The organism is Pseudobacillus sp. FSL P4-0506, from assembly GCF_038003025.1.
Taxonomy (GTDB): domain Bacteria; phylum Bacillota; class Bacilli; order Bacillales; family Domibacillaceae; genus Pseudobacillus.
In genome coordinates this window covers 2,036,178-2,149,727 of the sequence record NZ_JBBOOI010000001.1, presented here as the reverse complement: position 1 = coordinate 2,149,727, position 113,550 = coordinate 2,036,178, and the positions used below count along the sequence as shown (strand labels likewise).

At 42.5% G+C, this 113,550-nt stretch carries 124 protein-coding genes, 1 riboswitch and 1 other annotated feature (2 of these 126 running past the window's edge); of the genes, 19 read left to right on the top strand and 105 right to left on the bottom strand.

Translation table 11 applies throughout. The features are described from left to right. The 5 genes from asnS to dinG all read right to left on the bottom strand — a co-directional run. On the bottom strand, positions 1-383 hold the beginning of the coding sequence (gene asnS, locus MKZ02_RS10640; protein WP_340853500.1) for an asparagine--tRNA ligase. It extends 910 nt beyond the left edge of the window; the window shows 383 of its 1,293 coding nt (coding positions 1-383); its start codon is at positions 381-383; its stop codon lies off the left edge, out of view. 260 nt (positions 384-643) lie between these two features. Next, positions 644-1,843 carry a pyridoxal phosphate-dependent aminotransferase gene (locus MKZ02_RS10635; RefSeq protein WP_120032525.1) on the bottom strand — a complete coding sequence of 400 codons (1,200 nt, stop codon included), beginning with the start codon at positions 1,841-1,843 and terminating at the stop codon, positions 644-646. A 34-nt stretch (positions 1,844-1,877) separates the two neighbouring features. Further along, complete coding sequence (locus MKZ02_RS10630; RefSeq protein ID WP_120032528.1) at positions 1,878-2,048, bottom strand: YpmA family protein; 171 nt, start codon at positions 2,046-2,048, stop codon at positions 1,878-1,880. Between the two features lie 81 nt (positions 2,049-2,129). Continuing rightward, on the bottom strand, positions 2,130-2,936 hold the full coding sequence (locus MKZ02_RS10625) for a hypothetical protein (RefSeq protein WP_340853498.1): 807 nt from the start codon (positions 2,934-2,936) through the stop codon (positions 2,130-2,132). Positions 2,937-3,008: 72 nt separating this feature from the next. Continuing rightward, a complete protein-coding gene (dinG, locus tag MKZ02_RS10620) occupies positions 3,009-5,813 on the bottom strand; it encodes an ATP-dependent DNA helicase DinG (protein ID WP_340853497.1) in 2,805 nt (934 codons plus the stop codon). A 199-nt stretch (positions 5,814-6,012) separates the two neighbouring features. Between dinG and MKZ02_RS10615 the strand changes: the two genes are divergently transcribed. Then, positions 6,013-6,564, top strand: coding sequence for a TetR/AcrR family transcriptional regulator (locus MKZ02_RS10615; RefSeq protein ID WP_120032534.1), 552 nt, complete (start codon positions 6,013-6,015; stop codon positions 6,562-6,564). Between the two features lie 66 nt (positions 6,565-6,630). Next, positions 6,631-7,566, top strand: coding sequence for a sigma-54 interaction domain-containing protein (locus MKZ02_RS10610; protein WP_120032536.1), 936 nt, complete (start codon positions 6,631-6,633; stop codon positions 7,564-7,566). Positions 7,567-7,651: 85 nt separating this feature from the next. Here the strand turns inward: MKZ02_RS10610 and MKZ02_RS10605 are convergent, their stop codons facing one another. The 7 genes from MKZ02_RS10605 to panB form a co-directional block, all read right to left on the bottom strand. Beyond that, complete coding sequence (locus MKZ02_RS10605; RefSeq protein ID WP_340853496.1) at positions 7,652-8,665, bottom strand: NAD(P)/FAD-dependent oxidoreductase; 1,014 nt, start codon at positions 8,663-8,665, stop codon at positions 7,652-7,654. A 56-nt stretch (positions 8,666-8,721) separates the two neighbouring features. Then, the gene (locus MKZ02_RS10600; RefSeq protein WP_340853495.1) at positions 8,722-10,116 is read right to left on the bottom strand and encodes an APC family permease; all 1,395 of its coding nucleotides are present in this window, start codon (positions 10,114-10,116) and stop codon (positions 8,722-8,724) included. Positions 10,117-10,122: 6 nt separating this feature from the next. Then, on the bottom strand, positions 10,123-11,238 hold the full coding sequence (locus MKZ02_RS10595) for an aromatic ring-hydroxylating oxygenase subunit alpha (protein WP_340853494.1): 1,116 nt from the start codon (positions 11,236-11,238) through the stop codon (positions 10,123-10,125). Positions 11,239-11,374: 136 nt separating this feature from the next. Next, the gene (locus MKZ02_RS10590) at positions 11,375-12,865 is read right to left on the bottom strand and encodes an aldehyde dehydrogenase family protein (protein ID WP_340853492.1); all 1,491 of its coding nucleotides are present in this window, start codon (positions 12,863-12,865) and stop codon (positions 11,375-11,377) included. Positions 12,866-13,252: 387 nt separating this feature from the next. Then, positions 13,253-13,636: an aspartate 1-decarboxylase gene (gene panD, locus MKZ02_RS10585; protein ID WP_120032548.1), complete on the bottom strand. Its 384-nt coding sequence runs from the start codon at positions 13,634-13,636 to the stop codon at positions 13,253-13,255. A gap of 1 nt (position 13,637) precedes the next feature. Beyond that, positions 13,638-14,495 (bottom strand): pantoate--beta-alanine ligase, encoded by an 858-nt coding sequence (gene panC, locus MKZ02_RS10580; RefSeq protein WP_340853490.1) that lies wholly within the window; start codon positions 14,493-14,495, stop codon positions 13,638-13,640. Continuing rightward, positions 14,492-15,331, bottom strand: a complete 840-nt coding sequence (gene panB, locus MKZ02_RS10575; RefSeq protein ID WP_340853488.1) for a 3-methyl-2-oxobutanoate hydroxymethyltransferase — start codon at positions 15,329-15,331, stop codon at positions 14,492-14,494. Before panB ends, panC begins: the two co-directional genes overlap by 4 nt. A 298-nt stretch (positions 15,332-15,629) precedes the next feature. On the opposite strand from panB, the gene MKZ02_RS10570 reads away from it, so the two are divergent. Continuing rightward, positions 15,630-16,694, top strand: a complete 1,065-nt coding sequence (locus tag MKZ02_RS10570; RefSeq protein ID WP_340853486.1) for a PQQ-dependent sugar dehydrogenase — start codon at positions 15,630-15,632, stop codon at positions 16,692-16,694. Between the two features lie 67 nt (positions 16,695-16,761). On the opposite strand, the gene MKZ02_RS10565 is transcribed toward MKZ02_RS10570, so the two are convergent. From MKZ02_RS10565 to MKZ02_RS10535, 7 genes are read right to left on the bottom strand one after another with little or no spacing between them, the layout of a single operon-like run. Then, on the bottom strand, positions 16,762-17,751 hold the full coding sequence (locus tag MKZ02_RS10565; RefSeq protein WP_120032556.1) for a biotin--[acetyl-CoA-carboxylase] ligase: 990 nt from the start codon (positions 17,749-17,751) through the stop codon (positions 16,762-16,764). Further along, on the bottom strand, positions 17,736-18,929 hold the full coding sequence (locus MKZ02_RS10560; RefSeq protein WP_340853485.1) for a CCA tRNA nucleotidyltransferase: 1,194 nt from the start codon (positions 18,927-18,929) through the stop codon (positions 17,736-17,738). Before MKZ02_RS10560 ends, MKZ02_RS10565 begins: the two co-directional genes overlap by 16 nt. Next, positions 18,922-20,073, bottom strand: coding sequence for an N-acetyl-alpha-D-glucosaminyl L-malate synthase BshA (bshA, locus tag MKZ02_RS10555; RefSeq protein ID WP_340853483.1), 1,152 nt, complete (start codon positions 20,071-20,073; stop codon positions 18,922-18,924). Before bshA ends, MKZ02_RS10560 begins: the two co-directional genes overlap by 8 nt. Then, complete coding sequence (gene bshB1, locus MKZ02_RS10550; protein WP_120032563.1) at positions 20,073-20,786, bottom strand: bacillithiol biosynthesis deacetylase BshB1; 714 nt, start codon at positions 20,784-20,786, stop codon at positions 20,073-20,075. The genes bshA and bshB1 overlap by 1 nt, the downstream gene beginning before the upstream one ends. Then, a complete protein-coding gene (locus MKZ02_RS10545; protein WP_120032565.1) occupies positions 20,773-21,186 on the bottom strand; it encodes a methylglyoxal synthase in 414 nt (137 codons plus the stop codon). The genes bshB1 and MKZ02_RS10545 overlap by 14 nt, the downstream gene beginning before the upstream one ends. Before the next feature lie 10 nt (positions 21,187-21,196). Beyond that, entirely contained in the window at positions 21,197-21,997 is an 801-nt protein-coding gene (dapB, locus tag MKZ02_RS10540) for a 4-hydroxy-tetrahydrodipicolinate reductase (RefSeq protein ID WP_120032567.1), read from the bottom strand. 3 nt (positions 21,998-22,000) lie between these two features. Continuing rightward, entirely contained in the window at positions 22,001-22,390 is a 390-nt protein-coding gene (locus tag MKZ02_RS10535) for a nucleotide pyrophosphohydrolase (protein ID WP_406909010.1), read from the bottom strand. Positions 22,391-22,509: 119 nt separating this feature from the next. Between MKZ02_RS10535 and MKZ02_RS10530 the strand changes: the two genes are divergently transcribed. Then, entirely contained in the window at positions 22,510-23,382 is an 873-nt protein-coding gene (locus MKZ02_RS10530; protein ID WP_340853482.1) for a YitT family protein, read from the top strand. A 42-nt stretch (positions 23,383-23,424) separates the two neighbouring features. Here MKZ02_RS10530 and MKZ02_RS10525 read toward each other — a convergent pair whose 3' ends face one another. From MKZ02_RS10525 to prsW, 36 genes are all read right to left on the bottom strand, one after another. Then, positions 23,425-24,105 carry a zinc metallopeptidase gene (locus MKZ02_RS10525; protein WP_120032571.1) on the bottom strand — a complete coding sequence of 227 codons (681 nt, stop codon included), beginning with the start codon at positions 24,103-24,105 and terminating at the stop codon, positions 23,425-23,427. A 69-nt stretch (positions 24,106-24,174) separates the two neighbouring features. Next, positions 24,175-24,966, bottom strand: a complete 792-nt coding sequence (locus MKZ02_RS10520; protein WP_340853481.1) for a sporulation protein YpjB — start codon at positions 24,964-24,966, stop codon at positions 24,175-24,177. A gap of 89 nt (positions 24,967-25,055) precedes the next feature. Next, complete coding sequence (locus MKZ02_RS10515) at positions 25,056-25,646, bottom strand: DUF1405 domain-containing protein (protein WP_340853480.1); 591 nt, start codon at positions 25,644-25,646, stop codon at positions 25,056-25,058. Positions 25,647-25,759: 113 nt separating this feature from the next. After that, a complete protein-coding gene (locus MKZ02_RS10510) occupies positions 25,760-26,527 on the bottom strand; it encodes a menaquinol-cytochrome c reductase cytochrome b/c subunit (RefSeq protein ID WP_120032578.1) in 768 nt (255 codons plus the stop codon). A 51-nt stretch (positions 26,528-26,578) separates the two neighbouring features. After that, the gene (qcrB, locus tag MKZ02_RS10505; RefSeq protein WP_120032580.1) at positions 26,579-27,253 is read right to left on the bottom strand and encodes a menaquinol-cytochrome c reductase cytochrome b subunit; all 675 of its coding nucleotides are present in this window, start codon (positions 27,251-27,253) and stop codon (positions 26,579-26,581) included. A gap of 14 nt (positions 27,254-27,267) precedes the next feature. Beyond that, on the bottom strand, positions 27,268-27,771 hold the full coding sequence (locus MKZ02_RS10500; protein WP_120032582.1) for a ubiquinol-cytochrome c reductase iron-sulfur subunit: 504 nt from the start codon (positions 27,769-27,771) through the stop codon (positions 27,268-27,270). Between the two features lie 154 nt (positions 27,772-27,925). Beyond that, entirely contained in the window at positions 27,926-28,393 is a 468-nt protein-coding gene (locus tag MKZ02_RS10495; RefSeq protein ID WP_340853478.1) for a YpiF family protein, read from the bottom strand. 92 nt (positions 28,394-28,485) lie between these two features. Then, positions 28,486-29,025: a ReoY family proteolytic degradation factor gene (locus MKZ02_RS10490; RefSeq protein WP_340853477.1), complete on the bottom strand. Its 540-nt coding sequence runs from the start codon at positions 29,023-29,025 to the stop codon at positions 28,486-28,488. 36 nt (positions 29,026-29,061) lie between these two features. Next, on the bottom strand, positions 29,062-30,321 hold the full coding sequence (locus MKZ02_RS10485; RefSeq protein WP_340853476.1) for a tetratricopeptide repeat protein: 1,260 nt from the start codon (positions 30,319-30,321) through the stop codon (positions 29,062-29,064). Positions 30,322-30,672: 351 nt separating this feature from the next. Continuing rightward, complete coding sequence (aroA, locus tag MKZ02_RS10480) at positions 30,673-31,962, bottom strand: 3-phosphoshikimate 1-carboxyvinyltransferase (protein ID WP_340853474.1); 1,290 nt, start codon at positions 31,960-31,962, stop codon at positions 30,673-30,675. Positions 31,963-31,973: 11 nt separating this feature from the next. Continuing rightward, entirely contained in the window at positions 31,974-33,077 is a 1,104-nt protein-coding gene (locus tag MKZ02_RS10475; RefSeq protein ID WP_120032594.1) for a prephenate dehydrogenase, read from the bottom strand. Positions 33,078-33,090: 13 nt separating this feature from the next. Continuing rightward, complete coding sequence (gene hisC / locus MKZ02_RS10470; RefSeq protein WP_120037809.1) at positions 33,091-34,191, bottom strand: histidinol-phosphate transaminase; 1,101 nt, start codon at positions 34,189-34,191, stop codon at positions 33,091-33,093. Between the two features lie 24 nt (positions 34,192-34,215). Beyond that, the gene (aroH, locus tag MKZ02_RS10465) at positions 34,216-34,605 is read right to left on the bottom strand and encodes a chorismate mutase (RefSeq protein WP_340853472.1); all 390 of its coding nucleotides are present in this window, start codon (positions 34,603-34,605) and stop codon (positions 34,216-34,218) included. Then, on the bottom strand, positions 34,602-35,693 hold the full coding sequence (gene aroB, locus MKZ02_RS10460; RefSeq protein ID WP_340853471.1) for a 3-dehydroquinate synthase: 1,092 nt from the start codon (positions 35,691-35,693) through the stop codon (positions 34,602-34,604). Before aroB ends, aroH begins: the two co-directional genes overlap by 4 nt. Before the next feature lie 2 nt (positions 35,694-35,695). Then, the gene (gene aroC / locus MKZ02_RS10455) at positions 35,696-36,868 is read right to left on the bottom strand and encodes a chorismate synthase (protein WP_340853470.1); all 1,173 of its coding nucleotides are present in this window, start codon (positions 36,866-36,868) and stop codon (positions 35,696-35,698) included. Positions 36,869-37,071: 203 nt separating this feature from the next. Next, the gene (locus MKZ02_RS10450; protein ID WP_340853468.1) at positions 37,072-37,845 is read right to left on the bottom strand and encodes a CheR family methyltransferase; all 774 of its coding nucleotides are present in this window, start codon (positions 37,843-37,845) and stop codon (positions 37,072-37,074) included. A 681-nt stretch (positions 37,846-38,526) separates the two neighbouring features. Next, complete coding sequence (gene ndk / locus MKZ02_RS10445) at positions 38,527-38,973, bottom strand: nucleoside-diphosphate kinase (protein ID WP_049662901.1); 447 nt, start codon at positions 38,971-38,973, stop codon at positions 38,527-38,529. Between the two features lie 94 nt (positions 38,974-39,067). Beyond that, positions 39,068-40,030, bottom strand: coding sequence for a heptaprenyl diphosphate synthase component II (gene hepT / locus MKZ02_RS10440; RefSeq protein ID WP_120032602.1), 963 nt, complete (start codon positions 40,028-40,030; stop codon positions 39,068-39,070). An 18-nt stretch (positions 40,031-40,048) separates the two neighbouring features. Then, positions 40,049-40,756: a demethylmenaquinone methyltransferase gene (locus MKZ02_RS10435; protein WP_120032604.1), complete on the bottom strand. Its 708-nt coding sequence runs from the start codon at positions 40,754-40,756 to the stop codon at positions 40,049-40,051. 3 nt (positions 40,757-40,759) lie between these two features. Next, the gene (locus tag MKZ02_RS10430; RefSeq protein WP_340853467.1) at positions 40,760-41,560 is read right to left on the bottom strand and encodes a heptaprenyl diphosphate synthase component 1; all 801 of its coding nucleotides are present in this window, start codon (positions 41,558-41,560) and stop codon (positions 40,760-40,762) included. A 12-nt stretch (positions 41,561-41,572) separates the two neighbouring features. Next, positions 41,573-41,800 (bottom strand): trp RNA-binding attenuation protein MtrB, encoded by a 228-nt coding sequence (mtrB, locus tag MKZ02_RS10425; RefSeq protein WP_120032609.1) that lies wholly within the window; start codon positions 41,798-41,800, stop codon positions 41,573-41,575. Between the two features lie 22 nt (positions 41,801-41,822). After that, entirely contained in the window at positions 41,823-42,389 is a 567-nt protein-coding gene (folE, locus tag MKZ02_RS10420) for a GTP cyclohydrolase I FolE (RefSeq protein ID WP_120032611.1), read from the bottom strand. A 415-nt stretch (positions 42,390-42,804) separates the two neighbouring features. Then, on the bottom strand, positions 42,805-43,077 hold the full coding sequence (locus MKZ02_RS10415) for an HU family DNA-binding protein (RefSeq protein ID WP_041096968.1): 273 nt from the start codon (positions 43,075-43,077) through the stop codon (positions 42,805-42,807). Positions 43,078-43,344: 267 nt separating this feature from the next. Then, on the bottom strand, positions 43,345-44,823 hold the full coding sequence (gene spoIVA, locus MKZ02_RS10410; RefSeq protein ID WP_120032613.1) for a stage IV sporulation protein A: 1,479 nt from the start codon (positions 44,821-44,823) through the stop codon (positions 43,345-43,347). A 144-nt stretch (positions 44,824-44,967) separates the two neighbouring features. Then, positions 44,968-45,675 (bottom strand): hypothetical protein, encoded by a 708-nt coding sequence (locus MKZ02_RS10405; protein WP_120032615.1) that lies wholly within the window; start codon positions 45,673-45,675, stop codon positions 44,968-44,970. Positions 45,676-45,698: 23 nt separating this feature from the next. After that, on the bottom strand, positions 45,699-45,896 hold the full coding sequence (locus MKZ02_RS10400) for a DUF2768 domain-containing protein (RefSeq protein WP_340853464.1): 198 nt from the start codon (positions 45,894-45,896) through the stop codon (positions 45,699-45,701). 251 nt (positions 45,897-46,147) lie between these two features. Beyond that, positions 46,148-47,197 (bottom strand): NAD(P)H-dependent glycerol-3-phosphate dehydrogenase, encoded by a 1,050-nt coding sequence (locus MKZ02_RS10395; RefSeq protein ID WP_340853463.1) that lies wholly within the window; start codon positions 47,195-47,197, stop codon positions 46,148-46,150. 21 nt (positions 47,198-47,218) lie between these two features. Continuing rightward, entirely contained in the window at positions 47,219-48,529 is a 1,311-nt protein-coding gene (gene der / locus MKZ02_RS10390; RefSeq protein WP_120032621.1) for a ribosome biogenesis GTPase Der, read from the bottom strand. 179 nt (positions 48,530-48,708) lie between these two features. Further along, positions 48,709-49,761 carry a type 2 isopentenyl-diphosphate Delta-isomerase gene (fni, locus tag MKZ02_RS10385; protein WP_340853462.1) on the bottom strand — a complete coding sequence of 351 codons (1,053 nt, stop codon included), beginning with the start codon at positions 49,759-49,761 and terminating at the stop codon, positions 48,709-48,711. A 71-nt stretch (positions 49,762-49,832) separates the two neighbouring features. Then, positions 49,833-50,981, bottom strand: coding sequence for a 30S ribosomal protein S1 (gene rpsA / locus MKZ02_RS10380; protein ID WP_120032625.1), 1,149 nt, complete (start codon positions 50,979-50,981; stop codon positions 49,833-49,835). A gap of 99 nt (positions 50,982-51,080) precedes the next feature. Further along, the gene (locus MKZ02_RS10375; RefSeq protein WP_340853459.1) at positions 51,081-51,665 is read right to left on the bottom strand and encodes a lysophospholipid acyltransferase family protein; all 585 of its coding nucleotides are present in this window, start codon (positions 51,663-51,665) and stop codon (positions 51,081-51,083) included. Next, complete coding sequence (cmk, locus tag MKZ02_RS10370) at positions 51,659-52,339, bottom strand: (d)CMP kinase (protein WP_120032629.1); 681 nt, start codon at positions 52,337-52,339, stop codon at positions 51,659-51,661. The genes MKZ02_RS10375 and cmk overlap by 7 nt, the downstream gene beginning before the upstream one ends. Positions 52,340-52,429: 90 nt before the next feature. Then, positions 52,430-53,089 carry a flagellar brake protein gene (locus MKZ02_RS10365; protein WP_340853457.1) on the bottom strand — a complete coding sequence of 220 codons (660 nt, stop codon included), beginning with the start codon at positions 53,087-53,089 and terminating at the stop codon, positions 52,430-52,432. 113 nt (positions 53,090-53,202) lie between these two features. Beyond that, on the bottom strand, positions 53,203-54,552 hold the full coding sequence (gene ypeB / locus MKZ02_RS10360) for a germination protein YpeB (protein WP_120032635.1): 1,350 nt from the start codon (positions 54,550-54,552) through the stop codon (positions 53,203-53,205). Between the two features lie 15 nt (positions 54,553-54,567). Then, complete coding sequence (sleB, locus tag MKZ02_RS10355; RefSeq protein WP_182916971.1) at positions 54,568-55,356, bottom strand: spore cortex-lytic enzyme; 789 nt, start codon at positions 55,354-55,356, stop codon at positions 54,568-54,570. A 244-nt stretch (positions 55,357-55,600) separates the two neighbouring features. Then, a complete protein-coding gene (gene prsW / locus MKZ02_RS10350) occupies positions 55,601-56,284 on the bottom strand; it encodes a glutamic-type intramembrane protease PrsW (RefSeq protein ID WP_120032637.1) in 684 nt (227 codons plus the stop codon). A 96-nt stretch (positions 56,285-56,380) separates the two neighbouring features. Here prsW and MKZ02_RS10345 point away from each other — a divergent pair, with 96 nt between their 5' ends. Further along, on the top strand, positions 56,381-57,358 hold the full coding sequence (locus tag MKZ02_RS10345) for an asparaginase (protein ID WP_340853454.1): 978 nt from the start codon (positions 56,381-56,383) through the stop codon (positions 57,356-57,358). A 107-nt stretch (positions 57,359-57,465) separates the two neighbouring features. On the opposite strand, the gene MKZ02_RS10340 is transcribed toward MKZ02_RS10345, so the two are convergent. The 3 genes from MKZ02_RS10340 to MKZ02_RS10330 form a co-directional block, all read right to left on the bottom strand. Further along, positions 57,466-58,437, bottom strand: coding sequence for a YpdA family putative bacillithiol disulfide reductase (locus MKZ02_RS10340; protein WP_120032644.1), 972 nt, complete (start codon positions 58,435-58,437; stop codon positions 57,466-57,468). 96 nt (positions 58,438-58,533) lie between these two features. Further along, complete coding sequence (locus MKZ02_RS10335) at positions 58,534-59,115, bottom strand: adaptor protein MecA (protein ID WP_120032646.1); 582 nt, start codon at positions 59,113-59,115, stop codon at positions 58,534-58,536. 95 nt (positions 59,116-59,210) lie between these two features. Continuing rightward, positions 59,211-59,978 (bottom strand): metallophosphoesterase, encoded by a 768-nt coding sequence (locus tag MKZ02_RS10330; RefSeq protein WP_120032649.1) that lies wholly within the window; start codon positions 59,976-59,978, stop codon positions 59,211-59,213. A gap of 132 nt (positions 59,979-60,110) precedes the next feature. Here MKZ02_RS10330 and MKZ02_RS10325 point away from each other — a divergent pair, with 132 nt between their 5' ends. From MKZ02_RS10325 to MKZ02_RS10315, 3 genes are read left to right on the top strand one after another with little or no spacing between them, the layout of a single operon-like run. Beyond that, positions 60,111-60,344 (top strand): spore coat associated protein CotJA, encoded by a 234-nt coding sequence (locus tag MKZ02_RS10325; RefSeq protein ID WP_120032651.1) that lies wholly within the window; start codon positions 60,111-60,113, stop codon positions 60,342-60,344. After that, on the top strand, positions 60,341-60,607 hold the full coding sequence (locus MKZ02_RS10320) for a spore coat protein CotJB (protein ID WP_120032653.1): 267 nt from the start codon (positions 60,341-60,343) through the stop codon (positions 60,605-60,607). The genes MKZ02_RS10325 and MKZ02_RS10320 overlap by 4 nt, the downstream gene beginning before the upstream one ends. Positions 60,608-60,635: 28 nt before the next feature. Further along, positions 60,636-61,205 (top strand): manganese catalase family protein, encoded by a 570-nt coding sequence (locus MKZ02_RS10315; protein ID WP_340853452.1) that lies wholly within the window; start codon positions 60,636-60,638, stop codon positions 61,203-61,205. Between the two features lie 45 nt (positions 61,206-61,250). Here the strand turns inward: MKZ02_RS10315 and MKZ02_RS10310 are convergent, their stop codons facing one another. The 5 genes from MKZ02_RS10310 to MKZ02_RS10290 form a co-directional block, all read right to left on the bottom strand. After that, on the bottom strand, positions 61,251-62,609 hold the full coding sequence (locus MKZ02_RS10310; protein WP_340853451.1) for an amino acid permease: 1,359 nt from the start codon (positions 62,607-62,609) through the stop codon (positions 61,251-61,253). A gap of 147 nt (positions 62,610-62,756) precedes the next feature. Beyond that, entirely contained in the window at positions 62,757-63,500 is a 744-nt protein-coding gene (locus MKZ02_RS10305) for a LysM peptidoglycan-binding domain-containing protein (protein WP_340853450.1), read from the bottom strand. 14 nt (positions 63,501-63,514) lie between these two features. Next, complete coding sequence (locus MKZ02_RS10300) at positions 63,515-64,105, bottom strand: CPBP family intramembrane glutamic endopeptidase (protein ID WP_340853448.1); 591 nt, start codon at positions 64,103-64,105, stop codon at positions 63,515-63,517. A gap of 13 nt (positions 64,106-64,118) precedes the next feature. Continuing rightward, positions 64,119-65,573, bottom strand: coding sequence for a RecQ family ATP-dependent DNA helicase (locus tag MKZ02_RS10295; RefSeq protein WP_340853447.1), 1,455 nt, complete (start codon positions 65,571-65,573; stop codon positions 64,119-64,121). A gap of 12 nt (positions 65,574-65,585) precedes the next feature. Further along, entirely contained in the window at positions 65,586-66,632 is a 1,047-nt protein-coding gene (locus tag MKZ02_RS10290) for a helix-turn-helix domain-containing protein (protein WP_340853446.1), read from the bottom strand. A 218-nt stretch (positions 66,633-66,850) separates the two neighbouring features. On the opposite strand from MKZ02_RS10290, the gene MKZ02_RS10285 reads away from it, so the two are divergent. Further along, complete coding sequence (locus MKZ02_RS10285) at positions 66,851-67,099, top strand: ferredoxin (RefSeq protein WP_049662954.1); 249 nt, start codon at positions 66,851-66,853, stop codon at positions 67,097-67,099. A gap of 51 nt (positions 67,100-67,150) precedes the next feature. On the opposite strand, the gene MKZ02_RS10280 is transcribed toward MKZ02_RS10285, so the two are convergent. The 14 genes from MKZ02_RS10280 to MKZ02_RS10215 form a co-directional block, all read right to left on the bottom strand. Beyond that, positions 67,151-68,839 carry a methyl-accepting chemotaxis protein gene (locus tag MKZ02_RS10280; RefSeq protein ID WP_142927212.1) on the bottom strand — a complete coding sequence of 563 codons (1,689 nt, stop codon included), beginning with the start codon at positions 68,837-68,839 and terminating at the stop codon, positions 67,151-67,153. A gap of 176 nt (positions 68,840-69,015) precedes the next feature. Continuing rightward, a complete protein-coding gene (locus MKZ02_RS10275) occupies positions 69,016-69,591 on the bottom strand; it encodes an ECF transporter S component (RefSeq protein WP_120032674.1) in 576 nt (191 codons plus the stop codon). A gap of 150 nt (positions 69,592-69,741) precedes the next feature. Next, a riboswitch (FMN riboswitch) is annotated at positions 69,742-69,872 on the bottom strand. Between the two features lie 130 nt (positions 69,873-70,002). Further along, positions 70,003-70,191, bottom strand: a complete 189-nt coding sequence (locus MKZ02_RS10270) for a hypothetical protein (RefSeq protein ID WP_120032677.1) — start codon at positions 70,189-70,191, stop codon at positions 70,003-70,005. Between the two features lie 106 nt (positions 70,192-70,297). Then, on the bottom strand, positions 70,298-72,070 hold the full coding sequence (locus MKZ02_RS10265) for an ATP-binding protein (RefSeq protein WP_340853443.1): 1,773 nt from the start codon (positions 72,068-72,070) through the stop codon (positions 70,298-70,300). Beyond that, positions 72,067-72,783: a response regulator transcription factor gene (locus tag MKZ02_RS10260; RefSeq protein WP_120032683.1), complete on the bottom strand. Its 717-nt coding sequence runs from the start codon at positions 72,781-72,783 to the stop codon at positions 72,067-72,069. The genes MKZ02_RS10265 and MKZ02_RS10260 overlap by 4 nt, the downstream gene beginning before the upstream one ends. A 131-nt stretch (positions 72,784-72,914) precedes the next feature. Beyond that, positions 72,915-74,102 (bottom strand): c-type cytochrome biogenesis protein CcsB, encoded by a 1,188-nt coding sequence (gene ccsB, locus MKZ02_RS10255; RefSeq protein ID WP_120032686.1) that lies wholly within the window; start codon positions 74,100-74,102, stop codon positions 72,915-72,917. A 156-nt stretch (positions 74,103-74,258) separates the two neighbouring features. Then, positions 74,259-75,872 (bottom strand): cytochrome c biogenesis protein ResB, encoded by a 1,614-nt coding sequence (resB, locus tag MKZ02_RS10250; protein WP_340853440.1) that lies wholly within the window; start codon positions 75,870-75,872, stop codon positions 74,259-74,261. Between the two features lie 16 nt (positions 75,873-75,888). After that, a complete protein-coding gene (gene resA / locus MKZ02_RS10245) occupies positions 75,889-76,422 on the bottom strand; it encodes a thiol-disulfide oxidoreductase ResA (RefSeq protein ID WP_120032692.1) in 534 nt (177 codons plus the stop codon). 173 nt (positions 76,423-76,595) lie between these two features. After that, positions 76,596-77,327 carry a pseudouridine synthase gene (locus MKZ02_RS10240; protein ID WP_120032695.1) on the bottom strand — a complete coding sequence of 244 codons (732 nt, stop codon included), beginning with the start codon at positions 77,325-77,327 and terminating at the stop codon, positions 76,596-76,598. 212 nt (positions 77,328-77,539) lie between these two features. Further along, positions 77,540-78,049 (bottom strand): spore maturation protein, encoded by a 510-nt coding sequence (locus MKZ02_RS10235; RefSeq protein WP_182917147.1) that lies wholly within the window; start codon positions 78,047-78,049, stop codon positions 77,540-77,542. An 18-nt stretch (positions 78,050-78,067) separates the two neighbouring features. Further along, a complete protein-coding gene (locus MKZ02_RS10230; RefSeq protein ID WP_120032701.1) occupies positions 78,068-78,661 on the bottom strand; it encodes a nucleoside recognition domain-containing protein in 594 nt (197 codons plus the stop codon). Between the two features lie 15 nt (positions 78,662-78,676). Then, positions 78,677-79,792 (bottom strand): D-alanyl-D-alanine carboxypeptidase family protein, encoded by a 1,116-nt coding sequence (locus tag MKZ02_RS10225; protein WP_340853438.1) that lies wholly within the window; start codon positions 79,790-79,792, stop codon positions 78,677-78,679. Between the two features lie 95 nt (positions 79,793-79,887). Next, on the bottom strand, positions 79,888-80,478 hold the full coding sequence (scpB, locus tag MKZ02_RS10220; protein ID WP_340853437.1) for an SMC-Scp complex subunit ScpB: 591 nt from the start codon (positions 80,476-80,478) through the stop codon (positions 79,888-79,890). Then, on the bottom strand, positions 80,465-81,214 hold the full coding sequence (locus MKZ02_RS10215; RefSeq protein WP_340853436.1) for a segregation/condensation protein A: 750 nt from the start codon (positions 81,212-81,214) through the stop codon (positions 80,465-80,467). Before MKZ02_RS10215 ends, scpB begins: the two co-directional genes overlap by 14 nt. Positions 81,215-81,370: 156 nt before the next feature. Here MKZ02_RS10215 and MKZ02_RS10210 point away from each other — a divergent pair, with 156 nt between their 5' ends. Then, positions 81,371-81,916 (top strand): DUF309 domain-containing protein, encoded by a 546-nt coding sequence (locus MKZ02_RS10210; protein ID WP_340853434.1) that lies wholly within the window; start codon positions 81,371-81,373, stop codon positions 81,914-81,916. A 124-nt stretch (positions 81,917-82,040) separates the two neighbouring features. Here the strand turns inward: MKZ02_RS10210 and MKZ02_RS10205 are convergent, their stop codons facing one another. The 17 genes from MKZ02_RS10205 to MKZ02_RS10125 form a co-directional block, all read right to left on the bottom strand. Then, positions 82,041-82,397, bottom strand: coding sequence for a GNAT family N-acetyltransferase (locus MKZ02_RS10205; protein WP_120032716.1), 357 nt, complete (start codon positions 82,395-82,397; stop codon positions 82,041-82,043). Between the two features lie 229 nt (positions 82,398-82,626). Beyond that, positions 82,627-83,946, bottom strand: a complete 1,320-nt coding sequence (lysA, locus tag MKZ02_RS10200; RefSeq protein ID WP_120032719.1) for a diaminopimelate decarboxylase — start codon at positions 83,944-83,946, stop codon at positions 82,627-82,629. Positions 83,947-84,107: 161 nt separating this feature from the next. Then, complete coding sequence (locus MKZ02_RS10195; RefSeq protein WP_340853431.1) at positions 84,108-85,580, bottom strand: spore germination protein; 1,473 nt, start codon at positions 85,578-85,580, stop codon at positions 84,108-84,110. Between the two features lie 23 nt (positions 85,581-85,603). Continuing rightward, positions 85,604-86,038 (bottom strand): stage V sporulation protein AB, encoded by a 435-nt coding sequence (locus MKZ02_RS10190; RefSeq protein WP_406909093.1) that lies wholly within the window; start codon positions 86,036-86,038, stop codon positions 85,604-85,606. After that, complete coding sequence (locus MKZ02_RS10185) at positions 86,038-86,649, bottom strand: stage V sporulation protein AA (protein WP_120032726.1); 612 nt, start codon at positions 86,647-86,649, stop codon at positions 86,038-86,040. The genes MKZ02_RS10190 and MKZ02_RS10185 overlap by 1 nt, the downstream gene beginning before the upstream one ends. 122 nt (positions 86,650-86,771) lie before the next feature. Then, the gene (gene sigF / locus MKZ02_RS10180) at positions 86,772-87,530 is read right to left on the bottom strand and encodes an RNA polymerase sporulation sigma factor SigF (RefSeq protein ID WP_065409185.1); all 759 of its coding nucleotides are present in this window, start codon (positions 87,528-87,530) and stop codon (positions 86,772-86,774) included. Between the two features lie 11 nt (positions 87,531-87,541). Continuing rightward, positions 87,542-87,982 carry an anti-sigma F factor gene (gene spoIIAB, locus MKZ02_RS10175; RefSeq protein ID WP_120032729.1) on the bottom strand — a complete coding sequence of 147 codons (441 nt, stop codon included), beginning with the start codon at positions 87,980-87,982 and terminating at the stop codon, positions 87,542-87,544. Beyond that, positions 87,972-88,334 carry an anti-sigma F factor antagonist gene (spoIIAA, locus tag MKZ02_RS10170; RefSeq protein WP_120032732.1) on the bottom strand — a complete coding sequence of 121 codons (363 nt, stop codon included), beginning with the start codon at positions 88,332-88,334 and terminating at the stop codon, positions 87,972-87,974. Before spoIIAA ends, spoIIAB begins: the two co-directional genes overlap by 11 nt. 109 nt (positions 88,335-88,443) lie before the next feature. Then, complete coding sequence (locus MKZ02_RS10165; RefSeq protein WP_340856378.1) at positions 88,444-89,619, bottom strand: D-alanyl-D-alanine carboxypeptidase family protein; 1,176 nt, start codon at positions 89,617-89,619, stop codon at positions 88,444-88,446. A gap of 172 nt (positions 89,620-89,791) precedes the next feature. Then, positions 89,792-91,096 carry a pyrimidine-nucleoside phosphorylase gene (locus MKZ02_RS10160; RefSeq protein WP_340853426.1) on the bottom strand — a complete coding sequence of 435 codons (1,305 nt, stop codon included), beginning with the start codon at positions 91,094-91,096 and terminating at the stop codon, positions 89,792-89,794. An 11-nt stretch (positions 91,097-91,107) separates the two neighbouring features. Then, positions 91,108-91,923 (bottom strand): purine-nucleoside phosphorylase, encoded by an 816-nt coding sequence (locus MKZ02_RS10155; RefSeq protein WP_340853425.1) that lies wholly within the window; start codon positions 91,921-91,923, stop codon positions 91,108-91,110. 12 nt (positions 91,924-91,935) lie between these two features. Next, positions 91,936-93,156, bottom strand: a complete 1,221-nt coding sequence (gene deoB / locus MKZ02_RS10150) for a phosphopentomutase (RefSeq protein ID WP_406909005.1) — start codon at positions 93,154-93,156, stop codon at positions 91,936-91,938. Positions 93,157-93,358: 202 nt separating this feature from the next. Beyond that, on the bottom strand, positions 93,359-94,252 hold the full coding sequence (xerD, locus tag MKZ02_RS10145; protein ID WP_340853422.1) for a site-specific tyrosine recombinase XerD: 894 nt from the start codon (positions 94,250-94,252) through the stop codon (positions 93,359-93,361). A gap of 5 nt (positions 94,253-94,257) precedes the next feature. Further along, on the bottom strand, positions 94,258-94,488 hold the full coding sequence (locus tag MKZ02_RS10140) for a YqzK family protein (RefSeq protein WP_120032745.1): 231 nt from the start codon (positions 94,486-94,488) through the stop codon (positions 94,258-94,260). A 113-nt stretch (positions 94,489-94,601) separates the two neighbouring features. Further along, positions 94,602-95,093: a ferric iron uptake transcriptional regulator gene (fur, locus tag MKZ02_RS10135; protein WP_340853420.1), complete on the bottom strand. Its 492-nt coding sequence runs from the start codon at positions 95,091-95,093 to the stop codon at positions 94,602-94,604. Between the two features lie 110 nt (positions 95,094-95,203). Continuing rightward, entirely contained in the window at positions 95,204-95,839 is a 636-nt protein-coding gene (gene spoIIM / locus MKZ02_RS10130; protein ID WP_340853419.1) for a stage II sporulation protein M, read from the bottom strand. A 108-nt stretch (positions 95,840-95,947) separates the two neighbouring features. Then, entirely contained in the window at positions 95,948-96,499 is a 552-nt protein-coding gene (locus MKZ02_RS10125) for an NUDIX domain-containing protein (RefSeq protein ID WP_406909003.1), read from the bottom strand. A 123-nt stretch (positions 96,500-96,622) separates the two neighbouring features. Between MKZ02_RS10125 and MKZ02_RS10120 the strand changes: the two genes are divergently transcribed. Then, complete coding sequence (locus MKZ02_RS10120; protein ID WP_340853418.1) at positions 96,623-97,543, top strand: aldo/keto reductase; 921 nt, start codon at positions 96,623-96,625, stop codon at positions 97,541-97,543. Between the two features lie 50 nt (positions 97,544-97,593). On the opposite strand, the gene MKZ02_RS10115 is transcribed toward MKZ02_RS10120, so the two are convergent. After that, positions 97,594-97,839 carry a DUF3886 domain-containing protein gene (locus MKZ02_RS10115; RefSeq protein WP_340853417.1) on the bottom strand — a complete coding sequence of 82 codons (246 nt, stop codon included), beginning with the start codon at positions 97,837-97,839 and terminating at the stop codon, positions 97,594-97,596. 123 nt (positions 97,840-97,962) lie between these two features. On the opposite strand from MKZ02_RS10115, the gene MKZ02_RS10110 reads away from it, so the two are divergent. Continuing rightward, the gene (locus tag MKZ02_RS10110) at positions 97,963-98,874 is read left to right on the top strand and encodes an alpha/beta hydrolase (protein WP_340853416.1); all 912 of its coding nucleotides are present in this window, start codon (positions 97,963-97,965) and stop codon (positions 98,872-98,874) included. Between the two features lie 39 nt (positions 98,875-98,913). Here MKZ02_RS10110 and MKZ02_RS10105 read toward each other — a convergent pair whose 3' ends face one another. Then, positions 98,914-99,231 (bottom strand): iron-sulfur cluster biosynthesis family protein, encoded by a 318-nt coding sequence (locus tag MKZ02_RS10105; RefSeq protein ID WP_340853414.1) that lies wholly within the window; start codon positions 99,229-99,231, stop codon positions 98,914-98,916. Positions 99,232-99,323: 92 nt separating this feature from the next. On the opposite strand from MKZ02_RS10105, the gene MKZ02_RS10100 reads away from it, so the two are divergent. Beyond that, the gene (locus MKZ02_RS10100; RefSeq protein WP_340853413.1) at positions 99,324-99,545 is read left to right on the top strand and encodes a CDGSH iron-sulfur domain-containing protein; all 222 of its coding nucleotides are present in this window, start codon (positions 99,324-99,326) and stop codon (positions 99,543-99,545) included. Between the two features lie 169 nt (positions 99,546-99,714). Next, positions 99,715-99,906 (top strand): YqzH family protein, encoded by a 192-nt coding sequence (locus MKZ02_RS10095; RefSeq protein WP_120032764.1) that lies wholly within the window; start codon positions 99,715-99,717, stop codon positions 99,904-99,906. 209 nt (positions 99,907-100,115) lie between these two features. On the opposite strand, the gene MKZ02_RS10090 is transcribed toward MKZ02_RS10095, so the two are convergent. Further along, positions 100,116-100,907, bottom strand: coding sequence for an SDR family NAD(P)-dependent oxidoreductase (locus tag MKZ02_RS10090; protein WP_120032767.1), 792 nt, complete (start codon positions 100,905-100,907; stop codon positions 100,116-100,118). Positions 100,908-100,921: 14 nt separating this feature from the next. Then, entirely contained in the window at positions 100,922-101,893 is a 972-nt protein-coding gene (locus tag MKZ02_RS10085) for an MBL fold metallo-hydrolase (RefSeq protein ID WP_340853410.1), read from the bottom strand. 219 nt (positions 101,894-102,112) lie between these two features. Continuing rightward, positions 102,113-102,330, top strand: a binding site (T-box leader). A 67-nt stretch (positions 102,331-102,397) separates the two neighbouring features. Here MKZ02_RS10085 and proC point away from each other — a divergent pair. Beyond that, positions 102,398-103,225 (top strand): pyrroline-5-carboxylate reductase, encoded by an 828-nt coding sequence (gene proC, locus MKZ02_RS10080; protein WP_120032773.1) that lies wholly within the window; start codon positions 102,398-102,400, stop codon positions 103,223-103,225. A 69-nt stretch (positions 103,226-103,294) separates the two neighbouring features. Continuing rightward, on the top strand, positions 103,295-104,308 hold the full coding sequence (gene namA / locus MKZ02_RS10075) for an NADPH dehydrogenase NamA (RefSeq protein WP_340853408.1): 1,014 nt from the start codon (positions 103,295-103,297) through the stop codon (positions 104,306-104,308). Between the two features lie 68 nt (positions 104,309-104,376). Here namA and rnz read toward each other — a convergent pair whose 3' ends face one another. After that, positions 104,377-105,291: a ribonuclease Z gene (gene rnz, locus MKZ02_RS10070; protein ID WP_340853406.1), complete on the bottom strand. Its 915-nt coding sequence runs from the start codon at positions 105,289-105,291 to the stop codon at positions 104,377-104,379. A 112-nt stretch (positions 105,292-105,403) separates the two neighbouring features. On the opposite strand from rnz, the gene MKZ02_RS10065 reads away from it, so the two are divergent. Beyond that, positions 105,404-105,838, top strand: a complete 435-nt coding sequence (locus MKZ02_RS10065; protein ID WP_340853404.1) for a DUF1694 domain-containing protein — start codon at positions 105,404-105,406, stop codon at positions 105,836-105,838. 20 nt (positions 105,839-105,858) lie between these two features. On the opposite strand, the gene MKZ02_RS10060 is transcribed toward MKZ02_RS10065, so the two are convergent. Then, complete coding sequence (locus MKZ02_RS10060; RefSeq protein WP_340853403.1) at positions 105,859-107,109, bottom strand: DNA polymerase IV; 1,251 nt, start codon at positions 107,107-107,109, stop codon at positions 105,859-105,861. Between the two features lie 557 nt (positions 107,110-107,666). Here MKZ02_RS10060 and MKZ02_RS10055 point away from each other — a divergent pair. Next, complete coding sequence (locus MKZ02_RS10055; RefSeq protein WP_340853402.1) at positions 107,667-108,992, top strand: aminotransferase family protein; 1,326 nt, start codon at positions 107,667-107,669, stop codon at positions 108,990-108,992. A gap of 46 nt (positions 108,993-109,038) precedes the next feature. On the opposite strand, the gene MKZ02_RS10050 is transcribed toward MKZ02_RS10055, so the two are convergent. The 4 genes from MKZ02_RS10050 to mce form a co-directional block, all read right to left on the bottom strand. Then, positions 109,039-109,518, bottom strand: coding sequence for a chemotaxis protein CheW (locus MKZ02_RS10050; RefSeq protein ID WP_120032787.1), 480 nt, complete (start codon positions 109,516-109,518; stop codon positions 109,039-109,041). 231 nt (positions 109,519-109,749) lie between these two features. Continuing rightward, positions 109,750-110,874 (bottom strand): M20/M25/M40 family metallo-hydrolase, encoded by a 1,125-nt coding sequence (locus MKZ02_RS10045; RefSeq protein ID WP_340853399.1) that lies wholly within the window; start codon positions 110,872-110,874, stop codon positions 109,750-109,752. Positions 110,875-110,992: 118 nt separating this feature from the next. Further along, complete coding sequence (locus tag MKZ02_RS10040; RefSeq protein ID WP_340853397.1) at positions 110,993-112,549, bottom strand: acyl-CoA carboxylase subunit beta; 1,557 nt, start codon at positions 112,547-112,549, stop codon at positions 110,993-110,995. Further along, positions 112,546-112,971, bottom strand: coding sequence for a methylmalonyl-CoA epimerase (mce, locus tag MKZ02_RS10035; RefSeq protein ID WP_340853395.1), 426 nt, complete (start codon positions 112,969-112,971; stop codon positions 112,546-112,548). The genes MKZ02_RS10040 and mce overlap by 4 nt, the downstream gene beginning before the upstream one ends. 182 nt (positions 112,972-113,153) lie before the next feature. On the opposite strand from mce, the gene prli42 reads away from it, so the two are divergent. Further along, on the top strand, positions 113,154-113,249 hold the full coding sequence (prli42, locus tag MKZ02_RS10030) for a stressosome-associated protein Prli42 (RefSeq protein WP_182916976.1): 96 nt from the start codon (positions 113,154-113,156) through the stop codon (positions 113,247-113,249). Positions 113,250-113,267: 18 nt separating this feature from the next. Here the strand turns inward: prli42 and MKZ02_RS10025 are convergent, their stop codons facing one another. Continuing rightward, positions 113,268-113,550, bottom strand: partial view of an aromatic acid exporter family protein gene (locus tag MKZ02_RS10025; RefSeq protein ID WP_120032799.1) — the final stretch only. Its footprint extends 716 nt past the window's final position; only the last 283 of its 999 coding nucleotides appear in the window; the start codon falls outside the window, past its right edge — the gene reads right to left on this strand; it ends in the stop codon at positions 113,268-113,270.

Sequence of the window (113,550 nt, the reverse complement as noted above, 5' to 3'; positions counted from 1 at the left end):
GCATGCTGTCGACGGGATCGGAGCCATAAATGGCGATGATCCATTAGAAATTCAGTGCCATGCTCTTTCGGTGTGATCGGATAATCTACCGCTTCAGAAATGATCTCAATTCCGTTTACTGACAACTCAAAACCAAAAGGCGACCGATTATCCTCCTGAACCACTCCCGTTACATATAAGGACGATTCCTGTGGCAGAGCTTTTGCTGCTTTAAACAGCTCTTCTCCTACTTCGCTTTTAACGGCAACCCCTTGAATGAAACCAGTTCCATCACGAAGCTGCAAAAAAGCAATTTTTCCGCTGGAACGTTTATTTGCCAGCCAAGCGCCAATCGTTACTTCTTGTCCAACGAATTGGCTTACTTCTGCTATAGTTATTTTCATATGAAATGTCCCTCCAACATATTGGCAATTCTAACCCATTCGTTTCATATTATACCTGTCTTTCTTTCGTATGTGCAAGAAATGCTTGTTAGAGCAAACTAGAAAAGCTAGGGCAAACGGTAAATATTGTTGAGCCGTATTCTCATTAACCCATGATGCTCCGCGGTACAGAACGACCGACATGTTTCATCCCTTCCCCTGACTTAAACAGAACAGGCTGTCTCTGCTTGAGACAGCCTGTTCTTCAAACTATACATATATTATTTCTTCGCTGTTGTATGGCTATTCACATACTCAGCAATGCGAGCAACAGCTTTCTCAAGTGATTCAAGAGAAGTAGCATAAGAGAGACGGATATTGTCCGGCGAGCCAAATCCACTTCCCGGGATAACCGCTACTTTCGCTTCTTCTAAGAGAGCTTTCACAAAGCCATCAACATCGTTAAAACCTGTCAGGGCAGCTGCTTCCTTCACGTTAGGGAACAGGTAGAAAGCCCCTTGTGGCTTTAGACAGCTAACACCCGGAATTTCATTCAGTTTGCGGTGAATAATATTTAGACGCTCTTCGAACGCTTTTTTCATTTCTTCTACCGGCTCTTGTGTTCCTTCATAGGCAGCAATCGAACCATATTGTGATACAGCTGTCGGATTTGAGGTTGAATGGCTTGCAAGATCCGTCATGGCTTTGATCACTTGCTCATTGCCTGCCGCATATCCAATACGCCATCCTGTCATTGAATGAGATTTTGATACACCATTAATAATGATGGTCTGCTCTTTCAATGCCGGAGAAATCTCTGCGATAGACACGTGCTTGTTTTCGCCGTACACAAGTTTTTCATAAATTTCATCTGATACAATCCAGATGTTATGCTTTAGCGCTACTTCTCCAAGCGCTTCTAATTCTTCTTTGGAATAAAGCATACCTGTCGGATTGCTAGGCGAGTTAATGATTACTGCTTTTGTTTTTGACGTAATAGCTGCGTCGAGCTGTTCCGGGGTAATTTTAAAATTGTTTTCTTCCTTGCCTTCAATGTAAACTGGCGTACCGTCAGCAAGTTTTACTTGCTCCGGATAGCTTACCCAGTATGGAGTCGGGATAATGACTTCATCTCCTTCATCCAGGATCACTTGGAACAACGTGTATAAGGCATGTTTTGCCCCTGTCGTTACAATAATTTCACTGCGCTTATAAGAGATGCCTTGATCTTTTTCAAACTTGCCGATAATGGCATCTTTTAATTCAGGCAAACCACCAGATGGTGTATATTTTGTCTGGCCTTTTTTCAATGATTCATAGGCAGCCTCGATAATATGGTCTGGTGTGTTAAAATCAGGCTCTCCAGCTCCAAGACCGATGACATCAATCCCCTGTGCTTTCATTTCCTTTGCTTTTGCTGTAATAGCTAGTGTTGTAGAAGGAGTTAACGCTTTAACCCGCTGAGCCAATTGTACGTTCACAAAAATACCTCCACTATTCTTCTATTTTATTTAGTTATGTACGATAAATAGTAAAAACAGCCTTATCTTTATCTGTTTTATCAAGCGCCAAGCCGAACATTAAGTCCTTCCGCTTTAATGTACGATTTAACGTATCAACAATCTTATATAAATCAGGCTGATTCTTGACGGTAACAGAGGATAAAACTTCAATTTTACTCTCCATGCGAATGCCTCCATTCTTTTATATTATAGCAGGAAATCAGAGCAGGTCATTAATAAATTTTGCGAAAAGTGTGAATCTCGCTCATTTTAAATCAGGGAGGGAAAAGAGTTCATATCCTTCTTTTGTAAATTTAATTATAAGCAATCCGTGCTGTTCTGTGTAATAAACATCAATCCACATTTGATAAAGTTTTTCCATTAATCTTTCATCTGGATAGCCTTCTTTTCGCTTAAATAAGACCGCTGTTTGCGGGTCAATATGAGATAGCAAGTCATGAGAAAGGCTGTTTGTTTGGCCAAATCGCGGAACTTTTATAATATTGCTATCTTTAAGGGAATGCGCCAGCAGCCTCTCTTCAGCCAATTGTGACGAAGAGGACATCCACAAGAACCGGGAATCATAGTGCTTAATGGAAAAATCGAGTCCCTCATTTTTGTCTGTACCACTGTGGAGCACAGACAATCTTATCCCCTGACTAATCTCTCGCTGGTCGCCCTCCTGCCACTGTTCATGCATAATACGGCGGCTGCGCCAGTTAGCCGGCAAAGGCCAGCCGGTAAATACCTTCTTTAACTTTCTTTTTTTCATCAACTCTTCAATAAATGATCGTCTCCAATATTTCTTCTCCGTTACAATCAATCCGGCCAGCTTCCGAATCTGAAAGTTGTTCATATATTGAAAGATTTCAGATTCGGTTCCTTTGTATCCTGTATTAATTAAAAAATGACGCCCATCTGCGGTATGCAAAAAGGCGGCTTCCCCATCCGATAATGGCAAAAACGAGAGCGCAAACTCTTCTTTTTCTAGACGCACATGGATAATAGAAGCCTCCCCATACGTAGGAGAAATAACTAACAAACATACAAAGATAAATAAGACGATTCTCATAACGGCCGCTCCTTTCACTACCGTTATGGTGCGTCATTCGCTTGCAAAATAAACACGGCTACCTTCCGGAAATCACAGCCATTTCTCAATGATTGAAATCGTCTCGCCAAGCGATGCTTCTTCTACCGGAATAGCTGGAATCGATTGTAGAAATGTTTTCCCATACGCATTTGTCTGAATGCGCCGGTCAAATACAATGATGACTCCCCGATCTGTGCTGCTGCGAATGAGCCGGCCGAACCCTTGCCGAAAGCGCAGAACCGCTTGGGGAAGAGAGTAAGCAGAAAAAGCATTTTTCCTCAATTGCGCCAGTTGTTCATTTTTTGCTTGGGTAAACGGCTCATCAGGCGGGGAAAATGGTAGTCGGACAATAATAAGACAAGATAAATCTTCTCCTGGAATGTCAATTCCCTCCCAAAAGCTGTTTGTACCAAATAAAATCGCTTTGTCAAACCTTTGGAAATTTCTTGTCAAACGGGTGCGACTTCCACTTGTAATTCCCTGGGCCAACAAAATAAAATCATCAAGAAGGCCGCTATCTTTCATTAGGTCATACGTTCTTTTCATCATGTCAAACGACGTAAACAAAACGAGCATTCTTCCTTTGGCCGCTTCAGCAACGGCTGTTAAATGATTGGCTAAAGATTCGATGTATTCTTCCTGATGGACATTTTTTACTTCCGGAACATCATTTGGAATGATCATCCGGCAATTTTGCTTAAAATCAAACGGAGATGGCAAAATGACCTCTTTATGATCAAATGCAGAAAGACCTGTCTCTTCCGCGAAAAAACGAAAAGAGCCGTTGACTGCCAGTGTTGCCGAAGTAAACACTACATGTTTTTGCTGAAGCAAGGTGTCTTGAATCATTTTGGCCGCTTCCATTGGATGAGATTTAATGACAAACGTGTTAGCGAAGGAGCGGCTATCTCCTTCCATCCAAATAACTTCATTCTCTTCCGGACGGAAAATCAACCGTAAGAGCGTAAGCTGAAGTTCCTCCCATTCTGCAATCACCTCTTTAAAGCTATCCGTCTTCACTTGTTCCGAAGCCGACATTTGTTCTCTGAATTCATCCAGCTCTCCAAGCCGGCGCTTCATCCAGGTGATAAGATTTCCCAATAACGAATCTATTCTTTCTGCACCATACTCGATATGATCCCAATAACGGAGGTTTCTCGTTTCATCAGTTATTCTCAACTGACGCCGGTGCCAGTTTCCTGACCGCTTTTTCGTATGCTGCTCAAAATACATTTGCAATACTTTGAACCATTCGTCACTTTCAAATTGAAGCTCTTGCAGCCTGCGATTGACAGACAACCGTTCGTCTTCTTTCTCTAGCTTGCCATACTTGGAAAATAGCTTTTCAATTTGATAAAATAACTCTTTCTGTTCATAGGTACCAATTTTTGAAAACAACTGTTTACACGTGAGTTGGTCAATCGCTAAGCCGAGACGATCTCTTGCTGCCCGTTCAAAATGATGCGCTTCATCAATAATTACATTACGGCATGCAGGAAAGAATGCGTTTTTTGCCATTAAATCCGCAACAAGTAAAGAATGGTTCGTAATAATAATATCTGCTTCTCTCGCCTGTTTTTTAGCGTGCAAATAAAAGTCTTTATCAAGCCAGGCTTTGCGCCCTTTATTCATGTAATCGCTATCCTGCCGAATTTCATTCCAAAATAATTCCCCGCCCGAGGAAAGATTGATTTCATCTACATCGCCCGTTTCTGTTTCAAGCAGCCACGTTAAAATTTGCATTTTAGCAAGTGTAAAGTCATAATTATCGCTCATTCCCTTGAGGCTTTGGGAAAATTTATATAAATCAATGTAATGGTTTCTGCCTTTCAATACAGTGGCCCTTATTGGAAAAGGCACCAGCTGTTGCAGCTGATAAATTTCCTTTTGCAGCAGTTGCTGCTGCAAAATCACTGTATATGTACTAACAATAACTGGTTCTTTCTCCTGTTTGCTCTGATAAACAGCCGGCAAAAGGTAACCAAGAGATTTTCCTGTGCCGGTTCCCGCCTCTACTGCTAAATGCTGTGAAGTTTGCAAGGAGCGATGGACAAGATCCATCATGTCCATTTGGCTTTCACGAAGCTCAAAATGAGGAACACCCGCAATTAATGCGGCTTTTTCCTCTACTGTTTCCGGGTAAGCAGGGGGCGTTTTTTCGATGATTCTCTGTTCAATTCTCTTTTTACGAAGAGCAAGCCCCCGATATACTTCGGTCTGTTCAGGCAGCTGCTCAATATTAGATTGCTTATCTTGAATAATCGCTTTAATTAATAAATAAATATCGCTTTTCAAGCGTATAGAGAGCTTTTCCAGCTTCTCAAGGGTTACCATTGGCAGGCTCTCAAGCTTTTCAATCATCATCAGCAGCATTTCTGCTGTTACATAAGCGTCACTGTCAGCTTGATGAGGACGATCATGATGAAGCCCTAGATTGCTGGTTAATTCCCCCAACTTGTAGCTATCTGATGTTGGCCAAACAATTCTAGCCAATTCCACCGTATCGATAGCAGGACCTGAAAAAGCACTGTATCCCGCTCGTTCAAGCTCCGACTGTAGGAATTGAAGGTCAAAAGCGACGTTATGAGCAACAAAGACTGCTCCCTCTAACAAGGGAAGAATGTCCTTGGCGGCTTCATAGAAAAACGGGGCATCTTTCACGAGATCGTCAGAAATACCTGTCAGTTCTTCAATAAACACAGGAATCGGCATTTCTGGATTAAAAAAAGAGGTGTACTGTCCAGTAATTTGCTTATTTTCAATTACGACAAAGGAAGCCTGTATAATACGGTCATTTCCTTTCGACGCATGGCCGGTCGTTTCAAAGTCGGTTACGACAAATTTAAAATCCTTCATAGTCGGTTACGCACCTTTTTCCGTTAAACTTTCTTCACCAGTTTAACATATGAATTCATGTAAGAGCCAGACAGGACAAAAATCTGTTGGGATGCTGCTCTCTCTCTGATATACCTTCTTCATTATCATGACGTTGACAACTGTACCGTCCGGACGGTACAATTAAAAGACAAAATTTTTAGAAAACGAGGCGTTGGATATGATCACTGAAAAAAAAGATACAAAAGAGCGAATTATTGAAGCAGTCTATGCCTTAGTTCAAAAACAAGGAATCGCAAAAATGACTATGGAGACAGTAGCCGAAAAAGCAGGAATTAGCAAAAGTGGATTATTTTACCACTTCCCAACGAAAGAATTATTAATTGAGGCGATGGTGAATCGGCTATTTAATCAATTTGACCACCAGCTTAACCAAGAATATGAAGCGGACCAAAAACCGGGTGGACGAACACGCTCTTATATTAAAACGACCTTTCTTATGCACGATCAGGAAGAGAATGAGTTTGTGGTCGCGTTGCTTGCTGCACTTGTAAACAATCCTGAACTGCTCAGGCCGGCTAAAGATTATTATGAACTATGGCAAAGCCAATTGGAAAATGACGAAATAGACCCGGTCATTGCTACCATCATCCGCTTAACGACCGACGGTTTGTGGTTTTCAGAACTATTTGGTTTAGCTCCTATTGATTCGGGTTTACGTCAGCGCGTTTATGAAACCCTTTCCAATTTAATAGACAAACGAGAGAAATGATTTTATCTTTTTTCTTTCATTGTTTATGTATTTCTACCGTTATTCCAAGAGGGAGTGATTAAGAGCATGCTCACTTTTGTTTCGCAAAATAAGCATATGGACAAATTGATGAAAACACTGGAAAGAATAGCACTCTTTGATACGACAGTTATTATTTATGGGGAGTCAGGAACAGGAAAGAGCTTGTTAGCAAAATATATTCATGAAAAAAGCTCCCGTGCAAAGGAAGCGTGCATCATTATTAATTGCGCTGCTCTCCCTGAGCATTTGTTAGAATCGGAACTCTTTGGCTATGCGGACGGCGCTTTCACAGGAGCCAACAAAGCAGGAAAAATCGGCTTAATCGAAGCGGCAAATCACGGTACACTCTTTCTTGACGAAATCGGAGAGCTGCCGCTTAATATCCAGGCGAAGCTGCTTCAGGTTCTTCAAGACCGCGAATTCACCCCTATTGGTGAAACAGCCTCAAGAAAAGTCGATATTCGTATTATTGCAGCTACCAACCAAAACTTAAGAGAAATGGTAAGAAGAAAGAAATTTAGAGAGGATCTTTACTATAGATTAAATGTGGTGGACGTAAAAGTGCCGGCGTTGAGAGAACGGATGGATGATATCGTTCCTTTAACCAATCATTTTTTGGAGAAATTCAATAAAAAATTCAATACAGAGCGCACCATCTCCAAAGACGTCTACCGTTTTTTTAATGAATATACTTGGCCTGGGAATGTAAGAGAGCTTGAAAACTTAATTGAAAAGCTCATAGTTGTCTCTGAGACTTGTATCGATATCGACCATATCCCTGATACTCTGCAAGAACAAGCCGATCACCACGCCACTGACTCCCCCTTTACATCTTTTGACCAATCACTCGAAGAATTTGAAAAGAAAATTATCATTGAGGCATACAACCGCTTTAAAAATTATAGAAAGGTGGCTGAATTTCTTAAAATTAGCCAATCGAGAGCGGCCAGATTAATTAGAAAGTACTCTGCAAGCTGTTAATTTATAACCAAGCAGAAGGAGGAGAGGCATACATTCCTCTCCTCCTTCTGCTAAAATCATTTCGCTTTCAGTAAGTCTACCTCTATCAAACCGTCACTTTATCTTTTTCCCCCATAATGCTTGTGCTGTGAAGCGGCTGTACCTTTGCCTTCGGATCAATATATACCTTCGCATTGCTTACAGCAGCGGGCGCTTCACCAAACCCGCTTGCTATTAACTTCACTTTACCTTCATACGTACAAATATCTCCTGCTGCATAAATGCCTTCCACGCTTGTCTCCATTTTTGAATTTACGACGATTGAACTCTTTTCAATTTCTAGGTCCCACTCCTTGATCGGACCAAGGGAAGACACAAATCCGTATGTGACTAACACATCATCTACGTCTAACACTCGTTCTTCACCGGTTTTTACTTCCTCTAAGACAACTTGATCAATTTGTTGTTGTCCGCGTAATCTGACTGGAACAAACGGCACGGCGACTTCAACTCTAGATTTTTTCAATAGCTCTACACTGTGTTCATGCGCACGAAACTTCTCCCTACGGTGGACAAGTGTGACCTTTTCTGCAATTGATTCCAGCATTAAGGCCCAGTCAACAGCAGAATCTCCTCCACCAAAAATAGCCACTCTTTTACCTTCGTACCGGCTTAAATCATTGATAAAGTAATGAAGATTCTCCTTCTCAAACTTATCTGCTCCCTCGATCTGCAGCTTTCTCGGCTGAAAGGCCCCATTGCCGGCCGTAATAATAATCGTTTTGGAATAATGAAGATCTTTATCTGTTACAATTTTAAATAAACCGTTCTCTAGCTTCTCAACATGCTCTACTGTTTGCTCCAGGCAAACAATAGGATGAAACACATTCATCTGCGCTATTAAATTATCAATTAATTCTTGCGCACGGACTTTTGGGAAGCCGGCAATATCATAAATAAACTTTTCTGGATACAACGCTGAAAGCTGTCCTCCTAATTGAGGAAGACTTTCAATAATCTTAACCGATGACTGACGCATCCCTGCATAGAAAGCAGTAAATAATCCGACTGGTCCGCCCCCAATAATTGTCATATCAACCATTTCATTTGTATTTTTCATTATAGCCTCCTGAGGTAAGACATTGATTAGTTTTGTTCTTGTTAATTTTAGAATATTCAGATATTAACTTCATTTACTGCTGTATGGTTCTTATCCTCTTCAATGAGTGCAGGCTCGGACTCATCAAAATCAAACATTGGCGCTGATTTTTTAAACATTTTTGTAATGCACAGCAGGAAAATAAAGCCCGCTGTATTCCAGAACAAACCGAGTAAAAGTGCCTGTGCGTCCATACTGTACCACATAATCGAAAGAAAACCGATCCCTATTAATGGAAAGATCAAATACAAAAATGTCTCTTTTATAGACCGCCTTTTATTCTTCACATAGTAGTAAACAATAACGGATAAATTAACAAATGTAAAAGCTGTAAATGCTCCAAAACTTATCAGCGAAGCGGCCGTCACCAGGTCAAAGAATACCGCCGTTAAAGCCACTCCTCCAGAAATAATAATGTTATAAATAGGAATGCCGGAGCGAGGCGTGACGTATCCGAATATTTTCCGAGGAAGGACATTATCTCGCCCCATTGCGTACAATAAGCGCGAAATACTTAATTGTGCTGCTATTCCTCCCGATATATTACTGACGATAATGATTCCCAGAAAGATAGAGGCAAAAAGCATCCCTCCAATTTTGGGCGCTATTTCAGCTGCTGCTGCTTCGGGGTCGTGAAAAATCGATACATCCGGATAACTTGCCTGTAAGAAATAAGTAATCACCGTATACGTGATTCCTGTATAAAGTGCTAAAGCAATCATCGCCCTGGGTATCGTTTTCGTTGGGTTTATCGTTTCCTCTGCCAGCGTACTCATTGCATCAAAGCCAACAAATGAATAAGCTAAAATAGTTACCCCTGCCAAAACAGCTGAAAAAGTTAAATTAGCTGAATAGAGCGGTTCTAATGAAAATAAACTTCCTGCCTCCTCGCTGTTCATCATCCCTCCAATCAGCAAGGCAACAAAAATACCGGAGATGAGTACTTGTAATAATACGAAAAATGTACTAAACGATACAGCCACCTTAATATTAAATAAATTCGCCACACTTATTAGCAATATCGGAATAGCTACCCATAACCATTCCGGTACAGAAGGGAAATAAGCAGACATATAAATTTTTATCGCTAAGGCATAGACCATTGGAAGAAAGAGATAATCACATAAAGCAGACCATCCAACTAGAAAGCCGATGTTGGGATGAAAAGTCTTTTGGACATACGTATAGGCCGAACCCGCACTTGGAAATGCTTTTACCATCTGGACATAACTCAATACTGTAAAAATTATGGCACACATAGCGAACATATACACTAAAGGAACGTGTCCCTTAGTGGCAAGGGACGCGATTCCAAAAGTATCAAAGACGGTTGAAGGCGTTAGCAAAGCTAATCCGAGCACAAAAACATGAATAAACTTTAAGCGTCTTTTTAGTCCGACCTTTTCATTCATTAATTCTTAGACCCCCTCTAATGCCTTCAAAACTAAACCATGAAAATGATGAACCGCATGCTCGCTTATGGATGATCTTTCATGATCAATCACATAACGGCCATCCACATATCCCTTTGATCGAAGTCCGCGTTGCACGCTTTCAACTAAACTAATATCTTCGGGCGTTAATACTTCATCTTGATATTTGATATTTTCCCATCCTTCTTCCGATGGCTCCTTCGTTAAATAGTAAAATTCCAAATATTCAATGGAAGACTCTGGTCCATTCGGCTCGATATACATAATGATTAATCCCGGCTCTCCCGGCATAACGTCGATAGCCAAAGTCGGCCATAACCAATAAGAAAGATACGTTTCGATATCCTGATCATTTGTTTCACTGTCAGTATTGCAAACTAATTTCCCCTTGCTGTTGCTCGTTTGCGCCACATAATAATCTTGCGGTTCAATTTTATAACTCTTCATATCGATCAACTCGACGAATTGAGGATGGGCCACTTGGCAATGATGACATTCAAGGTAATTGTCTACTACGTTCTTCCAATTAGCCTTGATATCATATTTAATCCGATGTGACAATGTTAAACCGTCCAGCTGAGGGATATGAGCACGAATTTCCTCTTCTAATCCCGGCATCATTTCCCGCATTGGTTTAGCGTTCGGATCAAGATTAACAAAGATAAAGTTTAAAAAAGTTTCTACCCGCACAGGGGTTAAGCATGCTTCTTCAAGATCAAAATTTTTAATTTGATCAACGGCACGGCCCCGGTTAAACTGACCGTCTAAATGAAATGTCCATGCGTGATAAGGACAAGCAATGACGGATTTTTTCCCTTCTCCTTCGACCAGTTCATGCCCCCTGTGCGGACATACATTATAAAAACCTCTAATGACATGATCCTTCCCTTTAACGATCATAATATTTTGTTCAAATAGTTGAAAGGTAAAGTATTTCCCTGGGATATCTACTTTTTCTATATGCCCGGCATAAATCCAGTTTTTATAAAAGATCTTTTCCTTATCTAATTTTAATGCTTCATCACTTGTGTAATAATCCGATGGCAATGTATATGATTCCCGTGCGTCTGCTTTATAGCGATGAATCATGTTTGTACTCATGTTTTTCCCCCCCAATATGTTTTACTTTTACTGGCTTGTTGAGCCCTTGCGGCATTTTCAACTAGCGCTTTCTTTTAAAAAAGAAGTGAGAAATGGATCTTGTTTGTATCTAATCCACTTCTCAACTAAAGTTTCATTAACCCGGGAACCAGCTAACCGGTTCTACATTAAGATTAATATTAATTTGTTTGATTTCCTGAAAATCTTCGAGTCCATATGTTCCAAGGCTTCGACCGATTCCACTTTGCTTGTATCCCCCCCATGGTGCTTCCACGTAAGTAGGATGATAAGCATTTATCCATGTAATGCCGGCACGTACTTGTTTAATGACACGCAAGGCTTTTGCTCCATCATTTGAGAACACAGCCCCTGCCAAGCCAAAATCTGTTTCGTTCGCAAGCTGAATGGCTTCATCTTCACTTTTAAACTTTTGAATCGTTACAACCGGTCCGAAAATTTCTTCTTTTACAATCCGCATATCAGAAGTTACATTTGTGAAGGCTGTCGGCTCAATGAAGAAGCCTTGATCTAATCCATCAGTTAGCAAGCGGCTTCCACCACAAGCAAGAGTAGCTCCCTCCTGCTTGCCGATTTCGATATAATTTAAAATAGCATTCATCTGCTGTTCACTTGCAATGGCTCCAACTTGGGAATCTTCATTCATTCCTGGACCTACTTTAATTTGCTTTGCGCGCTCTATGTAACGCTCTACAAATTGATCATAGATGCTCTCCTCGACAAGAATGCGGCTTCCTGAAGAGCATACCTGTCCAGCTCCGAAGAAAATGCCGAATAACGCGTAGTCAACCGCTGTTTCAAAATCAGCATCAGCAAAAATAATATTCGGTGATTTGCCCCCAAGTTCAAGAGAAATCTTCTTTAGATTTCCAGCAGCTGCCTTCATAATTTCTCGGCCAACATTTGTGCTTCCGGTGAATGAAATCATATCTACATCATGACTTTCAGCAATTGTCTGGCCAACAACTGCCCCTCTTCCCATCACGAGATTCATCACTCCCTGTGGAACCCCCACTTCTTCAATAATCTCGACCAACTTCATCGCTGTAATAGGCGTTGCTTCTGCCGGCTTATACACGATGGTGTTACCAGCTGCAAGAGCCGGTGCTATTTTCCACACACTCATCAAAAGGGGAAAGTTCCACGGTACAATCAATCCAGCAACTCCCACTGGTTCACGAACGACCATAGCTTGAACGTTTTCAGGCACTTGGTATGTTTCTCCTTCCGGCGTTAGAATTAAGCCGGCATAATACCGGAAGCATGTAGTAGCATCAGCTACATCAAACTCTGCCTCCGCTTTCAGCTTGCCGTTATCCATGACTTCCAAGTTTACGAGCTCCTCAAACTTTTCATCAATTTTATCTGCAATTTTATTTAAGTATTGGGCCCGTTCATGTGTCGTTAAGCCTGACCAGATACCGCTTTCAAAAGCTGCTCTGGCAGCTGCAATCGCTTCTTCTGTCTCCTCTTTTGTTGCTCTTGGCGCTCTGGCAATCACTTCTTGTGTCGCCGGATTGATCACAATATTCTCGTCTCCGTTTTTTGCTGTTTTCCATTCTCCATTGACAAACATTTTCAATTCTAATACCGATGTGTCTACTGACATATACTTTCCTCCTGCTATAATTTTTCGTCCACATTAAACATATGCAACAAGCGTGCCAATGACCAGTAGTCTATAAACCCTTTACATATCAAGTGTTCAATCTCCTTATATAGAAACACGTTCGTTCAAAATTGGCTGATTTCAACCAGAATTGACACATTTACCGCTTTCATCAGACGGCTACAGTTTTTAAAAACTTTGGCGCTGTATACTTGTTGTTGATTTCTGCTGCAGGCGGACGCTGTCCGAGAAGCTTGACAGGCACAAAAAAAGAGAGAGCAATCCCTCCCTTTACCAAAGGGAGGAATTGCTCTCAACTAATTTTAACTCTGCTTGTTAAAGCTATCTTCTGCTATAGAAAGCTCCACCTCTATGCGGACTTTCCAATTATATAATTGTACCAGCAATCTCCTCGTGAAGAAGCTGTTCAATCTCATTATTTTCCCCAGCCACCACTACTTTCGGACGGTGATCCTTTACCTTCTCCTCGGCGACCATGACATAGGAGATAATAATAACTTTATCACCCGGTTGGACAAGTCTTGCTGCCGCCCCATTTAAACAGATCACGCCGCTGTTCCGTTCACCTGGAATAATATAAGTTTCTAAACGGGCACCATTGTTATTGTTGACAATCTGCACTTTCTCATTTGCCATCATTCCAGCGGCGTCCATTAAATTTTGGTCAATCGTAATGCTGCCCACATAATTTAAGTTCGCTTCCGTTACGGTAGCCCGGTGAATTTTCCCATTCATCATTGTACGAAACATTTCAGCATTCTCCTCTAACCGTAAAAATAATGTTATCAATTAAACGCGCTTTTGAATAATTGATCGCTGCTGCCAGAATCATCTTTCCTTGCACTTCTTTTAAAGAGTTTAATTCCGGATAAGAAAGCAAGTCCACATAATCAATTGTTGCGCCAGTGTGAGTCTCTAAATAGGAAGCAGTCAAATCAATAATTTCTTTTACACTTTTTCCACCCTGTTCTGCTGCCTGTACGCCGTGCTGGAGAGCTTTTTGCAAATATGGCGCCTTTGTGCGTTCCTCTTCCGTTAAATAGACGTTGCGTGAGCTTTTTGCCAGTCCGTCCTCTTCTCTGACAGTCTCCACTCCTACAACTTCCACCGGAAAGTTTAATGACTTCACGAGACCGTCAATGACAGCAAACTGTTGGGCATCTTTCAAGCCAAAATAAGCTTTATCTGGCTCAGCTAAATGAAATAGCTTCGTGACGACCGTCACTACCCCATCAAAATGTCCTGGCCGCTTCACGCCGCACAGCTTGTCTGTTCTGTCTGTAACTGTCATAGTTATGATAGAAGGCTCCGGGTACATCTCTTCTACTTCAGGAGCAAAAAGACAGTCTACACCTGCTGAAGCGGCGAGTTGCTCATCTCGGTCTAAATCCCGCGGATAACGTTCAAAGTCTTCATTTGGTCCAAATTGCAGCGGGTTGACGAAGATGCTCATAATAATCGTGTCATTTTCCTGTTGTGCTTTATTGGCGAGAGTAAGATGCCCTTCATGAAGAAAGCCCATTGTCGGCACCAGACCAATCTGGTGTCCAGCCTGTTTTTCCGTCCGGACAAAGGCTTTTAATTCCTTAACTGTCTTAATTACTCTCATGAACGCGCTCCTCCATACAAAGCTTCCAATTCTTCTTCTTTCATCGTAAATGAATGCTCCACTCCCGGGAATATTCCACCTTTTACTTCTTTTACATAAGCAGAAACGGCCGGTATAATTTCATCATTCACATTGCTGTACGATTTAACAAATTTAGGTGTTCGGCTTACCCCATATTGAATAAGGTCATGGTAGACAAGCACTTGTCCATCCGTTTCCTTGCCTGCCCCAATTCCGATTATCGGAATAGTAAGAGCGCTTGCCACTTGAGCTGCAATCTGATAAGGGACACATTCAAGCACGGCCATAAATGCCCCTGCCTGCTCAAGCTTCTTTGCATCATCCAGCAGCTTTCGGGCTGCCTCTGCTGTTTTCCCCTGCACTTTATAACCGCCAAGAACCCCAACGGACTGCGGAGTTAGCCCTAAGTGGGCGACTGTTGGTACGCCAGCCTGCGTCAAATCCCGAACGGCCTCTACTGCCTCTTCGCCGCCCTCAATTTTTACAGCATGCGCTCCTGCTTCCTGCATAAGCGCTCTTGCTGCCCGCATCGTTTCTTCTCGGCTAATCTGATACGACATAAAAGGCAAGTCAGTAACGACAAATGTTTCTTTCGCCCCCCGCTTTACTGCCTTTGTATGATGAATCATATCGTCCAGGGTAACAGGAACGGTTGATTCATACCCAAGTACAACCATACCAAGAGAGTCTCCGACTAAAATGATGTCCGCCCCACCCTCTTCAGATAATTTAGCAGAAGGATAATCATAGGCGGTGATCATGGCAATTTTTTCACCGTTTGCTTTCATTTTGATAAAGTCACTCGTTTGCTTCATGTACGCTTCCTCCTTTTTCGATCAGAGGAGACGAAACAATCAGTAAATAAAAAGGGTCCTTCAGACAGAAGGACCCGAATAATTAGATTCGTTGTTTCGACCCTCTGTCCCTGTCCTTATGGATCAAGGCAGAACTTTTCGCTTATTTTATTATTCCAGCGGCTGACTTCAGACAAGTGCAGTTCTCTTTAAGATACTGCCCGCCTTCATTATAACAACATCTTTTTTCTTTGACTATTAGAAATTTACCTGATCATAATAGGATGAATAAGTAACTATTAAGAGAGAAGGTGAGAAGATGAAAAAATGGTTGTTGATCGCTCTCGTCCTGCTTACAGGCTGCTCTTCGCCTGAAAAAGCTCCCGAAGAAGAATCTTCCGAAAATATTCCTGCAAGCACATCAGCTGGAATAAAAGTTATCGCTAAAAAACTGGAGGTTCCATGGAACATTACTAAGTTGGATAACAGCTTCTTTATTAGCCAGCGTAAAGGTACAATTGCCGAAATTTATTCTGATGGAAAGAAAAAAGAAATGGAATTGAAGCTGGATCAACCGGTACTGCACAAAGGAGAAGGCGGCTTATTAGGCTTTGAGCTTGATCCTGCCTTTTCCAGCAACGGACGCGCTTACATCTATCATACGTACAAGGAAAAAGAAAAAATAATGAATCGAATTGTACAAATTCAAAAGAAAGGCAGCGGCTGGCAAGAGACAAAAGAACTGTTGGCCAGCATTCCCGGCGGTACGATCCACAATGGCGGACGGATCGCTCTTGGTCCTGACCATAAGCTTTACGTAACTGTAGGAGATGCCGGTGTAAAGGAGTCTGCACAAAGTAAACAGCAGCTATCCGGGAAAATTTTACGTTTAAATTTAGATGGCTCTGTTCCCCCTGACAATCCTTTTAAAGGTTCCTATATTTTTTCCTATGGACATCGCAATCCGCAAGGGATGGCCTGGAGCAAAGACGGTACCATGTATGCGACTGAACATGGGCAAAGCGCTCATGATGAAGTGAACAAAATTAGTCCAGGGAAAAATTATGGCTGGCCTCTCATTCAAGGAGACGAGAAAAGAGAAGGAATGGAATCACCTTTCATTCATTCTGGCGAGGAAACGTGGGCTCCCTCCGGTCTAGCTTATAGTAAAGGACAACTCTTTATTGCTACCCTTAGGGGAGAAAGGCTGCTTGCTTTCGATCTTAAACATCGGAAAATGACGGTTTCTTTTCAAGGCGAAGGACGCTTGAGAGATGTATATGCGAGCGATCACTATTTATATGTTGTGACAAATAATACAGATGGCCGAGGGACACCTTCTCAAGATGATGATCGACTTCTTCTTTTAAAAGAACCGCATTAATGGCAAAGGGTTATGTCTTAAATAGAAAACTGCCCGTGCTTCTGTCCAGCGGGCAGTTTTTTCTACATCATTCATCTGTCCTTGTATCGATTTCGATATCAGCGGAGTAAATATCATGGATGGTGCCGTCATCATCAAGCAGCTTCAATACACCTTCTTCTGTGATACCGAGTGCTTTGCCGTGAATCGTACCAGTCACTGTCCGCGCCGTAATTTTTTTACCGATCGACAGCGCGTGCTTTTCCCAGCGTTTTTTTATGTTAATAAATCCTTCTTTCATGTATATGTCATAATAATTTTCAAGGTTTTTTAAAATTTCCTGAACCAGCTGCGAGCGTGAGACTGCCTCTCCTTTTTCAATAGCAAGCGAGGTAGCCACTTCTTTCAATTCGTCAGGAAACTCTTTTTGATTTACGTTAATGCCGATGCCGATAATAATTGAATGAATGCGGTCAGCGTCCGCTTGCAGTTCTGTTAAAATACCGGTAATCTTCTTGCCGTTTAACAAAATATCGTTCGGCCACTTGATCTCTGGCTGCAATCCGGTCACTTCAATAATCGCTTCAACAACGGAAACTGCCGTAATCAACGTAAACTGAGGCGCTTTATAAGGCGGCAAAGACGGTTTTAATAGTACGCTCATCCAAATGCCCGTATATTTTGGAGAATGCCATGCACGTGTCATTCTTCCGCGTCCCGCTGTCTGTTCTTCTGCAATCACTACCGTACCTTCCTTAAAAGGCTCTTGTGCCAAGCGATGAGCCTCCTTCTGAGTCGAAGGGGTAGATTCCAATGCGACGATTTCTTTTCCAAGCCAGTCGGTCTGCAGGCCGATTAAAATTTCATTTTCCGTTACTTTATCCGGCTTTGTAAGAATGCGGTAGCCCTTTTTTCGTACCGCTTCCAATTCAAATCCCTCTTGGCGCAATGATTCAATGTGCTTCCAAATGGCCGTCCGCGAGCAGCCGAGGATTTCTGCAAGCGCCTGACCAGATACAAATTCTCCATCCGCTCTTGAAAACGCCTCTAATAATTGCTGTTTTACAGAAGATTGCACGCTTCAAGCCACTCCTTTATCTTTTCTTTACTGTTTTCAACTTTTCTCTCTACAACAGCCCGCTCGATCATTTCAATATAACTTTTCATCCATGGCCCACCTGTTTCATTCTTCCATTCCTTCAGCTCTTTACCGGTGATAGCTAGTTCTTTTCGAGTGTGGATCGATAGGTCGGCATGTCGATTTTTCAGCTCTTCTGCTTTTGAAGGACGGCCAGCAAGAAGCGCATTGACCGCCTCAGCATCCATCGCCTGGTCTACACCCGCTTCATATAATGAAAAATCTGTCCACTCTTCTTTCTGCTGTTTGAGAGCCGTTTCGTATGTACCCGCTAAATACTTTATTTTCTTAGCTGGCATCCGCCACTTCTTCAGCCAATCACCTGGTTTATGTGGTGCAAGAAGGACGAGCAGAAGAAGCCACTTTTGGATTCCAGTTAACTTGTTAAGATCGTAGGAGAGCATCTTATTTATCCGTTGCTCCTGCCCGAGAAGCCCTGGCAAGTAGGCAATCAAGCCTCCTTCAAGCAATATCTTGATGCCAGCTGCCGCCTCTTTCCCAGCCAGTAGTTTATCCATCTCCATTAGTTTCCGTTCAACCGCAATATGCTCCAGTAGACTAGCACAGCGGCTTAGTGCTTCTTCTGTTTCGATATGCAGCTGGAAGCCAAGCTGGCTGGCAAATCGGGCGGCCCTCATCATTCGAAGGGCATCTTCTGAAAAACGCTCTTGCGCCTTGCCAACTGTTTGAATTTGCTGTGATTGTAATGCAGCCTTTCCGCCGAAAGGATCAACGATGGTTCCATGTCGATCCATAGCCATCGCATTAATAGTAAAATCCCTTCTCTTTAAATCTTCTTCCAGTGTCCGAACGAAAGATACTTTTTCCGGTCGTCGAAAATCCTTATAATCAGATTCTGTTCGAAAGGTAGTAATTTCATAACCGTCCCCCTGCCAAATCACGAGCACGGTTCCATGTTCAATGCCGACATCGACAGTTTTAGAAAAGACGCGCTTCACCTCTTCTGGCAAGGCAGCTGTGGCAATGTCAACGTCGCCAATCGGACGATTCAACAAATAATCCCTTACCGCTCCTCCTACATAGTAGGCATCGAACCCTGCTTTCTCGAGTTGGGCAAGAATCGGAGCGGCTTTCTCAAAGATTAACTCATTATTCACTATCCGCACCTGCCTGTTGGGGAAGCAAACTCATATATAGCTTTTCGTACTCGCGAACGATGCTTTCTGAATGAAAATGAGTTTGTACTGTTTGTATCGCCTGTTCACTTATCTTTTGATAAAAATTATCATCCGTTAGCAGCTGCAAAGCTTGTTTTGTCACGGACTCAATATCTCCCACTTCAGAGAGAAAACCATTTTTCCCATTTTCAATCACTTCGGGAATGCCACCAATATTTGTGCCAATGCAAGGAACTCCGCAAGCCATCGCTTCCAAAAGTACCAAACCAAAGCTTTCTTTCTCCGATAGCAATAAGACTAAATCGCTGAGCACATATAGCTCTTCTAAATTATCCTGCTTGCCGAGAAACAAAACACATTCTTCGAGGTTCAGTTCAGAAACAAGCTTGCAAACGATAGTCATTTCTGGTCCATCGCCGACCAAAAGCAACTTTGCCGGCATGTGTTCTCTAAGCCGCTTAAATACACGAACCACATCCGGCACCCTTTTCACACTGCGGAAATTAGATACATGCATAATCACCTTATCTTGAGCAGCGATTCCCAACTCTTCGCGCAGTTGCTCATTTGCCGGTCTCTTTCGATAAACTCGCTCATCAATAAAATTATAAATAGGTTGGATGTTCTTTTGAGGGTAAATTACATCCATCGTTTGAGCGATTAGCGCTTGAGACACAGCAGTCACAGCATCGGACTCTTCGATACCAAAACGAATCGCTGCTGTTAAGGAAGGATCATGTCCAAGCACAGTGATATCCGTGCCATGCAACGTTGTAACAATCTTAATATTGGAACGTGCAATTTGCCTGCCAAGAATAGCACAAACAGCATGCGGGATCGCATAGTGGACATGCAGGATATCGAGCTGCTCCCTCGTTATAATTTCTGCTATTTTATTTGCTAGTGCAATTTCATACGGCGGGTGCTGAAAAACGGAATATTGGTTGACATCCACTTGATGAAAATAAATATTCGGGTACATCCGGTTTAACCTGAACGGACGATCCGTTGTGATAAAATGGATCTCATGTCCTTTTTCTGCAAGTAGCTTTCCAAGTTCTGATGCTACTACACCCGAGCCACCGACAGTAGGGTAGCACGTAATTCCTATTTTTAATTTCATTATAAATCCCCAATCAAATCTTGATCTATTAACAGTGGGACAGTAGTTAAAAACCCTTCTGCAAATGTTCGCCCCACTTCTTTTCCCATCAGACGGTCTCTCGCTTCAACCGCCTCTATGTAACCGGTCGTTAAAGGTGTGGCGACTGATTTTTCCCCCATCTGGAACTGACTTTGATAAGTGCATAGACTTTGCTTTTTCTTATCCATAAATTCTCCTGTATCCACGCAAAAATCAGGGGTATGAAAACCGTTGATCATATAAAAATAAAGGCGCTCCGCCTTATGAGCATTTCCGTGGGCAGTCGTTTGGTATTTTTTAATTCCGGCAGAAAAAAACGCTTCCTGTACGATACGCGAACAAGCACCGTGGTCTGGATGACGGTCTTTTTCATAAGGTGCAAAAATGACTTTCGGTTGGTAACGACGGATGACCTCTGCTACTGCTTGAATCGCTTCTTGTGTTAGAAACAACCCACGATCTGGCAAGTCAAGCGTCAACCTCTCCCGAACACCTAACAGAGCAGCTGCTTTGTTTGCCTCTTCTGCTCTCGAAGCTACCGTGCCGTTAGATGACAATTCTGCTTTTGTTAAATCGCAGAAAACAACCGTTTTACCAGCCGCCGCATATTTAGCCGCTGTCCCCCCCATGCCAATTTCAATATCATCTGCATGAGCACCGAAGGCAAGAATATCTGCTTTAATTGTTTCCATAGGTCGGCCTCTTTCCTTGTAATTGATCCAAGTCGCCTCTCTGCAAGCCCTCTATTAAAATCGTTCCGGTACCTATATTAGTTGCCAGGGGAATAGCGTACACGTCACAGAGCCGGACAAGCGCTGATACATCTGGCTCATGAGGCTGGGCGGTAAGCGGATCTCTGAAAAAGAAAACTAAGTCCATTTCTCCTCTGGCAATACTCGCTCCGATTTCCTGATCCCCGCCAAGCGGACCGGACTGGAAGCAATGGATGGGCAACCCGGAAGCCTTCATGAGCCGCCGCCCTGTCGTACCCGTGGCAAACAGCTCATGCTCTGAAAATACTTTCACATGTTCTAGAAAAAATTGAATTAAATCATCCTTTTTCTCATCGTGGGCAATTAAAGCTATTTTCATAAGCGCCTCCTCAATCTAAAATATTTTCCATGCCATAGATAAGCGTTTCTACCTTTACAACAGTTTCTACGCACACTTTGACGCCTGTCATAAAAGAAGTCCGATTATATGAATCATGGCGAATGGTCAACGTTTCACCATCTGCTCCGAACAACACCTGCTGATGAGCAATCAATCCTGGCAAACGTACACTATGAAGGTGCATTCCATCCATTTCTGCTCCGCGGGCGCCTTTCATTGTTTCTTTTTCCTCAGGATGGCCCTGTTGCTTCTTTTCTCTTACTTCGGCAATCATCTGAGCTGTCTTAATTGCCGTACCCGACGGTGCATCTAATTTCTTATCATGGTGAAGCTCAATGATCTCCACATCTTGAAAATACTTGGCTGCCATTTCAGAGAATTTCATCATAAGCACTGCACCAATAGCAAAGTTTGGAGCAATAATACAGCCAAGGTTTTTTTCCTCAGTGAGTTCTTTTAACTCCTTTAATTGTTCCTCTGTAAATCCCGTAGTACCTACAACTGGCCGAATATTGTGTTCTAGAGCGGTTTTTGTATGTATATATCCTGTTTCCGGTGTCGTTAAATCGATAAGCACCTCAGCTTCTACCTCACTAAAGCATTCATTGATGTCTGTAAAAATTGGCACGTCTATTCCCGAAAATCCCTCTACTTCACTTAACAGCTGTCCATTGTACTGACGATCTAAAACAGCAGCAAGTTGTAAGTTTTCTGATCTCTGTACCATATATACCGCTTCTTTCCCCATTCGCCCGCGCGGCCCTGCAATAATGACTTTAATCGTTTCCATTATTTATTCCCCCTCTTTTCTCGTCCAGCGATCTTTATCTCTCGTGTTAAACTTCTTCATGACTTGATCATGAGCTTCTTGCAGATCAATATTTAGTGAATTTGCCAGGCAAATAATGACAAACTGCAGATCACCAAGTTCTTCTGCTATGGTTTTCGCCTCTTCTGTTGATTTTTTAGGCTTTTCACCATAGTAATGGTTCACTTCCCGTGCCAGCTCTCCTAGTTCCTCAGTCAAGCGAGCCATCATAGCAAGCGGGCTAAAGTAGCCTTCTTTAAATTGACCGATGTATTCATCGACTTCCTTTTGCATCTCTTTGATCGTTTTATCCATGTCTTCCCTGCTTTCTTCCTTAATTAATTTTATGTTAGCTAATTCTTGAGTAGTTGACAATGAATTTATCGCTCTATACACCTCAGACTTTCATGTTTCTTATTGTCTGATCTCGCACAGTTATATATAATGACAGTTATCAATAACTGTCTCAATATTAATTCAAAGGTGGCTGGCGTATGATATTTGGCATGAAACTCAAAAATATTTTCTTTATCTTAATTGGCGGTGCCATTTATAGTTTTGGCCTTGTTCATTTCAACATGGAGAACAAGCTGGCAGAAGGCGGTTTTACCGGAATTACATTACTTTTATACAATTTGTTTAAAATTGATCCTTCTTATTCCAATCTAATTCTGAATGTGCCTTTATTTTTTGTTGGTTGGAAACTACTTGGCAGAATGTCATTTTTCTATACGATCATTGGAACAGTCGGTGTGTCTGTTTTTCTTTGGATTTTCCAGCGCAAGCAGCTTCCTATTCCGCTCCATGAAGACTTGTTTCTCGCTTCTTTATTTGCCGGGGTCTTTGCTGGTGTAGGGCTTGGCATTATTTTTCGCTATGGCGGAACAACAGGCGGAGTCGATATTATTGCTCGTTTGATTCATAAATACCGCAATGTTAGCATGGGAAAAACGATGTTTTTATTTGATGCTCTTGTGATTACGGCCTCTTTATTAACCTATCTAAATTACCGGGAAGCTATGTACACGCTCGTGGCTGTTTTCGTCGGGGCGCGAGTCATTGACTTTATGCAAGAAGGTGCCTATGCTGCCAGAGGAGCCATGATCATCTCTGACCATAATCAAGAAATTGCTGAGAAAATCACCAAACAGATGGAACGAGGCGTTACTATATTAAAAGGCCACGGTGCATTTACAAAGACAAACCGGGAAGTTCTCTATTGCGTAGTTGGCAAAAATGAGATTGTCCGCCTTAAAAACATTATCAACTCGGTTGATCCTCATGCTTTCGTTTCCGTTACAGTTGTGCATGATGTACTCGGTGAAGGATTTACCCTTGATGAGAACAAGCAGCCGATCCAAATATAAAAAGCAGGAGACTCACTCTCCTGCTTTTCTCTTTTTATGAGATTAATCTTCGTTCTGCTGCATACCGGTAAACATCAAGACTAGACGAACCAGTTCCAGTACAGCTACAGCGGCGGCAGCAACATACGTCATGGCTGCGGCATTTAGTACTTTGCGGGCCTCGCGCTCTTCGTCATTGCGGATAATACCTGATGAAACAATTTGATCCATCGCGCGCGAAGAAGCGTTGAACTCGACAGGCAAGGTAATCACTTGGAATAAAACAGCTGCTGCCATTAAAATAATCCCGAGTAAAAAAGCTCCTGTCATTGATGTAAAGATCCCGATCATAATGAAAATCCACGATAAGTTTGATCCAATATTTGCTACAGGTACGAGTGCATGACGGAATCGGAGAAAGGCATATCCCTCTTTATCCTGAATAGCATGACCTACCTCATGGGCTGCTACAGCAGCGGCAGCAATAGAATGTCCGTGATAGTTATTTGGAGAAAGATGAACCGTCTTTGTTAACGGATTATAGTGATCACTTAAAAAACCGCTTGTTTCCACTACTTTCACTTGGTGAAGGCCATTTTCATCTAAAATGCGCCGAGCAGACTGCGCCCCGGTTACACCAGTGGAGACAGAAACTTTGGAATATTTATTATACGTACTTTTTACTTTCATCTGCGCCCAGATTGGAACGAGAATTAGGATAAGAAAGTAAATTAGAAAGCCCATTGTTTGGTGTTACCCCCATTTGTACTAATATTTACTTCTCTTTTATTTTATCCTTTTCTAATTTTTATATCAATGATTCTGCTTCTTCCTCTCTTCTTCCTTCTGCCCTTTATATTTCTTCCAGCCTACATAAGAAAGCGTTACAATAATAATTCCCCCAGTAAAGCTGATGACCCATCCAAGAGAAGGCTGGGCAGGGTCCTCTTTTTCCATTTCCTTAAACACCATCTCTACTGCTTTTTCCAACTCTTCGATCTCACTTTCAGCAGATGCCTCTTTCAACATCTTTTCTCCATTTTGTTCCATATAACGAACATGTTCATCAAGTATCCGAACACTCTTTTCAGAAACATCTACTTTCAAGCTGGGCTGGATGATATAGTAATTAGCCAAAAATCTATTGAGTGATTCATGAAACCCTGAGGAATCAGCTGTCATAGAAGACTTTTTTAAAGATTGCAGGGAAGACATAACAGGCTGTTCCATTTCAGTCCATAACGGCCGGTAACGAGAAACCACTGCATCGGCCACCAAGCGGAAGGTCGTAACAGTTTCCAACGTTTCTGTTTCTTTTCCTTCAGGAGAGTTAATCACATGCAATGCTTCTCCAAGAGCCGTCGATAAAACTGTCCAATCTTCCATAGGAAGTCCACTGTCTTTAAATTGAAGTTGTATAAGTTCAAGCTGGACAGCTTTTAGCTGTGCTTCTGCATCTTCATAGAGACCGGCTTTCGTAAACTCCAGAGCCTGGCCGGCTATTTGATCTAATCTAAGAAGGCGGGCATCGGCATCCTCTGCCTGACTATGAACGGGAATAATAAATAAGCAACAAATAAGAAACAAGCACTTTATTTTTTTCATTTCTCTCCCTCCTCCGCTCCTGCTGTTAATATATGCATGAACCAAGGAAACGAGAAGAGAAACTTATAGTAGACGCTCGTTTATTCCAGTTATAAAGTCCACTTCAAACGTTTTTCTCTGCTTGTTAAATACCAAGCCAGAAAAATAGAGAAGACACTCAACCAAAAAGTAAAATAGCCAATTTCTTTAATATATAGATGTAATTGCGGATATGACGGATATTGCATATAGACATAATCAATGATTTCATTATGCAAAGCCCAAAAAGCAGCTATGATTAAATGCCATGGTTTGATGCGATAAAATGGCGCATAGAGCAACCCTTGGATAGCCATTCCTAAATGTGAAGCCATCAGCATATATCCTTCCCATGGTAAATAGCCAGTCACTTTTAATACGAGTATGTTCATTACCACTGCCCATATGCCGTATTTAAACAGTGTCACAATGGCCAATGCTTGAAAAAGCCCCCATGATTTTTTCCATAAAAATCCTAGCAACACAATCGTGAAAAACAGGCTTGCTGTGGGGCTGTCCGGAACAAAGGGCCAGAAAAACCAATCTGTGCGGACTAACTGCGGCGCATACCACATATATCCGTAAATTGTGCCGACTAGATTAATGAAAAATAAAATAAGTAAAAATCTTTTGTTCGCTAAAAACCAGTATACATATTGCAAAATGGCACCATCCTGTCTTCTCTGCTAAACATATCGGAAAAATATTGTAATGATTACATTTATTATATAGAAAAAAAGATGCCCTATTCAAGATAGGACATCTTCTCTTTGTACTATTTTAAATTAGAAATAAATTCAGCCATTTTATCGAGCTCTTCATCAGTGCCTTTAAACACACCTGCAGGCATGGCCCCTTTACCTTCACGAGCAATCTTTTGGATTTCTTCAGGCTTTAATCCCGTGCCGACAAGAGATGGTGCTGCTGCACCGCCTGTCAAATTTTCTCCATGACAGTTAATACAGCCATTTTTCTGGTCAGCAAAGATTTTGTATCCTTCATCATTCTTATCGAACTCTGCTTCTTCGACAATTTTACCTTGTGCCTCTGCAGCTTCCCAGTCATGATGAACAACGGATTCCCATGTTAAGAAAACAATGGCTGATAAAGCAAGAATCATAAAGCCCGTAGCAAATGGGCGTTTAATTGGTCTGCGTTCTGGTCCTCGGTCAATGAACGGAGCAAGTAAAAGTCCTCCAAAAGCTAGTCCTGGAATAACAAAAGCTCCAATAACATTGTAAGGTCCGGAAGCATACGTGTATTTCAGTAACTGGTAAAGAAATAAAAAGTACCAGTCTGGAAGCGGAATATAACCTGTATCCGTCGGATCCGCGACACGCTCAAGCGGAGATGGATGCGCTACTGTCAAGCATAAATAACCAACTAAGAAAACGGCACCAACCATCCACTCTTTTAATAAAAAGTTCGGCCAAAAGGCTTCAGTTTTCCCCGGGTATTCCGAGTAATCTTTCGGAACATTCGGTTTGCGTACTGCCGGGATACGCGAATCACCAACGAATTTCATCCCTTTTCCACGATGCATGGCGTTCCCCTCCTTTAAAAAGATCTTTAGACATTCAATGAAATTTTAATTTTACAATGGTCCGGAGATACCTTGTCTGCGAATCATAATAAAGTGAGCTGCCATTAAGCCGAGCAACGCTGCCGGCAGGAAGAACACGTGAATCGCAAAGAAACGAGTAAGCGTCTGGGCTCCAACGATATCCGGATGACCCGCAAGCAGGGTTTTTACCTGTTCCCCAATGAATGGAGTGGAAGCGGCGATTTCTATACCTACCTTCGTTGCGAATAACGCTTTCATATCCCATGGCAATAAGTAACCCGTGAAGCCGAGACCAAGCATAACAAAGAAAATTAATACGCCCACTATCCAGTTCAGTTCACGTGGTTTTTTGTAAGCTCCTTGGAAGAACACGCGCAACGTATGTAAGAATATCATAACGATAACTAAACTCGCACCCCAGTGGTGCATACCACGCACAATCATTCCAAATGCCACTTCATTTTGAAGATAATAAACCGATTCCCAGGCATTTTTAATATCAGGCACATAATACATAGTCAAAAACATACCTGATAGAATCTGGATAACGGTTACGAAAAATGTCAATCCGCCAAAACAGTAAACGAAAGCCGAAAAGTGATGAGCCGGGTTTACGTGTTCAGGCACTTCATGATCAGCAATATCCCGCCACAAAGGCGTAATATCTAAACGCTCATCAACCCAATCATAAATTTTGTTTAGCATGAATTACGCCTCCTTTACGCAATGGTTTGTGGCTCCGGCTTGCCGAGCTGCAAGAAACCGTCTTTTACTTTCGTTGGGTACTTATCAAGCGGTCTTGTTGGTGGTGTACCAGGAATGTTTTTTCCACTCTTTTCATATAAACCACCATGACACGGACAGTAGAACTTGTTTTTGTGACCGCTTCCTTCCCAGTCAACCGTACAGCCTAAGTGTTTACATACAGGTGAAAGGGCAACGATTTCGCCTTTCTCATTCTTGTAAACCCAAGCCGTTTGTGTAACATCGGATGTGTACCATGCATCTTTTTGTTCGTAAGAGAAGTCCACACGAGTCGGTTTCGTAGACAATTCATCCACTTTCTGCTTCGTAGTATGGTATTCGCCTTTTCCACCATGCGCCAAAACTGGATCAATTGCAAAACGAACCATTGGCATCAACATGCCAGCTGCCATAAAGCCGCCAACGCCTGTCAGTGTATAGTTAAGAAATTGACGTCTTGATACAGGTTGTTTACTCATTCTTTTCCCCCCTCTATTGTAAGCTGCGTCCGCACTGGACGTATTTATAAGCGCACAAACATAAACTAGGACACCACTATGATAATCCAAACTTGGAAACAGGTCAATATCACAGCGATCGAAAATATATCAAAGTATGTGACGATTTTCTGAATTATGACAAATTTTGCTGCCATTTGTGGACGATTATATTGACAAATTGTTTTGCTTGATCCTCTATTAACGAGTATTTGTACGAATCCTCCATATGTTCAAGCGGCACGGATGGAACCCAGATTAATGAGCCACCGATCTCTTCTTCAGCCAACTTCCAGCTGCTGTCTGAAGTGAAGAATAGCTTATGTTTAAACCCACTCTTGTCCATCTCCTCAACCCAGCGATTTAACGCGGCAAGCTTTCCTTGTTCCTCCTGTTGTCTTATGTAAGTAAACGGGGGAATAAGCAAGATTCGCCCTTTAAATTGCTTCTCAAGCAGCGTAGTTAACAACTGCATAAATTCATATTGAGAAGCTGTTTCTTTCATGTCGCTTTCAAAAGAAATAGGGATGAGCGGCACGAGTGCTGTATCCACATATTCTTTTTGCTGTTGAAAGCTTTCTGTATCTCTGCCATTCCAATTCATGTCATTCACCTCTTGTTTTATAGTACCACAGTGATTCGATGAGAATCATCCTTCTTTATTCAAAAATAAAGTCTTTTGCCGCAGGCAAAAGACTATTTTAAAGCATTTAGTTGATCAGTCAACGCCAGAAATGCTGCTTTATCTCCGCTATCGAGCGCTCTATCTATGTCTTTGAGCAATCGCTCCTTCTGAAAACGATAGATTCCCTCTTTAAGAAAGTTTTCAGCAAGCACTTTATCCTTTTCCGTAATTCGTAAATTCCTTGGCATAAATGGGTTTTCTTCCATTACGGCCGCATATTGATGAGATATATTGGAAGACTTGAACTTCAATTCAATATAAATGTCCTCTTCCTTGTTCAACCGGATATCATGAAATGATTTTTCTGCATCCGTTGTCATGATGTTCTCTTTAAAAAAACGAAACGGGGCACTGTCAACACAGTGGGTAGACATGATCATTCCCCGTGGACAATATTGTGCGTCTTCTACAAAATGCACCTTTTCCATGAGCTGGTCGTGGCTCATTAAATAATTTAAAATCCATACAGATTCTCTTCTTTTTAATTGATAGTGATTTAAAAACCAGCGGATAAAATCTTTTTTCTCATGAACAGATACAGGGGCAGCCATTTTATAAATCCCTCCTCTGTAAAGATAGTCATTTAATTAATCCGAAAGTCGCTCAATGAGCAACAGCCACTCTTCATTCGCGGGATCATTCTCCAGCAGCTGACGGAATATTTGCAGTGCTTCCTTACGATTTCCTTCTTCCATTAAGAAGTATCCGTATTCTTCTAAAAAGTGTGCATGACCTTTAAAGAAATTATATGCTTCTTTATAAGCAGTTAATGCCTGACTATACTCTTCTAATTCATTGAGGGCTTTTGCCTCATCCCATAAAAGCTGTGGATCAGCCTCTCCATCTTTCTTCAGCAGTTCGGTAATTTCCAGTACATCTTCATAGCGTTCCTGATGAAGAAGCAATTTATTTAAGGTAAGGGCGGCTTCTGAATACTCAGGATCTAATGCCAAGGCAGCGCGCAAAAACTGCTCTGCCTCCTCCTCTCTGCCTAACTTTAGGCTAAGCTTACCTGCAATGAGATGCAGCTCTTTGTGAAACTCGTCATGCTTAATTCCCTCCTTAGCTGCTTCTATCCCTTTTTCTAACTCCTCCTCCCGCTCATATGCTTTGGCTAAATAAAGATAAATAGAGTGATAGTCTGGGTCAAGCGCTTTTAACTCTTCAAATTTAGCGATCGCTGTTTGATAAAAGCCCGCTTGAAAAGCCGTGAAAGCGTAACCAAATAGTGTGTTAATTTCCAGATGGCCTTCAAGCGCTTTTTCATAATACTCCAAGCTCTCCTCAAAAGCTCCGCCTACGCTCAATGACTCAGCCAGGCGCTGATAAATGGAGATACCCGCTATCTCTTCTTGTCTATCTGCAAGCAGGGCTCTATAAAGACGAATAGCTTCCAAAAACCTTCCCTGCTCCGAGTAGAACTCAGCAAGCGCAAATTGAATAACCGGTTCATCAGGCAACAGTTCATTGGCAGCTTGCAGCTTCTGTTCACTTACTTCATATAGACCTTGCATTTGGTATAGATCAGCAAGCAACAGCAGAGCTCTCGGATAGTTTTCGTCTGCTTGGTCCAGCTGCTCAAGGAGAAGCATGGCCTCTTCTTCTTTATCCATATCAACGAGCACTTCAGCAAGAAGGACGCGCAGCTCTCCTTCTTCCGGAAAGGTTTCCAGAAGCCCTTCGTACAGCTCCCGCGCTTCTTCCAGAAAGCCCAGACCATATAATTGTTCGGCCAGCGAAAATTTCTCTTCATCTGAGGAAAACGACTGGACCTTTTTAAATAGAGAAAACGCTTGTTGATTTTCCCCTTTTTCTAAACTTTCTAGCATTTGCTGTGCATAAGACATTTTCTTCGAATCCTTTCTAAAAAACAATTTACTCTTATTAGGACTGTCGACAAACGTCCGACTTCTTTATTACTAGTCTGCTTGATCGATCATCCTCATCTACATCAGACTTAAGTTTTAAAGGACGGTCATTTGCCATCAATCCCAGGGTGCTTTCAATCATCCTGTTCACACCTTGTAATATTGTTATCATAGTGAAAGAAAAGCCTGACAGCAACTTTTTTATCTTCAATAGTAAATACATTCTCCAGGAAAGAGCAATTTCCTTCTTTATGCAGAAAAAGGAGCTGATAAAATCAGCTCCTTTTTGTTGGCTGCTGTGTGCGTCGCCAACTAAACACCTTGTTTTCATTACTTTTGAATGAGTTGCTTCATATCTTCAAAGAAAGAAGGATAGGAAACCGCAATAGCCTCGGGATTTTCAAGCTCAATGGCTCCTGTAGCCACTAGAGAAGCAACAGCCAGCATCATACCAATTCGGTGATCTCCATGCGATGAAACACGAGCTCCAGACAGCGAGCTCTTGCCATGAATAATCATTCCATCCTCTGTAGCTTCAATTTCCGCGCCAAGCTTCTTTAATTCATTCACAACCGTGTCAATACGATTTGTTTCTTTTACTTTCAACTCTTCTGCATCCTTGATGACAGTCTTTCCTGCTGCCTGTGTGGCAAGCAGAGCAATGATCGGAATTTCATCAATCAGCTTCGGAATTAAATCGCCGCCCACTTCAATGCTTTTTAATTGAGAAGTACGGATAGTAATCGTCCCTATCTCCTCTCCAACAGTCTCACGGGCCTCAATTTGAATATCGGCCCCCATTTGAACAAGCACATCAATAATTCCCGTTCTTGTCGGATTTAAGCCAACGTTTTCAAGAATGACTTCACTGCCGGGAACCATCGCCCCAGCAGCAAGGAAAAAGGCCGCAGATGAAATATCTCCAGGTACATATACACTTGTCCCTTTAAATGACTGGCCGCCCTGCACGACAATATCATTGCCGCGGCGTGTAACTTCCCCGCCGAATTGTTTGATCATTTTTTCTGTATGATCACGGGTTGGCTGCGGCTCCGTGATCACTGTTTCTCCTTCTGTCTGGAGAGCAGCAAACAAGAGGGCAGACTTTACCTGAGCGCTCGCTACAGGCAATTCATATCGGATGGGGGACAGTTTTGAACCGTCAATTGCCAGCGGTGTAAACCGTCCATTGCTTCTGCCATTAATTTTTGCTCCCATGCTCGTTAAAGGGGCAACAACCCGATCCATTGGCCGTTTGGCGATAGACTCATCTCCAATTAATACAGAGTGAAATGGACGGCCGGCCAAAATCCCCAATAAAAGTCTCGTCGTTGTTCCAGAGTTCCCAGCATCAAGGATTTCAGAAGGCTCAATCAATCCGTTCCATCCAGTTCCATAGACAACAATTTCTTCATCGGTCTCTTCAATGTTCACACCGAGCTTTCGAAAACAGTCAATCGTCCGCAGGCAATCTTCCCCTTTCAAAAAATGCCGAATGGTTGTCTTGCCTTCAGCTAAGGCGCCAAACATAACCGAGCGATGGGAAATTGATTTATCTCCCGGTACTTCCACCCGCCCATTCAGCGGGGAATTTGTCAGCCTTAATTCCATTTCTTTCATCGAATCACCCTTCATGCTAAAAATAAGTCGTAGTTTGTCTGTTTTTCAATGCATTGCCGGGCCCGCATCCGGTCTTTTTCATTCTGAAAGCTAATCACAAGCACTCCGTACACATCTTCTCTCGTTTCCACAATCCGAATATTCGTGATGCTAATTCTCTCTTCCGCTAAGTAAGCCGTGATTTCTGATATGACTCCCGGATAATCCGGTACATCGACATACAAATCATAAAATGAAGGAATAGCTCCCATTGCTTTAGCAGGAAGATCATCCCTAAATTCTTTTGCTTCATTAAAATAATCAAATAAAAGAGGAGCACTCTCTTCTTTTAAAATATCTATGACTCTTTCCATCTCTATTTTCCAATCGCATAAAAGTGTGAGAAGCACTTCTTTATTATGTAGCGAAATATCCTTCCACATTTCCGGGCTTGATGAGGCAATCCTCGTTAAATCCCGAAACCCCCCGGCAGCAAGACGGGAAATCAAGGAGTTGCTATTATTGTATTTGCGAGCCTGGTGAACAAGAGAGGCAGCAATGATATGAGGAAAGTGACTGACAACCCCTGTAAGGTGATCATGGTCATCAGCAGAAATTTCCAATATTTTCGCTTTGGTTCCTTGCAGCCATTTTTTTAAAACGGCCACCTGCTTTTCGTTCGCTCCTTCACCTGGCGTTAGCAGGTAAAAGGCATTCTCAAATAAAAGCTCTTTTGCAGCTGTCACTCCGCTCTTATGAGAGCCCGCCATCGGATGACCGCCAACAAAGGTTATGTGGCGGCTTTCCAAAATGGCGGCACAGGACATAATTCTCTTTTTTGTACTGCCCGTATCTGTGATGATGACTTCTTCTTTTAAATCAAATTCAGCCAGCTGTCTGATCAGCCTTTCTGTCTGTAAAACGGGTACAGCCAAAATGATAAGATCCGCTTGCTCTGCCCCCTCTTGAAATGTGCCTGCCTGCCTGTCAATAATATTCAATGCTTCGGCAAGGCCTACTTCACCTTCGCGGATGTCGTATCCGATAATTTCTGCCTGGGGATGGGCTGCTTTGATCGCCTTCGCCAGCGACCCGCCGATTAAGCCCAATCCGGCAACTAATACAGTTCCTCTCATTCTTCACAAACACCTACTGTCTAATTGCGTTTTCTGCTATAAAACTCTTCATAGCTTGGATAACTCCTTCATTCTGTTCATAAGATCCGACTGTTACCCGAACAGCTCCTGGACAACCAAGGGCATTTCCGGAACGAACGATATACCCCTTTTTCATTAAATATTGGAACAGCTCATCACTGTCACATTTGAAATCAATTAAAATAAAGTTTCCTTCTGACGGATAATAGTCAAGATGTTCACTTTTACAAAATTGATAGAATTGTTCGAGGCCCTTTTTATTCTCTTCTCGGCATTTCTTTACGAAGTCCTGATCTGATAGTGCCGATAAAGCAACGCCTTCTCCAAGTGTATTAATATTAAATGGTTCGCGAACCGGCTCTAAAGCACGGATAATTTCTTCGGAGCCAAATCCATAGCCGACTCGGAAGCTCGCTAGACCGTAAATTTTAGAGAACGTTCTTAAAACGAGTACATTCGGATACTTCTTTGCAATCTCTAACGCATTATAATAATCCTCTGCCGTTACATACTCATAATAGGCTTCATCAAGCACAACGAGAACATCCTCTGGGACTTTATTTAAAAATTGCACGAGCTGGTCATTGTTAATATAAATGCCCGTTGGATTATTCGGACTGCATAACCAGACAACAGCTGTTTGTGTGTCTATCGCTGAAAGCATCGCGTCTAAGTCATGTGCGCCGTCCACAAGAGGCACTTCACGGATTTCCGCTCCTTCAATCGTAGCGTTATGCCGGTATTGCGGAAAAGTAGGAGTTGCCATAACCGTGTTTTTGCCTGGTTCTAACATCGCTCGAGAAATAATCAAAATCAGCTCGTCAGACCCATTGCCAAAAATAAGCTGCTTTTCATCTACACTAAGAAATTCGCTGAGAGCGGAGCGAAGGGCCGTTGTATAACCGTCCGGATAAAGAGCATAGGATGATCCGTAAGATTGCACCCACTCTTTCGCTTTATTGGATGAACCGAAAGGATTTTCATTTGATGCAAGCTTAACGATTTTTTCAAGACCGTACTCTTTCTTCACATCTTCAATTGAACGCCCGGGCTGATAAGCTTTCAATCCGGTAATTTGTTGTTTCCATTTCATCTTCATCACAATCCCTTCTTTTGATTACTTGCTTAATTGGCCACACTGGCTCGTTTGTTGCAGATCCGGCCGTAGCTTCACAGCTTCTTCTAAATAAATATGATTAACTTCCTGCTGCGCTGCTTTAGTATTCACGTGCATCATGACTCTAATGCACTGTGCCAAGCTGCCAGGCACGGGAATTTCATTCATGCACATGACCGGCACGTATTCCCATCCGGGCAGCCGCCTTAAAGCTCTTGCAGGAAAAGCAGCATTAATGTCATTTGTTACTGAAATAAAGACCGAACACACATCCTCGGGCTGCAAATCATTTTGCTCAACCATTTCTCTTAAAAGTACTTCCGTACAATCAATCATTTCTTTTTCAGTATTCTCTTTAACAGTCGTTGCTCCCCTAACGCCTCTGATCATACGGCAGCCTCCTCCCTCATAAAACGATCAGCTTCTTCTAATTCCGACCGGTTCATCTCTTTAATAACCGGCCGGCCCACTTCCTGCAATAAAACAAAGCGGATGCTTTCGCCAATCGTTTTTTTATCTCTTTCCATTAGTTTGTATAATTCATCAAATGACAGTTCGCTATTTAAATCCAGTGGATAGCCGAGCTCTTTAAGCCAAACCATGAACTTTTTCAAGTCAAAAGCTAAGCCTACCTTTTTCTCACTCGCGTACAGAGCAAAAACCATTCCCGCTGCTACAGCTTCTCCATGTGTAATCTGGCCATAGCCGAGTCTTGCTTCAAGTGCATGACCATATGTATGGCCAAAGTTTAAATAAGCCCTAATCCCTTGTTCTTTAACATCTTCTTTGACAATCTCTCCTTTGATTTGAATGCCTTTTTCAAGGCAATAAGCAAGAAAGTCAGAAGACAGATCTTTAAAACTATTTACCTTGATCTGCAACTCTTTTAAAAAAGCAGAATCAGCAATTAATGCATGTTTGATAATTTCAGCAAACCCTGAACGTATTTGTTGTTCAGGAAGCGTCTGAAGAAAGCGAGTATCAAAAACGACCGCTGCTGGCTGATGAAAATGACCAATCATATTTTTGCCGAGCGGATGATTGATGGCCGTTTTCCCACCTACCGCGCTATCGTGTGCCAGGATAGTTGTCGGGATTTGAACAAATGCAATTCCTCTCATATAGCTTGCTGCTACATAACCGGCTAAATCACCTGTAGCACCGCCGCCAAATGCTAAAATACACGATTTGCGATCGAGCCCTTTTTCGAGAGCGAATGTTAAACAGCTTTCAAATGACGCAAATGTTTTAGCCTGCTCACCGCTCGGGACCGTCAACCACTCATATGGCAATCCTGGTGGGAGAGCTTGCTTCAGCGTGTCCCCATGAAACGATGCGACCAGCTCATCAGCGATGATAAGCAGCTTTGTTGTTTCCTTGAGAGGACCGGCAAATAATCTGGTTAGTTGGTGCAACGCTCCTTCTCCAACATAAACAGGATAGGATTGACCCGGCGTCTCAATCATTAGTTCTCTCATAATTAGAACTCCTTTGTGTAGCGACGGAATTCATCTAATGAGGCAGATAAGGCCGACATACGGTCACTATAGAACTGGTCAACAATAGCTGAAGCCAGCTCCCAGGCAACGGCAGCTTCGGCAACAACAGCTGCTGCTGGCACAGCACAGCTATCTGAACGCTCGATACTTGCTGTGAACGGCTCTTTCGTATCGATATCTACACTCTCAAGTGGCTTGTAGAGTGTAGGGATCGGCTTCATTACCCCGCGAACAACAACCGGCATTCCTGTCGTCATTCCGCCTTCAAAGCCGCCAAGACGATTCGTTTTTCGATAGTACCCTCTCTCTTCCTGCCAAGCAATTTCATCATGCACCTCGCTTCCAAATCGCTCTGCGGCTTCAAAACCGATTCCAATCTCTACACCTTTAAAAGCATTGATGCTCATAACAGCTGCGGCTACTTTTGCATCGAGCTTTCTATCCCAATGAACATAGCTTCCTACTCCGGCTGGCATTCCTTCAGCGATTACTTCAACAACCCCACCGATTGAATCACCGTTTGCTTTCGCATCATCAATCGCTTGCATCATTTTCTTTTCTGCTTCTGGGTCAAGACAGCGAACGGGTGAGTTTTCGCTTAACTCCTGTAATTGAGATAAATTTTCAAATTTCACCTGTTCGGCTTTAATGCCGCCAATTTCGATGACATGGGAGGCGATCTCAATGCCCAGCAGCTTTAACAACTGCTTCGCTACAGCTCCTGCTGCTACCCGGACGGTCGTTTCACGGGCTGAAGAGCGTTCAAGCACATTTCTCATATCACGATGACCGTATTTCAGGCCACCGTTTAAGTCCGCATGTCCTGGACGAGGACGAGTAATTTGTCGCTTGATCTCTTCTCCTTCTGTTTCATCAAACGGTTCGCTACCCATGATTTTTGTCCAATGTTTCCAGTCGTCATTTTCGACGACAAGAGTAACTGGTGATCCGAGCGTGTATCCATGTCGGACTCCACTCTTAATTTGGGCCTGGTCTTTTTCAATTTGCATTCGGCGTCCCCGGCCATGGCCTTTTTGTCTACGGCTGAGTTCTTTGTTTATATCTTCAGCTGTAAGGGGCATTCCGGCTGGCAGCCCTTCAATAATGGTTGTTAATTGTGGTCCATGCGATTCTCCTGCTGTTAAGTATCTCATTTTACTTTCTCCCTTCAACTCGTTAAAGCGGTTATGTACTACTATAACATATTTTTTTTAACTATGATTCAATTCTTAAGTATGTTTTTGAGAATTTTACCACAATTGACGGCATATTTGTCATAATTCTTTAGATTTTTCTAAATATTGATCTCCAAAAAGAAAAGGCTTTTCGCAGAAAAGCCTTACATGTTCCCTCTTAATTATTTAACTTTGCGATAGAAAAATGTGTCCTCCGCTTCAAATTGGTATTCTCCTGGATTAAAGATTTGCTCTGTACTCCCAACGAACAGCACGCCTCCCTCTCTTAATGACGCACTAAATTTTTGATACAAATGGTCTTTTGCTTCTTCAGTAAAATAGATCATCACATTACGACAGATAATTAAATCAAAATTTGAATCGAAGCGATCGGCCAGCAAATCTTGCTTCTTAAATGTAACTGTCCGTTTAATCTCCTCGCTAACTTTATAAAAGTCCCCTTCTTTTGTAAAAAATTTTTGTTTTTTCTCAATCGGGACTTCTGCCAGTGAGCGTTCAGGATATACAGCCCTTTTTGCTTTTTGAAGAACATTCACATCCAAATCTGTAGCCAAAATAGAGATTTGAGATAATGGCAAATAATTAGAGAGAACCATTGCTGTTGTATAAGGCTCCTCCCCTGTTGAACAGGCAGCGCTCCATATTTTTATTTTTTTGTTTTCTGACAGCAGCCGCGGAAAAATTTTTCTTTCAAGAACTTCCCATCTTTTAGCATTTCGATAAAACTCAGATACATTGATTGTCATCCTATCTAAAAATTCATTAAGAAGATTGGTATCTGCGTTTATTAAGTCAAAAAACTCTTTAAAGGAGCGGCAGCCCTTCTTTTCATACAAGGAAGTTAAACGCCGTTTCATTTGCGCTTCTTTATATTTACCAAGATCAATACCTGTTTTTCTTTTAATATTCATAATAAAGCTTTCATAATCACTCATTTGCCCGTCCCCCTTCTTGTCTGGTGCGGTTTGTTGATAGGCATTTATTACCGTTCTATAGTTCCTATTATAACGAAGAGAGAAACATAAGGGGGTGAATTTTTTGGAAAATTAAAGAACAATTAAAAAGCTACCGTCTTTTTGACGGCAGCTTATACCTTTCTTTTGTGAAGCGTTTCCGCTTTTCTTACTGTCCAGCTACGCCTCCTTGGCGCTCGAGGTCGTATGTCAGTCTGACTGCATGGCTGACATACGCCATTTCGTCATTCTGTCATACGCTTGTCGCCCCAAAACAGTCGGCTCCGCTTTTCTTTTATCTAGCTGCAGGCGCTAGCGCGTACGGTGATTACGACGATTCCGGGGAGTCAAAGAACGACTCCTCGGAATCACCTCCAATCCCCTATCACGCTGAATGAGCACCTTCCGCTTTTCTTTTATCCAGCTGCAACAGCCATCGGCTCGAGGTCATAAGTCAAGCCGTCCAGAAGGTTAAAGAACAACCTTCCAGACGGCTCGCCTTATGCTTGTCGCCGATAAACGGCCGTTTCCGCTTTTATTACTGTCTAGCTATGCCTTCTTGGGGCTCGAGATCGTATGCCAGCCTGACTGCATGGCTGGAAAGACGCCACTTCGTCATGCTGTCATACGCTTGTCGCCCCAGAACAGTCGGCTCCGCTTTTATTAGTAAATCCACTCGTTGATTTGTTTGTTGTAAGTTGTTAATTCTTCCTCTTTAAAGAAGATAGAGATTTCTCTCTCTGCACTTTCTGGAGAATCAGAGCCGTGGATGATGTTTTTGCCAACTGTTACTCCGAAATCGCCACGGATTGTACCAGGTGCTGCATCTTTAGGATTTGTAGAGCCCATCATTTGACGTGCTGTAGCGATTACATTCTCGCCTTCCCAAACCATAGCGAATACGGGGCTAGAAGTAATGAAGTCTACTAATTCGCCAAAGAAAGGACGCTCTTTGTGCTCTGCGTAATGTTGTTCAGCTGTTTCTTTAGAAACGCTCATTAGTTTAGCGCCGACTAATTGAAAACCTTTCTTTTCAAAACGGGCAACGATTTCACCGATTAAGCCTCTTTGAACGCCATCAGGTTTAACCATTAAATATGTTTTTTCCATTGTATTCACTCCTATAATATGTATCGTTTTTAATAACAATCCTTAAAAATAGTACCATTGATTAGACGAGTTGACAATGTTTGCACTCAAAAAACTAATATTTTCGTTTGCCGATGAATCTGGCAATATCCCGAAGTGATTTTTTTGTCCGATTAGGAGGCAGATCATCCAGTATATCCAAAGCTCGGCTTAAATACCGCTGGCTTAACGCATGTGAACGGTCGATGGCGTCACTTCGTTTAATATAACCGATAATTTCATCTATCTCTGATTTTACAGTATATTTGTTTACCTGGATGATCCTTTCCCGCAACTGCTCATCCTCTAATGCATACAGGACAGGTAGCGTCACATTTCCTTGCCAAAGATCGCTTCCAGCCGGTTTACCGAGTTCTTCTTCCGTAGCTGTCAAATCCAGTATATCGTCCGTGATTTGGAAGGCCATGCCGACATTATAGCCAAATTGGAACAGCTGCTCATGAACAGCCTTCGGGACATTGGCAGAAATGGCACCTATTTGACAACTTGCCGCGATTAATATAGCTGTCTTACGCTTAATTCTGCGCAAGTAATCCCTTAAATTCTGGTCAAAACGGTATTTGTCTTTTATTTGATTTATTTCACCGATGCATAATTCGACCATAGTGTTTGACAAAATTTGATGCGCTTCAACATTTTCAATATCTGTCATGTATTCAAGGGCTCTGGCGAAAATATAATCGCCCGTATACATAGCTACCCGATTATCCCATTCTGCTTTCACAGTTGGCTTGCCGCGTCGGAGTTCTGCATTGTCAATCACATCATCATGAACAAGTGAAGCCATATGAATTAATTCGAGAGCCACCGCTATATTCTTTACCCGATCTATATTGTATTCGCCAAATTTGGCCGCAAGCAGCACAAAAATGGGACGTATTCGTTTTCCGCCTGCTTGCAGCAAATGAAGCGATGCATCCCGCAATGAAGAAGAGGGAGAAGAGATCGCCATCTCTAATTCTTTTTCGATTAAATCAATATCCGCTTTGAGAAACGAATACAGCATAGTTAACTTCATTTTTTCCACCCAGCTTATTTACTTTTGTTTAAAACCCATATGGGTTGCCGCCACGCCACCTGTATGCGGCATATAGCTAACATTGACAAACCCCGCCTGTTCAAACATTTGCTTTAATTTTTTCATTCCGGGAAAATCACGGGCAGATTCCTGAAGCCAGGAATACTCCTGATAGCTTTTCGCGAATAACTTTCCGAATAGCGGCATGATAAAACGAAAGTAAAAGAAATACAGCTGCCGGAAACCGATCATGGTTGGCTGGGAAGTCTCTAGACACACAGCCATGCCACCCGGCTTGAGAACACGGTTCATTTCTCGAAGTACCTGCATATAATCCGGAACATTTCGAAGTCCGAATCCAATGGTCACGTAGTCAAACGTATGATCATCGAACGGAAGCTCCATAGCATTTCCTTGAATCATCTTCACTTGTTCCAAACCAGACTCTTCTACTTTTCTCTTGCCAACATTCAACATATTTTGACTGAAATCGAGCCCCACCACGTGACCCTCCGGCCCGACAGCTTGCGCAAGCGCAATTGTCCAATCCCCTGTTCCACAGCACACATCAAGGGCAGAAGCCGCTTTCGGGACATTCATCTTTTTCATCGTGGTGTTTCTCCATCGCTTATGCTGTTGAAAGCTGATTAAAGAATTCATTTGATCATAGTTAGAGGAAATCTTCTCAAACACGCGATGGACTTTTTCTTCTTTTGATTGTTGCATTCTTTAACCTTCTTCCGCATATGTTTTGTTTCCAAAGACCGCATTATACAACAAACTGTATAACTGTTCCTCAGAACTAGCAGGCCATCGATATCCTAAAGTTCTTTCCGCTTCTTTTTTGGCACGATTAATATAATAATCATACACTTGCACAATTGCCTGTCGGTTATCTAAGGAAAGCGGAGTGTTTTTTTGCGGACCATCTAAGCTTGCGATTGCTTCGGCGGTTAAAGCTTGTCCTCCGGCGAGAAAGTTCTGTCTTTCCTCCAATAGCCTTTTCGCGAACAATAAACGGGAAACCATCGGAAAAAAAGATTGAAAATGAAAAACAGTATAAAAGCGTTCGACAATTTCTGTTTCAATTTTGTATACACTTTCCATTAAAGAATCAATGGATGTATGCTCCCGCTGGTAAAGGACGATTTTATTCTCATTGATACTTTTAACAGCATCTGAGAGTGTCCGAATCATTCGGATATCTTTTAATTCCGCCAAAATTTGATAATATAATCCACTAAAATAATCTCCAGCGAGCACAGTCAGCTGTTGATCAATTGCAATTTCGTTAGATGAAGCCGTTACTTTTTCATGGGTATCGAGGGCGATTTGAATTAGGGTGGCTGTTGTAATATATTTTGTCGTCTCTTCTGACGATAGCTGCTCCATAGTAAAAGGCAGCATTAAAGTAAGCAGGCGAACTTCATCGACTTTCGGTCTCTCAATAAATTTCTTTAAATAAGGATAAGAAAGTCTCCGCTGCACTTCTTTTTCAATTATTGTTTTTCTTTTAAGCCATTCATTCATCTCGTATACCCCTTATGCTTCATTTCCGCTTTCCACTTCACCGAAACTTGTAATAATTTTAGCGCGGCCGCGAACTTTAATGGCCGAAGTATGCTCTGTGAATTGAGCAATCATGACTTCTCCTTTATCCAGCTTTTCTGAATGATGAAAGCGGGTATCGGACCCTCTCGTTAAACCGATAACGTTCACTCCATCTTCTATCGCCCGGATCATAATAAAGTCGGCCTGATTGTTCTTCATTTGATCCTCAACCTCTCTTTTGTCAGCCTTTAATTAAATTCAACAATTCTGAGCGTGAGTGCACATCATTGGCAAACTTTCCGCGCGCCGCCGTTGTAACAGTTTTAGATCCTGGCTTCTTCACTCCACGCATAGCCATACACATATGCTCCGCTTCGACTACTACCATTACACCATGCGGCTGAAGTTTTTCCATCATTGCATCGGCAACTTCAGCTGTAATGCGTTCTTGCAATTGAGGGCGTCTCGCTACTGTTTCCACTGCTCTTGCCAGTTTGCTAAGCCCTGTGACCTTTCCGTTCTTAGGAAGATAGGCAACATGTGCATGCCCAAAAAAAGGAACAAGGTGGTGCTCACATACTGAGTAAAAAGGAATATCCTTCACGAGTACGAGTTCCTCATAATCCTCTCCAAAAATAGTTTCAAAATATTCTTTTGGATCTTTATTTAAACCGGAGAAAACTTCCTCATACATTTTAGCTACCCGCTTTGGTGTATCTAACAACCCCTCACGGTCAGGATCTTCTCCAACTGCTTCCAAAATCATACGAACTGCTTCTTCAATTTGAGCGTGATTTACTTCAGCCATCCTCTACAATCCTCTCTATCAATCGTAAAATTAAAACACTCACTAAATAGTAGCATAACTGGACGAAAAGCGAAAGACGCTCGTTCGGCGTCATAGCAGATTTATAGTTCTCATGAAGGGCCGCTTACACACTCTGATAGAGAAAGCAAAGTTAGCTTAGTAACTAGAGCTATTCCATGCCAGTACACATAAGTCCATCATACCCTTTCTATCTAGACAGGCAAAGATTCTTTAGCCAAAAAAGTATCGTTAACCTTTTCCTGTTAGCGACTGCTTTAGAAGGTTCATTCCAAGCCATAAATGTCTCCACTCTCCGCTCTCCAGCAAGCAAACATGTGGACAGAGACGCTGGCTGTATATAAATATAAAAAAGAGAGACCACGAAGGCCTCTCTTGTAGCCGTTAGGCTATGTAATTATTTAACCGCATCTTTTAAAGCTTTACCTGGTTTAAATGCAGGTACTTTGCTCGCTGCGATTTCGATTTCTGCTCCAGTTTGCGGATTGCGCCCTTTGCGTGCAGAACGCTCACGTACTTCAAAGTTCCCAAAACCAATCAATTGAACTTTGTCTCCGCTTGCTAATGAGTTTTGGATGGCATCAAAAACGGCCTCAACCGCTTTAGTAGCATCTTTTTTAGATAATTCTGCTGTTTCTGCAACTTGATTAATTAAATCTGTTTTGTTCATGCCATTCACCTCCTCCCAAAGGGGGTTTCAACGAAAGTCTGTATTTTCTACCATTACTTTCATTCCTAAGCTATTTTTTCGTTTTTTATACATAAAAATGAAAAAAAGCTTTTAAATCAATGTTTTATACATTAATTCTGTTAAAAGATTATCACATAAGAAATGCCATATCAAGCAGAATCCCTTAATAATTCTCATTCTTTCTAGGTTTGGGCAAAATCACAAAAAAGACTCCCCTGCCGTAAAAGGAAGTCTGCAAATAAATGCTTATAAAATAATAGCAATCATGCCACCTGAGCCCTCGTTTATAATTCTCTCCAATGTTTCTTTTAATTTATACCTAGCGTTTTCTGGCATAAGCGAAAGTTTACCCTGAATGCCTTCTCGGACAATGGAGCTTAAATTCCGGCCAAAAATATCAGAGTTCCAGATCGATAGTGGATCATCCTCGAAATCTTGCATTAAATAGCGAACAAGCTCTTCACTTTGCTTTTCGGTTCCGATAATTGGAGCAAATTCTGATTCTACATCTACTTTAATCATGTGAATAGATGGGGCTACCGCTTTTAATCTCACGCCGAATCGCGACCCCTGTCTAATAATCTCTGGCTCATCTAGACTCATATCGGTCAGCGAAGGAGCTGCCACACCATATCCTGTTTGTTTAACCATTCGTAATGCATCAGCAATTTGGTCATATTCTGTTTTAGCATTGGCAAATTCCTGCATAAGCTCGAGCAAATGATCTTTTCCGCGAACTTCCACGCCGACAATTTCTTTTAATACTCGGTCATACAGCTCATCCGGAGCAAACAAGTCAATTTCAGCTACCCCTTGCCCCATATCCATACCGGCAAGGCCCGCATTCTCAATAAATTCATATTGATCAAATTGTCCAATCACCCGATCTACATCTCGAAGGCGCTTAATGTCTTGAACTGTTTCTTTAATCGCCTCTTGGTAATGACCGCGCAGCCAGTGATTTTCTTTTAATACCATGACCCATCCTGGTAAATTCACATTTACTTCATGGACAGGGAATTCAAACAGAGCTTCACGAAGCACGCTCATTACGTCCGCTTCTCTCATGCTTTCCACTGACATCGCTACTACTGGAATATCATACTTTTCAGCAAGACTTTCACGCAAGCTCTCTGTCTCTGCATGATGAGGACGCGCCGAGTTTACAATCATAATAAATGGTTTGCCTACTTCTTTTAATTCTTCAACTAACCGCTCTTCCGCTTCTAAATAATTGGCTCTTGGTATTTCTCCAACCGTGCCATCTGTTGTAATTAACACGCCAATCGTAGAATGTTCCTGGATGACTTTTCGCGTACCGATCTCAGCCGCTTCATGGAAAGGAATCGGCTCCTCAAACCAAGGGGTGTGAATCATTCTTGGACCATTTTCGTCTTCGTACCCTTTCGCCCCTTCAATCACATACCCAACACAATCAACAAGCCTTACATTCACCGAAAGTCCTTCATCCACATTTATAGAAATTGCCTGATTGGGCACAAATTTTGGCTCTGTTGTCATAATTTGCTTGCCTGCTGCGCTTTGCGGCAGTTCATCAAGCGCTCTCGCTTTTTCCGCTTCATTGTCTATATTAGGAAGAACAAGCAGTTCCATAAATTTTTTAATGAACGTGGATTTCCCCGTACGGACCGCCCCGACGACTCCTAAATAGATATCCCCACCTGTCCGTTCAGCTATATCTTTAAAAATATCTGCTTTTTCCAAGAAATTCCCTCCCGACTTTATTGTTTGCTTTTTTTATTAGCGGTATTGTTCCTACAATAAATTGTATGATGTTGTCCTGCTTTTATATGACTGAAAATATTCCTATAAAATAAAAGAAGCCATCCTATAAGCGGATGACTTCTTTTATTTCACCATAAAAACAGGTTCATTTTTATTGTTCACGGTATACGGAAGCGAAAATGCAGGAGCAAACAGAGAATCCTTTAACAATATCGGCCGAATATCTTCTCCTTGCTTCAGCTTTTCCTGTGATTTCTTAATCGCTGCATACAAGTCACTGCTATAATCTACATAAATGTTGCCGTCACCTGAAATAACAAGCGGCAAGTTTTGTTGTGTATATGGACTAACAACATAAGGTTCCTCTTTAAAGCCAATTTTTTTAAAGTCTAACGAATAAACGTTATGCGCTATCTCTTTTTTAAACGGCGGGTATCCTTGAGAGCGAATACGTATTTGTATATCCCTGATTTGTTCTGCCATGCGCAAATCAATTAACTTAACCGTTGGATTTTCCTCAACATCTACGAGAGCATATTGAAAAATCCCGCCCGACTCGTATGCATTACCCGGAGGCTCAGCGATAAATTGCGGGATGAGCTTTTTAAAATCAATTGGATATTTTTCATATAGCGGTGTGTTTTCCTCTTTTGTTTTGATCGGTAAAATTCCGCCATTCGCCTCTTTAAATTGATCAACAGCAGACTGAACAGTCTGAACTTGCTCTCCGTACGGCATTTGATTTTCAGCCCGCCGCTCTTGAGGAAACATACACCCGCTCATAAAGACTGCTGTCAGGGTAACTACGAAAACAATGGCTAGTTTTTTCATTCGCTGATTCTCTCCTTCAATCTTCAAGCTGGACCGCTAAACACAATATACACCATAATTAATCCGCCGATAATCATACAAGCATACGCCAAAAGAGCGGAAATCGCTTTTAAAAACCCATTTTTAAATTTATAGCGGCTTACATAGATGGCGAAAACTGATACAATCATTAGTCCCATCCCTATAAAAGAGATCCACATATTCATCATGGATGCTGACATCTTCTATTGCCCCTTTCCTTGATCAATCGCTACATCTTGAATAACAAATCAGGGTAGCTCGGTACCCCCTGTCCTTTTCGTCATGATTATAACATAACCAATAAAAAATTGGACAACCTTGCCACATAAAAAAGCTAAAGCAGCTTTTGCCGCTTTAGCTATAACGACCACCAAATTACTAAGCGCTGGCTTATTCATTTTTTATTATATGACTAAGTCACGGGCTTTGATTATTTTAAATGCCCTTTCTGCTAGCTTCCTTGCTGACGATCAATAATATCAACTAAACTTTCCATTTCATTTGTTTTCATACGAGCCATCAATTCGTCTACAGCTGCTTTTGGCTCTTTTCCTTCAAATAAAATACGGTATAATGCTTCAGTAATCGGCATTTCTACTTCATATTTAAGAGAAAGTTGACGGGCTGCCCTCGTGGTGCGGACCCCTTCCACAACCATTCCCATATTATCAAGAACGTCTTGCAGCTTTTGTCCTTTTCCAAGCATATTGCCTGCACGCCAATTTCTCGAATGAACGCTTGTACATGTAACAATTAAATCGCCAATTCCTGTTAGTCCAGAAAAGGTAAGCGGATCGGCTCCCATCTTTGTGCCCAGGCGGGCGATTTCAGCAAGTCCTCTCGTAATCAAGGCCGCCTTGGCGTTATCTCCATAACCGAGACCATCAGAAATACCTGCTGCCAGAGCAATAATATTTTTTAAAGCTCCTCCAATTTCCACACCAACTATATCCGGGTTTGTATAAACACGAAAATGCTGATTCATGAAAATATCTTGAATTCTTTCTGCAGCTTCCATATTCTCAGAAGAAACTGTAACGGTTGTTGGATGACGCAGACTCACTTCTTCTGCGTGACTCGGACCGGAAAGAATAACGATATCCTTACATAATTTCTCAGGCAGTTCTTCTCTAATCATTTCCGATATGCGCATTAACGTATCCGGTTCAATTCCTTTGCTGACATGAACGATGGTAAAAGGTTCTATTCGAATCTCTTTGATGAGCTGGAGCACTTCACGAATTGCTTTTGTGGGAACAGCCAGTACAACGACATCCAACCCGCTTAATACGCTTTCCATTGAACTGGAAGCAACAATATTTTCGGGCAATTCAATGCCCGGTAAATATTGTTGGTTGGTGTGTGTTTCATTGATTTCTTTGATGCGTTCTTTGTTTTGAGTCCACAGGCGAACTTCATGACCGTTATCAGCAAGAACAATGGCGAGTGCTGTTCCCCAGCTGCCCGCCCCAATCATTGCAATGCTCTCTTTGTTTTTCATAGATACTCACCAGCTTTTTTCTTATTTTCGAGCACGTGAAATAATACGTATCGGCGTCCCTTCAAAGCCGAACGCTTCACGAATGCGGTTTTGCAAAAAGCGCTCATAAGAGAAATGCATTAGCTCTGGTTCATTAACAAAAACAACAAACGTCGGCGGCTTAACAGCTACCTGTGTTGCATAATAAATTCTCAAGCGCTTGCCTTTATCGGTCGGCGTTGGGTTCATCGCTACCGCATCCATCACCACATCATTTAGCACACTGGACTGAACGCGCATAGTATGGCTTTCACTTACTTGATTAATGACAGGCAATAACGTATGCACACGTTTTTTTGTTTTAGCTGAAAGGAAAACAATTGGTGCATAATCAAGAAATAAAAAGTGACTTCGGATTTTCCCCTCGAATTCTTTCATCGTTTTCTCATCTTTTTCAATAGCGTCCCACTTATTAACAACAATGATAACAGCTCGTCCAGCTTCGTGAGCATACCCTGCAATGTGCTTATCCTGCTCTCGGATGCCTTCTTCCGCGTTTAGCACAACAAGGACAACGTCAGAGCGTTCGATCGCACGAAGCGCGCGGAGTACACTATATTTTTCGGTTGTCTCATAAACCTTTCCTTTTTTACGCATGCCTGCTGTATCAATAATGACATACTCCTGACCTTCATACATGTAAGGTGAATCGATAGCGTCTCTCGTCGTGCCGGCAATGTCGCTGACGATGACTCGTTCTTCCCCGAGCAAGGCATTCACCAATGAAGATTTGCCGACATTCGGGCGGCCAATTAAGGAAAACTTAATGACATCCTCATCGTACTCCTCATCTTCTGCATTTGGAAAATGGCTCACTACAGCATCAAGCATGTCCCCAAGGCCAATCCCATGGGCTCCCGAAATTGGAAACGGTTCGCCAAAACCTAAAGCATAAAAATCATAGATTTGGCTTTTCATTTCTGGATTATCTACTTTATTAACAGCTAATACGATCGGCTTTTTTGACCGATACAATATTTTTGCTACTTCTTCATCTGCGGTTGTTACTCCTTCACGCCCGCTCGTTAAAAAGATAATTACGTCCGCCTCTTCGATGGCAATTTCCGCCTGCTGGCGAATCTGCTCTAAGAACGGCTCATCACCAATGTCGATCCCGCCTGTATCAATAATATTAAATTCATTATTTAGCCATTCACCTGTGCTATATATGCGATCTCTCGTTACTCCCGGAACATCCTCAACAATTGAAATCCTTTCACCGACAATTCGGTTAAAAATAGTTGACTTCCCGACGTTCGGACGGCCGACAATCGCAACAACTGGTTTCACCATTTGGTTCACCCTTTCCATACATACATTCTATCTCATTTTTAGCTTATCCATCCGTACAAATAAAACCCTTCTGACAGGAGAAGGGCTTTTCTGAACTCGTTCATTTTATCAATATTCCAGATGCCAAGCAACTATAATCCTTATTTTCAAACATAACGATTATTTATGGACAGTCAACTTCAACCTCTTTGACTGAAAGCAGACGGCTCATATCCACGGACATGAAGCCAATGAAAGGTCTCCCCCTTGATAATAAGAGGTGTTTTGTGAAGGTCTGTTATTTTTTTCGCTCCTACTGCGCACATAATTATTTTCAAATCGTCATGTAAGGTATGTAGCTCGGCTACCAAAGCCTCCAGACCGCTATCCATCAGTACACGAAGCAACGATCCGGCCATCCCGACTGCCACAGCGCCAAGCGCAAGCGACTTTGCCGCATCAAGGCTATTTTGAAGACCCCCAGAAGCCATCACATCTAGTTGGCTGGCCGCTGCTTTGCATTCGACAATAGCGGGAGCCGTCGGAATACCCCAGTTATTGAAATAATCCAGCATCTTTCCCCGCCGTTCGTTCTCTACTGCGGCAAAGTTTGTGCCTCCAAAACCACTCACATCCACTGCTGCAACAGGTAATTTTGCGAGTTTCTCCGCTGTCTCTCTTCCTAAACCAAAGCCCGTTTCCTTCACAAAGACCGGTACAGTCAACTTATCAGCAATTCTCTCAATCCGCTCAAGCGCTCCCTTGAAGCTTCGATCTCCTTCCGGCATGGTCAGCTCTTGAATCACATTCAAGTGAATTTGCAGCGCATTGGCTTCTATCATATCAACCGCTGCTTCGGCTTGCTCGACTGTTGCTTCGCTGCCAAGATTAGCAAGAATCACCCCATTGCCATAAAGCTTGCGAACAGCCGAAAATGATTGCCTCTCCTCCGGATTCTTGAGAGCGGACATTTGGGAGCCAACCGCCATCGCTATGCCTGTTTCTTTTGCCGCAAGAGCAAGCTGACTGTTAATCTTTTCAGTATCTTTCCCTCCACCGCCTGTCATCGCATTGATAAAAATCGGCGAACTTAATAAAAGTCCGCCAATTTTGGTTTGAATAGATATTTCGCTAAGCGCTGTGTCAGGAAGGCTTTGATGAATAAACTCTACATCATCCAGCCCCGTCTGCCTATTTTGGCCTGTTGAAAGCGCATACTGAATATGCTCTCGTTTTCTCTGAGCTCTCGTCACTATTTATCACCGTTTTCCTAAAAAAGCAGAAGAACGGACCCATAAAAACAGATCCGAACTTAGCTTATTCCTTATTCTCCTCTTTTTAAACCTTTCAGCTTATCACCGATCATCTCACCAAGCTGGAAGCCGGTATTTTCTTCAGGCATAGTGTACGATTCATTCTCCTGAGCAGATGGTTCTTCATCAAATGGCTTCATCGTTAAGGAAAGACGATTTTCCTCTTCATTCACATCAAGTACCTTTACTTTTACTTCCTGGCCCTCTTTTAATATTTCATGTGGAGTGCCGATGTGTTTGTTGGAGATTTGTGAAATGTGAACTAATCCTTCTACTCCTGGGAAAACTTCAACGAATGCCCCGTAAGAAACGAGACGCTTAACCGTACCGGTTAACTCTGCACCAACAGGGGCCTTTTCAGAAATGTCTGACCATGGTCCCGGTAGCGTTTCTTTAATAGATAAAGAAATTCTTTCACTGTCGCGGTCTACAGATAAAACTTTCACCTTTACTTCCTGGCCTTCCTGAATGACATCAGATGGCTTTTCAACATGCTCATGTGATAGCTGGGAAATATGAACAAGACCGTCTACGCCGCCGATATCAACGAAAGCGCCAAAATCAGTCAGACGCTGAACTTTCCCTTCAAGAACGTCGCCCGCTTGGATTTCAGAAAGCACTTTCTTTTTGTTTTCTGATTTTTCCATATCAATCACAGCTCGATGGGATAAGATTAAGCGGTTTTTCTCTTGGTCAAGCTCAACAATTTTAAAGTTCATTGTTTTCCCTTTATAATCTTCAAAGTCTTCCACATAATGATCTTCCACTAACGAAGCAGGGATAAATCCGCGAATGCCAAGATCAACAACAAGACCGCCTTTTACTACTTCCTTTACTTCCGCTTCAAACACTTCACCGTTTTCGAAGCGCTTTTGCATTTCCGCCCAAGCCTTTTCTGCATCTGCTTTTCGCTTGGAAAGAACATAAAGGTCGTCTTCTTCTTTCGTTACTTGAAGTTCGAGTTTGTCGCCTTCCTTTACCACATCTGTTGCTTTTTCGACATGAAGGCTTGAAAGTTCGCTAATTGGAATAATGCCGTCTTTTTTACTGCCTTCAATTTCAACTTGAACCTGTTTTTCTTCCACCTTTACTACAGTTGCCTGTACTTTATCGCCCACTGTATAATTGTTCACTTCTACCTGATTCATGTCCTCTGTCATATGTACTCCTCCTTAATACAGAACTGCTTACATTTATTTGATAAAATATTCTTTCTACTAACTTCTAACAATTGCCCACATTTGTCAAGCAGTATGCTTTTAATGTGCTTCCTCTTTTAAACGGCGAATATGGGCCATGATAACAGCAGTTGTTTCTTCAGCACTTGCTTTACGGCTGCGCAGATCCTCCATGTCAATCGGAGGACCGTAGACTACTTTCAGCTTGCGGAACATTCTATAGGGACCGATGATGGCACAAGGAATAACATAAGCGTTTGTGCGCAAAGCAAAGAATCCGGCTCCTGCCATTCCCTCACCGATTTCCCCTGTTTTTGAACGGGTTCCTTCCGGAAAAAGCCCAAGAACTTTTCCTTCTTTTAAAAATTTAAGTCCCTTTCGAATAGCATCTCTGTCGCTCGCTCCTCTTTTGACTGGAAACGCATTTAAGTTAGCTAACATTTTCCCGAAAATAGGAACTTTAAACAATTCTTCTTTTGCCATAAACAAAATAGGCCTTGGGGCCGTAATGCCTACTATTGGAGGATCAAGATTATCAATGTGGTTGCTGCATAGGAGCACACCGCCTTCTTTCGGAAAATGCTCCCGCCCATGTACTTCCACACGGTACAGCGGCATTAATACCGATTTTACGACTGACCTTGCGATTGTATAAAATGTTACCATGCCTGTTCTCTTTCCTTTACAATTGAAATAATCCGATCCACCACGTCTGTAATAGACAAGGAAGTTGTATCTAGTTCTATTGCATCTTCTGCTTTTTTAAGCGGAGCGGCTTCCCGTTCTGAGTCCATTTTGTCACGAAGAGTAATCTCCTCTTTTAATTTCTCTATATCTGACGGAAATCCTTTAGAAATATTTTCTAAATGTCTTCTTTTCGCCCGCTCTTCCACACTTGCTTTAAGAAAAATTTTCACTTCTGCTTCGGGAAGCACATGGGTGCCAATGTCACGCCCATCCATGACTACGCCCCCTTTTTTAGCAAACAGTTGCTGCCGCTTAACCATCTCTTCACGTACAGGGGCATGCTTGGCCACAAAAGAAACGGCGTTTGTTACTGTGCTCGTTCTGATTTCATTTGTCACATCTTGGTCGTTAATAAATACGAGCTGCCCAGCTTTCCCCGGCTTCAAATCAATCACTGACTCCTGGAGCAGTTCCAGAAGTTTTTCGGCATCCTCCAAGTCAGCATCAGCCTGGAGAGCTTTATAAGTCAGGGCTCGATACATAGCACCGGTATCAATATAAATATAGGATAGTTTTTCAGCAATGATCTTTGCTACCGTACTTTTCCCTGCCGCAGCTGGACCGTCGATTGCTATTTGCATTTGTCTTTTCATGACGTTCACCTTCTAAACATTTTTTCTCCTTATTCTATCACATGAAGAGAGATTATTTCTCCAAAAAAAAGCCTGCCGGTTGGCAGGGAGTTACTGGATCAATCCTTTTCTTTTCATAATCAGCTGGCGTTCGAAACAGAAACGAAGCAAAATCTGCTGATCTGTCCGTGGAATATCAACAAATTCAATAGAGGCAATTGGCCGGCCTTTATCATCTATGCGCAGCCTTACAACACGCGCAGTTATTTCGAAGTAATGGTGGTCACCCGATTGCATTGGCACAGAAAGATAGACTCTTCCCTGTTGTTCATTGCTCACGTCTATCCCTTCTGGCAGAGGAACAGCGATCCCCCCCGCACTAATATCTTCTGTAGCTGCCGTAAAGGGCGCAACATTTTCTAAATAGATAGCTGCATCCACCGGTATAGGCACCCGTACAAACTTTCGTCTTTGAATACGCACATATTTTTCCAACCCGGGATCATGAAGGATTAAAAGTGGAATATCTCTTTTCGTCCGCCCTTTTACTTCCGTGTCAAATGTGTAGACTGCTGAAGAATATTTTGGGTCAATAAACTCAGCTGAAAGCTGCATGCCATCTACAAAAAAGGTAGAGCGATTTGTACCTATGTTTACGGGATAATCAATAAGTATGACTCCCTCATCAATATCTGCTACCCGGCAGCGATAATGCTCTTCCTGATCTTTTTCTCTAGAAACAAGCAGTAAATACATCCCTGTTTCAATCATCTTTATCACTCACCTAATTCCTTCTTCCTATTGGGTCCTTACACTGATTCTTTCTTCGAATTATAGTAGGTGATTAGTAAAAAAGCAATGGAAGATCGCTTGAATTGGAACTTTTATAGCAAGTTGTCATAAACTGGTTCCGATTGACGCATCTTTTCCACCTGCTCTTCTGTTCCATCTTTTGCATTAATTAAAACCCGATACGTTTCTTCACCGAGTGTGCCTAGGAATTCGTAACAGAGCACTTCCTGGTTCAGCTCATTTTTAATGACCGCAAGCCGCTTTTCCTGAATGCGGACCCTCGGGTTAATGTATGTTTCTGCTTCTTTCTCGGTCAATACCGGCTTTTCCAACTTCCTCTTATGGTGATTCGCCAAATATTCATTCGCCGTGACTCCGATCACTTGTCCGTTATCCAAAGCTACTTTCACTTTAACGGTATCAGGGTAAATCCGAACACCTTCTTGTTCACCAACGAAAGTAAACACGCCGACATTGTCATACTGAGTACTGTCGTAAAGTGCTAAATCCTTCATTTGATGACGATTTAAAAAAGCGGTGGCTTTATTGTTTGCTTCATTTAAACTGATCGTAGGTTTCCCTACTTCTCTGTTGATCATGTACCAAAGTGGGTAGCCGCCTCTTCTCGTTATATCGATGTTCGCCTCTTCGCCTTTTTTATTTTTCATGTATACACTGTAAAAAGAAAAGTCCGAGCCTTTTCCGCTTTTTGTGACCTTTACATCGTTTATCTGCTTCATTTGAACATACTTTGCGGCTCGCATTTGTGCTTCTTTTTTAGTAATAGGTGCTGCTTTATTGTCCTTTAAATGATTTATATCCAGTTGGTTTGTATTGCCTGGAAGCGTACCGGTATTTGTTTCACTATAGCCCTCGGCTTTCTTTTCAACTGTTTTAAATCCATCAATAATCGTGTTATCGGTTCCTTCTTTTTCTGCAGCTAAAGCAAGTTCAACATCCATCCATCTCAAGTTGTTTTTCAGTGTCATATGCTGCACTTTTCTCAGTTCGTTTTGAATATCAGCTGATTGCTCATATAAGTTTTTCAAATGATTATATTCTTTATCAGTAAGCGGTTCTTTATCTAAATCTCTTACAGCTGTTTTATAGCTGAAATCTCCGATACTGCCAAGAAACTCTTCTGTTTTATTAAACGGCAATAGCGTTAGTGGCAGTTGTCCTACATCATTTTGTGCTTCAGATGTTAGCCGCCAGACATCTGCAAGCGCTGGAGAAAGCGACTTTCTAGAGTTCATCGCCAGAGTCGTGCCAATTTGATCATGAATCCGATCGACTCCAAAAGTCAAATCGTGAAATGCTCGCTGATAGCTGTTTTCTGCATTAATTAAAATAGCGTTCTTTTCTTTATGTTCCTGATACCCCCAGAAACCCGTCCCGACAGCAGCCAGCGATAATACAACAATAGCTAATGTACGCAGCATCGTAGTCCCCCCTTTTTATTGACAGAAAATATGTTTCCCTATTTTTTTAATTTGCGGTCTAGACCAAATCCAAGAACTTGTCGCTGTATCAGGATTAAAATAGTATAAAGCATTACTTGTCGGGTCCCATCCATTGATCGCATCTAATACGGCCTTCTTTGATGTTTCATTTGGTGTTAGCCAAATTTGTCCGTCTGCCACCGCCGTAAAGGCCCGCGGCTCAAAGATAACCCCTGACACTGTGTTCGGAAAGCTTTGGCTTTCCAAACGGTTTAGGATGACCGCTGCTACTGCCACTTGCCCTTCATAGGGTTCTCCGCGCGCTTCCCCATGCACGGCATTGGCCATTAACTGAATATCATTTTGGGAAAAACCGGGTGGGACGCTTTGAGCTGGAGCTGATGTGTTTTCTCCTGAAGAGCCCTTCCCATAATGAGTAAAGGAACGGCCTTTTGCAATCTGTGATTTTACATAGCTTTCATCATACTTAGATGCCTTTACAAGCTTATTCTTTGTGGTTCCCCCAACAAGCCCGTCGATCGGCAGTCCAAAAGCTTCCTGGAAGTTACGGACAGCCCAATAAGTTCCCCAGCCATATACGCCATCAATTTTCCCTTTGTAGTAACCAATGTATTGAAGCCTTGCTTGAAGCTCAATAACATCATCGCCGGAAGCCCCCTTTTGAATGACCTGTCCTGAAAATGCCCGAGACGTTTCCGGCATAGCCAGCAGGCTGCAGGTGAAGAGACTAATAGCCAATGAAATGATAACAGCTGTTTGTTTCACATTGAGATCCATCCTCATTTTTTTACCCTCCATCTGATAGATGATGTGTACAGCTATTTTTTGCAAGGTGCATATTTTTATACAAAAAAAGAAGCTCTTTTGAATTAAGAGCTTCTCAAATAGTCGATAGTTGGCGGTCGGCGGCACTTCAAAGGCTTTTATGCCGTCTCCTCCTCTTCCCCTTTTAGCTTCATCTCTTAAAAAATCAAACGCTTCTAAGCAGCCTGTAGGGGCGTTTCGGTATACATATAGTTTTTTTCAATTAAGAGCTTTTATTCCGCACAAGACGAAGATGGTGCTGATCAGACAAGCGGTGGGCTTGTTTCACTTTCTTTAACGCCAGCCACCAAAGAAACAACATAAATGGAATTATATAATAGAGCCAGACAGACTCAATCAATAAAATGTAATCGTACAACCCGTGTAATAAAGACGGGATTAAGAGTGAAAGCCACAGTCGCCTGTTTTCCTTGCCGTCCTGGCTAAATTTGGCCTTCCCCAGATAGAACCCCATCAATACGCCAAAAAGCGCATGACTTGAAACCGGCAACAGCGCCCGAAAAAAAGCATGCTCCACTCCATAAGCCAGCAGGTAAAGAATATTTTCTGCTGTCGCGAACCCGAGTGAGACGCTTGTCCCGTATACAATGCCATCATAGGGCTCATCAAAATCTGTATGCTGGTAAATTAGATAAAATAATATAAACCACTTTACAAATTCCTCAAGCAATCCACTCGATAAAAAAGCTGTAGCCGCACCGGAAAGAGCAATCTTCTCTTCCGCCAATACATATTGGATAAACATCACTGGGAAAGTAAGCAGCACACCCGAAATAAAAGCTTTTGCAACTGTTGTCACCGGTTCTGTTTCATATTGATCACGCAAATAAAAATAGCATAAAAGCGCCAGTCCAGGAGCTATCCCCGCCGAAAAAACCGCCAGCATCCTTTCGTCCTCTTTTCTTTCGGTTTTCTTCATCGTATCATTATTAAAAAGGATTGAACATAGATAATCCAAATTTGTACAATGGAGGTTTTTCTTTTGTCAAAAAAACGAATATTCGTCATCCATACAGGAGGAACTATTTCAATGGAGGAAGATAAGCAATCCGGTGCTGTTAAGCCAACCAGCACAAACCCGCTCTTTTCATTTGATCATTTGTTAGATGAGTCGGCGACAATCGTTTCTGCTGAACCATTTCATCTTCCTTCTCCTCACATTACTCCAAAAGAGATGCTTAAACTGAAACATTTAATTGATGAGACACTAGAGCAAGAATCTTTTGATGGAGTGGTCATTACTCATGGAACCGATACGCTGGAAGAGACCGCTTATTTTCTAGATTTAACACTTACAACCGATGTTCCAGTAGTTGTTACAGGCGCCATGCGTTCTAGCAATGAAATCGGAGCAGATGGTCTATATAATTTAATTTCATCTATCCGTGTCGCTGCTTGCAGCGAAGCAAAAGGGAAAGGTGTACTTGTTGTGTTGAACGACGAAATTCATTCGGCCGACAATGTAACAAAGACCCATACGAGCAATATTTCAACTTTTCAAAGTCCGCAATACGGACCTATTGGAATTATTACAAAAAGAAAAATTCTTTTTCATCATGAGCCGGCTCGCCGTCAGAAGTTTCCCGTGGCAGCCGTTGACAAACGCGTCGCCCTGATTAAAGCCTACGCCGGTATGGACTCGTATTTGCTGTCTGCTTTAAAAGAACTACGTTATGACGGAGTAGTGATTGAAGCGCTTGGACAAGGTAACCTGCCTCCTGATGCCGTTTCAGCAGTCAAGGAACTCATTGAGGAAAAAATCCCGGTTGTGCTCGTCTCCAGATGCTTTAATGGCATTGTCCAGGATATATATGGATATGAAGGCGGTGGTAAACAATTGAAGGAACTGGGGATCATCTTCTCAAATGGACTGAATGGCCAGAAAGCACGATTAAAACTGCTTATTGCATTAGGTTCTAAACACCCCTCCGACAATCTTGAAAAACTATTTGAATCATAAAAAACGGGCCGATAAGGCCCGTTTGGATTAATAAAAAACTATAAAAACAACTGAATCTACAAATTCGGCTGTACGTGCTTAGAGAAGGAAAAAAACCCTTACACACTCTATATGTTCTCCCTCTCGGCAATGGCTGTTGCAATTTCACCACCGTGAAAGCGACCATTTTCGATAAAGATTTCGTTAGCATTATTGCCAGCCGCAATAACTCCGGCAATAAAAATTCCTTTCACATTCGTTTCTTTTGTTTCCTCATTGTAGACTGGCCGGCCAGTCTCTCCGTCAATCTCTACACCCATTTCTCTTAAAAAATTGTGATCCGGGTGATAGCCGGTCATGGCAAAAACAAAGTCATTTTTTAATTGTTTTTCCACACCATGCTGGCGATATATAATGGCGTCTTCCGTAATTTCAATGACCTCTGCATGAAACTCCATTTTAACTTCCTCGTTCCGGACAAGTCCTTCAAATTCAGGAAGAATCCACGGCTTAATACTTTTGGAATACTCGCTGCCACGGTAAAGAACGGTCACCCGTGCCCCTGCTTTGTGAAGCTCTAAAGCGGCGTCAACAGCCGAGTTCTTGCCGCCGATGACAGCCACATCCATATCAAAATAAGGGTGGGCCTCTTTAAAATAATGAAATACTTTATCGAGCCCCTCCCCTGGAATATGCATATAATTTGGATGGTCATAATAACCTGTGGCAATAACCACATATTTTGTTTCATATGTTCCGGCCGACGTATACACCCGAAATTGCTCATCGGACAGCTTCTCCACTCTTTGAACCGTTTCAAAACGGTGAATGCGAAGTTCTTTCATTTTTACGACTTCTCGGTAATACGTCAGTGCCTGGTTGCGCTTTGGCTTCCGTTCTTCAATGATAAAAGGTACATCCCCAATAGCGAGCTTTTCACTTGAGCTGAAAAACGTTTGATGTGTCGGGTATTTGTAAATAGAATTTACGATATTGCCTTTTTCAATAACAAGCGGATCTTTGCCAATTTGCTTTAAAGCGATAGCAGCAGACAGTCCGCATGGTCCGCCGCCTATAATAATACATTCTTCCTTACGCATAATTCCACTCCTCGTTATCCGTACAACAAAATTTCCTGCTATACTTTGATGATAGGAGAAAAACGTCTAACTTTCAATGGATAGACCTTAAAGGAATCATGCTTTCTTTACAAAGTATTCATAGACCTTCCTCGTTGCCTCCAATGGAATCACAAGGATCGCATATTCTTTTAATAACTCCTCAGAGAGACTCGACATCCAGCCATATTCCAACAAAGCGGACTCAAGCGCATCATACTGGCTGTCAAAATCAAATGAGAAACAGAGGTAATAAGCATCTTTAAAATAGAAAAGCGAACTCTGCACATCTCTCACTTTTTTCTCATCATGGACCAATCCAATGACATCTTCAATATCCGCAAACTTAAATGTCAGCTCACAGCCATATTCATCCTCTGTCTCTGCCGGTGTGTCTTCTACTTTGTTTAAAAAATCGAAATGATCAATCGTTAAAATTAAAACAAGCTCATCGCCTGACATAGAATGAACCTCAATGGCAATCATTCCTTCCGTGTCAATATCCAGCTGCTCCTCGATCACATCCAGCATTTCATCAAAGATTTCGTGCCAGATGTATGAATCCTCAAGAATGTGCTTTTTCAAACAGCCTTTTTTTCTTAACTCTTCGTAAGTAATGGAAAGCATCACCTTATTATCTGATAAACGTTCTATCCTCATAGTCTGCTGCCCCCTGCTTAAGGACCTGTTTATCACATACTATGAAGGAAAACGCAGATGGTGAGTTGTTATGCTATTTTGGTAAAGACGCCCGCTTATCCTTGTTTGATTGTAATTAAATGCGTTTCTGCTTTAGCACCGAGGCGAAGCGGTACAGCACTCGTTCCATACCCATTTGAGACGAGTGTTTTCATCTTTCCGGAGTTTCCCCAGCCACCTTTTTTATAAGGGCCAACGCCGAAAAACCGAATTTGCCCTCCATGTGTATGACCGCTCAAGAACAGTGAAACTCCGTCAGCAGCAGCCAGCTTTTTCTCAAAAACCGGATTATGGCTAATCAAAATTTTGAAGGCTCTCTGGGGCACTTCACTAAAAGTGGAGGATTTACTGCTCCTGCCTTTGCTAACATCGTCTGTCCCTAGCAAATATACCGGTACATCACAATCCATACTAACCGGCAAACAAAAAGACTCATTGCGCAAAACGTGGACACTGTGCTTTTGAAACAATTTAGACAGCTCTTCAGCAGGGACTTCATAGTCATTGTTTCCCCACACAAAAAAAACAGGAGCTACCTGTTTCAGGCATTGCAAATTATGGGATATTCGCTCCAGCGGCACCCCTTTCTCTGCTAGATCCCCGCCAATAATAACAATATCCGCTTTTCCACTTACTCTTTTAAGAATGGACGGATGAATAGTCCGCCGATGAATATCCGAGATAAAAAAGATCGTTAACGGCTGCTGGCATGGATAGCATTTAAATAAAAGTACATCGGCGATTACTTCGTTTCTCAGTGCTTCTCTCCACATAAAAACGATGACACTTAATATGAGGAGAAAGACGATTAGTAAATACAACATCACTTTTCCCTTCGTTCCCTAAATAATAATAATGCAAAATAATAATCAGAATAACAGATTAAACGAAAAAAAGAAATAATGTCCCCTACTCCTCCATACATATAGATTGAAGTATAAAAAAGGAGGAAGGGAATGAACAACTGCACCTGGTACAAAACATACCGTCCGTATATAAGTCCACTGGACCCCTGTCCGCCCATAAGAGTAAAGAGATATTCCACTCCGCCCCAATTGTACGTCGGATTTCAACCGCCGGGCCTTGAACAATTCCCGGCCCACGCGGCCCTAAAAGCCGGGACACTATGGAAATGCTTTTATGATCCATACTATTCATTAAGAGAAATGAAGAAGGGGGTTAGAGAATGAAACAAAAACAACTGCCCCCTGAATACTACAGCGAGCTGGAAGAGATCCAGGCCGTCGATTTTGTCATTGTTGAATTAGTTCTCTATCTTCATACCCATCCTGACGATCTTGAAGCAATAAAGCAATATAATGAGCACGTAAAATTAAGCAAAACTCTAAAAAAAGCTTTCGAAAAAAAATACGGAGCGCTGACGAGCTTCGGATACAGCTACTCCCGTTACCCATTTGATTACAAAGGAACTCCATGGCCTTGGCAAGTGTAATAAAGATGATCGCTGAAAGGAGATTACTATGTGGGTATATGAAAAGAAGCTGCAATATCCAGTGAGAGTGAGCACATGCAACCCAAGGCTCGCCAAATACTTAATCGAACAGTACGGAGGAGCAGACGGAGAATTAGCCGCTGCCCTGCGCTATCTCAATCAACGCTACACCATCCCCGATAAGGTAGTCGGCTTGCTGACCGATATTGGAACAGAAGAGTTTGCTCATCTGGAAATGATCGCCACAATGGTGTATAAGCTGACAAAAGATGCCACACCGGACCAAATGAAGGCAGCAGGTCTTGGTGATCATTACTCAGACCATGACAAGGCGCTCTTTTACCATAATGCCGCCGGTGTCCCATGGTCAGCAAAATATATACAAGCAAAGGGCGATCCAATTGCCGACCTCTACGAGGATATCGCAGCAGAAGAAAAAGCTCGCGCTACTTATCAATGGCTGATTGATTTAAGCGACGATCCTGACCTTAACGATGGGCTCCGCTTTTTACGCGAGCGGGAGATTATCCACTCCCAGCGTTTCCGAGAAGCCGTCGAAATACTAAAAGAGGAAAGAGACCGCAAAAAAGTCTTTTAATTATTTAAAAAAGCTCCGAAGTCTCAAACTCCGGAGCTTTCCGTATTAAGATGTCTGCTTCTGCAGTCCTTTTCCATAATACATGCCTACTAAAAACAGCAGCCATAATGGACCCACATACAAAGCAATCCGCGTATCTGGCGAAAAAGCCATTAAAACGATAACCATCGCCAGAAAAGCTAGAGAAAGATAGGAGCCGATTGGCCAGAATGGAGCAGCAAACTTTAATGATTTTCGCTGTTCAGCAGATAGCCCCCTTCTAAACTGAAGCTGCGAAAGTAAAATCATGGACCATGTCCAAATAGCGCCGAATGTGGAAATGCTCGTTACCCATACAAACACTTTCTCAGGAACGAAATAATTTAAGATTACACCAATTAACAAGACACCAGCTGATACAAGAATGGCCCGAGATGGAACACCAGTTTTAGCTACTCTTTTAAAAGCAGGCGATGCTTGACCTTGATCTGCCAGGTTAAACAACATCCGCCCTGTGCTAAAAATTCCACTATTACAGCTGGAAAGAGCGGCTGTCAAAACAACAAAATTGATAATTCCCGCTGCACTTGGGATACCAATTTTTTCAAATGTTAAAACAAATGGACTGCCTGCTGTTCCGATTTCATTCCATGGGTAAATGGACATGATGACAAATAATGCACCAACATAAAAAACGAGTATGCGCCAGAACACAGTATTTACCGCCCGCGAAATAGCTTTTTCTGGATTTCTTACTTCGCCTGCCGTTACACCGAGCATTTCAATGCCGAGATAAGCGAACATGACCATTGTCATAGACATTAAAATTCCTTTTAAGCCATTCGGGGCAAAGCCACCGTGTGCCCATAAATTACTAATGCCCGTAGCTACTCCCCCATTGCCAATTCCGAACAAAATAATACTGAGACCTACTACAATCATTAAAATAATTGCGACGATTTTAATTAAAGCAAACCAGAATTCAAACTCTCCGTAAGCTTTCACTGTAATTAAGTTTACCGCGGACATAATAACCAGTGCAGCAAGCGCCCAGATCCAATTAGGCACATCTGGATACCATAAATGCATGTATACTCCTACCGCTGTAATTTCTGCCATACATGTAACAATCCATAAAAACCAATAATTCCAACCAGTAATATAACCATAAATAGGACCTAGGTGGTCCTGTGCATATCGACTAAAAGAACCAGCAACTGGATTTTCAATAGCCATCTCTCCAAGCGCTCTCATAATCACAAACATGACAGCACCAGCCGCGATGTAAGCTAGCAAGATCGCCGGGCCAGCCATTTTGATCGTAGTAGCCGATCCCAAGAACAAACCTACTCCGATACAAGCGCCGAGCGACATTAACGTAATATGCCTCTCTTCTAAACCCCTTTTAAGTTCTTGACCCTCCATGTACACCTATCCCCTCTTAACTAAAATAAAGCGTTTTCATAAATGGATTATATCACAGTTCGACAAGATTCCTCATTTTTTTGATTTTTCTAATTACTATCCTCATGATAATGATTTTACACCTGCTAAAAATTCCCCTACCTAAAATTAGGGTAGAGGAATTTTTAGCACTTGGCCTACTCGAATGTCATTGCCATTCAATTGATTGGCTTGCCTTATTTTTTCGATTCCTTCTTGCGACTTATAATACATCATAGAGATCCTAAAAACGGTCTCTTGAGGCTTTACAGTATGATAGACCACTTTTCCTTCAGGCTGCTCCTTATGTATCGGAGCCGTTTCTTTTTTTTCTTCTACTCGTCTCTCCGGACGAGTTTCCTTTTGTACCTTTTCCTGTTCTACTTTTGGTTTCTCGTCAACCGGCTCAGCTTCTTGTTTCTCTTTTTCTTTAACCGGCGGCTCGCTTGTCTTTTCTGGAGGTGCCTCCACAGTAGAAGCTATTACCTCCTGAGCAGGCTCTGCTGATTTCTCCTCTATCTGTTTATCATTTTTGGTCGTCTTCTCCTCCCTTGCCTGCTCATCCGGCTCCTCCTCTTCTTCGGATACGTCGTATAGCGGCGTGGAAGGACTTGAACTCTCGGTCACTACAGTCGTTGAGGAGTAGTCACGATCTCTTGCATGTGTATACCAGAATAACGTAATAAAGGGCAAGGTAATAAAAAAGACGAGCAGTACTTTTAGCAACGGGTATTTCTTTTGTTTTTTCTCCTCTTTTCTTTCCATTCGTGAGGAGGTTGTTTCCTGAACAGGCGGCTCTTCCTGCTCACGTTTAACTCTTTGAATTTCTACGCGAGTCTTTTGCGCCAACTCACGATAAGGGTCTTTCGTCATAGTTCATCCCTTCTTTATGATTCATTCTTATTTTGTCTGTGGCGAATGGCTAATCCCAGCAGAAAATCAATCGTGAAATGCATCATTATGACAATTGCTAGATTGCCAGTCCACTCAAATAGCCAGCCAATGCCAAAGCTTAGAAGAATGACATTGATTGTTAAATACCACTGTGATAAATACCTCACATGAATGATAGCGAAAAGAATACTTGCCGGAATGAATCCAACTATCGTCTGGACCATTCCCCTGAAAAAAATTTCTTCAGACACTGCAACCAAAAAAGCAATTAAAAAGATTTCTGCAACAGAACGGCTCGCGAATAGCCGGTTATTGATGCCCCCGTCATCATAATACTTTTCAGGCAGCTTTTTCATTAAATATAAATCCATTGCAACCACTAACAGTCCCGCTCCTCCGCCCCAAATAACGATATCCGCGAAGGACCATTTAAACAAGCGGTAAAACTCCTTTAAATCCTCAAATACAAAACTGCCGATAATGAGTGATAACAGCAGCAAAAGAAATTGCGTTAAATAAAGAGCATGGAGCACCTCTTTATCCGTCATTTGCCGGATGAGATCAGCTTGCTTATTTCTTTTCATATGTCTATTCCCGTCACCTCTCAACTTGAAGCAAAGAACTGAGAATAGCTTGCCAATCCAGCTCCTCACGTTTTTCTGGGGAACCACGCTTGTTATATTTCTGCCAGTCTATGCCGCACAAATCACAGCAATTAGCGGGTTTACTCTCCAGCTGTTCTTCAAAATAGTTAAGGATTTCTTGCCGTCGGCATGTCTTCGCCCGTACCCACCGAAGCATCGTCAGCCGTTTTTCTTCCTTCTGCCTGAGCCGTTCCTGTCGTTTGGCCATAACATACTCAGCAATATTGGTCTGACCTTTTCGCGCTGCTTCTTGAGCATAATGACGAAGGAAACGGGCCTGCACGTCAGTCAGCTGCAAAGCCGTTATCCGCTCCTCTTCTGTCTGACCGTCAGAGGGAGATAAATAGCCGGTAATTTGGCTGTCGGAGGGAAATTCCCCTTCGGCTATCATCGAATGAAACTCTTCATCTCCCGGGGTATATAACAGAACGGAAAGCGCCCTTCCTCCGTCTCTGCCGCCTCTGCCAATCTCCTGCAAATAAGATTCAAGCTGAGCTGGAAGATGATAATGAATAACAAACCGAATGTTATCTTTATTCACTCCCATTCCAAAGGCACTGGTCGCACAAATAACATCTAGTTCATCACGCAAAAATTGCTGCTGAATCAAAATGCGGTCTTCCTGTTCCATGCCCCCGTGATAAAATGCTACTTTTCCAATACCATGCTGCCGTAACCAGCCAGCCCCCTCCTCTGTTGCCCGCTTACTTGAAAAATATACAATTCCCGGCTTCTCAAGCTCGCTAATTAGCCTTAGCAGTCTGGCTTGCTTATCAGCATGTGACGGGAGCTGTTCTACCGCCATTGCAATATTTGGTCGGTCCACGGAGAAGATCCACTCTTCCATCTGTTCGACCTTTAAGTACTGAATAATATCGCGCCTGACTTCAGCTGTGGCTGTGGCTGTCAAAGCGAGAGTTAGAGGATAGTCAAGCCGCTCTCTCACTTCACCTAACAGACGGTAATCCGGCCGAAAATCATGGCCCCATTGGGAAATGCAATGCGCTTCATCCACAACAAAAAGAGAGAGCTGTACCCTCCTCAGCGCCTTAATCACTTGCTCGCTCATCAACATTTCGGGGGATAAAAAGATAAAGCGGTAGTTCGGCAGCCGGCGGATCACTTGTTGCTTTTCTTGGAACGATAAAAATGAGTTCAAAGCAGCCACGCTTTTCTCCCCGCGCATTTTCAATTGCTCAACCTGATCTTGCATAAGTGATAACAATGGGGAAACTATAAGCACACTTCCCGGAAGCAAATACGCTGGTAGCTGATAGCATAGCGACTTTCCTGTTCCAGTTGGAAGCATAGCCAATGTGTGGTGGCCTGATAGCAAGGATTCAATTGTTTCTTTTTGGCCGGTTCTAAAAGTAGAATAACCAAACCGTTGAAATAAAACCTGGTCCATGTTCATCTTCCTTTATCCGCTATATTTAGCCAGCACAAGCCTAATTTGAAAATAAGAAACATCCGGCAGCCGCTCTTTAATCGGCTTGATTCTCTTGTTGGAAAGGACAGCAGCCGCTTTGAGCACCTGCTCTTCTGTTGCTTTATCAACAAAAGGCCGAATAGAAAAACCCGGATAATTAAAAGCCAGCTCGACCACATGATCTTCTACTGTGCTTTGCTTTAAGCGTCGATGAGTTGTAATTTCTTCAATGGACAAACCTTTTTTTAGCATATCTGCTGTTTTTTTTGTCGATTGTGTTAAAACAACCGGCTCGTATATATCTTGTATCATTGTGAATAATAGCGGAAACTGTGCAGCATGCTGAATAATGTGTTGGATCGCAAAGTGAATCAAGTTCAAAAAGCGATACCAATATTCAGCACTTTCCATGCTAAGCAGTTCTCCCGCCTGGACTGTTGTTTTACCGGTTCGCTGTTTTCCTGAAAGACGCAGCACTAAAATAAGTGGATCTTCAACCCGCTGTTCTTGCAGAAGAGTCAGCAGCTCGTGATGAAGATAGGCTGCCAAGGTTTTCTTCGACAGCTGTCTGGTTGCTAAAAATGATTTCAACCATGCTTGAATTTGTTCATCTTTCGTTATTGGAAGATAAGCATCGTCCCGGTAAATTAAATGCGAAGCGACCTGAACAGTTAAAGAGAGTCTTTTCCAAAAAATCACAGCGCAATCCTGCAAGCTCCATCCATGTAAAAACTCAAGTGGAGGCAGAGTTTCAGAGAGAACCTCCAGTCTTGTCCTTCCCGTGTTTGTCACACGTACGCGTTTTAGTTCATCCACTTCGATGAGCTGCCGGTCAGTTAAATCATGGATAATTTGCTCAAAGGCCGTTCTCTCCAAAAAGGAAGCTGTCTGAAACCATTTGTCTAAATGATATAATCGGGCATCTTGTATCGTTTGCGAAGACTTCTTTCCCTTTAACAGATGAAAAATAGATGAAGCTGTTCTTTGTCCGTTTATTTGATTAATCATCATCAATAAGATTGCTTGTAGAAAAGGCATGGCTTGCCTCCCTTTTCGTACTTTCATTTATTTTACCATGAAATTTGTCAAAATTCCTCGTATGTGGAGGAATTGCTAATGAAAGCCTTATCATTTTTTTATTAAGAAATTATGATTGAAAAGAAAACTAATCGGATATACAATGAGGGAAGAAGTTTTCAAACGAGCGTGGGTAAGCAAATGCCACATAGCTTGGATAGATCTTAGGAGGTTTTGACATGCCAAAATATACAATTGTTGATCAGGATACATGCATTGCCTGTGGCGCCTGCGGTGCTGCTGCCCCTGATATCTATGACTACGATGATGAAGGCCTTGCATTCGTAATTTTAGATGACAATGAAGGAAACACGCCAGTTCCGGAAGTATTGGAAGAAGACATGCAGGATGCTTTTGAAGGCTGCCCAACAGACTCGATCAAAGTGGCAGATGAGCCATTTGAAGGCGACCCTTTAAAACACGAATAAAACGTGCCAGTAAAAAACCGGTGAGACAAGGATCTCACCGGTTTTTTATCTTTACATTCTGAATTTACTCGCTTCAGTTTGAAGCTCTGTAGCCAATGAGGCCAGAGCTTGTGAACTTGTTGCTATTTGTTCAATGGCTGCTAGCTGTTCTTCAGTCGCTGCGCTCGAATCATGGGCTATAGTAGCAGTTTTTTCAGCAATTGCTCTTACTTGATGAGCACTCTGTGAAACAGCTTCTGTCATGGCTTCTAATTCTTCAATCGCTGCTGAAACGGTCTCTACTTTTTCCCCTACATCTGTTACAGATGACTTGATCTCCTTGAACACTTTAAGGGATGTTTGTGAAGCAGATAAGCCTTGTTCCACCTTATTGCTTCCAGCCTGAATAGATGCAGCGGCTAAACTTGTGTCCTTTTGGATTTCTTTGACCATCGCAGCAATTTCAGCCGCAGAAGTTTTTGACTGCTCAGCAAGTTTGCGCACCTCTTCTGCCACGACAGCAAAGCCTTTTCCAGCTTCCCCTGCACGCGCCGCTTCAATGGCCGCATTTAAGGCGAGCAAATTGGTCTGCTCAGAAATAGCGGTAATTAACCCGGTCACCTTCTGTATCTCAGACGCATGGTTTTCTAAAATTTTCATGTACTCTTCTGTTTCTTTTATGGACACATGAATATCTTCAATTTGATCAGATACATGCTCAGTAGCCTCTTCTCCCTGGCCAACTAACGATTCTACTACTTCAGCAGAATGAAGCATGTTTTCGTTGCTTTCGGCAATCTGTTTAATCCCCTCTGACATTTCCTCCATAGACACCACTGCCTCGCTAATAAGCTCTCGCTGCATGCTGCTTCCTTTCATATTTTCCTCCGCTGTACTTGCCATCATTTGCGAAGAAGCAGCGCTTTGTTCTGTACTAGCTGACAATTCCTGAGATTGGGCAGATAGTTGGAGAGCAGATTGATTAACCTTGCCAAGGATATTTTGCAAATCCTCTACCAGCTGATTGAAGGCCATTCCCATTTCTCCAACCTCGTCTTTATTTCTTATGCGCAGCTTGTCTACCTGCAAATTACCTGCTGTCACTTCCTTCAAGGCAGCTGTTACCTTTCTGACTGGTCTTGTAATCGATCGTGCTATGAAATAAGCAATAACGCCTCCTAAAATCGTTCCGGCTGCCACAAGCAAAATTAAAAATATTTTTGTTGCCACCACGTAACGTTTTAGTTCCGTTCTTGTTTCGTTCACCTCTTCCATCTGCACTTGTTTTAATTCCAATGCTTTATCTTTTAATGCTTCTTCCGCTTCGTTAGTCTCGGTGACATATTTATTTGTTTCAGCTTCCAGGCCCTTCTCCTGGCTTTCAAAGACTTTAGAAGTAAGTTCGTTATATCGGGCGCCCGCCTCTTCTAGTTCATTTAATATTTCCTTAGTCTTTGACTGTTTAGTTGCCTGTTTAAGTTCACTAAGTATGTTGGCAAATTCTTCTTGTTTTGACTTAATTGCGTCCAAATCCCGCTGTTCAGAAAAGGCAAAGTAAGCGAGCGAGTTGATAGACATATCTTTTTCTATGGTAATTACTTCATTCACCATTTCTATCTTTTTTACACGGTCATCAAGCAAGAACGTGTATTCCTTATCAATTTTGATAGCTGCCAGGTACCCAATAACCCCTACGATAACTAAAATCACCAAAACTGCAATAAATCCAGAGTATAACTTTTTTCCTATTGAAAAATTCACTATTTGCTCCTCCACTTCATCTTTCTTCCGTATAAATGTCTATTTTCTACGGATAATTATACCCTTTGCACTATAACATTCAAGAACTTTTTGACTGGTACACAGGTCCATGGGAGCATATAAAAAAGCTCTAAAAGTCTTTTCATCCACTTTTAGAGCTTATTATTAGTAACATTTTAAGAGACAGCTGTTTGTTTACGCATCCAAACGTAAATTCGGGAATAAATGAGCATAAAGACAGCAGCCATTAAAATTCCTTTAACAATATTAAAAGGCAGGATAGCTGAAACGACCATTTGCTTCGTCTCCGGCGCACTCATAGCTGGTGCGTTTAAGAAAAGTGTATAAGCAGGAAGAACAATATAGTAATTTAACACGCTCATCATAACTGCCATAAACACCGTTCCACCTACTAAAGCAAAAGTTAAGCCTTTTTTCGTCTCAAACTTCTTATATACATAATAAACCGGAAGAATAAAAGCAATGCCAGCAACGAAGTTGGCTAAGTGGCCGACTGGCACACCGGTCGGACTTCCAGTCATAAAAAAGTCTAAAATATTTTTCACTAGTTCTACCATAATACCAGCAAGCGGCCCAAAGATAATAGCAGCGATTAGTGCAGGAATGTCGCTGAAGTCAATCATTAAAAAGCTTGGAAACGGGGGAATTGGAAAATTCAGCAGCATGAGTAAATAAGAAAGCGTGCTCAATAACCCCACAGACGTCAACATACGGATATTCATTTTTTTCACAACAATTCTCTCCTTCTTCTCATTCATCATTCATAAGAAGAAAGGCTGCCAAATCCTTGAGGAACAACAAACCCCCAAGCTAGTAGCTTGAGGGAGAAAAGTCATACTCAAATAAACGTTCAAATCTGCACATTTTGAACGCCGGCAGACCTTCACCTTCTCCCATCCAGACTATACTGTCGGCTTTGGCTTCTCACCAAATCAACCTTGCGGCTCGCGGGCTTAGAAATGATTATTTCCATACCGCCGGTCGGGAATTTCACCCTGCCCCGAAGATGAATATAAGATTTTTCCTAGCGGCCTTCACCTGTTACAACAACAAGTAACGACCAGTAGATTTAATTAAATAATAACAATCCCCCAAAAAAAAAGCAAGGGGGGCAGCCCCTTGCTTTTGCTAATAACCTAGATTTACATACTTTGCTGCCGAGCCACACTATCTGTATGTACCCTTCCTGCTATCTCCTCCAAGTGACTATTATGGATAAGAGACTGCTTTTTCTCATTTCTTGATTGTGCAAGCCCTCCCCCGATCATCAACAAACTAACACACAAAGCCATAAGCAAAGCGATCATAAAACGTTTCATGTAGTCTTTCATGGTGCACCGCCTCCAACTTGCTTTTTTGCTGCCCTTTTAGTTGTATGACGGAAAGCGTTTCCAGTATGACTATTTTTCTGGATAAACAAGCAAAGCGGTAAATTACTTACTCTCCGGGCAGGCGAAATGAGAAAATGGTTCCTTGTCCCAATTTGCTCTGTACTTTAATGCTGCCATTATGAGCGGAGATAATATTCTTTGCAATGGAAAGGCCGAGCCCCGTTCCAGAACGGCCTCTTGTCCGGGCCTTATCCCCTTTGTAAAAGCGTTCAAACACAAAAGGCAAATCCTCTTCGCTAATTCCCGCTCCAGAATCCTGGACGGATATATGATGGCCATCTGCTTTTAACTCATAGCTCACTTTTACGAAGCCATGTTCCGGTGTATGGCGCAAAGCATTATCAATCAAGTTGGTTAAAACTTGCTCAATGCGATCAGGATCCAATTTAGTTAATATTTTTTCATTAGGAATCTGCCACGTTAAATCAATATGCTTTTCTTTGGCAATCCCTTGGAATTTATCAGTCACCCGCTGAATAAACGCTGGAAAATCCACTTCTTCTAGATTCAAAGAAATATGTCCCGCCTCCATCCGTGCCAAATCTAAAAGCTCATTGACAAGCCGGCCAATCCGCAGTGACTCATCATAAATGATTCGAGCCATTTCTCTTTTTTCGTCTTCTGTAGCAGCAATATCATCAATGATTGCCTCGCTATAGCCTTGAAGCATAGAAATCGGCGTACGAAGCTCATGAGAAACGTTCGCTACAAAATCCTTTCTTAACTTGTCAAGCCGGCGCTCTTCCGTCATATCACGAACAACAGCAACCGCTCCACGAACGTTTTTCCCATTATAAAGCGGACTAACAATAATGACATAAGAACGGCCTTGAATAGAAAACTCGCCAATTTTTTCGGTCTCTGTTTGAACCGCCTCTTTCAAGAGTTCTTCGACGAGCGAAGGCATCATTTGCTTTGGGTTTTCTTTCTCCACTTCATAATACCAATTTTGCAAAAATCGTTCTGCCGGCGGGTTAGTAATTAAGATCGTGCCGTCCCGGTTAAAGGTTATAACGCCATCAGCCATACTGCTCAAGATGCTAGCCAGTTGCTCTTTTTCCTGGTTTAACGCGTGAATATTGTGATTGAGCTGCTTTGCCATTTGATTGAACGAAGTGGCCAGCGCCCCAATTTCATCACTCGTTAAAATAGGAACCGTCGTATCGAAGTTTCCTTTCGTCAGTTCATTGGCTGCCTCTCTCATTTTACGCAAAGGAGCTGTAATTCTCGTTGACAGGAAAAAGGCAAAAATCGTCGTTAAAAAAATCGCAATGCCAGCAGCCAGCAGAATAAGCTTCGTCGTTTGATGAGAGGTTTCTTTAATGACTTCAAGAGATTGATAAATGATAACAGCGCCGTCCTGGCCCTTCTTCATTTCGAGTGGAACAGCAATAGCAATTGAGTTCTCATGGCGATTGGTCCGGCCGTCTTCATTTACCTCCAATTCTGCTTTTACTTTCTTTTTATCTGTAAATACACGAGATAATATAGGGTGATTCACTATCTCACTTCGTTTGAGTCGATTGAGGGCCGGATCATTCGGTGAATAATGAAAAGTCTCTCTGTTTTCAGCAATAATGACATGAACAGGCTCATCCACCAGCTCCCAGGCTACTTCCATTCCTGTTTTTTTGTCTTCATGTTCGGAAATTACCTTAGCGATTTTTACCGCTGTTTCTGATAATCCGCTCTCCACTTCGTTCGTATGATAATTCTCAAAGAATTCCAGCAACAAAATGGTAAGAAAGAAAAGAACAAAAGAAACGAGCAGCAAAATCGTCATCCACAGTTTCCCTACTACACTTCTCCAAAGCTTCATTCATTTACGACCTCAAATTTATAGCCTACTCCCCATACTGTCACAATCATTTTTGATGCTTTCTCTGACACTTTATTTAATTTTTCACGCAGGCGCTTTACATGTGTATCCACTGTGCGCAAGTCGCCAAAAAACTCATAATGCCATACTTCTTTTAGTAAATGCTCCCGGTCAAATACTTTGTCCGGCGATTTAGCAAGAAAATAAAGCAGTTCATACTCTTTAGGTGTTAAATTCACTTCTTCTCCATCAGCAGTAACGCGGTGTGCGTCATTATCAATGGTTAAATGCGGATAGACAATTAAATCTTTAGACTTTGTATCCGTTTGTAAATAAGAGGTTGGCGAAGATCTTCTAAGCAGTGCTTTGACCCGCAAAACAACTTCTCTCGGACTGAACGGCTTCACAATATAGTCATCCGTCCCCACTTCAAAGCCTTGGACCCGGTTTGCCTCTTCTCCTTTTGCCGTTAACATGATTACAGGCGTAGATTTCTTTTCTCGCAATTCCTTGCACACTTCAATGCCGTCTTTACCAGGCATCATAATATCCAACAGAATGCAGTCATATTCTTTATTCAACGCAAGCTCAAGAGCTGCTTCTCCGTCTTCTGCTTCATCGACTTCATAATTTTCACGCTCTAAATACATCCGAAGCAGACGACGTATCCTTTCTTCATCGTCAACGACTAAAATTTTCAGTTCATTATCCACCTAAATTCCTCCCTATATGTACAATAAAATTCCTTCTAAACTGCAATCTTGTCTTTATTATCAACTAATCAAAGCTGTTTTTCAATTCATTCGCGCCTTTATAAAAAAGCCTCCGCACAAGGCGGAGACAGTTAGGCATATGAATGAAGACCAGCAATAACCAGGTTGACAGCGACAAGGTTAAACATAATAATAACGAACCCGATTACAGCCAGCCAAGCTGACTTTTGTCCATGCCATCCTTTTGACAAGCGCAAATGCAAAAAGGCAGCATAGAACAGCCAAGTAATGAGCGCCCATACTTCTTTCGGGTCCCATCCCCAAAACCTTGTCCAAGCAATCTGCGCCCAAATCATTGCGAAGATTAAACCGCCAAGTGTGAAGACAGGAAAACCGATTAAGATAGCGCGATAACTGACCTCGTCCATTAAATCCGTGTTCACATTTTTAACGAGCGGCTTAACAAGGGCTCCAATGCGTTTTCTTGTCAGCAGGCGAATCAGGCCATACAATAATGCACCAGCAGCAAGTGACCAAATCGTCGTATTCAATTTTTTCGAATTAATAAAGGCCGGCATGTCTACAATCGGTTCAAACTTATCTTTCGTTAATAGTTTCCCCTCATTTGGACCCACAATCGCCGGTACAGTAAACGTCTCTTTAGCTACGTTGCCCTCTTTGTTAACATACTCAAATTGCGCTTCATAACCGGATAGCGTAAAGGTAGTTGTTACTGCGACAAACCCTACAACCGCAATAAGGCTATACATAATGAGTTCGAGCCAAATCGTCTGTTTGCTGCGCTTGGACTGATCAATCGTTTTCACTAAATAAACTAGTCCAGCAATAAAACTGATGGCAAGAATGCCTTCCCCGGCTGCCACAGTTGTTACGTGAATATGCAGCCATTGGCTTTGGAGAGCCGGAATGAGCGGGCTAATATCACGTGGAAACATGCTTGCATAAGCAATAATAACCAGTGCAACCGGCAAGGCAAACACGCCGAGCACAGGAAGACGATACATGAAATAAATAATGATAAAAGCGCCAACTAGCATCATTGAAAAGAATGTAATAAATTCAAATAGATTACTTACAGGCGCATGACCTGAAGCAGCCCATCGAGTAAAAAAGTAACCTAGCTGGGAAGCGAAGCCAAGCACAGCTACTGTAATACCTAATTTGCCCCAGCGGTTTTCTGCTTGTTTTTCTCCATTTTTCTTTGGACGAATGGCTCCGCCAAAGAAAAATGTCGCGATCAAATACATAATAAATGAAGCATATAGCAAATTCCCGCTCCATTGGACTAAATCGGACATAGAACGATTCCTCCTTTTAAATTAAGCTATGTCACATTCTAGTCGATTGTTGGCTCCGTGTCTTAGACTCCTCTCCCCTGCTATTTTATTGTTATAAAGGATGAGCCTTAGCCGAATAAGCCAACCTCCGAATCTACTCTTCTAAACAAATCTTTCTTATCCTTGTTGATCTTCCGGCATTGGAATAGCCGTGTCCTCAAGAACAGAATTGATTTCTCTTTTTAGCCCATGCCAGTTTTTATTCGTATGAGCAGCAACATATATTTCACCGTCTATTTGACGAATCCACAGACGGCGATGGTTCCAGTAAGCCCCCTGAATCACTCCGATCATAAAAATGGCTCCTCCTACACCAAGTATCCATAGAGTCAAGTCTTTACGCACGGTTAAAGCTGAGATGTTTCGTGTTTCAATTCCTCTGAATTCCATTTTGTAATCGGTTTTCCCTACAGGTTCAAGCGTTTGACGGATCGCTGTAAAGCTGATTTCCCCTTTCGGATGCTCAGGAGAAACCATTTTGAATAAGAAAGCCGGATTGTTCGGAAGGGGAGATTTTGTTTTTGGTTCTCCATCTGACCCTATGCCATCATAATCAGGATAGTAACCAACAATTTCGACTTTATATCCATTGCCGAGATCATATGTATCTTTTGGATTAAAGAGATCAACCTTCACTCTGCCCGCTTCTTTTTGTGTCGCTTTGTTTGTCAGGGCCAGTTCCATTGCTTTCATTTCATCTTTGCTGTAACTGTCCTGATAAAGAGCGAATTTATCGAATTTCAGCGGCTCATTCACCCTAATCTCCGCATCTTTCACCTTTACAAGCTTTGGCTTTGCCCCTGGAAGATCCCGATTTTCATCTCTGTAAAGAACCGCATCGGTCTGATAATTTTTAACGACATTCCCTGTTCGTTTGAGCGCTTCCTTGAAAACTTCCGGATCTTTCTTCTCATCGTAATTTTCAATGGTGAATTTTTCGTTTTTTAAGTAATACTCTCCCTTTGTACCCGGGATTTCAAGTGTTTCTCCTTCCCGAATCCATAGCATTGCGTCCGTATACATGCCATCTGCGGATCGAAGCATCGCTCCAATTAAAAAAATAATTAATCCGATATGGTTGACATAAGGACCCCAACGAGAAAAGCGCCCTTTTTCAGCAAGAAGGCTGCCATCTTCTTCTCGGATATGATAACGTTTGCTTTTCAATTTTTCTTTTACTTTATCAAGCTCTTCAGGCTGAAGCGCTCCTTCTTTTAAAGCAAATAAGCGCTGTTTTTTCATAAACGAACCATGCCGGGCGACGCGCTGGTTCTTTAGCGCCCGATATAACGGAATAACACGGTCCAAGCTACAAATAACGAGTGACACGCCGATTGCTGCAATTAAGCCAATAAACCAAATAGAATTATATAGATCATAAAACCCAAGCGTGTAATAGATTTTGCCGGCCGTTCCGTAGGTCTCCTCATAATAAGTTTCCGGAGACACATTGTTCGGAATAAATAGCTTTTGTGGAAAAATTGTTCCGATAGAGGAAGCAATTAACGTTAATACAATCAACCAAATACCAACCTTAACGGAAGAGAAAAAATTCCAGATCTTGTCAACAATCGTTTTATTATACGTTTGTGACCGACGGGCACTGCCTTCGTAACGCATATCATGCAGCTTTTCTTTCTGCGCTTCTTCAGTCAGTGCCCTGCCGCAGGACTCACATAAAATCGTTCCATGTGGATTTACGTGGCCACATTCACATTTTACCTTCGCCATACTCAAACTCCTTAAGTTAAGGTTTCACTTTTTCAAACAAAGCTCGCACCTGTTCTTCTTTCACTAATCCACCAATAACAATTTCTTCAACCTTTCCTTCAGGGCTAATCATAAAAGTAGCCGGAAGCGGATTAATTCCGTAAGCATCCTGAACCTCTTTTGTAGAATCAATAGCAATCGGAAAAGTCAGGCCATACTGCTTGGCGAACTTTTTCGTCTGTAACTCAGAATCACCAACATTGACGGCAAGGACTTCCACTCCCTGGGCTTTAAATTCTTTAGACAGCTTTTCCATATGAGGCATTTCTTTTTTACATGGTTCGCACCAGGTTCCCCAGAAATTCAAGAAAACGCCCTTTCCTTTATAGTCGGATAACTGCCGTTCTTTCCCCGATAAATCTGTCAAAACAAAATCAGGCGCTTTGTCGCCTTTTTGCAAGTTGCCGCGCGCTTCTTTCGTTAAATTCGAGTAAAACGTATAGCCAACCGCTACCGCAAGTACCGCTAAAATAATAGAGCGAACGATTAACCTTTTTTTCTTTTTGTTCAAGTCCTTGGGCCCTCCTTATGAAGTATAGACATGTGTTTTTCTACTTATCCTTCAATGAATGGGAAGTTTAATTGTAGTTATTCGACAAAAAAGTTTCAAAACTACCCCCATTATACCATTTTGTCTTTTTGTTGCTAAAAAGGGATTTGAAGGATATGTGACAGTTTAGTCATCTATCGCAGAGAGCCTGTCTCAGCTAGTGTACGCAGCTGTTTCACTTCATGAGTTGTCAGTTCGCGAAATTCTCCTGCATTCAACCCATTTAGATTCAAAAAAGCATAGCGTTCCCTTTTCAGCTTCTGCACCTCAAAGCCAATTGCTTCAAACATGCGCCGTACCTGACGGTTTCTCCCCTCATGTATCGTGATCTCAATCAGTGACCGCTGTTTTTTTCTATCGACGGACAGTTCCTTCACTTTTGCAGGTGCTGTCTTGCCATCTTCAAGCTGAATGCCTGTTGCTAATCTCTTAAGCAAATGACGCTGCGGAATCCCATTCAGGCGGGCTACATACGTTTTATCTATTTGGTAGCGGGGGTGAGTAAGCAAGTTAGAAAACTCTCCATCGTTCGTTACAATTAACAAACCTGATGTATCATAGTCTAAGCGGCCTACCGGAAAAATTCGCTGCTCTACAAATGGAAAGAAATCGGTTACTACTTTCCGTTGTTTGTCATCTGACACAGCGGAAATCACTCCGCGCGGTTTGTAAAATAAATAATATACTTTTCTTTCTCTCTCCACCGGAACCCCGCCGACTTCTACCCGGTCAGAAACCCCTACTTTTGTCCCTAGTTCTCTTACAACTTTTCCATTCACTTTTACTTTTCCTTCAATAATCAGCTCTTCCGCTTTCCGCCTGGAAGCGATACCGGCTTGAGCAATCACCTTTTGTAGCCGTTCCATTCTTTTCACCTCAACGTTTCAGTATGTGTCCTTATGCATTATTACACATCCATCCAAATAAGAAAAGAGCGAGGCTTCTCTTGGAATTCAGCCACAAAAAAGCGATTGTTGCAGATAGCCATGAGCCCTCTGCAACAATCGCTGTTTGATTATTTATGAAAGATAGAAACATTTGTCTATATAGCCCCTTTAAGCCGTTTGAATACATCGTCTTAAAACATCCAGGAAACAATGACGAGTGCTGCAATGAATCCTGCTACGTCAGCCCATAGCCCAACTTTTAAAGCGTCCCCCATTTTTTTGATGCCGACCGCACCAAAGTAAACAGTTAACACGTAAAAGGTTGTATCAGTGCTTCCCTGCATGACTGAAGCAAGCCGGCCGATGAAAGAATCTGGTCCATGAACAGCGATTAAATCACTAACCATGCCCAGTGCTGCATTTCCAGAAATCGGGCGAATAATAGCAAGCGGAAATACTTCCGGCGGCAAACCGATCCATAGCAAGACAGGCCTCACCCATTCTACTAAACTATCCAATGCTCCTGAAGCCCGAAAAATTCCGATCGCCACCATCATTCCAATAAGATAGGGAATAATAGAAACGGCTATATGGATGCCTTCCTTTCCCCCTTCTACGAAACTCTCATACGTGGGTACTTTTTTAAATGTGCCGTACAATAGAATAAAAGCAATCATGATTGGTATGATCCACATAGACATGAGAGAAAGCCAAACCACTTACTTCCCCTCCCTTTTTTTTCTTCTTATATAAAAAAAACGATCAATTGCTATAGCTGCTACCGCTGAACAGGCTGTAGCTAAAATTGTGGGTGCAATAATTTCAGCAGGCGAAGCGGAATGATAGGAAAAGCGAATAGCGAGTACGGTCGTCGGAATAAGAGTAATACTTGATGTATTAATAGCGAGAAAGGTAATCATAGACCGGCTTGCTTCCGCTTTCCCGCCATTCAGCCGCTTCAGTTCCTCCATCGCCTTGATGCCGAGGGGCGTAGCGGCATTTCCAAGCCCAAAAAAATTGGCGGTCATATTAGAAAGAATGTATCCCATTGCCGGATGGCCGGACGGAATATCGGGAAAAAGCCTTTTGGCAAACGGCTCAAATAACCGGGCCAGCTTCTTTAATAAGCCAGCTTCTTCGGCTATTTTCATCAAGCCGAGCCAGAAGACGAGCACGCTAACCAGCCCGATACAAATCGTTACTGCTTCACCAGCCGATTTAAACACCGCTTCATTTACTTCTGCCATTTTTCCATTTACCGCGGCAAAGATCAGTCCAATGATTGTCAGCCCTACCCATATAAAGTTAACCATTCTTTATCCCGCCGTTCATGACCAAGGCAACCAGTCCTTCCACTTTTTCCATATTGATGTGTCCTTCTCTTGCTTTTCTGCCTTATAATAAATCGGAACTGAATCCAGCTTTTTCTTTTTCAAATATACCTCTGCTCGTCCTACTACAGCCGGCGCTTGCCCATTTTCCCATTGCTTTTTTGGTTTGAGCATCTGATAGCGAACGGCAACCTTCTTTTCTTCTTTCTTTGTCAAAGGATAGAACACCTCTCGCTTTAAATAAAGACGATCTTTATAAAACGGGTGATTTCCCGCTTTCACCTTTCCTTTTTGAAGAATAATTCTAGGATCATAATTTGCAAAGCCTTGTTCATAGAGGTAAATGTGGTCATTCCAGTCATCTGGTGCATTCAATGTGACGGCAATCAAATCCAGATCGCCCTTTGTTGCTGTCGTGACAAGCGTTCTTTTTGCTTTCTTCGTATATCCTGTTTTTCCACCTGTACAGTATTTATACTTTTCTGTTAACAAGCGATTTTTGTTATACCAAATTCTGTCCCACTCGCCTTCCGGATCGGGTGATCTATATACTTCTGTACCGGAGATTTTACGGTACTTGGCATTTTTCATAGCATATCGCGTCAATAATGCCATGTCATAAGCGGTAGAACGGTGCTTCTCACTGTCATCCAGCCCGTGGGGGTTGGCGAAGTTTGTATTTTTCATACCGATTTCCTTGGCCTTTTCATTCATTAAGTACACAAAACCTTCCACGCTTCCGCCAACATGCTCTGCAATAGCCACTGCCGCATCATTTCCTGACCGAAGCATGAGGCCGTACACTAAATCCTCAAGCGGAATTTTTTCTCCTTTTTTTAAATAAACAGAGGAACCCTCCGTGTGCACAGCCCGTTCACTTACTTTCACTTTTTCATCTAGCTTGTCCGATTCGATCGCAATGATAGCTGTCATAATCTTTGTTATGCTGGCAATGCGCATGACAGCATGAGGGTTTTTTTCATAAAGGATCCGTCCGCTTTGCTGTTCCATTAATACAGCACTCGCTGCACTCGGTCCGGCTGCTGCTGCAGAGGCCCCGGATGTCAGAAACAGCAGGAAAGCCAGGATGGCAATTGGCAGCTTTTTTTTCATCCACTCTTCTCTCCCTTGCTCATTTGTACAAATATATGCCAAATGAGCATATTTAGAATGGATAGAAAACAAAAAAAGCGGCAGCCGCCGCTTTTTTAAGATTCGTTTGCAAACACTTGCTCAAATTGTTCAAAAAACAAATCAGCTTCCTCCGGTTCAGAAGAGGCCAGCTCTTCAGAAAGCGGCGGAAGCTCCGCCAAATCCTTCATTCCAAAACAATCAAGAAACTCTTTCGTTGTGCCATATAATATCGGCCGTCCCGGCCCCTCGCTTCGCCCCGTTTCCTTAATCAGCCCTTTGACCGTAAGGGTGTGAAGGGCACTTTCTGTTTTTACTCCGCGGATTTCTTCGATTTCTGCTCGGGTGATCGGCTGCTTATAAGCAATGATCGCCAGCGTTTCAAGTGCAGCCTGGGACAGCGTCTGCGGCTGGCTGCTCTCAACCAGTTTCTTTAAATAAGGAGCATGTTCTCTTTTCGTTGCCAGCTGATAAGTGCCTGCCAATTCGATCAATCCAATGCCTCGCTCTTCATCCTTCTCATATCTTTCTTTCAGCTCTTCTATAATGCCTGCAGCTTCAAACTCTTCTACTTCAAGTACTTGAGCGAGCTGTTTTAAAGTCAGTCCACCATCACCTGCCGCAAAAAGCAAACTCTCTGTTATGCCTAGCCAATTAACAACCGTCATCGATTGCTCCTCCTTTCGCCCGGATGAACAACTCTGAAAAATTTTCTTGCTGTTCTACTATAACCTCATTTTGCTTCATCAGCTCCAAGACAGCTAGAAAACTAACCACTAGCACTTCCTTGTCTCCTGCAGTAAATAACTCACCAAACTTAAATAACTTTCCGCTTCGCTTCAGCCTGGATAAAATCTCATCCATCCTCTTTTCAATCGGAATTTCCTGTCTCGCTATGGTGGCGACATAGGGCCGCTTTAATTTTTTTCGTCGAAGGAGCTTATGGAACGCCCCGAGCATATCATACACTGTTACATTTAAATCGGCTGCTGTTGGTTCTTCGTTGCTAAAAGCCGTCAGGTCACTTGGCGCCTTTGTAAAGAACTGCCCTCGCTCCAACTCTTTGTCTTGGAGCTTCTTAGCTGCCTCTTTAAACTTCCTGTATTCCACCAGCTGCTCAACCAGTTCTTCACGGGGATCCTCTTCCCACGCTTCCTCTGTCTCTTCTTCTTCGTGAACAGGGAGAAGCGTCTTGCTTTTAATGGCAAGAAGAGTAGCGGCCATCACCAAATACTCACTCGCAAGATCGAGTTCCAGCTCTTTCATCGCATGAATAAATAGAAGGTATTGTTCCGTAATTTCTGCCATTGGAATATCATATATATCTATTTCCAGCCGCTGAATTAAATGAAGCAACAAATCAAGCGGCCCTTCAAACACTTCTGTTTTTACGTTATATTGCATTCTTCATCACCAGTTCTTTTTCAAATCCGTCAATCCATCTCCTGTTTTTAGTATAGAGGAATACTGTTTTGTGTCCAGCCATTTTTTCAATTTGATTGAAATGCTGGCAGCGTGGTAAAGTAGAAGCAGTAAGCACATCCATTTGGGAGGACGTTCATGTATTCTTTTCCGCTACCGTATTTGAGTTTTTTGGTTCATTTCCATGAAAGTCATGATTATTTTGAATGCCACGAGGTGCTTGAGGAATATTGGAAAGAAAAAACCGATCAATCACGGGACTCTGTTTGGGTCGGGCTGATTCAAACAGCCGTTTCTTTATATCATCATCGCCGCGGCAACCTGGCTGGGGCAAAAAAATTAGCTGCTAAGGCATTAAAAATTCTTAAAAAACGAAAAAGCGAACTGACCGAACTGGGGATCGACAGCGAGGCATTTATCAGCCAGTTTGAACACCGCCTGCAAGAAATAAAGGAGGAAAAAGCATTTACTGAAATGGCCATTCCCTTTGCAGACAAAGAAGTGGTTGAGCAATATCGCCGCTTCCATGCAAGCTGTGCTCCGTCCTTTTTAAAAGAAGATCCATCTTACCTGTATAACAAACATCTATTGAGGGACCGTTCCCATGTTCTTGCTGCCCGTGAACAGTCGTTAAAAGAACGGCATAAACTTCTTCCGACAACCGATCCGCCTGCTAATCCGTAAAAATCATTGGACGTGGCCGACTTAGGTGTCGCCTCCTGTAACTAAGCGACACCGTTCCAACAATACAGTAAATCGTACTTTTCCTTTTATTATTTTTTAACACAGCTAAGAAGACCCGGCGTCATTACACCGGGTCTTCTTCTTGTTCGCACTTATAAAAGAAAGCAGATGTAGACGAATTAGGTACAAGATGCTTATCGGAATAAAGGTCTTTCAACGCTTTTAGCATTTTCTTCCCAATTCCTTCCTGTCTGTAGGATGGGTTTACGCTAATATGCTGGATTTCCACTTTATCAGCTGTGATCCTAGCTCCTATTGCGCCTACAATATCTTCTTCTTTCCATAAATATAATTGCCAGTCATCTGCTGTTTCATACGATTTCATCGTCTCTTGAAGTTTTTTAATGTCTTTTTCTTCAGGCATGAACGACAGCAAACCCATAGCTATTTTTTCAAAAGCTTTTTTATAACGAATCAGCATCCCAAGTCCCTCTTCAGTTTAATTCTCAATATACATTTGCTAATTTCTCTATCTTTTCGCCATTTACTATGTTACTAAAGCTTTGGGAATTAAGCAACTTCCCTTCCATTTATTTCATAATAAAAAATGCGTAATAGCATCCCCATCCAATGGAGAACAATAGCAATATGATAAAGAGCCATACATTCTTCTTGTTCAACATATTTCACCTCTAGTCGACGGCGGGCAGCTACTGCTTCACTGTTACATTTAACGGTAAATCTAACTTGACCAGATCCTCATAGCTTTCCCTTCTAATCACTAATTCAGCCTGGCTATTCTCTACAAACACGACCGGCGGTCTCGGAATACGATTATAATTATTCGCCATGGAATAGCCGTAAGCGCCTGTACAAAAGACTGCAAGAAGATCATTATTCGATGCTTTAGGAAGCGGTAAATCCCAGATTAGCATATCACCAGATTCACAGCACTTTCCTGCAATGGATACCGTTTCTTCTATCGGATCGTTCGCCCGATTGGCAAGTACAGCCTCGTACTTGGCATCGTATAAGGCCGGGCGAATGTTATCGCTCATTCCCCCGTCTACAGCCAGATATTTTCTGACTTCTGGGACAGATTTTTCAGACCCAATGCGATATAGAGTAATCCCTGCGTCACCGACGAGTGACCGCCCCGGCTCAATCCAAATTTCAGGCATGGCAAGACCAAGCTCAGCCGTCTTTTTCTGTACTTCTTTAATAATCTCTTCTACATACTTGGAAGGGGCAAGAGGTTCATCTTCTTCTGTATATCGAATGCCAAACCCTCCGCCAAGATTTAAAACTTTGGATTCAAATTGGAAGCGATCTTTCCACTCGGACAGCTTATTAATAATCTTATCAGCAGCCAATTTGAAGCCCGTTGTTTCAAAAATTTGTGAACCAATGTGGCAATGAAGGCCCAGCAATTCGATTCCCCTCATCTCCACTGCCCTTTTTAAGGCTTCTTCTGCTTGTCCATTATTCAAATCAAACCCAAACTTAGAATCTTCCTGTCCAGTTAAAATGTAGTCGTGAGTATGTGCTTCAATTCCAGGAGTAACACGCAACAAAATATTGACTTTCTCCCCTTTTTCATTGCAAATGGACTCCAGTAATTCCAGCTCATAAAAATTATCAACCACAATGCAGCCGATGCGGTATTCAAGCGCCATCATCAATTCTTCCCGGCTTTTATTGTTGCCGTGAAAATGAATACGTTCAGCCGGGAAGCCAGCTTTCATCGCAGTGTAAAGCTCTCCTCCGGACACTACATCCAAAGATAAGCCTTCTTGATTTGCAAGCTGCATCATACCAACAGCGGCAAAAGCCTTACTTGCATAAGCAACCTGGGCCGTCACGCCAAGCTGTTCGAATGTGTGTTTAAACCCTCGGGCTCTTTCCCGAATTAATGCCACGTCATAAATATACAGAGGGGTGCCATAGTGTTCAGCTAAGCTGACAACATCAATTCCTCCAACTTCTAAATGCCCTTCTTTATTTATACAGGCTGTTCCATATGTATGCATACCCTCACCTCGATTCTTGGAGTTTTGTTTGCCTCGCTTGTTGTTTTATCACTCGTGTAAGTTAGAAGAAATAGACAGCTGCTCTTCCGCAGACTGTCTATTAGCAAACAAATTTTAGGTTAAAAGTAATATACCATACATTTCTCCTCTCCTCAACATCGTTATTTTTGTGGAGGCTGCCGGTAAGGATCCTCCGGATGAACAATGCTGGGGCGGAGCTTCGATCCAGGGATAGCTCGTCGGATAAACACTTGAGAAAATGCTTTCGGATCAAATGGCAGCAGCGGCCACAAATAAGGCGTATTCAGAGCGCGCATACGTGCTAGGTAAATAATAATCACTGTGCAGCCAATGACGAATCCTGGCAACTTAAATATGGCTACGATAACAAGCAAAAGCATGCGGAGCAGCTTATTAGCGATACTGACTTCGTAGCTCGGTGTAGCAAAGGTACCAATCCCTGCAATGGCTACATACAAAATCACCTCAGGCACAAATAAGCCGACATCGATAGCAATTTGGCCAATAAGTACGGCAGCGATTAATCCCATGGCTGTTGATAAAGGAGTTGGTGTATGAATAGCCGCGATTCTTAGAAATTCAATCCCAATATCAGCAATGAACAACTGAAGAAAGAGCGGGATATTAGTCTTTTTATTCGGTCCGATAAACTCCATAGTCTTTGGCAGCAGATCCGGTTCAATAGAAACAAGCAGCCAGAAGGGTAATAAGAATAGGGAAAGCAGAACACCGATAAAGCGAATCCAGCGAACGAAAGTACCTACCGCTGGAGATTGCCGGTATTCTTCCGCATGCTGCATATGATGAAAGAATGTTGCTGGCAAAATAATGACGCTTGGCGATGTATCTATAAACAAAAGTACATGCCCTTCCAGTAAATGAACCGCTCCGATATCTGCCCTTTCCGTGTAACGAACAATCGGGTACGGATTATATCCTTGTTTGACGATAAACTCTTCAATGGTTTTATCAGCCATCGGAATGCCATCAATCTCAATGGCATCTAATTCCTGCTTGACGATTTTAACAAGATCAGGATCTACGACGCCTTCAATGTAAGCAACAGCAATATCTGTCTTAGAGCGCTTCCCCACCTTTGTCATTTCAAAACGGAGGCGGCCGTCTCTGATTCTTCTTCTCGTCAGAGCGGTATTAACCACAATATTCTCAACATATCCATCTCTCGAACCGCGCACGACCTTTTCCGTATCCGGCTCCTCAGGCTGACGGCCAGGATAACTGCGAACATCAACAACTAACGCCTTTTCACTGCCTTCAATTACGATCGCCATTAGCCCTGATAACACCTGGACAATGACCTCATCTACATTTTCAACTTGCTCGACCGACTCATGAGCCAGGTGATTTTCAATTGTCTCTGCAGCATACAGACTTCTTTTTTCTTTTCCATCCAGCCTTGTTAGCACAGTGAGAATCTTAATAATAGAATCTGAATCGGCTAAGCCGTTTATATAGTAAATATGCACCTGTTTCCCGAGTATCGTAAACTTTCGAACCCCGGCATCATAGCTTTCTCCGAGACCAATCTTTTCTTTCATGATTCGATCCATTTTTTCTGGATCTTTTGGGACTTTTAATTGCTGATCTATCATGTACAATCCTCCCTGCTGTCTGATCAAACCCTTTGTTGATAAACAAAGTAAAGCCAATGAAACAATGAACCAGCCACTTTCCCGAGTGCAAGGGCCATCATCAGTGCGATAATGTATTCATGAACACCGATTCTCTTTGCTAATATTGGAAAAACATTAAGCACTTCCGTTAACGCCGCGGCTAGCAAACCAATAAAAATACCGCTCAATAACCCAACGGGAACGAGCAGAAGCGCTGGCAATCCCAAAGCAACGGGCACAAAACTGATGAGTGTGCCAGCCATCACCCCTAAAATAATGGCCCATTCATAGCTTCGAATTTTCTTCCATGTTTTTGTGATTTGCATAAGGCGGGGAATAATGCCTAGAACAGTAATGAAACCTACATAACCCGCTCCTACTGCCAGCCCTCCAGCAAAGCCTATCCATGCTACGAAGAGATCACGAAGAAGAGCCATCATTCATCGTTCCTGCTTTCTTTTCTTTCATGTAAAATTACGTACTGATCTAAATCCTGCTGATAATTAAACATTTCCACCTCAAGCGGACTTGGCTCTTCATTAAATCTCTTTTTAAATAAATGATTAAAGAATAATACCATGCCAGCTCCGAGACCGATTGAATAAGGAATTTGAAAAATAAGTGGATAATCTGTCTTTTTTCCTGTAACGATCTCATATATCTTTATCTGCACGTCGCGCATGCTAACATCTTCATGAAAATTCATGATGGTAAGAGCAGCCCCGACAAAGAGCAAACACCAAACCAATAAAAAAAGCGGCAAGGAAAACCTCTTTGATAACGGCGTTGTGTCGATAATAGTCTGAGCGGGCCCAATAAATTGAATATCAATACTCGGCCAATGCTGACTTAACGTTTCTACAACTGTCATGGCATCAATAATAATAATTTGTCCATCTTCCTGTTTAATTTCGTAAATCACCGTAGATGACAGATCAGACAATAAGTTTTCCGGCGCACTCACTTCCGCAATTTCCTTTAGCTGCACTGGCAAGTCCACTTGGTGCCGGATACGGTGGCGAAGCCGGATGTAAATCGGAGCTTCCATAATTCTCCCACCCTGTTAAATAAATTGTTAGTAGTTAGTATGAGCGGAAGAGAGAGAATCATGCACAGCTTTCAGGACGAAATAAAACCGATTAGGTTAATACCTAATCGGTTTTATTCTCTCTACGTAGCATTCATCCTCTCTTTCATTTGAGAAAGAATCTTCTTTTCCAGCCTGGACACTTGGACTTGCGATATTCCGAGCCGGACGGCTACTTCTGATTGTGTCTGATCCTTATAATAGCGTAAATATACGATCAGTCTCTCCCTCTCTTCCAATTCCCTGATCGCTTCTTTCAATATGACTTGATCAAAAGGATGTTCGCTGCTTTTATCAGCCATTTGATCAAGTAAAGTAATAGGATCGCCATCGTTTTCATAAACCGTTTCATGTATAGAAGATGGTGATCGGGCCGCTTCTTGAGCCATAATGGCTTCCTCGGGAGAGATATCCAGATAACTCGCTATTTCTTGAATAGTTGGTGTTCTGCTGTGCAGTTTCAGCAGTTCCTCACGTGCCCGACGGATTTTATTACTCATTTCTTTTAAAGAGCGGCTTACTTTTACAGTACCGTCATCGCGGATAAATCGCTGGATTTCACCGATGATCATCGGCACAGCATATGTGGAAAATTTCACGTCATAACTTAAATTAAACTTGTCCACTGACTTGAGCAAGCCAATGCAGCCAATTTGAAACAGATCGTCCGGATCGTATCCCCGGTTAATAAAGCGCTGGACAACAGACCAAACGAGTCTCATGTTGCGCTCGACGATGGTATCTCTCGCTTCCTGGTTTCCTTCCTGACTTTCCTTAATCAATTGTTTCAGCTGAGCGTCTGATAAAATTTCCGTCTTTTGTTTTTTTATTTCGACATCCATAGCCGGACCCCTTAATTACACATGGCTTTTTTATTTGCAAGCTGCTTTTTTAATCGAATGATGGTGCCTGTTCCTTTATGTGAAATCACTTCAATTTCATCCATAAAGTTTTCCATAATAGTAAATCCCATACCCGACCGCTCTAGCTCAGGCTTTGTTGTAAACAAAGGCTCTCTTGCTTCTTCGATATTTTCCATGCCAACACCTTCATCACGAATAATCAGATCAACGACTCCATCTTCTAGAACTGCCGAGATATAAACCGTTCCTGCCGGATTGCCTTCATATCCGTGAATGATAGCATTTGTAACTGCTTCTGAAACAACAGTCTTAATTTCTGTAAGCTCATCCATCGTCGGATCAAGCTGAGCAACAAAAGCTGCGACTGTTACTCTTGCAAATGACTCATTTTCACTAAGTGCACTGAATTGAACATTCATCTCATTTCTCATAGCAGGCAGCCCCCAATCGTTCTAGCGCCTCTTGTTCCGATGCTTCCATCCGGACAATCTTAAACAGCCCTGACATCTCAAACAGCCTCCGAACGGCCGGGGAAATGGAACAAACAACCATCTCTCCATTTTTTTGTTTAATATGCTTGTATCGCCCTAAAATCACACCGAGACCTGAGCTATCCATAAATGTTAAATCGCCAATATTCAATATAATATGCCGTACACCTTCTTTTTCAATCGCTGCGCTTGCCTGTTCGCGTAGCGATTCAGCTGTATGATGATCTAATTCACCCGCCAGCCGCAGGCAGAGCACCTGATCGATTACTTCAAGCTCTACTGTTAAACTCATTGACAGTCCCCCTTTAACCTTAATAGAGAGCAATTCGACGATTCCGCTATGCAATCCTTCCCTCTGACAAAACTAGAATGAATTCGCTAAAAGAGCTGTTCTTTCGGCATTAAGCATCGTTTGTTTTTGAGAAATAATGGAATACCTTTTTATAGAACTGCCACCAGCTCGCTCGCTCAACGTTCTCTTTTGCGACGAGCGGCGTTTTTGAAACAACTTTTCCTTCCTGCTTAATGATTAACTTTCCAAGCTGTTCTCCTTTTTTAACCGGCGCCTGTATATCTTTCTTCAGGCTGATTTCTTTTGAAAACTTTCCTTTCTTCTCTCCTTTTTTCATCAACACCGAAATTTTATCAGCTGTTTCTAATTGTACACCTGCTTTGCTCCCTTTTGATAATGGGATGGAACTGACTACCTTTCCTTTTCCATATAAAGGAGTGACCTCATATTGATGAAATCCATAGTCGAGCATTTTAGTAATTTGAGCATTTCTATCCTTCGGAGTCGGCGCACCAAAAATAACAGCAATCACTCTCATGTTTCCCTTGGAAGCTGTAGCCGTCAGGCAATATTTGGCTTCGTTTGTAAATCCTGTTTTTAATCCATCTACACCTGGATAAAACTTGATGAGCCTGTTCGTATTTACAAGCCAGAATTTCTTTTCACTGTCTTCACGCAGATAGGCTTCGTATGTACCCGTATATTTAGTAATTCCCTCATGCTTTAGCAATTCCTTTGCCATGATGGCCATATCATACGCCGAACTATAGTGACCTTTCTCCGGCAAACCTGTAGCATTTTTAAATTTTGTTTGTTTTAGCCCCAGCTCTTTCGCTTTTTGATTCATTTTTTTCACGAACATTTCTTCGTTTCCTGCTATCCGTTCAGCCATGGCAACGGAGGCATCATTCGCAGATCCAATAGCAATGCCTTGCATCATTTCGCGTGCCGTCATCTCTTCACCCGGCTCTAAAAAAATTTGTGAGCCTCCCATTGAGGCTGCGTATTCACTAGCACGGACTTTGTCATCCCACTTTATTTTTTTATCCTCAATCGCTTCCATAATGAGCAGCATCGTCATTATTTTCGTCATTGAAGCTGGCGGGAGTGGTTTGCGGCTATTTTTCTCAAATAAGATGGCCCCTGTGTCCCGCTCTAATAAGACGGCAGACTTTGACTGTTCAGCCATATTGATTTTTTCCTCTGCAGCATGAGCCACGAAGGACGGCAAAACAGCAGAAGAAATAAATAAAATAGCGACGATTGATAGAAATATTCGCTTCATCATGTAATAACCTCCAGTGTAGTGGTAAAATTCCCATTTGATATACACCCATTTTTTCCATATTCTTTATTTTTATACAAAAAAAAGAAGCATCTCTTTAAAAGATGCTTCTTTTCAGCTAGCATATGAAACTTTGCCTGCACTAACAGGTACATGCCTACAAAAAATCCTGTCAGCCTGTTATCTCTTCATGGATCAAGATAGGCGGTGCTACTTTTTCTTTAGAAAGAAGAATACTTTTATACAGCTCTTCTTTTACCTGCACAACGTCTTCATTGTTGCTGTAAATGGTAGCAAGTGATTCTCCTGCTTTTACACTGGCGCCAATCTTCTTATTTAACATAATTCCTACAGCAAGATCAATGTCCGAATCTTTCGTGGCTCTCCCTGCTCCGAGCCACATAGCAGCTGTTCCTACGTGATCGGCGATGATTTCAGCTACCCATCCGTCCTCTTTTGCAGGCAATTCAATTTTGTATTTTGCCTGCGGCAACCGCTCAGGATGATCAGCTACTGAACTGTCGCCTCCTTGCGCTTTAATGAAGAGCTTAAACTTATCCAGTGCCTCTCCATTATTGATTAGCTTGATCAGTGTTTGTCGAGCATCCTCCAATGAATCAGCTTTTCCAGCAGCATAGACCATATGGCTGCCAAGGACTAGACAAAGCTCTGTCAAATCTTCCGGTCCTTCACCTTTTAGCGTATCTATCGCTTCTTTTACCTCCAGCGCATTGCCGATGGCATATCCTAACGGCTGGCTCATATCAGAAATAACCGCCATTGTTTTTCGCCCGACATTATTGCCAATATTCACCATGGCCTTTGCCAGTTCACGGGAGTCTTCCAAAGTTTTCATGAAAGCTCCTGCTCCAGTTTTTACATCAAGCACGATGGCATCGGCCCCAGCAGCAATTTTTTTGCTCATAATGGAGCTGGCAATGAGCGGAATGCTGTTAACAGTAGCTGTCACATCGCGCAAGGCATAAAGCTTCTTATCAGCTGGTGTCAAATTGCCGCTCTGTCCAATGATCGCTATTTTGTTTTTATTCACAAGCTCAATAAACTGCTCATTCGTAATCTCTACATGAAACCCATCAATCGCTTCAAGCTTATCAATCGTTCCTCCCGTATGACCGAGCCCCCGGCCGCTCATTTTTGCAACCGGTACACCTGCCGCCGCTACGAGCGGGCCGAGAATGAGTGTGGTCGTGTCGCCGACACCGCCTGTAGAATGCTTATCCACTTTCACTCCTTCAATAGCTTTAAGGTTGATCTGATCTCCTGATGCTACCATTGCCATTGTTAAATCTGCCCGTTCCTTTTCAGTCATGTTCTGAAAATAAACGGCCATTAACCATGCGCTTATTTGATAGTCAGGGATTGTCCCGTTCGTATAGCCTTCAACAATAAAGTTAATTTCTTCAGTCGTCAATTGCTCCCCATCGCGCTTTTTTTGAATAAGGTCGACTATTCTCATGGAATCACTCCTCACATTGATCCTACAATTTCTTTAATATAACGGAGAAAATCAGCTCGGACTCTCTCTGTCGTCTCTATTACTTCATCATGTGTAAGCGGTTGATCAAGGATGCCTGCCGCCATATTAGAAATACAGGAAATACCGAGCACTTGCATACTGCTATGGCGGGCAACAATCACTTCTGGTACAGTGGACATTCCGACAGCATCACCGCCCAGTATCCGCGCCATTCGGACTTCCGCCGGTGTTTCATACACAGGGCCAGTGTTCCCTACATACACGCCTTCTTGTACAGATAAGTTAATTTTTTCCGCTGTCTCTTTCGCAAGCTGTTGCAGCTCTTTACTGTAGGCTTCTGACATGTCAGGGAAACGGACACCAAGGCCGCTATCATTTGGTCCAATCAGCGGATTCCCCCCCATATTGTTAATATGGTCAGTAATAATCATTAAGTCCCCTGGCTGAAACGATTCATTGATGCCGCCTGCTGCATTTGTAACAATGACGGTTTCCACACCGAGCGCTTTCATGACACGCACAGGGAAAGTAACCTGTTCAAAAGAATATCCTTCATAATAATGGAAGCGTCCCTGCATGGCGATTACTTCCTTCCCGGAAAGTGTGCCGAATACGAGCCGCCCAGCATGGCCTTCTACTGTTGACAGTGGAAAATTAGGAATTTGGCTATAATCAATCTTCACTGGCCTTTCAATTTCATCAGCAAGCACACCAAGGCCGGAACCCAAAATCAAGCCAATCTTGGGATTTTTGTTGCTTTCTTTTTTTAAAAACGCAGCAGCCTGTTCTATTTTTTCTTTAACCATTCATCTCTCTCCTTATGACAAATCTTGCAAGAAGCTTTTCCCGTGACTCGGCTTATTTACCTGAAAGTTCTCGGCAATCGTTGCGCCAACATCTGCAAAGGTTTTTCTGATTGGCAGTTCTTTTCCTTCGTTCATCCGCTTGGAATACACTAACAGGGGCACATATTCTCTTGTATGATCCGTTCCATGATGAACTGGATCATTGCCATGGTCAGCTGTAATAATAAGCAAGTCATCTTCTTTCATTTGGGCAAATACTTCCGGAAGACGCGCATCGAATTCCTCGAGTGCACGGCCGTAACCTTCGGGATCACGACGATGGCCAAACAGCGCATCAAAATCAACGAGGTTAACGAAGCTAAGACCAGTAAAGTCCTTGTCAAATACACGAATAAATTGATCCATGCCATCCATGTTGGATTTAGTGCGGATCGATTCTGTCACACCCTCGCCGTCGAAAATGTCGGAAATTTTCCCGATGGCAATGACATCGTAGTTAGCATCCTTCAGTTCATTCATTACTGTGCGTCCGAAAGGTTTAAGAGCATAATCGTGGCGGTTGGATGTCCGGACAAATGCACCAGGCTGGCCGACAAATGGCCGGGCAATAATACGACCCACCATGTATTTCTCATCCAAAGTTAATTCCCTAGCAATTTCGCAAATCCGGTAAAGTTCATCCAATGGTACAATTTCTTCGTGTGCTGCTATTTGTAAAACCGAATCAGCCGAAGTATATACAATGATTGCTCCTGTTTCCATATGCTCAGGGCCCAGCTCATCTAAAATAGCGGTTCCGCTTGCCGGCTTATTGCCAATAACCTTTCTTCCTGTTTTTGCTTCCAGTTCGTCAATTAATTCTTTCGGAAACCCGTCCGGGAATACTTGAAATGGCGTTTCGATATGCAGCCCCATCATTTCCCAGTGCCCCGTCATCGTATCTTTCCCATTTGAAGCTTCTTGCATTTTTGTATAGCAAGCAAGCGGCTGCTCCATCTTTTTTAACCCCTGAATCTCTCGGATATTAGCAAGCCCTAACTTTTCCATATGAAGCAAATTTAATCCGTTCATTCTTTCCGCAATATGACCGATTGTATCCGCTCCCAAATCATTAAACTTTTCGGCGTCAGGAGCTTCGCCAATTCCCACCGAGTCCATCACAATCAAATGGATGCGTTTGTATGTAGATGCTGTCACTTCAATTCCTCCCTTATTAAGTTTTCTTACTGCCATGATACCCTATTCGCATTTGAATAATCCATCGTTTATCTGTCAGATGTCTGACGACTATCCACTTATTTAAGTTTATGAAATCATGGGTGCTTTTACAAGCAAAAAGAAACTGCTCTACAAGTGGACGATATTCCTTCCGAATCCCATGGGATTCGGAGGGAATATCGTCCACTTGTAGAGCAGCTATTTTGCTGATGAATCATTACGCCCTTGGGTGGAACTGGGAATACACATCTTTCATTCTTGTTTTGCTGACATGCGTATAAATTTGCGTAGTGGAGATGTCGGCATGTCCAAGCATTTCTTGCACAGCCCGCAAATCCGCTCCATTTTCAAGTAAATGGGTCGCAAAGGAATGTCTAAGCGTATGAGGCGTCAGCTCTTTCTCAATATTTGCCTTCTTGGCAAGCGCCTTTAAAATCTTCCAGAAGCCTTGTCTTGACAAACGTTTGCCATGGTGATTTAAAAACAGTGCTTCCTCTGTATATTTTTTTGACTTCAGTGCTGGCCGTCCTGTTTGTAAATAGGCTTCCAGAACATGTATAGCTGTTTTTCCAACCGGGATAATCCGTTCTTTGTTCCCTTTACCGGTACAGCGGACAAACCCCATAGTAATATGGACATCATCCAAATTCAAAGAAGTTAATTCACTAACCCGCATACCAGTAGCATACAACAGCTCAAGCATGGCCTGGTCGCGCTTTCCAAAAGGAGTGGAAGGATCAGGAGCTTCAAGAAGCGCTTCAACTTCGGTTAAATTAAGCACTCTCGGCAGCGTCTTTTCCATTTTCGGCGGTTCTATATGGACGGAAGGATCATTCTCCACAGCTTTATCACGCAAAAGAAATTGATGAAAAGAGCGGACAGAGGCAACATGGCGGGCTATTGTTTTCGCTGATTTCCCTTCTGATTTTAAGTGGCCGAGAAATTGAACGATGTGACCTCGCGTCACCTCGTTTAAAGAAGTGAGCTGCTCTACCTTGTCCAAAAATAATAGATAATGTTTTAAATCGCGTTCATAGGCGGCAACCGTATTTTTTGCCAGCCCCTTTTCAACAATCATATAATGAATAAAATCTTGTAAATGATCTTTCATTGTCACTACTCCCCATCAAGATAAAAAAGCAGCAGCCGCTCGAGCCATTGATCAGCACTTTCATCCAATCGAAGACCTACTTTCATCGCTTCTCCTTCCGGCTCTTTATATCGGTGCTTTTCTTCATATTCATGTTGGACCCAAACAATCGCACTGTAGAATAATAATGTACAGCCCGTAAAGAAAATAAATACTTTTCCTGTCCGCCATATCGCTTTTGCTAAATCCCGTTTCACATGCGCGCCCCCCGCTTACTTGCTTTTTATACACAAGCTTATGCAGGCGGGCGAAGATTAGAACATCAGACTTTCATTTAAAATAAAAAGCCTTCCGGCAGGCGAAAGGCTTTTTATTCAGCATGCTGTGTTTCGAGTGATTCTTTGTTCATTTCTTCTGTTTCGCTTTTTTCCTGACAACGCCAGCAAATGCCATGAAAAGTTAATCGGTGATCTTTTACCTGAAATTTCCAATCATGTTCTACAACCTTCTCTACATCTTCAAGCAGATCTTCTTGAATTTCATCTACAGCTCCGCATTCGATACAGACAAGGTGATGATGGAAATGAGCCGCCCCTTCTTGACGTAAATCATAGCGGGACACGCCGTCTCCAAAATTTATTTTATCAACAACTTTCAGTTCATTCAGCAATTCCAGCGTTCGATAAACAGTTGCCAGCCCTATTTCAGGCGCCTTTTCTTTAACGAGGAGGTAGACATCTTCTGCGCTCAGATGATCTTCTTCATGTTCAAGCAGCACCCGGACAGTGGCTTCTCGCTGGGGTGTCAATTTATAACTCGCAGAATGTAATTGTTTTTTAATACGTTCGATCCGGCTTTCCATTATTTAGCCCCTCCCTCGCCGATGTATTTTTATTATAACAAACTGGCAGGAAGTTGCAAAATAAAATCATTACAATATATTTTTTAATAATGATTATCATATAGAAATCATTATTTTATCACGATTTTCATTAAAGCAGGAGAAATGTATGCCTCAATTCCTGCCGCTAAAGCAGCCATCCCAGCTGCCAGCAGAAAGAAGAGGAGGTACCTTGAGAAAAGGGTAGTAATATAGAATTGCCCAGCCTGTCTCATAAAAATTTTCTTTATCAATTGTAAGGAAAAAGCGACTGATATAGCAGCAATAAAAATAAACGCCGGGATAATAATCAAATTTTGTGGAAGAATGGTTGCCACAGCTAAAAAAAAGCCTTGCCAGTCCATTTGCTGGACGAGGAACCCGACTGAAAAGCCGATGACAATCCCTTTCATAAACAGGAAGATAAAAATTAGCGGTAAACCGATAATAGAAACACCGAATAGCCACATGCAGCCTAAGTATTTCAAGTTATGCATGAGGCTCTGTTGGAACAAATCCTCGGAATCAGCCATTTGTCCGGTAGATACTTGTCCAAAAAATTGTTGCAGATAATAAGCTAAATCTTCTTTTTGAGCGAGCGATAAACTATTTACCACAATTGCTCCAAATACTACTCCCATAAAAAACAGTACGCTGACGAATAAATAAATAGAAGCATGGGCCTGAATATGGCGGCCAATCATAATCGACGATAACTTTTTCTGCATATAAGCTCCCCCTTTTGCCATTAGTTCAATTTATGTGCAAAAAAGGGGGGATATGCTTAGATGACATGAATCGTTTGAATGATTTTTGCAGACTGCCTTACGCAGCTCTTACTCTGTCAATGCCTTTTGCAACTGTAAATATTGAATAGCATAAGCTGTTTTCGCATCCCAAATCCGCTGCTCTTCCATCAGTTGCTCTGCTTCCCCCAGCGTGACTTCCATTAATTCAACAAATTCATCTTCATCCGGCTGCAGCCGTTCTTCTTTCTGAGTCAATCCTTCTGCTAAATATAAATAAACAATCTCATCCGCGAATCCTGGCGATGTATAGAAAGACTGCAGAAGTTTCAGACTTTGACAAACGTAGCCCGTTTCTTCTTCTAATTCACGGCGGGCAGTCGCTTCAGGCCCTTCACCTTTTTCTAGCTTCCCAGCCGGAATTTCCACGATAGAACGCTCCAGTGCTTTCCTGTATTGTTCCACAAGAACAATTTTCCCCTCATTCGTTAATGCGAGTATAGCCACAGCCCCGGGATGCTTCACAATCTCTCTTTTTGCCTGCTTGCCATCCGGCAGTTGAATATTATCCACCTGCAGCTGAATAACTTTTCCTTCAAATATTATTTCTGTGTCAATGGTCTTTTCTTCAAATTTCTTCACCTTCATCACTCCTTTTATTTCCTATTCAGTTTATCATACTCAATAAGCTGAAATGAACTGGACAGATCATTTGGCGAACGCTTCTCGTTTCGCTATGATAACAGAAGAAAGGAGCTGAATGAAATGAAAAAAAACCTGCTCGGCAAGTCTGATTTGCTCGTGAGCGAACTCGCTCTGGGTTGCATGTCACTTGGAAAAGATAAACAGGCAGCTCAAACTATTATCGAAACGGCTCTGGAAGAAGGCATCAACTATTTTGACACAGCGGACTTATACGATTTTGGGCTAAATGAAACAATTGTTGGTGCTGCGCTCAAGCCGGTACGAGAGCGAGTGATCATTGCGACAAAGGTGGGAAACCGATGGGAAGAAGGCAAAGAAGGCTGGTCATGGGACCCATCAAAGACATACATAAAAGAAGCCGTGAAACATAGCCTTACTCGCCTTCAAACGGATTATATTGACCTTTACCAGCTGCATGGAGGAACAATAGACGATCCAATAGAGGAAATAATTGAAGCGTTTGAAGAGCTAAAAAAAGAGGGGCTAGTCCGTGCATACGGTATCTCTTCCATTCGTCCAAATGTTATTCGTGAATTTGCTACCCGTTCTTCTATCGATAGCGTAATGATGCAATACAGCCCGCTGGACCGCCGTCCTGAAGAACAAGCATTGCCGCTCCTTCAAGAGCATAATATTAGCATTGTTGCCCGCGGACCGCTTGCTAAAGGCTTGCTAAGCACAAGCTGGAGAGAGAAAATGGGCAAGTTTCAGGAAAGTGGCTTTCTTGATTATTCTTCAGCAGAACTTACTGATCTGTTGAATGAACTTGAGCATAAACTTTCAGATGCACGTACGTTAAACGCACTTTCTCTGCGTTATCTATTACAACATGAAGGTGTTGCTGCTGTTGTTGCAGGAGCCAGCTCTGTCAGTCAACTGAAAGAAAATGTCCGTGCGGTGAAAGAAGCTCCTCTTTCAGAAGAAGAACTCCAGCTTATCCAGCAGCTGACAAAAGCGAATCAATACGTACAACACCGATAAACAAACGGAGCGGCCACTGATGGGCCGCTCCGGACTATGAAAAAATAATTTTATTTAAACTTTTTCCAATCCATGGGGCTTTCATTTAATAATTCCTCAAAGCTCTTATTCTTCTCGCGCCGGCGCCGCTCTTCTTTTTTTTGCTGTTCGGCAGCGGCTTTTTTTTCTTCTTCTTCCACTTTTAATTTCTTTTGTTTTTCCTTCAACTGCTCAAGAATGCCCGCATTCAACGTGTCTTTCAATGTTAGCTGTTCCTCTTTTTTGTCATTTTTCTTGGTTTGATTTCTCTTTTTCATTGTTCCTGTTCTTCCTCCCCATCTTATTATTTTTATTTTACACAGGACAAGGCAACGAGTTCAAATGATCTTTCTTTTTAGAAATGGTACACTGAAAATATTAAATTTCCGAGGTGACCATAAATGAAGAAATGGATAACAGCGCTTGGCTCCAGTGCAGCGCTGACTGTTGCAGCCGGCTTTTATTTATCGAGCCGCATTTTGCACATGAGAAAGAAAAACGAAGACTTCATCTACCAACGCGAGGTGGAGGCCAAACGGCTGGATAGTAAACAATACGAGCAACTGCCAAAGGAAGCGGTATGGATTGATTCTCCTTTTGGCTACCAGCTGCGCGCTGTGTTTGTCACTCCTCATCCAGGCGGCCCATACATGATTTTCTGCCACGGTGTCACTGAAACAAAAACAAATTCTATTAAATATATGAATTTATTTCTGGAGCGGGGCTTTAACGGCATTATTTATGATCACCGTCGCCATGGAGAATCAGGCGGCCGCACAACCAGCTACGGTTATTATGAAAAAGAAGATTTGCAGGCAGTAGTTAATGAGCTTATTCGGCGAGAGGGCAACAACGTGTCCTTTGGCATTCATGGCGAATCGATGGGAGCAGCCACCTTACTTTTGTATGCTGGCCTCGTTGAAGACCGTGCAGATTTTTATATCGCAGACTGCCCTTTTTCTGATTTCCAAGCCCAGATCGCTCATCAAATGAAACGCGAGATCAAAGCAGCACCGCATCTACTCGTCCATCTCACCAATTGGGCTGTTTTAATGCGTGGCCGCTTTCGTCTGTCGGATATTTCTCCACTTAACGCAGTGAAGAATATTAGAAAGCCTATTCTCTTTATTCATAGTGAAGAGGATACTTACATTCTCCCGGATATGACGAAAGAGCTATATGAGCAAAAGAGGGGCCCGAAGGACATTTATCTCGCTCCCAAAGGCGCTCATGCCCAATCCTATAATGAGAACCCCGAGGCTTACGCAAAAGCAATCGACCGCTTTTTAAATGTGTATTACCAAAAGAAATAGACCGTCGTTCCCGCTGCAGATAGCGGGAATGATTTGTTTTTATGAATGATTTACTATATTCATCCGTCCATTTAAAATTTCTCCCGGGCTGCTGAGCCGATAATGATTAGCACCGGACAAACCGATCGTTAACCGATCTGCATAAAATAACATTTGAGACTTTTCCACGTATACTGGCATCGCGTTTGTCTGTATTTCCACATCGCCCGCCGACACCTCAGTTGTAATCCACAATGTCGGAATGCCGTTCACTCCGCAGCCGCATCCTTCCGTGTCATAGTAAAGCTTTAAATACTTACCGCCTCCCAGTTTGTCTGAAAGCTTTCCAGCTGCCTGTTCTGTGATATGGATCTCCATTTTGATTACTCCTTTCAAAGAGAGGTGATTGATTTTTAGCCTGTTTCTTTATACTATCAAACTGAGTCAATGATAAGAGAGGGGATAATGAAATGTCAAAAGCTCAGATTAAAGTAATGGACAATGGTTCCTTTAAAGTGTCCGGGGATGTAGAACTAATTGATATGGATGGAAATGTATTTAAAACAAAGCCGGTATTTTCACTCTGTCGCTGTGGTCAATCACAGAAAATGCCTTTTTGTGATGCTTCCCACCGGGGACAGTTTGAATCCTGTGTCCGTGCGGAACAAGTATTAGAAGAAAAAGAAAAGTAAATTTTTCTCTTCTTATTATGATTAACAACACTTACTCGATCCTGACAAGGCAAAGAGTAACCTACCAGTCATAAGCAGAGCAAGCAGCGAAAGTCGGGTGTTTATTAGAGCCTGTGAGCCGCCATTGTTGGCGGCTCTTTTTTCCCCACTAATAGAGGAGTGAATTTCTTTGGAAAAAGCATTTATGAAAAAAATGATTAGACAAAGCCTATCCCAGTACTATCTTATATTGGAAGAAAATGAAGCAGAAAACGTTTATAGCCTGCTGATGGAACGCATTCAAAATCGTCGCTATGCTGAGGAGGGGGAATGGCACGAGATTATTGAGGATGAAGTGTACGCATTTATCACAAATACATAAAGGTGCCAGATGTTTTTTCAACACCTGGCGCCTAAGATCATCCTATCAACTTTCACTTGTGCCACCTTATGAACCTATAAGCGAGCACATACAAACGCGTTATTGCTCTATGTTTCGTCTCTGTTGTACTTGATGGTTGACTTTGCTGCGGGCGACCGCTTTCTGCTTCAATCAATGCTTGAAGAACAACCCCTCATTTTTAACAGCACCTATTTTTTAAAAAACGCTTTGCGGCCAAGTCTTTCTACAATCCGAGGAAACAAGGTATAAATTACACTGCCGGTGTTCATCCACCTCGGCAGATTAATTTCTCTTTTATTTGTGTTCATTGCTTTTACCACTTCACGGGCCACTTTCTCCGGCTTCAGCATCCAACGCGCTACATTTTTCGCATAGGAACCGGAGGGATCAGCTGTCGTAAAAAACTCTGTAGCGATTGGTCCCGGATTCACTGCAGTCACATGAACTCCATCGCGCGCCATTTCCATACGGAGACTGTTTGTATAACCGAGAACGGCATGCTTTGTTGCTGCATAGATGCTCGATTTAGGTGTAGCCATCTTCCCTGCCTGTGAAGCAATGTTGATAATATGGCCGCTTTTCCTAGCTTTCATATGTGGAATGACCATTTGCGTACAGGCAATCAAGCCAAGGACATTCACCTTAAACATCGCTTCCGTTTCCTCCCATCTGGCTTCATGTGCTTCGCTAAATATGCCAAAGCCTGCATTATTAATGAGAATATCGATAGCAGACACCTCTTCAAGCATTTGGGAAAAGACCTTCTCAACCTCGGCTTTTTTGCTAATGTCTACGGAGTAAATACGAACATCAGCAGAAAAAGTACGGCTCAGCGTTTCCTTCACCTCTTCCAGACGCTCCTGGCGGCGAGCCAGCAAAATAAGCCGCGCTCCTTCTGCTGCTGTCTGCTTAGCGATTTCCATCCCCAGGCCGCTCGATGCCCCCGTAATGACGACTGTCTTTCCTTGCAAGCGACTCATTGTTCTTCCCCTCCTCACAAAGGAAAATAAAACAGAACACCCTGGTCATTCTGCTCTGCGCCCGCTTCACCAATATCGAGAAGATAATCGAGCTGGCCCACCGTTTCTGACATCGTTAAAGCCGTCTCTTTTTTGTATACAGCCGGGAAAAGACGCATGCATACTTCGAATGCAGTAAGCGGCCTTTCTTGCAGCATCTCTTTTACGGACATCGCCCGCTCATGCTGACGCTCCAAACGACGAGTGATAAGCGGAACGATATTTCTCACTTCTTTCCCGTGCCCTGTGTAGACGATATCAACTGGAAAACCCATCATTTTTTTTAGTGAATGATTGTATTGAAGCTGTGGCTTTGGTCGTTCTGTTCCTGGAATCAGCGGCGGCTCCAACAACGGATTGGAAGAGATGGTCGCCAAAATATGATCGCCCGCCACCAAAGCACCATCTTTTTCCCGAAAGAAAGCGAGATGGCTTTGGGCATGGCCAGGCGTTTCGAAAATACGCCAATCCGGCAATCCCGGAAGCTGATCTCCTTCCTGCACAGCGATCGTCAGGGCACTGTTTTCGCTGCTGAATTTTAGCGGTGATTGTATTTTGCCAAACACAGCTTCTGCTTCAGGAGGCAAACCGGATTGTAAAAAAAGCTCCCGGAAAAACAGAAAATTCTCCTGTAAAAACTCGTCATCTTTCGCGAGCCACTTTTTACAGTATGGATGCCCGATAATATCAATTCCTTCAGGAAGAAAGTCAAGCAACCCAATATGATCGGGATGATGATGAGTCAAAATCACTTGTTCAACGTCCTCAACTGTATACCCCACCTCTGATAAGCCCGAGGTGAACGCTTCAAAGGAAGCCGCAGTTTTTACACCCGCATCCACCAGCGTTAAACGATCTCCTTTTATTAGAAAAACATTTACATCACCGACTGGAAAAGGTGTCGGCAATGTGATTTTTATAATATCGCCAAAGCTTTCTACATTCATAAAAGAAACACCTACCTGCATCATAATAAACATATCTTTATTTCAAAAAAATAATCTTTTTATCCATTTTAGCGTTTCAATAGTAATTTGTCATTATTTTCACACAATACCACTGGAAAATTTGACTTATTTTTTCATTATCCCTTGACAGATAAGAGTGTTTTTTGCATAATCACATATAACTCAAACTATAATAAGTTAAAAGAACATTCTAAAAATAAACGAGCGATGAAAAAGGATTAGTAAATAAAAAATGGTGTCAGAGAATGGGGCCCGCCGGCTGAGAAGCTCCATCACCCGCTTTTTTATTGAACCTGCCTTTTGAGCCTTTAGGAAAACCTAAACGCAAACCCGGCGTTATCGGGCCAGAGTGTGCGGAAATTCGTTTCTGCAAACAAAGGTGGTACCACGGAAGCAAACACCCTTTCGTCCTTTATTAGAGGACGAAAGGGTGTTTTTTATTGTTTATTGATCGACTCACTTTTATTAAAGGAGGATGTTCAGATGAAAACGACATTTATCGGTGCCGGCTCCATGGCAGAAGCAATGATTTCGGGTGCCTTATCAAGCGGTGCTTTGGCTGCTGGCGATATTTATGCGACAAACAGAGCGGATATAGACAGGCTTCAGGAACTGGAAGGCCGCTACGGCATTCATACCAGCTATGAGATAGAATCCATGCTTTCGGACAGCGGCATTGTTGTGCTAGCTATGAAACCAAAAGATGCAAGAGATGCTTTAAAAAAGATTAAAGCTTACCTATCCCCTTCCTCGTTAATCATTACATTGATGGCAGGTGTCACCACTCATTTTATCGAACAGGAGACAGGACGCCCTTGTGCAGTCGTCCGCGCCATGCCAAACACATCTGCTGCAGTTGGAAAATCCGCGACGGCGATTGCGATTAATGAGCATGTAACAGAGCAGCAAAAAACAGCGGCCCTTGCCCTTTTCTCTTCTATTGGTCTCACGAAAATAGTAAAGGAAGAACAGCTGGATGCGGTTACCGGCCTTTCGGGAAGCGGACCCGCTTATATTTACTATGTAGCCGAAGCAATGGAACAAGCAGCGGAAGCCATTGGTCTTGAAAAAGAAACTGCAAAGCCGCTCATTATTCAAACGCTGCTTGGCGCAGCTGAGATGCTTTCCGCTTCAGAAGGGAAAGCCGAACAGCTCCGCAAAGGGGTAACAAGTCCGGGAGGCACAACAGAAGCCGGCATCCGAATTCTAGAAGACAAAAAAGTAAAAGAGGCTTTTGTGAACTGTATCATTGAAGCTACTGCCCAGTCGAAACGTCTTGGTCTGCCTTATCAGAATCCTATCAAACAATAAGCTGATCATTTTCACTGTTCAAAAAGCCTTGCTATAATGGAATGTGGCACAGACCGAAGGAGGATTCCAATGGCAAGGAAATTATTTGAACCTTACACTATCAAAGATGTTACTTTAAAGAACCGGATCGTTATGTCACCTATGTGCATGTACTCCGCTGAAGAGGACGGCAAAGTCAATGATTGGCATCTCGTTCACTATCCAGCCCGGGCTGTCGGCCAGGTTGGCTTGATTATGGTGGAAGCAACCGCCGTCACGCCTGAAGGCCGGATTACCGAGCATGATCTTGGTATATGGAGCGATGATCATGTACCAGGGTTCAAGAGACTCGCTCCACTTGTGCAGGCTCATGGGGCGAAAATTGGTATTCAACTCGCTCATGCCGGACGTAAATCAGAAGTGAGAGGCGAGATTCTTGCCCCTACTGCCCTGTCATTTGATGAAACAATGAAAACACCGAAAGAAATGACGGAAAGTGACATTAAACGAACCATCCAAGCATTTGCAGATGGAGCTAGACGAGCAAAAGAAGCCGGCTTTGATGTAATTGAACTTCACGGGGCCCACGGATATTTGATCAATGAATTTCTTTCCCCGTTAACGAACCATCGGGAAGATGAGTACGGTGGAAGCCCGGAAAATCGATTCCGTTTTCTAAAAGAAGTGATTATAGCAGTCCGGGACGTTTGGAGCGGTCCGCTGTTTGTCCGCGTGTCAGCCCATGACTATCATGAAAATGGCCTGGATGCTGAGGATTACAGCGAAATCGCCAAACAGCTAAAAGACCTGGATATTGATTTAATAGATGTAAGCTCAGGAGCTGTAGTACCTGCCAAGATCAGCGTCTTTCCTGGTTACCAGGTGAAATTCGCTGAAACTATCAAACACGGAGCTGACATCCCTGTCGGTGCTGTTGGCATGATCACTTCTCCTACCCAGGCGGAAGAAATTTTGCGCAACGAACGGGCAGACTTAGTTTTTCTCGGACGCGAGCTGCTGCGTGATCCATACTGGCCTCGGCGGGCCGCAATAGAACTAAAAACAGAAATTGAAGCTCCCGTGCCATACGAACGGGGCTGGTAACAAAAAAGTCTATTTTCATTAAGTAAGCTTACTTAATGAAAATAGACTTTCTACTTTCTGATTTTATTTTAAATTAAAAACTCCATGAAATCATGCGCCAACGTGACCGGCGCAAAAATTTCTTCCGCTTCTCTTTTTAGGTTCGTTGCTTCTTCTTTTGTATATCTTGAACTAATATGATTTAAAACGAGCGCTTTGACTCCAGCCTGTTTGGCCATTTCCGCAGCCTGAACTGTTGTTGAATGAAAGTAGTCATGAGCCATCTGCGGATTTTCTGCTGAAAAAGTGGCTTCGTGAATCAGTACATCCGCTTCGTGGGCCAGAGCAACAGCCGCCGCGCAGGGTCTTGAGTCGCCAAGAATCGCAATAATTTTTCCTTTTTGCTGCGGTCCGGTATATTTACTCGGGTCAATGAGCCGGCCATCCTCTAACCTAACCGCATGCCCCAATTTAATTTCCTTATATAAAGGTCCCGGAGGTACCCCATCTTTTTTTAACTCGTCAACGAGCAGTACTCCCGGCTTATCCTTTTCTTGAAGACGATATCCATACGACTCGATTCCATGATCAAGCCGGCGAGCTGTTACTGTTAGTTGATCGTCTTCAAATACAAGCCCTTCATCTATTTCTATTATGTCTAACTCATATTGCAGTCTTGTCCCGCTTATGCCGATAGAGACCTGAATAAACTCTTTGATTCCTTTCGGTCCATAAACCGTTAGCGGCAGCTCGCCCCCCTGAAAAGAGCGACTACCAAGCAGGCCCGGCAAACCGAAGATATGATCCCCATGCAAATGGGTAATAAATATTTTTTCAATTCGTCTTGGCTTAAGAGAGGTATGTAAGATCTGGTGCTGCGTCGCTTCCCCACAGTCAAATAACCAGACGGTTCCCCTTTCGTTCAACATTCTTAATGCCAGCGAACTTACATTTCTCAATTTTCCTGGCATGCCTGCCCCAGTTCCTAAAAATAAAATGTCCATCCTGTCCACTTCCTTAAAAAAATTTAACAATAAGACAAAAAAAATACGTTAATCTGCAACAGTTAAGGGTATACAAAGTAAAATGCTGTCTACACAGAGGGAGGTTGGGCTTTTGAAAAGATTAAAATCAGCTTTCAAAACATCCGCTACTACCTTGTCTGATGGAGCAAAAGAATACCTGGGAACAGAAAGAGAGCGGATTGAGGGTGCACTCACAGCCAAACAAATCTATAAAAAGCAGGGACGAGAAGAAGTAGAGAAATGGGTCTCGATTATTCGTGAAGGAGAAATGCGCTTAAACAGCGATCTTGATTACATGTACTTAATCCCTTACATTCAATTGGCTATTCAATACAAGATTCCCTATATAGTAGTAGAAAGTGACGAACTGGAAACAAACATCGGCCTTATTATTGCTCATGCTTGCGCAGTTGACAAAGACAGCATTTGGCTAAAGGATGAAAAAAAAATCGGAAGGAACAGCCCCTCTATTACACTTAAACGGCAAATTAAACAGTTTTTCGCCATTGAGGGTGAACACTCCTAAGCAATAGCTGCCTATCCCTTTCACTCGCCCTCTAACTTACTATCTTTCTGCTTAAGGCCGGATACGGCTTTGCTGCCATCCGGCCTCTTTTTGCTTGCCCGCTGGATAATTCCTTCTCCATATTTATTTCCTAGCATTTCCATTGTCTCTGCTAATAACTCTTCTTTAGCCGCCTGCTCATATGAAAATAAATCAAGCTGTATATCTGCCTGTCTTTTCTCCACCAAATCGGACAGTGTGATACCGAGCAGGCGGACGCCGTTTCCGTTCCAATGCTTTAAAAATAAATGTTTGGCTTCCCGTAAAATATCCTCCGGGCTCTCCGTCGGTCTAGGTAGCTTTTTACTTCGGGTGATAGTCTTCCAGTCTTTATAGCGAATCATTACACTAATTGCCCCCCCTAGCACTTCCTTTCTTTGCAGGCGGACAGCTACTCTTTCAGAGAGCTGGTGGAGCACATTGAGAAGCTCCTGCTGTTTTGTCTCATCTTTTGGCAGTGTAATTGATTGCCCGACGCTTTTAAAGTCATTGGCAGCATCGGGATCCACTTTGCGTCTATCGATCCCATTGGCCCGCTCTCTTAAACGGATTCCTCTAATGCCAAGTTGGCTCTTCAACAACTGGTCGTTCCCCTTAGCTAGATCTCCAATCGTTAAAATTCCGTCAGCAGCTAGCTTATCTGCTGTTTTTTGCCCGACCCCATGCATTTCTATGACAGGAAGAGGCCATAAAATTGATGGCACCTCTCTTTTTCTTAATACAGTAATGCCAAGCGGCTTCTTCATGTTTGAAGCCATTTTAGCCAAAAACTTATTCGGAGCAATGCCGATACTGCATGGTAATAGTAAATGCTCAAGAATTTGCTGCTGAATTTCCTGAGCAATATCAAGCGGACTCCCAAGTGAATAGCTATTGGTTATATCTAAATATCCTTCATCAATAGATACAGGTTCTACGAGTGGGGTGTATCGGGAAAAAACACGGAAAATTTCCCGAGACGCCTCCCGATACCTTTCAAAATTCGGGGGGAGGATAATTAAATTTGGACATAACCGCTTTGCCTCCCGAACAGTCATCGTTGTTTTTACCCCGTATTGTCTCGCTTCATAGCTGCAGGTGACAATAATGCCCTTCCGCTCTTTTGGGTTTCCGGCAATCGCCAGCGGCTTGCCTCGCAGAGAGGGATCATCGGCGATTTCTACCGAAGCATAGAAACTATTCATATCAATATGAAAGATTACACGACCATTTTTCGGATAAAACTCTTCCAATCTCTCCACTTCCCGCTGTGATTTTAAATAAATATTCCCTCTTATTATACAACGAAAAAGATAAAAGAACATGCATTCTCCTAAAAGTGCTAGTCCTCCTCTTCGTTAGAATATTCGCGGCAACTAAATAAGAAGGAAAAACCGTTTACAAACTTTTTTTAATATTATAAACTGTGATTAAATGAGCTTCCTCTTTTCACTATTTTTGTAAACCTGAAAAACCTATCCAATTTATATGAATAAGAACTGTTTAGTCTGCTCACTTTTCCTTCCAGAATTGTTTCAGCAGTCAAATAGCCAGTCTGTACCAGCCTGCCTATTCATCAGGTTGAATACTGCTGGCTTTTATTGTACTAAAAACAACAAGTCAACATTGAGCACTGGTTAGTCATTCTTGGATAGGTGACTGTTTACAAATAACCAATCATAGTCAGGGTCTCATACGTCCCTGCTCACTTTTGGGCCATACTACCAAAAATGGATCATGGTTTTTCCCTTCTGATTAACCAACTGTTCTCCAGTAAAATCAGAACTATCAAATAATGGGGTGAACAAAAATGGCAGTACATGAAACATTAACGAATGAATTAGCATCACTTGATAAGAAACACTTTATCCATCCTACTTCTTCGATTAAAGAGCAGCAGGAAAATGGGCCAGCTATTATTTTTAAAGAAGGAAAAGGCGTTTATTTAACGGATATTAACGGAAAAAAGTACCTGGAAGGCATGGCATCCCTTTGGAATGTCAATGTTGGTTATGGGCGGACAGAGCTTGCTGAAGTGGCGAAAGAGCAATTAGAAACTCTTCCCTTCGCTTCAAGTTTTGCTACTTTCAGTAATGAACCGGCTATCCGCCTGGCAACTAAGGTAGCAGAAATGGCGCCAGGAGATTTAAATGCTGTCTTTTTCACTTCCGGAGGGTCTGAATCGAATGATACATCATACAAGCTCGTTCGCCATTATTGGAAAATAAAAGGTCAGCCCAACAAAACAAAAATCATTTCCCGTCAACGTGCTTATCACGGAGTGGCAGTCGGTTCTACAAGCGCTACTGGCATCCAAGACTTTCACCACATGACTACTTCTCTTGCTGCGGGATTCGTTCACACTGAATCTTTTTCACCGGAAGCGCTGAGAAAGACAATTGAAGCAGAGGGAGCCGACACAATTGCTGCGTTTATTGCAGAGCCTGTTCAAGGAGCGGGAGGAGTAAATATTCCACCGGACGGTTATTTCCAAGAGATTCGCAAAATTTGTGACGAATATAATATTTTACTCATTGCCGATGAAGTTATTACTGGATTCGGCCGAACAGGAAAAATGTTTGCCTGCGAGCATTGGGACATTGTACCGGATGTTATGCTGCTTGCCAAAGGGATTTCCAGCGGCTACATTCCACTCGGTGCTGTCGTTGTTCGTGACCATATTCATCAAGACTTTATTAACCTATCCGAAGGCACTCTCCTGCATGGCTTTACGTATAGCGGTCATCCAACAGCGTGCGCGGTCGGTTTGAAAAACATTGACATTCTTGAAAGAGAAAACCTCGTGCAAAACTCAAAAGAAATGGGAGCGCTGCTTCACGAAAAATTAAAAAGGCTCCAAATAGAAACAGACATCGTTGGAGAAGTTCGTTTCCTCGGTTTGATTGGCGCCCTGGAAATCGTCAAAGACCAACAAACAAACGAACGCTTCCCGAAAAAACTTGCTCCGCAAATTATTACAGAAGCAAGAAAGCGTGGACTCATCTTACGCACAGTCACTTTTGGAGAATCAGATACAATCGTCTTCGCTCCGCCGCTCGTCATTAACGAGAAAGAAATAAATGAACTTGTCGATATTTTAAAGGATGCTATTTTAGAAGTTCAACAAGCTAATTAAGTAAAAAAGCACAGAACTATAAATAGGTTCTGTGCTTTTTTATGGCTCAGGCAGACGGTACTTTATGATTTTTCATGTACTCTTGTATCTCCTTAATCCCTTCGAGCGAAGAAACTAATATGTCCGGATCAACAATTGTTACCATGCGCTCCGAAAAAGCTGCGATTCCTGTGAAATATTTCGTCTTTTCATAAGAAGCGATTCCCAGCTGCTTTAAAGACTCTGCGGGAACATCAATAATTTCTTTTGCTTCTTTTACTAGAAAGCCCACAGACAAAGCCTCTGTTTGAACGACGAGCAGCCGTGCGTCCTCTGATTCAGCGAGAGGTCGATCGTAAAGGACCGATTCAAAGTCAATGACCGGGATTAACTCTTCCCTCGCTTTAGTGATCCCTCTCATATAAAAAGGCATATGAGGAATAGGATTAATGAATTCTACTTTTTCTATAGAAACTACTGACTGTACCGGAACCGCATATTCTTCCTGACCGCTCTCGAAAATAACCGCTTTATTTATTAATTGCACGAAAACGCCTCCTCTGGCTTTTTCTTCTAATGTACCATAAGGAGAAGGGAATAGGCAAAAAGACCAGTATAAAAATCATTATCAGATTTCTTTATTGTTCGCTATTCCTGCTGCCTGCGCGCGTTACAATCGTCTTCACGTACTTTCCGTTAACTAGTGCTTTTTAAGAGTTGCATGTTTATATTTTTAAACCGGCCTTCTGAAAGAGAAGGCCGGCTGCTCTGCAATCTTTTATTCTTCCTCAGCAGTAATTGCTACGATTGCTGTTGCCATTTCAGCGAGCTTGACAAGTTCTTCAATAGGCATTCTTTCATTTTTCGTATGAATTTCCTCATAGCCGACAGCCAGGTTTACTGTCGGAATACCAAAGCCCGCAATCACGTTGGCATCACTGCCTCCGCCGCTCGTTAACAATTTACTTGGACGGCCGATACGCTCAGCCGCTTTCTTAGCCACTTCAACAACATGGTCTCCATCGCCAAACTTAAATCCCGGATACATAACTTCTACATGCACGTCTGCCCGACCGTTCATTTCTCCCGCTGTTTGTTCAAACGCTTCCTTCATTTTGCTTACTTGTGCCTCCATCTTCTCCGGAACAAGTGAGCGTGCTTCTGCTAAAATAGAAGCATAGTCACAAACAATATTCGTTGCTTGACCTCCTTCAAAGCGGCCAATATTAGCAGTCGTTTCCTTATCAATCCGGCCGAGCGGCATTTTTGCAATCGCTTTTGCGGCAATCGTAATGGCAGATACCCCTTTCTCAGGTGCAACGCCAGCATGAGCTGTTTTCCCAAAAATCTCTGCCTTGATTTTCGCCTGTGTCGGAGCGGCTACAATAATGTTGCCTACTGTGCCGTCACTATCCAATGCATAGCCAAATTTCGCTTTCACAAGAGAAGAATCCATCGCTTTTGCCCCAACAAGGCCAGACTCTTCTCCTGCTGTAATAATAAATTGGATCATGCCGTGTCTGTAATTTTGTTCTTTTAACACTTTAATCATTTCAAGCATTGCAGCAAGTCCTGCTTTATCGTCTGCGCCAAGAATGGTTGTTCCATCTGTCACGACATATCCATTTTCAATGCGTGGCTTTACGCCGACTCCCGGAACGACCGTATCCATGTGGGATGTAAAATAAATTGGGTCTATTCCGTCCTTCGTAGCTTCAAGCGTGCAAATTAAATTGCCGGCCCCATGCCCAGTTTTAGCAGCGGAATCATCTTCATACACATGTACACCGAGTGCTTCAAACTTGCTTGTCAGCACTTTAGAAATGGCGGCTTCATTTTTCGTTTCTGAATCAATTTGAACTAGTTCAAGAAATTCATTCACTAACCGTTCTTTATTAATCATCTTATGTACCTCCCTGCTTCTTTCCATTTTCAGTATACTCCTTCCACTGGACAATTCCAAACCTTTCACATAGAAAAATCCCCGCCCGGTACATAAAGTTTCCGGACGGGGAAAAATGTTAAAGCGGAATGTTGCCGTGCTTTTTCTTCGGACGCTCCTCTTTTTTCGTTCTCATCATTTCAAGCGCTTGAATTAGCTTTATTCTTGTTTCACGTGGATCAATCACATCATCAACCATTCCGTGTGAAGCAGCGACGTATGGATTAGCAAATTTTTCCCGGTATTCTTCAATTTTTTTCGCTCGTGTTTCTTCCGGATTTTCACTGTTTGCAATCTCTTTTGCAAAGATGATATTTGCTGCCCCCTGTGGCCCCATGACGGCGATTTCTGCATTAGGCCAAGAGAACACAAGATCCGCACCTATAGACTTACTATTAAGAGCAACGTATGCCCCACCATAGGCTTTGCGTAAAATTACCGTGATTTTTGGCACAGTTGCTTCTGAATACGCATATAAAATCTTTGCCCCATGGCGAATAATGCCGCCGTGTTCCTGTTTTACCCCCGGGAAAAAGCCGGATACATCTTCAAACGTAATGAGCGGAATATTAAAGGAATCACAAAAACGGATAAACCGTGCCGCTTTGTCGGATGAATCAATATCCAGCCCTCCAGCCATAAATTTTGGCTGATTACAGACGAGGCCAACCGTTTCTCCTTTGATGCGGGCAAAACCAACGACAATGTTTTTTGCAAACTCTTTTTGCACTTCCATGAATGAGCTTTCGTCTACTACCTGTTCAATGACCTTTCTAACATCGTAAGGACGAAGCCCATCAAAAGGCACGATATCTGTTATATCTTCACGGTAATCATCCTCCAGGCAGGATTCAGCCATCGGGGGTTTTTCTTCGTTATTTTGCGGCAAATAAGTCAACAAGTTGCGAACCATCTCTAATACTTCTTCCTCAGAACTGCCGCGGAAATGGGCGTTTCCACTGATCGCATTATGTACCTTTGAGCCGCCAAGATCTTCGGAAGAAATTTTTTCTCCCGTGACGGTTTCAATAACCTTAGGCCCGGTAATAAACATCTGGCTCGTTTCGTCAACCATGAAAACAAAGTCGGTAATAGCTGGTGAATACACAGCTCCTCCTGCGCATGGCCCCATAATGACAGAAATTTGCGGAATGACGCCAGAGTAGATTGCGTTCCGATAGAAGATATGTCCGTAACCGTCCAGTGAAACGACGCCTTCTTGAATACGCGCTCCTCCCGAGTCATTCAATCCGATAAAAGGGGCTCCGTTTTTCGCTGCCAAGTCCATCACATTGGCTATCTTTTTAGCGTGCATTTCTCCAAGCGCACCGCCAAAAACGGTGAAATCCTGGGAGAATAAATAAACAGGGCGGCCATTTACTTTCCCATAGCCCGTCACTACTCCGTCGCCCGGCCCTTTCACGCCTTCTAATCCAAAATATGTACTGCGATGCTCAATAAACGGATTAATCTCAACGAATGAGTCAGGATCAACAAGCAAATCAATCCGCTCGCGAGCTGTCAGCTTGCCTTTTTCGTGCTGCTTTTCAATTCGTTCATCACCGCCGCCCAGCTCTACCTCCCGGCGTCTGTCATACAGCTCATTAATGCTCGTGAAAATATCTGGCGTTGTCATAATAATTTTCTTTCTCCTTCCGTCTTGCTCTTGTCGCAAAGCTCAAACAACACACCATGTGCCGATTTAGGATGCATGAAGGCCACTTCCGCTCCGCCAGCCCCTGGCTTTGGTGTTTCATTGATCATATGAATGCCGTTTTCTTTTATCTCCTGAATGCGCTTTTCAATATTCTCCACTTTAAAGGCCACATGATGGATGCCTTGGCCCCGCTTTTCAATAAATTTCGCCACAGCACTTTCACTGCTCATCGGTTCAAGCAATTCAAACTTCACATTTCCGGCATCTATAAAAGCGACTCTTACTTGCTCCGAAAGTACTTCCTCTGTTTTAATTAAGGTAAGTCCAAGCTGCTCGGTATAAAAACGCAACGTCTCTTCCAGCGAGCTAACTGCAATACCGATATGATCCACTCGATTCATCGTAATGGCCCCCCTTTTTGAAAAGAACTGAAACATGTGTAGTCTTCGATAAGAATCCAAAAATCCCTTCTTTTTTAATGCTTTTATCCCGTTAATCTAACTTGAGATTTTACGAAAAAACCGCTATGATAGAAACAAATAAGAGTCCTGTTCGGAATACTAAAAGGAGCGTACAAGCTTTCATGAGAAATAAAATCGTTCAAAAAGTAGTCGTTTATATTATGCTGCTAGCCATGCTCGTTTCTACCCTGTTTTTCGGATTATCTATGTTCTTATAACATAGACAAGAAGCCGGCCTACTCTATCTGAGGGGCCGGCTTTCTTTTTTGCTCAGCGGCTGTTTCTTTTTTCAACCCTTTAAAGGAGCTCTTGATCAGCAAATACTCTTCCATCTCTTTAATGAACTGAAACAATGCCGCCCTTGCCTCAAATTCCTCCCGTGTGTCCGGCAAATCCATTTGATCAATTTCAGCTTTTAAATCGTATAATTTTTTTAAGTGAAGCAATGCGGTGTTGCCAGGATGAACGCGGGTACTTAAAGCATCCATAAAGTCAGCAAGCACAAGTGCCGCCTTCACT

Bases quoted from the DNA above. Each gene is read 5' to 3' on its own strand.
- MKZ02_RS10235 (WP_182917147.1), bottom strand. From the start codon at position 78,049: ATGTCTATGTGGATCATACCAATCATGATTGCTTTTATTCTATTGTAC.
- MKZ02_RS10365 (WP_340853457.1), bottom strand. From the start codon at position 53,089: ATGATTGAAACAGGGATGTATTTACTGCTTGTTTCTAGAGAAAAAGAT.
- MKZ02_RS10330 (WP_120032649.1), bottom strand. From the start codon at position 59,978: ATGTTGTATTTACTAATCGTCTTTCTCCTCATATTAAGTGTCATCGTT.
- MKZ02_RS10230 (WP_120032701.1), bottom strand. From the start codon at position 78,661: ATGGTTAACTTTATATGGGTAGGGCTGACAATCATTGGACTGATCTTT.
- MKZ02_RS10490 (WP_340853477.1), bottom strand. From the start codon at position 29,025: ATGGCTGCCCCTGTATCTGTTCATGAGAAAAAAGATTTTATCCGCTGG.
- MKZ02_RS10120 (WP_340853418.1), top strand. From the start codon at position 96,623: ATGAAAAAAAACCTGCTCGGCAAGTCTGATTTGCTCGTGAGCGAACTC.
- MKZ02_RS10195 (WP_340853431.1), bottom strand. From the start codon at position 85,580: ATGATAGATCAGCAATTAAAAGTCCCAAAAGATCCAGAAAAAATGGAT.
- spoIIAB (WP_120032729.1), bottom strand. From the start codon at position 87,982: ATGAGAAATGAGATGAATGTTCAATTCAGTGCACTTAGTGAAAATGAG.
- mtrB (WP_120032609.1), bottom strand. From the start codon at position 41,800: ATGAAGAACAATCAGGCCGACTTTATTATGATCCGGGCGATAGAAGAT.
- MKZ02_RS10110 (WP_340853416.1), top strand. From the start codon at position 97,963: ATGAAGAAATGGATAACAGCGCTTGGCTCCAGTGCAGCGCTGACTGTT.
- MKZ02_RS10105 (WP_340853414.1), bottom strand. From the start codon at position 99,231: ATGGAGATCCATATCACAGAACAGGCAGCTGGAAAGCTTTCAGACAAA.
- MKZ02_RS10205 (WP_120032716.1), bottom strand. From the start codon at position 82,397: ATGCTGATTCGTTATAAAAAAGCTTTTGAAAAAATAGCTATGGGTTTG.
- aroB (WP_340853471.1), bottom strand. From the start codon at position 35,693: ATGAGAGAACTAATGATTGAGACGCCGGGTCAATCCTATCCTGTTTAT.
- rnz (WP_340853406.1), bottom strand. From the start codon at position 105,291: ATGGACATTTTATTTTTAGGAACTGGGGCAGGCATGCCAGGAAAATTG.
- MKZ02_RS10310 (WP_340853451.1), bottom strand. From the start codon at position 62,609: ATGGAGGGTCAAGAACTTAAAAGGGGTTTAGAAGAGAGGCATATTACG.
- sleB (WP_182916971.1), bottom strand. From the start codon at position 55,356: ATGAGGATGGATCTCAATGTGAAACAAACAGCTGTTATCATTTCATTG.
- MKZ02_RS10570 (WP_340853486.1), top strand. From the start codon at position 15,630: ATGAAAAAATGGTTGTTGATCGCTCTCGTCCTGCTTACAGGCTGCTCT.
- MKZ02_RS10315 (WP_340853452.1), top strand. From the start codon at position 60,636: ATGTGGGTATATGAAAAGAAGCTGCAATATCCAGTGAGAGTGAGCACA.
- MKZ02_RS10040 (WP_340853397.1), bottom strand. From the start codon at position 112,549: ATGACAACGCCAGATATTTTCACGAGCATTAATGAGCTGTATGACAGA.
- xerD (WP_340853422.1), bottom strand. From the start codon at position 94,252: ATGAAAGATCATTTACAAGATTTTATTCATTATATGATTGTTGAAAAG.
- MKZ02_RS10160 (WP_340853426.1), bottom strand. From the start codon at position 91,096: ATGAGAATAGTCGACCTTATTCAAAAAAAGCGCGATGGGGAGCAATTG.
- MKZ02_RS10305 (WP_340853450.1), bottom strand. From the start codon at position 63,500: ATGACGAAAGACCCTTATCGTGAGTTGGCGCAAAAGACTCGCGTAGAA.
- MKZ02_RS10325 (WP_120032651.1), top strand. From the start codon at position 60,111: ATGAACAACTGCACCTGGTACAAAACATACCGTCCGTATATAAGTCCA.
- ndk (WP_049662901.1), bottom strand. From the start codon at position 38,973: ATGGAAAAAACATATTTAATGGTTAAACCTGATGGCGTTCAAAGAGGC.
- dinG (WP_340853497.1), bottom strand. From the start codon at position 5,813: ATGAAGGATTTTAAATTTGTCGTAACCGACTTTGAAACGACCGGCCAT.
- MKZ02_RS10155 (WP_340853425.1), bottom strand. From the start codon at position 91,923: ATGGTTAAAGAAAAAATAGAACAGGCTGCTGCGTTTTTAAAAAAAGAA.
- panD (WP_120032548.1), bottom strand. From the start codon at position 13,636: ATGTTTCGTACAATGATGAATGGGAAAATTCACCGGGCTACCGTAACG.
- MKZ02_RS10430 (WP_340853467.1), bottom strand. From the start codon at position 41,560: ATGAATGAATGGCTTAAAAGAAAAACAATAATTGAAAAAGAAGTGCAG.
- MKZ02_RS10055 (WP_340853402.1), top strand. From the start codon at position 107,667: ATGGCAGTACATGAAACATTAACGAATGAATTAGCATCACTTGATAAG.
- MKZ02_RS10165 (WP_340856378.1), bottom strand. From the start codon at position 89,619: ATGAAGCGAATATTTCTATCAATCGTCGCTATTTTATTTATTTCTTCT.
- scpB (WP_340853437.1), bottom strand. From the start codon at position 80,478: ATGACGGTTGTTAATTGGCTAGGCATAACAGAGAGTTTGCTTTTTGCG.
- ccsB (WP_120032686.1), bottom strand. From the start codon at position 74,102: ATGTCCGATTTAGTCCAATGGAGCGGGAATTTGCTATATGCTTCATTT.
- folE (WP_120032611.1), bottom strand. From the start codon at position 42,389: ATGGCTGAAGTAAATCACGCTCAAATTGAAGAAGCAGTTCGTATGATT.
- MKZ02_RS10340 (WP_120032644.1), bottom strand. From the start codon at position 58,437: ATGCGTAAGGAAGAATGTATTATTATAGGCGGCGGACCATGCGGACTG.
- MKZ02_RS10210 (WP_340853434.1), top strand. From the start codon at position 81,371: ATGTATTCTTTTCCGCTACCGTATTTGAGTTTTTTGGTTCATTTCCAT.
- MKZ02_RS10405 (WP_120032615.1), bottom strand. From the start codon at position 45,675: ATGAAAAAACTAGCCATTGTTTTCGTAGTTACCCTGACAGCAGTCTTT.
- MKZ02_RS10215 (WP_340853436.1), bottom strand. From the start codon at position 81,214: ATGCAATATAACGTAAAAACAGAAGTGTTTGAAGGGCCGCTTGATTTG.
- lysA (WP_120032719.1), bottom strand. From the start codon at position 83,946: ATGCATACATATGGAACAGCCTGTATAAATAAAGAAGGGCATTTAGAA.
- cmk (WP_120032629.1), bottom strand. From the start codon at position 52,339: ATGAAAAGACAAATGCAAATAGCAATCGACGGTCCAGCTGCGGCAGGG.
- hisC (WP_120037809.1), bottom strand. From the start codon at position 34,191: ATGAAATGGAAACAACAAATTACCGGATTGAAAGCTTATCAGCCCGGG.
- spoIIM (WP_340853419.1), bottom strand. From the start codon at position 95,839: ATGCAGAAAAAGTTATCGTCGATTATGATTGGCCGCCATATTCAGGCC.
- MKZ02_RS10375 (WP_340853459.1), bottom strand. From the start codon at position 51,665: ATGGTAACATTTTATACAATCGCAAGGTCAGTCGTAAAATCGGTATTA.
- hepT (WP_120032602.1), bottom strand. From the start codon at position 40,030: ATGAAGTTAACTATGCTGTATTCGTTTCTCAAAGCGGATATTGATTTA.
- MKZ02_RS10590 (WP_340853492.1), bottom strand. From the start codon at position 12,865: ATGTCAGTAGACACATCGGTATTAGAATTGAAAATGTTTGTCAATGGA.
- MKZ02_RS10615 (WP_120032534.1), top strand. From the start codon at position 6,013: ATGATCACTGAAAAAAAAGATACAAAAGAGCGAATTATTGAAGCAGTC.
- der (WP_120032621.1), bottom strand. From the start codon at position 48,529: ATGGTGAAACCAGTTGTTGCGATTGTCGGCCGTCCGAACGTCGGGAAG.
- fur (WP_340853420.1), bottom strand. From the start codon at position 95,093: ATGGAAAGCCGGATCGAACGTATTAAAAAACAATTACATTCTGCGAGT.
- MKZ02_RS10435 (WP_120032604.1), bottom strand. From the start codon at position 40,756: ATGCAACAATCAAAAGAAGAAAAAGTCCATCGCGTGTTTGAGAAGATT.
- MKZ02_RS10510 (WP_120032578.1), bottom strand. From the start codon at position 26,527: ATGCATCGTGGAAAAGGGATGAAATTCGTTGGTGATTCGCGTATCCCG.
- MKZ02_RS10605 (WP_340853496.1), bottom strand. From the start codon at position 8,665: ATGAAAAATACAAATGAAATGGTTGATATGACAATTATTGGGGGCGGA.
- MKZ02_RS10335 (WP_120032646.1), bottom strand. From the start codon at position 59,115: ATGAGGATAGAACGTTTATCAGATAATAAGGTGATGCTTTCCATTACT.
- dapB (WP_120032567.1), bottom strand. From the start codon at position 21,997: ATGGAAACGATTAAAGTCATTATTGCAGGGCCGCGCGGGCGAATGGGG.
- MKZ02_RS10545 (WP_120032565.1), bottom strand. From the start codon at position 21,186: ATGAAAATAGCTTTAATTGCCCACGATGAGAAAAAGGATGATTTAATT.
- bshA (WP_340853483.1), bottom strand. From the start codon at position 20,073: ATGAAATTAAAAATAGGAATTACGTGCTACCCTACTGTCGGTGGCTCG.
- MKZ02_RS10300 (WP_340853448.1), bottom strand. From the start codon at position 64,105: ATGAAAAGAAATAAGCAAGCTGATCTCATCCGGCAAATGACGGATAAA.
- spoIIAA (WP_120032732.1), bottom strand. From the start codon at position 88,334: ATGAGTTTAACAGTAGAGCTTGAAGTAATCGATCAGGTGCTCTGCCTG.
- MKZ02_RS10450 (WP_340853468.1), bottom strand. From the start codon at position 37,845: ATGAGTGATTATGAAAGCTTTATTATGAATATTAAAAGAAAAACAGGT.
- prsW (WP_120032637.1), bottom strand. From the start codon at position 56,284: ATGCTGGCGGTTTTTTCGGCGGGGATAGCTCCTGGACTGGCGCTTTTA.
- aroA (WP_340853474.1), bottom strand. From the start codon at position 31,962: ATGAAAGAAATGGAATTAAGGCTGACAAATTCCCCGCTGAATGGGCGG.
- panC (WP_340853490.1), bottom strand. From the start codon at position 14,495: ATGAGAGTAATTAAGACAGTTAAGGAATTAAAAGCCTTTGTCCGGACG.
- ypeB (WP_120032635.1), bottom strand. From the start codon at position 54,552: ATGCTGCGTACATTAGCTATTGTTGTATTATCGCTGGCTGCTGTCGGG.
- MKZ02_RS10290 (WP_340853446.1), bottom strand. From the start codon at position 66,632: ATGCCTTTTCTACAAGCAATCTTATTGATGATGATTAATCAAATAAAC.
- MKZ02_RS10045 (WP_340853399.1), bottom strand. From the start codon at position 110,874: ATGATTAATAAAGAACGGTTAGTGAATGAATTTCTTGAACTAGTTCAA.
- MKZ02_RS10485 (WP_340853476.1), bottom strand. From the start codon at position 30,321: ATGTCTTATGCACAGCAAATGCTAGAAAGTTTAGAAAAAGGGGAAAAT.
- MKZ02_RS10085 (WP_340853410.1), bottom strand. From the start codon at position 101,893: ATGAATGTAGAAAGCTTTGGCGATATTATAAAAATCACATTGCCGACA.
- MKZ02_RS10285 (WP_049662954.1), top strand. From the start codon at position 66,851: ATGCCAAAATATACAATTGTTGATCAGGATACATGCATTGCCTGTGGC.
- MKZ02_RS10270 (WP_120032677.1), bottom strand. From the start codon at position 70,191: ATGAAAGACTACATGAAACGTTTTATGATCGCTTTGCTTATGGCTTTG.
- MKZ02_RS10415 (WP_041096968.1), bottom strand. From the start codon at position 43,077: ATGAACAAAACAGATTTAATTAATCAAGTTGCAGAAACAGCAGAATTA.
- MKZ02_RS10495 (WP_340853478.1), bottom strand. From the start codon at position 28,393: ATGAATTGGAATGGCAGAGATACAGAAAGCTTTCAACAGCAAAAAGAA.
- MKZ02_RS10520 (WP_340853481.1), bottom strand. From the start codon at position 24,966: ATGAAAAAAATAAAGTGCTTGTTTCTTATTTGTTGCTTATTTATTATT.
- MKZ02_RS10295 (WP_340853447.1), bottom strand. From the start codon at position 65,573: ATGGACCAGGTTTTATTTCAACGGTTTGGTTATTCTACTTTTAGAACC.
- MKZ02_RS10190 (WP_406909093.1), bottom strand. From the start codon at position 86,038: ATGGCTCTTCTTCGTGATCTCTTCGTAGCATGGATAGGCTTTGCTGGA.
- MKZ02_RS10185 (WP_120032726.1), bottom strand. From the start codon at position 86,649: ATGGAAGCTCCGATTTACATCCGGCTTCGCCACCGTATCCGGCACCAA.
- MKZ02_RS10100 (WP_340853413.1), top strand. From the start codon at position 99,324: ATGTCAAAAGCTCAGATTAAAGTAATGGACAATGGTTCCTTTAAAGTG.
- rpsA (WP_120032625.1), bottom strand. From the start codon at position 50,981: ATGACAGAGGACATGAATCAGGTAGAAGTGAACAATTATACAGTGGGC.
- MKZ02_RS10625 (WP_340853498.1), bottom strand. From the start codon at position 2,936: ATGAGAATCGTCTTATTTATCTTTGTATGTTTGTTAGTTATTTCTCCT.
- MKZ02_RS10400 (WP_340853464.1), bottom strand. From the start codon at position 45,896: ATGTCAGCATCCATGATGAATATGTGGATCTCTTTTATAGGGATGGGA.
- MKZ02_RS10600 (WP_340853495.1), bottom strand. From the start codon at position 10,116: ATGAATGAAAAGGTCGGACTAAAAAGACGCTTAAAGTTTATTCATGTT.
- proC (WP_120032773.1), top strand. From the start codon at position 102,398: ATGAAAACGACATTTATCGGTGCCGGCTCCATGGCAGAAGCAATGATT.
- bshB1 (WP_120032563.1), bottom strand. From the start codon at position 20,786: ATGGAAACAATTAAAGCAGATATTCTTGCCTTCGGTGCTCATGCAGAT.
- MKZ02_RS10320 (WP_120032653.1), top strand. From the start codon at position 60,341: ATGAAACAAAAACAACTGCCCCCTGAATACTACAGCGAGCTGGAAGAG.
- MKZ02_RS10610 (WP_120032536.1), top strand. From the start codon at position 6,631: ATGCTCACTTTTGTTTCGCAAAATAAGCATATGGACAAATTGATGAAA.
- sigF (WP_065409185.1), bottom strand. From the start codon at position 87,530: ATGGATGTCGAAATAAAAAAACAAAAGACGGAAATTTTATCAGACGCT.
- MKZ02_RS10530 (WP_340853482.1), top strand. From the start codon at position 22,510: ATGATATTTGGCATGAAACTCAAAAATATTTTCTTTATCTTAATTGGC.
- MKZ02_RS10395 (WP_340853463.1), bottom strand. From the start codon at position 47,197: ATGAAAAACAAAGAGAGCATTGCAATGATTGGGGCGGGCAGCTGGGGA.
- resB (WP_340853440.1), bottom strand. From the start codon at position 75,872: ATGGCGAAGGTAAAATGTGAATGTGGCCACGTAAATCCACATGGAACG.
- deoB (WP_406909005.1), bottom strand. From the start codon at position 93,156: ATGGCAGTAAGAAAACTTAATAAGGGAGGAATTGAAGTGACAGCATCT.
- prli42 (WP_182916976.1), top strand. From the start codon at position 113,154: ATGAGAAATAAAATCGTTCAAAAAGTAGTCGTTTATATTATGCTGCTA.
- MKZ02_RS10115 (WP_340853417.1), bottom strand. From the start codon at position 97,839: ATGAAAAAGAGAAATCAAACCAAGAAAAATGACAAAAAAGAGGAACAG.
- MKZ02_RS10595 (WP_340853494.1), bottom strand. From the start codon at position 11,238: ATGAGTACAAACATGATTCATCGCTATAAAGCAGACGCACGGGAATCA.
- aroH (WP_340853472.1), bottom strand. From the start codon at position 34,605: ATGATCAGAGGCGTTAGGGGAGCAACGACTGTTAAAGAGAATACTGAA.
- qcrB (WP_120032580.1), bottom strand. From the start codon at position 27,253: ATGCTAAACAAAATTTATGATTGGGTTGATGAGCGTTTAGATATTACG.
- aroC (WP_340853470.1), bottom strand. From the start codon at position 36,868: ATGAGATACTTAACAGCAGGAGAATCGCATGGACCACAATTAACAACC.
- panB (WP_340853488.1), bottom strand. From the start codon at position 15,331: ATGAAGCAAACGAGTGACTTTATCAAAATGAAAGCAAACGGTGAAAAA.
- MKZ02_RS10265 (WP_340853443.1), bottom strand. From the start codon at position 72,070: ATGAAGCTTTGGAGAAGTGTAGTAGGGAAACTGTGGATGACGATTTTG.
- mce (WP_340853395.1), bottom strand. From the start codon at position 112,971: ATGAATCGAGTGGATCATATCGGTATTGCAGTTAGCTCGCTGGAAGAG.
- namA (WP_340853408.1), top strand. From the start codon at position 103,295: ATGGCAAGGAAATTATTTGAACCTTACACTATCAAAGATGTTACTTTA.
- MKZ02_RS10500 (WP_120032582.1), bottom strand. From the start codon at position 27,771: ATGAGTAAACAACCTGTATCAAGACGTCAATTTCTTAACTATACACTG.
- MKZ02_RS10525 (WP_120032571.1), bottom strand. From the start codon at position 24,105: ATGGGCTTTCTAATTTACTTTCTTATCCTAATTCTCGTTCCAATCTGG.
- MKZ02_RS10225 (WP_340853438.1), bottom strand. From the start codon at position 79,792: ATGAAAAAAAAGCTGCCAATTGCCATCCTGGCTTTCCTGCTGTTTCTG.
- MKZ02_RS10240 (WP_120032695.1), bottom strand. From the start codon at position 77,327: ATGGAACGGCTACAAAAGGTGATTGCTCAAGCCGGTATCGCTTCCAGG.
- MKZ02_RS10475 (WP_120032594.1), bottom strand. From the start codon at position 33,077: ATGAGAGGAACTGTATTAGTTGCCGGATTGGGCTTAATCGGCGGGTCG.
- MKZ02_RS10090 (WP_120032767.1), bottom strand. From the start codon at position 100,907: ATGAGTCGCTTGCAAGGAAAGACAGTCGTCATTACGGGGGCATCGAGC.
- MKZ02_RS10630 (WP_120032528.1), bottom strand. From the start codon at position 2,048: ATGGAGAGTAAAATTGAAGTTTTATCCTCTGTTACCGTCAAGAATCAG.